Raw genomic sequence first — 115,343 nt, 5'->3', positions numbered from 1 at the left:
TCCCGAAAGTAAGGTGCAATAAATGGACAACAAACTTAAAATCAGCTTTACCGTCATTACGGTCATCATCGGGTTTATGATTGCCATTCAGTTCCAGACTGTCAAGGAGCCAGTTGTCCGGGATACCAGAGATATCTGGGAATTGAGGGAAGCGCTTCTGAAAGAAAAGGAAGTCAACTCTAACCTTTTATCAGAAACGCGTTCTGTAGAAGCGAAGCTGGAACAATACAAGACCGAGCAGCAATCAAGCCCCGAGCAGGCATTAAAGCAAACGTTAGAGGAATTGAAGACTGAAATGGGGCTCACAGAAAAAACGGGTCCGGGTCTTATCCTCACGATCGAGCCATCAATGGAGGAAATCCTCCTGGGTGAAAAAGTTCAGAACGTCTCGCCGGAACTTTTGGAGAGGCTTGTAAATGAACTGAATCAATATGATGCAGTCGATATCGCGATTGACGGGCATCGACTGATCAATACCTCAGTTATCCGGGATATTAATGGAGAAACGAAGGTGGACGGTAATTCAATAAAAAGAATACCGTTTGAAGTGAGAGTGTTGACCAAGGATGTAAAGGCAGCCCAGGACCTGTATAACCGCATGCAGGTTTCAAGATCTGTTGAAGACTTTTTTATCGATAACCTCCGGGTCAGTATTTCCAAGCCTTTAGAAAAGCTCACAGTTCCAGAATATAAAGATACGATCCGGATCCGTTTTATGGAACCGGTTAAGGAAAGAGGAGGGAACGAATAATATGTGGCTTCCCGTTCTAGGGTTGCTAGTAGGGGTCGTCCTCGGGCTCCTGACAGATATTAGAATTCCAGAAGAGTATTCAAATTATCTATCGATTGCGGTTCTCGCCGCATTGGATACATTATTTGGCGGTATTCGTGCCCACCTCCAAAATATTTATGATGACAAGGTCTTTGTTTCTGGATTCTTTTTCAATATTTTACTAGCAGCAAGTTTAGCTTTTCTGGGCGTACATCTTGGTGTAGACTTATATTTGGCGGCTGTTTTTGCTTTTGGGGTAAGATTATTCCAAAACATAGCAGTGATTAGAAGAATAATGATTAGCAATTGGTCAAATAATCAAGAAAAAAGAGAAAAAAATTAGAATTTTAAAAGGGAATCGTTTTTGTTACGACGAATATCATATTAAGATATACTTAGAATAATGTTTTTCTAGGATTGTTGTTCCAAATAAACATTCTTTAAGGAGGTGCCATAGAGTGAACAGCAATGAAATTTACGTTAGCCTAGACATCGGTACATCCACAGTGAAAGTAATCATTGGTGAAATGACAAATGATTCCTTAAACATAATCGGTGTAGGAAATGTGAACTCAGAAGGAATCAGAAAAGGTTCCATCGTAGATATAGACGAAACTGTTCATACAATCAAGAAGGCAGTTGAACAAGCTGAGAGGATGGTCGGTTTATCTATAAGCCAGGTCATCGTAGGTATAACAGGAAACCATGTGTCACTTCAATCCTGTCATGGTGTGGTGGCAGTGTCGAGTGACAACAGGGAGATCGGCGATGAAGACGTTCTAAGAGTAATGGATGCAGCGCAGGTTGTATCGATTCCTCCAGAAAGGGAAATCATCAATGTAATCCCAAGACAGTTCATCGTTGATGGATTGGATGAGATTACAGATCCCCGGGGTATGATCGGTGTTCGACTTGAAATGGAAGGCACCATTATTACGGGATCTAAGACGATTTTACATAATACTCTCCGTTGTGTAGAAAAAGCCGGCCTTGAAATTGTCGACATCGTCCTTCAGCCCCTGGCCGCAGGTACGGTTGCTTTATCAAAGGATGAAAAGAACCTTGGAGCTGCCTTGATCGACATAGGTGGCGGTTCTACGACGATAGCCGTTTTCGAACAGGGACACCTGAAGGCAACAACCGTGCTACCCGTAGGAGGGGAGCATATCACGAAAGATCTGTCGATTGGACTACGGACATCAACGGATGATGCAGAGAAAATCAAAACAAAATATGGACATGCATTTTATGACCATGCGTCAGAAGATGAAGTGTTCAGCGTGCCAATTATTGGCAGTGATCAACATCAGCAATTTAATCAATTAGAAATTTCTGATATCATAGAAGCAAGGCTTGAAGAGATCCTGGACCTCATCAGCCACGAGCTGAAACGATTAGGAATCAGGGACCTGCCAGGTGGATATGTTCTAACTGGTGGTGTAGCAAATCTTCCAGGTGTGTTAGAATTAGCACAAATCGTTTTCCAAAATCGTGTACGTGTGGCGATTCCTGATTATATTGGTGTACGGGAACCCCAGTATACGACAGCAGTTGGATTGATTAAATACGCTCAAAAGAATGCTAGATTGCAAGGAAGATCTGTAAGCGCGGAACCAGTGGCTGTAGAGGCTGCTGAGAAGCGTCAATCAAAACCTGTGAATAAAAAGCCTAAGCCTGCAAAGGTAAAAGAAGAAGAACATGAAGATGAAAAGGCCATGTCAAAAGTGAAAAAGTTCTTTGGATACTTCTTTGAATAAATAAAGGAATCCATAGATTCGACGAGTTAGGAGGATTTGTCATGTTGGAGTTTGATACAAATTTAGATTCATTAGCAACAATAAAAGTTATTGGTGTCGGTGGCGGAGGAAACAACGCCGTAAACCGCATGATCGAGCACGGCGTACAAGGTGTTGAATTTATCGCTGTAAACACAGATGCACAGGCTTTGAATCTATCAAAAGCTGAAATAAAGATGCAAATCGGTGGCAAATTAACCAGGGGATTAGGAGCAGGCGCAAATCCTGAAGTAGGTAAAAAAGCTGCTGAAGAGAGTAAAGAGCAGATTGAAGAGGCACTTAGAGGAGCGGATATGGTCTTTGTCACTGCCGGAATGGGTGGGGGAACCGGTACTGGTGCAGCTCCGGTTATTGCCCAAATTGCCCGCGAAATCGGCGCATTGACTGTCGGTGTCGTGACAAGACCGTTTACATTTGAAGGCAGAAAGCGTTCAAATCAGGCAAGCGGTGGAATCGCAGCAATGAAAGAAGGCGTGGACACGCTTATTGTCATACCAAACGATCGCCTTCTGGAAATCGTAGATAAGAGTACTCCGATGCTTGAAGCTTTCCGTGAAGCTGATAATGTTCTCCGTCAAGGTGTACAAGGTATCTCGGATCTTATCGCTACACCTGGTCTGATCAACCTGGACTTTGCAGATGTTAAGACGATCATGTCTAACAAAGGTTCAGCCCTGATGGGTATCGGTGCAGCATCCGGGGAGAATCGTGCAACTGAAGCGGCGAAAAAGGCAGTTTCAAGTCCTCTGCTTGAGACATCCATCGATGGGGCGCAAGGCGTCCTGATGAACATCACTGGTGGGACTTCATTAAGCCTTTACGAAGTTCAGGAAGCTGCTGATATCGTAGCTTCTGCATCGGATCAAGAGGTCAATATGATCTTTGGTTCAGTCATCAACGAAGATTTAAAAGATGATATCATTGTTACCGTCATTGCAACCGGGTTCAATGAAGAGGTCATTCAACCTCCTAAACAAACCCGACCGACTTTCGGTGGAATGAAACCAAATCAAAGTGCTAACCCAAGCCAACCGGTGAAACGTGAACAGCCTAAACGTGAAGAGCAGCCTCAACAGCAAGAGCCTGTGAGAACCTCCTCGAATCAAGGCGCTGAGGAAACATTGGACATTCCAACCTTCCTTCGCAATAGAAACCGTCGTCGTTAATATTGAATAAAAATAAGAATCCCCCAAGGCTTCATGCCTTGGGGGATTCTTATTTTTATTCGATTTTCTTTTCCCAGCACTAAAAAATGCATTCCGAAAAAACTATATTTTAGTGGTATTTATGCATACATATTTAATGACATTTTTCGTTCATATCTCCGAAAACTTTTCCATGGGAGCATACAAAAAATGACAACCTTTAAAAAGGATGTACGATATACTTCTGATAAGTCATTCCGGTCTTTAACAGAATCGAATTGTGAGATGTTAAAAGGAGGGTAGAGATTGACTTTATACTTGGATGTTATTTGGTTGTTGAATCTGTTAGTAGACTTTTTCTTATTATGGTTAACAGGAATCATCTTAAAGAGACAATACGCCCTCTGGAGAATAGGTATCGGAAGTCTGATAGGCTCTGTCATTATTCTCCTCGCCTTTTCACCAATTGCTCACTTTGCAGGAAACCCCTTAGTCAAGTTATTATTCTCCGTCGTCATGGTGTATTCAGCTTTTGGCTATAGAAGATTGCGCTATTATATATCAAATCTTCTTATGTTTTATTTCGTCACCTTTTTTACGGGTGGAATATTAATTGGGACTCATTATTTTATCAGCTTCGATCCAAGCAGGGAATCATCCATGCTGCTTGCAAGCATACGCGGATTTGGTGACCCGATAAGCTGGGTGTTTGTGATGCTCGCCCTGCCCCTTGCCTGGTATTTTTCTAAGGGGAGGGTGGATAGTATCGAACATGTGAAGCTCCAATATGATCAGCTCCTGAAAGTCAGGATCCAGATTGACGATTTCCATTGTACGGTAAGCGGTCTTGTGGACAGTGGGAATCAACTTCAGGATCCCATATCAAAAAACCCCGTCATGATTCTATCCATTGCTGGAATCGAGGGTGAGATTCCGGATGAGATGAAGGCACTTTGTCATGATGTTGATGAAATTTTTTCAGGTGAGAGACAGATCGATACCCGCTGGTCTGACAGGATGCGTATCGTCCCGGCACAATCGGTAGGAAGAAGCAGTCAGCTTCTCGCAGCGATAAAGCCAGATTCATTGGTACTCAGTGATCATGAAGCGGAATGGACCATACCAAATGGCTTAGTCGCCTTTAGAGAAGAACCCTTATCGGCGGATGGGAATTTCGGGGCGATCATCCATCCGAAAATGGCTTCAAGAAAACCTGTGCTTAACGTTTCGTAAATCAATTATTACTACTATACTCACAATTCAAAGAAATAGAAGGGGGAGCAACAATGAAAAAATTCAAATTCAAATTTTTATATTATTGGTACAAACTGTTAATCAAGCTTGGCCTGAAGACAGATGAAATTTACTACATAGGTGGTAGTGAAGCCCTCCCTCCACCGTTGACAAAAGAAGAGGAAGAAGTCCTCCTCAATAAATTGCCTAAAGGTGACAAGGCAGCACGATCCTTATTGATAGAACGTAATTTAAGACTGGTTGTATATATAGCGCGGAAGTTTGAAAACACAGGCATCAATATAGAAGATCTGATCAGTATCGGCACCATCGGCCTTATTAAAGCAGTCAACACCTTCAATCCAGAGAAAAAAATCAAGTTGGCGACCTATGCGTCAAGGTGTATAGAGAATGAAATTCTTATGTATTTAAGAAGGAATAACAAAATACGTTCAGAAGTCTCATTTGACGAACCCCTTAATATCGATTGGGATGGTAATGAATTGCTGTTATCAGATGTCCTTGGGACGGATGAAGATATCATTACAAAAGACCTAGAAGCAACAGTGGATAAAAAATTACTCTTTAATGCCTTGCATCAGCTTTCAGAACGTGAGAAACAAATTATGGAGCTTCGCTTCGGTTTGATGGGGGAGGAGGAAAAAACCCAGAAAGACGTAGCCGATATGCTTGGGATTTCCCAGTCTTATATTTCCCGATTGGAAAAAAGGATTATTAAGCGATTGAAGAAGGAATTTAATAAAATGGTTTGACATGTAAAGCTGACTTTTTCAATTGAAAAGGTCAGCTTTTTAATGTGGCCAAGAATGAAAAAATTTTTAGCCTATTTTAATCAGTTATCGTAAGGGATTCGGAACGTACCCGCCACTGCTTGTCACAATGAAATGCATATTTTTCCTCTTCAAGGAAATACTGAATTTTGTACAGCAGCTCCTACAAGGAGGGGAAAGAATGACACGTAATAAAGTCGAGATTTGTGGTGTGGATACGTCCAAATTGCCAGTGCTCAAAAATGATGAAATGAGAATTTTATTCAAGGAAATGCAAGCAGGTGATATCTCCGCTAGAGAAAAGCTGGTCAACGGAAATTTGCGCCTCGTCTTAAGTGTAATTCAACGCTTTAATAACCGTGGTGAGTATGTTGATGATTTATTTCAAGTAGGGTGTATCGGATTAATGAAATCCATCGATAATTTTGACTTGGGTCAAAACGTTCGATTCTCTACATACGCGGTTCCGATGATCATTGGGGAAATCCGTCGCTATTTGAGGGACAATAACCCAATAAGGGTATCCCGTTCACTCCGGGATATTGCGTACAAAGCTCTGCAAGTAAGGGAGAAATTAATGGGGGAGACATCCAAGGAGCCGACGGCAGAAGAAATTGCCAAAGTTCTTGATGTATCTCACGAAGAAATCGTATTCGCACTGGATGCCATACAAGACCCCGTTTCGCTTTTTGAACCCATCTATAATGATGGAGGAGATCCGATATTCGTTATGGATCAACTGAGCGACGAAAAGAATCGCGATTTCCACTGGATTGAAGAAATTGCCCTTCAAGAAGGAATGAGACGATTAAATGATCGTGAGAAACTCATTATAAGCAAACGCTTCTTTCAAGGAAAAACCCAAATGGAAGTCGCAGACGAAATCGGCATCTCCCAAGCCCAAGTATCAAGACTGGAAAAAGCAGCAATCAAACAAATGAACAAAAATATTCAGTGAAACGAAAAGCGGAAGGGCTTTGCCCAGAGGCGACAAGCATAAGACGAACCATCCGGAAAGGCGCACTTTGCCTTTTTGGATGGTTTGACTTATGACCTCGAGCCTCTAAGCCCTGGAGCTGGACATCGAAAAGGATAGAAAAAAGGCAGATTTCCCTCGGGAAGGTCTGCCTTTTTTCTATGCTGCATACAATGATAATATCCACTTTTAAAAGGTAAAGAGTATGCCTGTATGCATTTAAAATGATGAACCGATCAGAATTCAACATGAAAAGAGGGTGAAGAATTTGGTGCGTATATCAGAATTCCAGGTGAAGGATGTTGTCAGTATTTCAGATGGGCGGAAACTGGGGAATATCGGTGATATTGAGATCAACCTGGATACCGGAAGAATCGAGGCAATCGTGATCGGGAGCGGAGGGAAGATATTAGGTTTTTTTGGCAAGGAAGAAGATATCGTGATCCCATGGAGCAGTATCGTAAAGATAGGGGAAGACGTGATTTTGGTAAGATATAAAGACAACCATTACATTCAAGGACAGCTTCAGGAACCGAAACAATCCCCCGACACATGACGAATCTTAACCTACTATGGTACACTAAATAAAAAACGAGGGAGATTCACTGTGTCTAAAGAGCCTTTTATAACAGAGACAAATTCAAATTACTCCATTGGAACATGGACGAAGGAAAACCCGGAACTGGTCGCAGGCATCACCACAAATCGTGGAGGAATAAGTGAAGGACCTTTTCATTCATTCAATATGGGCCTTCATGTGGGAGACAAGGAATCATCAGTCATTCATAACCGCAAACTTCTGGCATCCGGTCTCGATATGCCTCTTGATAGCTTTGTGGCTGCTGAACAGACACATGGAAAGAATATCTCTTATGTGGACTTTGAAGACAGAGGAAAAGGTGCAGAGAACTATCATAACAGCATTAAAGATACCGACGGATTCTTGACAGGGGAAAGAAACCTTCTGTTAACGATGTGTTATGCAGATTGTGTCCCCCTTTATTTCCTGGACAGGGCGACTGGCACAATCGGGCTGGCACATGCCGGATGGAAGGGGACGGTCCTTGAAATAGGACCGAAAATGGTCGGTGCGTTTATCGGGCGAGGCTCCTCCATATCTTCTTTAGAAGTGGTGATCGGACCTTCCATATGTAAAGATTGCTATATTGTGGATGATTATGTGATTGATAAAGTGAAAAAAACACTAGAAGATGAAAACGACTTACCCTATAATTTAAAGGAAGAGGGACAGTACAACCTTGATCTGAAGAAGTTAAATCACCAGCTCTTGGTTCAGTCCGGATTACACTCTGATCAAATTCATACTTCCAGTTTTTGTTCGTCCTGTCACGATGAATTTTTCTCTTATAGAAGAGATGGAGGAGAAACGGGAAGGATAATGAGTTATATTGGCTGGAAGGAGAAATAAGATGAAGGTATCTGAAAATATTCAACACATCAATGAAAACATCCAACATGCCTGTGAACGCAGTGGAAGAAGGGCAGAAGACGTAAATGTTGTCGCGGTCACAAAATACGTTTCAATCGACCGCGCCGAAGAGGCAGTTGAAGCAGGACTTCTCCACTTAGGGGAAAACCGGGATGAAGGCCTGATCTCTAAGTGGGATGTTTTAGGGGACAAGGCCCGGTGGCATTTCATCGGTTCCCTGCAATCAAGGAAGGTCAAAAACATCATTGATAAAGTATCATACATACACTCTCTGGATCGTCTGTCATTAGCGAAAGAAATTCATAAAAGAGCGGATAAGCCTGTGTCTTGTTTCGTTCAAGTGAATGTTTCTGGAGAAGAATCCAAACATGGTATTTCTCCAGATGATGTGAAAGAATTTGTCGGCAGTTTAAAAGACTTATCCAATATTAAAGTCGTAGGATTGATGACGATGGCTCCCCATACGGATGATGAATCTTTCTTAAGATCGTGTTTCAGGCAGCTGAAATCCCTTCAGGAAGAAATCCGTTCACTTAATCTTCCATATGCCCCATGTTCGGAGTTATCCATGGGCATGAGCAACGATTATGTGATTGCAATTGAAGAGGGTGCCACATTTATTCGTATTGGAACTGCATTAGTTGGAAATGACTGAGAGGGGATGAATACAAATGGGTATTAAGTCAAAGTTTAAAACGTTCTTTTTGCTGGACGAAGATGAATACGAATATGAAGAAGAAAAGTATGAAGAAGAATACGAGGAGAAAAAGCCCATGAAGTCGCAGCTGTCTAATTCAAAACAAAATGTTGTTAGCCTTCAGAGTGTCCAGAAATCTTCTAAGATGATTCTTGTAGAACCAAGGGTATATGCAGAGGCCCAGGAAATAGCAGACCATCTAAAGAATCGACGCTCTGTACTGGTCAATCTTCAGAGGATACAGCATGACCAGGCGAAGCGAATTGTCGACTTTCTCAGCGGGACGGTGTATGCAATCGGTGGCGACATTCAACGTGTAGGCGATAATATTTTTCTATGCACACCTGACAATGTTGAAGTGAGCGGAAATATTTCTGAGTTCTTAAAAGAGGAAGATTTATCAGACTCGAGGTGGTAATGTAAATTATGGTAATGCTTTATGAAATTTTGTCTAAACTAATCCAAATATATTCCTGGGCGTTAATCATTTATATATTAATGTCCTGGTTCCCGAATGCCAGAGAGACGTCGATCGGACAGTTCCTTGCAAGGATATGCGAACCGTATTTAGAACCATTCAGACGTTTTGTACCATCGATCGGTATGATTGATATTTCGCCGATTGTGGCATTCATTGTGCTGAATCTGGCGCAATCCGGTTTGTACCAATTATTTAGATGGCTTATTTAATCAGGACTATGATAAGGATAGAGGCCTATAAAGGACTGAAACAGGTCAAACAGTTTCGGTCCTTTTATTTTGGGTAAAACACAGAGGGGGGGTGAAAGTATGTCTTCGATCTATCAACATTTCAGGCCGGATGAAAAGGATTTTGTAGATGCGGTACTTGAGTGGAAGCAGACAGTGGAAGATCAATATACGGCGAAACGTACGGACTTTTTGGACCCGAGACAGCAGCACATTGTCGAGTCTATCATTGGTCATAACGATGAAATCATCCTATCATTTTATCCTGAAAACTCGGAACGCAAACGAGCATTATTGTATCCCCTTTATTTTCAGCCAGCGGAAGAAGATTTTGGAATAAGGTTATTTGAAATACAGTACGCTTCGAAGTTTGTTACAATAGAACATAGACAGGTATTAGGGACCTTGATGTCACTTGGGTTAAAAAGGGATAAGTTCGGGGATATCCTGACCGGAGAGGATACGATTCAGCTGATGCTCGCTGATGAAATATCGGATTATGTCCTTATGGAACTGACCCAAATTGGGAAAGCCAAGATTTCTTTAAACCCCATTCCGCTGGAAGAACGCATGGAAAGCCAGGAAGAATGGCAGGAGAAAACGACTACCGTCAGTTCACTGAGGGTGGACGTCGTACTTGCAGCCATCTATAATGATTCCCGCCAAAAGGCTCAAGCCTTGATCAAAAGCGGGCATGTCAAAGTCAATTGGAAAGCAGTTGAAAATCCCTCTTTTGAAGTCGAAGCCTCTGATGTTCTATCCGCCAGAGGATATGGAAGAAGTAAGTTATTGAGCATTGAAGGAAGAACAAAACGGGATAAATGGCGAATCTCTGTGGGGATTCTGAAATAATTTAAGAAAAATAAAGGAATTCTCCCACATACTGTCGAAATTTTAGTTATAATAAATATGTAATTCACCAAGTACTGGAGGTGGCTCCCATGCCTTTAACGCCATTAGACATACATAATAAAGAATTTAGTCGTGGCTTTCGCGGTTATGATGAGGATGAGGTTAACGAATTTTTAGATCAGATTATCAAGGATTATGAGATTCTGATTCGTGAGAAGAAGGAAACGGAAGAACGTTTAAACTCATTGAATGAACGTTTAGGTCATTTTACAAGCATCGAGGAAACGTTAAACAAGTCAATCGTCATTGCTCAAGAAGCAGGGGAAGAAGTCAAGCGGAATGCAATGAAAGAATCAAAGCTGATCATTAAGGAAGCAGAGAAGAATGCCGATCGCATCGTTAATGAATCACTTTCTAAAGCCCGAAAGATTGCCATTGAAATAGAAGAACTCAAGAAGCAGTCAAAGGTTTTCCGTACTCGTTTCAAAATGTTGATCGAAGCGCAGCTTGATCTTCTTGATACAAATGACTGGGATCAGTTAATGGAATTCGATTTGGATGCAACGGATTTAAAAACTTTAAAAGAAGAAGAGACATTGTCTTGACGAAAAGAGCAATATTTTCATATAATTGAACAACAATCTTAATTGTATTAATAAGCAAAGACAGGGACAGTACGTTCTTATAATGAATCCTTTCTAGCGAGTCGGGGACGGTGTGAGCCCGACAAGGAAAGAAGCACGGAAGATCACCCTCGAGCCCTGCTCATGAAATTTCTCTTAAAAGAGTAATGAGTGGCGATTTATTCACGTTACGAATCAACAAGTGAAGACCCTTTTCGGTCTTTATGAGGGTGGTACCGCGGGAAAAGCTTTCTCGTCCCTATTCAGGGATGAGAAAGCTTTTTTTATTTCTTCACAAAGGAAAGTTCACCCTGCCTGATTAAGAAATGAAGGATATAGAAATGATGGCAATTAAGAGAAACGATAAGGAGGATGATTTCATGGAATATAAAGATACATTATTGATGCCGAAAACGGAATTCCCGATGAGGGGGAACTTACCGAAGCGTGAACCGGATACACAGAAAAAATGGGAAGAGATGGACATCTATCAAAAGGTACAGGAAAGAACGAGTGATCGTCCTTTATTCATCCTTCACGATGGACCTCCATATGCCAATGGGAATATTCATATGGGTCACGCATTGAACAAGATCCTGAAAGACTTTATCGTACGCTATAAATCCATGAGCGGTTTTCATGCCCCATATGTTCCAGGTTGGGACACTCACGGTTTGCCTATTGAGCAGGCATTAACGAATAAAGGCGTGAAGCGTAAAGAAATGACGATCGCCGAATTCCGTAAATTATGTGAAGAATATGCTTATGAGCAAGTGGATAATCAACGTAAGCAATTTAAGCAATTAGGTGTCCGGGGTGATTGGGAAAACCCGTATATCACATTAAAACCTGAGTATGAAGCACAGCAAATCAAAGTGTTCGGTGATATGGCGAAAAAGGGTTATATCTACAAAGGGAAAAAGCCGGTCTATTGGTCACCATCAAGTGAATCAGCCCTTGCAGAAGCAGAAATCGAGTATCAGGATAAGCGTTCCCCATCCATTTATGTAGGTTTTGCCGTTACAGAAGGCAAGGGTGTCCTTGAAGAAGGAACCCAACTCGTGATCTGGACGACGACACCGTGGACGATCCCTGCGAACCTTGGGATTGCCGTACATGCAGACTTGAATTATGTCGTTGTAAATGTGAAGGAAAACAGCTATGTCGTTGCCGAAGATTTGCTTGAAGATGTAGCAGAGAATCTTGAATGGGAAAACCATTCTGTAGTTAAAAAGATCAAGGGGGAAGAGCTCGAACATATCGTGGCAAAACATCCACTGTACGATCGTGACTCCCTTGTAGTCCTTGGTGAGCATGTGACGACTGATTCAGGTACCGGCTGTGTTCATACAGCTCCAGGGCACGGGGAGGATGACTTCCTTGTAGGGAAGAAATACGGATTGGATGTTTTATGTCCGGTCGACGATAAAGGGGTTATGACTTCAGAAGCTCCGGGGTTTGAAGGTTTATTCTATGATAAGGCAAATAAACCAATCACAGAAAAGCTGCAGGAAGCTGGGGCATTACTGAAATTAAACTTCATCACTCACTCTTACCCACATGACTGGCGCACGAAAAAACCGGTTATTTATAGAGCGACGGCACAATGGTTTGCATCCATCGATAAATTCCGCAAAGAATTACTCCAAGCGGTAAATGAAACAAAATGGATTCCCGCATGGGGTGAAACACGCCTATACAATATGGTCAGAGACCGCGGAGACTGGTGTATTTCCCGTCAACGTGCATGGGGAGTGCCCATCCCGGTATTCTATGCTGAAAATGGTCAGGAGATCATTACAGATGAAACGATCGATCATGTGTCTAAGCTTTTCCGTGACCATGGATCAAATATTTGGTTTGAAAAAGAAGCAAAAGACCTTTTACCTGAAGGGTTTACTCACGAAGGTAGTCCGAATGGGAATTTCACGAAAGAACAGGACATCATGGACGTTTGGTTCGATTCAGGATCTTCCCATCAGGCTGTTCTTGAGGAAAGAGATGACTTGCAGCGCCCTGCAGATCTTTATTTGGAAGGATCCGACCAATATCGCGGTTGGTTCAACTCTTCATTGACAACAGGCGTAGCCGTTACTGGTAAAGCTCCATACAAAGGTGTGTTAAGTCACGGATTCGCTCTTGATGGTGATGGAAGAAAGATGAGTAAATCATTAGGGAATGTCGTTGTTCCAGAAAAGGTAATGAAACAGCTTGGAGCCGATATCCTTCGTCTTTGGGTAGCGTCTGTTGATTATCAGGCAGATGTTCGAGTATCTGATCCGATCTTGAAGCAGGTGGCTGAAGTCTACAGGAAGATTCGTAATACCTATCGTTTCTTGTTGGGGAACCTTTCTGACTTTGACCCTGAAACAGATGCGGTATCCTTTGATGGATTAAGAGAAGTGGATCAATTTATGCTTGTGAAGCTGAATGATCTTGTGAAGAATGTGAAAAATTCATACGATAAATATGAATTCGCAAGCATTTATCACGCAGTCAATAACTTCTGTACCTTGGATTTAAGTTCATTCTACCTCGATTTTGCAAAGGATGTTCTTTATATCGAGTCAGAAAATCACTATGAGCGCAGAGCGATTCAGACCGTATTGTATGAAAGCCTCGTGGCTCTTACAAAACTGATGTCCCCGATTCTTTCTCATACCGCAGATGAGGTTTGGGCATATATCCCGGGTGCAGAGGGCGAAAGTGTCCAGCTGACAGATATGCCTGAAGTACAACAATTCGCAAATGCTGATCAGTTGAAGAAAAAATGGAATACATTCTTAGAATTAAGAGATGATGTTTTAAAAGCCCTTGAGGAAGCACGTAATCAGAAGGTGATCGGTAAGTCATTGACGGCTAAAGTGACCCTATACGTAAATGATGAAACGAAAGCCTTACTCGATTCCATCAAAGAGGACTTAAAACAACTGTTCATTGTCTCTGCATTTGAAATCGGCGGAGCGGTGAACGAGGCTCCGAAGCATGCGTTAAGCCTTGGGGAAAACAACATCGTCGTTGAAAAAGCTGAAGGTGAAACATGTGACCGCTGTTGGGTCGTAACAACAACAGTAGGAGAGGATAAAGATCATCCAACACTTTGCACACGCTGTGCATCCGTTGTGAAAGAAAGCTATTCTCATCTGGCATAGTGGAAACATTAAGGGGTGACCTGTCATTTGGCAGGTCCCTTTTTTTTGTCTTTATACTATGGCCTTTCAAATTCCATAATTGCTATATCTTGCAACACAATATTCAGGGTCAATTCCCCCATACTATAAATGGAGGGATCAAGATGACATATGACCGATACACATCCATTGTAGAAGAGCTTAAACAATCCTTGAAAGAGCTTGAAGCAAGTCAATCTCAACACCCTTTAATACAACGTTATATAGACGAAGAAATCACCGAGGTGAAACAGGCACTGAGTCGTGTCCGTGATAATCAATACGGATATTGTGAATTGAGCGGGCAGGAAATCCCTTTTGATTACATGTTGATGAACCCAACCTGTACGACGATCGAAGATGCATTCGAATGGAGACGGTTTGGAAAGATCTCATCCTATTCGTAGGTTTCTCACGCGTTTCCCTCGTTCTTCCCGAGTTTAAGTGTCTTTATTTCCCCTTTTGTGCTAAAATGCAAAGGTAATCATTTAAAGATGTTCGGAGGTTGCCTTTGTGTATTATTATTTAGTGGCTTTGGTTGTAATTGGACTGGATCAATTAACGAAATGGTTGGTTGTAAGAAGAATGACCGAGGGAGAAAGCATTTCGATCATAGATAATGTCTTTTATCTTACTTCTCATCGGAATCAAGGTGCAGCATGGGGAATACTCCAAGGACAAATGTGGTTTTTTTACATTATTACATTAGTAGTGATTGTAGGTATCGTGTATTATATGCAAGTCCATGCAAAAGGGCATTCATTGTTTAGTCTGAGCCTTGCTTTCATGCTAGGCGGTGCAATTGGAAACTTTCTTGACCGTGTCTTTAGAAAAGAAGTGGTCGATTTCTTAAATACATACATCTTTTCCTATGACTTCCCGATTTTTAATATTGCCGATGCAGCATTAACCATCGGAGTAGCACTATTACTGATTTATATGTATTTAGACGAACGAAAAGCAAAGAAGGAGAACAAAAATGGAAGTAATTCAGCACAACATACTTGAGGAAAACCAGGGAGAACGAATCGATAAGGTCGTAAGTCAGTTGAATAAGGATTGGTCCCGTTCCCAGGTTCAACAATGGATTAAAGATGGTCATATTAAAGTAAATGAAGAAGCGGTCAAACCTAACTTTAAGTGTCCGTTACATGCAGTCATCACAGTATCGATCCCGGAACCGGAAGAATTGGATGTAGAGCCGGAAGATCTTAATCTTCATATTGCCTATGAAGACGGAGATGTTATCGTCGTCAATAAGCCGAAAGGGATGGTCGTCCACCCGGCACCGGGTCATTATTCAGGAACAATGGTGAACGGATTGATGCATCACTGTAAGGACCTATCTGGCATCAATGGCGTTTTGAGACCAGGGATTGTCCACCGAATAGATAAGGATACATCGGGATTACTGATGGTAGCGAAAAATGATATGGCACACGAGCATTTGGTGAATCAGCTTGTTGCAAAATCCGTAACAAGAAAATATACAGCCATCGTACATGGCCTCATCCCCCACGAATACGGTACGATCGATGCGCCGATCGGGAGGGATCCTAAAGACCGTCAAAGTATGGCAGTCGTGGATAATGGCAAACAAGCGGTCACCCATTTCAAAGTATTGGACCGATATAAAGATTTCACACTCGTTGAATGTGAATTAGAGACAGGGAGAACCCATCAGATCCGTGTGCATATGAAATACATCGGCTTCCCGCTGGCGGGGGATCCAAAATATGGCCCGCGAAAGACGTTGAGCATTGAAGGACAGGCCCTTCATGCCGGAGTGCTTGGTTTCGTTCATCCAAGAACGGAAGAATATATGGAGTTTCTTGCGGAGTTACCCGAAGAATTCTCTAAATTGATTAAGCATCTTGAAAATAACCGTTGACAAATTTCGACCTGGGCTTTATGCTTGTATTAATTGAATAAGTAACCTTTAATACGGTCCCGTGAGGCTGAGAAGGAGCAGTGTACGACCAAAATTCTTTGGCGTGCAATCAGATCATAACGATAAGTGTGCCCTCTCATCTCTACGGTGAGAGGGATTTTTTATTTAAATAATAAGAACGAGGTGGCGAATATGACAAAGAAAGCAACGGTACTGGATCAACCCGCCATTCGAAGGGCGCTCACTCGGATAGCCCATGAAATCATCGAACGAAATAAAGGAATTGAAGATTGCGTCCTTGTCGGCATCAAAACAAGGGGCATTTATATCGCCAATCGATTAGCCGAGCGGATCCATGCGATTGAAGGAGAAGAAATTCCGGTCGGAGAAATAGACATCACTCTTTACCGTGATGATTTAACAACGAAAACAGCCGATCACGAACCAGAAGTGAAGGGTTCTGACCTTCCAGTTGATATTACAAACAAGAAAGTCATTTTGGTGGATGATGTCTTATTCACCGGAAGAACGGTCCGGGCAGGACTCGATGCCTTAATGGATCTCGGCAGACCAAGTCAGATTCAACTGGCTGTACTGGTCGACCGTGGACATAGGGAATTACCGATAAGGGCAGATTTCGTCGGGAAGAATATTCCGACATCAAGCTCAGAAAAGATCATGGTCGCATTATCAGAGGTCGATCAAGAAGACATCGTTGCCATACACGAAAAAGAATAACGGAAGTCCTTTTAATAGCGGTCCAGAGAGGCTGACAAAGGATGGGAATGAAGGTGAAATCAGGCCTTCTTATACCCTCTTTGTGCCCTCTTTAGGACAAAGAGGGTTTTTTAATGGGTAAAAATGGGTATTAGAGGAGGAAACAAACATGAATCAAAATCAACAAGTCGTGTTAGACGTAGAAGAAGTACCTAATATAGGAAAATGGATTACACTTAGCATACAACATCTATTCGCCATGTTCGGAGCCACGGTCCTGGTTCCGTTCCTGGTTGGATTAAGCCCGGGGGTTGCTTTGATTTCAAGCGGACTCGGAACACTTGCCTATCTTCTGATCACGAAGGGGAGGATCCCTGCTTACCTGGGGTCGTCATTCGCTTTCATCGCTCCGATACTGGCTGCCAAGAGCCTGGGAGGGCCGGAGGCTGCCATGATGGGAAGCTTCCTTGCAGGGATAGTATACGGAATCGTCGCACTGCTCATATCAAAGCTTGGATTGAAATGGCTTGTCAGGATCCTTCCTCCGGTTGTGGTAGGACCGGTCATCATGGTGATTGGATTGGGTCTTGCCGGAACGGCCGTCAATATGGCCATGTATGAAAATCCTGGAGCAGAACAATTGGTTTACAGTAACACGCACTTCATGGTGGCACTTGCCACATTGGGAATCACGGTCATCTGTTCGATTTACTTCAAAGGATTTCTTGGGATGGTCCCGATCCTTGCTGGTATCATCGGAGGATATGTCATCGCGGTTTTCGCAGGGCTGGTGGATTTTCAGCAGGTAATCGATGCTCCCTTCTTCCAAATGCCGGACTTCTTTGTCCCGTTTCTCGATTACACGCCGAGCTTCTCTTGGGAAATCGTATCCATCATGGTCCCGGTTGCACTGGTGACCCTGGCAGAACATACTGGGGACCAGATGGTATTAAGTAAAGTCGTAGGACGAAATTTCATTGAAAAACCGGGTCTTCACCGCTCCATCCTTGGGGACGGGGTAGCGACTGTGATCGCCTCCTTCCTGGGCGGACCGCCAAATACAACCTATGGCGAAAACATCGGAGTGCTTGCCATTACACGGGTGTTCAGCGTCTTTGTCATCGGCGGGGCTGCAGTACTTGCCATCATGTTCGGATTTGTAGGCAAGATAACGGCCTTGATCGGCTCGATCCCATCAGCGGTCATGGGTGGGGTATCCATCCTGCTTTTCGGAATCATCGCATCCAGTGGACTCCGTATGTTGATCGATAACAAAGTGGATTTAGGAAATAAGCGTAATTTAGTCATCTCGAGTGTCATCCTCGTAATCGGGGTCGGAGGGGCATTCGTCAAGATCAACGAGCAGGTCTCTCTATCTGGAATGGCCCTTGCGGCGATCGTTGGGGTGTTCCTGAACCTTGTCCTGCCGGGCAGGGAGGAAAGTGAAGGAGAGAACAATTTATTCGAGGAAGAAAACACTAAGCATGATGTTGCATAAATAGAAACACCTTTTAATATGGTCCAGAGAGTCTAAGAAGGGTGAATTTGAACAAGACATGCGGGATTTTACCGCACTGTCACTGTTGGTATGTTCAAAAACACCCTGTCGGGAAGATGACAGGGTGTTTTTTTTGGAAGAGAAGAGAGGAAAGGGTTGTCTCATGATGAAGAACTTGTTGACGATGAATGACTTATCAAAGGAAGAGATCATTCAAATACTGGAACAGGCGGAACGTTTTCAAAAGGGTGAAACCTGGGAGTGCGGGAAGAAGAAATACGCTGCCAATCTTTTCTTCGAAGCAAGTACACGTACAAAATGCAGCTTTGAAATGGCAGAAAGGAAACTTGGTCTTGAAGTCATCCCCTTCGAAGCCCGAACATCAAGCATCCAAAAAGGTGAAAGCCTCTATGACACGGTGAAAACATTAGAGAGCATAGGAGTCGATACGGTCGTCATCCGTCATTCCCTTGAACGCTACTTTGACCAACTGTCCTCTCTTAACATAAGTGTGATCAATGGTGGGGATGGGTGTGGAAATCATCCCACTCAATGTCTGTTAGATCTGTTGACCATCCATCAGGAGTTTGGCCGATTCGAGGGAATCAAGGTATCCATCATCGGGGATATCGCCCACAGCAGGGTTGCCAGGTCCAATGCGGAAGCCTTGACGAAACTTGGTGCAGAAGTCTATTTCTCAGGTCCAAAGGAATGGTTCCCATCATCAGACCAAAAGCACTATTTACCAGTAGATGAAAGTATAACCGATGCGGATGTCATCATGCTTCTACGTATCCAGCATGAACGTCACGTGAGTACATCGACCTTGACGAAAGAGGAATACCATGAACGCTTCGGACTGACGATATCAAGGAAAGAGAGGATGAAGCCATCCAGTATCATCCTCCATCCCGCACCTGTCAATCGAGGGGTGGAAATAGCCGACTCGTTGGTTGAATGTAAGCAATCAAGAATCTTTAATCAGATGGAAAATGGAGTATACGTGAGAATGGCCGTTTTAAAAAGAGCACTCGAAATCAACTGACCAGGGGGAATTTGAAATGAATTGGTTAATCCGTAATGCACGAATTGTAACAAAGAATGGTGAACTTGAGACGGTGGATGTAAAGGTGGAAGAAAAGAAAATCATCGAGATCGGTTCAGAGCTGAAAGGGAAAGATCACGAGGAATTTCAAGCAGAAGGGTTAGTGATTTCACCAGGCTTTGTCGATCTCCATGTCCATCTAAGGGAACCGGGCGGAGAATATAAGGAAACCATCGAAACGGGAACGAAATCAGCAGCAAAAGGCGGTTTCACCACCATCGCGGCAATGCCCAATACTAGACCTGTGCCTGACTCAGTAGAAAATCTACAGTCCCTTAATCAGAAAATTTCTGACACAGCAGGTGTTCGCGTGTTACCGTATGCTGCCATCACGGAAAGGCAAATCGGGAATAAGCTTAATGACTTACCATCATTAAAAGAAAACGGGGCATTTGCATTCACAGACGATGGGGTAGGGGTACAATCAGCGGATATGATGTATCAAGCCATGAAGATGGCAGCCGGGATCAATGCCTCCATTGTCGCCCATTGTGAAGAGAATACCTTGATTTATGGAGGAGCGGTTCATGATGGGACATTCTCCAAAGAGCATAATCTGCCAGGCATTCCTTCCATCTGTGAAGCAGTACATATATCCAGGGATGTGCTTCTGGCTGAAGCAGCGGGAGTCCATTACCACGTCTGCCATATATCGACAAAAGAATCTGTCAGGGTGGTCAGGGATGCGAAGAAAGCCGGTATCAACGTGACGGCTGAAGTGACACCCCATCATCTTCTGCTCAGCGAAGACGATATCCCAGGGCTTGATCCCAACTTCAAAATGAATCCGCCTCTTAGGAGTAAAGAGGATCGACAGGCTCTTATAGAGGGGCTCTTGGACGGAACGATTGATTTCATCGCCACCGACCATGCCCCGCATACAGAAGCCGAAAAGTCGGAAGGGATGCAGCTCGCTCCGTTCGGAATCGTCGGGTTGGAGACGGCATTTCCGCTGCTCTATACAAACTTTGTGGAAAAAGGGATCTTTACACTGAAACAGCTTATTGACTGGATGACCATCAAACCAAGTTCAGCATTCAATCTTCCGTTTGGACTACTTGAAGTAGGAGGAGAAGCAGACTTTACGCTCATCGATTTGCAAGAACAAAAAGAAATCGACCCGGCTGGATTTGTATCCAAAGGGAAGAACACACCATTTAAAGGATGGGAATGCAAAGGATGGCCGAAAGCAACTTTTTATCAGGGATCTCTTGTATGGAATGAAGGAGGAAACGAACAATGAAAAGACAACTCATTTTAGACGATGGAACGGTTTTCGTGGGAGAAGGATTCGGAGCGAATGAAGAAACGATCGGTGAAGTGGTATTCAATACAAGCATGACTGGCTACCAGGAAATACTTTCAGATCCATCCTACTGTGGCCAGCTTGTCACCATGACGTATCCCCTTGTAGGGAACTACGGCATCAACCGGGATGACTTTGAGTCGATCACCCCGGCCATCAAAGCGTTCATTGTGAGAGAAGTGGCGGACTTCCCTTCTAACTGGAGAAATGAATCAACATTGGATGAATTATTAAAAATAAAAGGAATTCCTGGGATTTCAGGTATCGATACCAGAAAGTTAACCAGAATCATCAGGAAGCATGGAGCCATGAAAGGCATCATTTGTGCAGCTGAAATAGATTCAGGGGCAATGCTTGATAAGCTTCATGGTACAGATCTGCGAACAGATCAAGTCAAGCAGGTATCCACGAAGACGGCCTACGCAAGCCCTGGAAGAGGGTATCGTGTGGTGCTGATGGATTTTGGGATGAAGCACGGGATTCTAAGGGAATTAAACAAGCGTGATTGTGACGTGATCGTCGTTCCTTATAATACTTCTGCTGAAGAAATCAGACGCATGCAGCCTGACGGGATCATGTTATCGAATGGACCGGGGGATCCGAAAGATGTACCGGAAGCAATTGAAACGATCAAGGAACTGCTTGGTGAAATTCCACTCTTCGGTATCTGCCTAGGGCATCAATTATTTGCCCTTGCGTGTGGAGGGGACTCTTTCAAAATGAAATTTGGCCATCGTGGCGGCAACCATCCGGTCAAAGATTTAAAATCTGGAAAGGTCGCACTGACTTCACAGAACCATGGCTATGCAGTGGATGAAAAGTCTTTAGCCGGATCAAGACTACAAGTCACCCATTTAGCTATAAATGATGGAACAGTAGAAGGATTGAAACATTTGGACTTTCCTGCCTTTACGGTTCAGTATCATCCTGAAGCTTCTCCGGGACCAGAGGATTCAAACTACTTATTCGATGATTTCTTACAACTGATGAAAGAAGAGAAAAGAAAGGAGCTTCAACATGCCTAAACGTACAGACATTAAAAGCATCTTGGTTATCGGAAGCGGACCTATCATCATTGGACAGGCGGCGGAATTCGACTACGCCGGCACACAGGCCTGCATCGCATTGAAAGAGGAAGGGTACAGGGTCATCCTCGTAAATTCAAATCCTGCCACGATTATGACAGACGCCGAAATGGCAGATAAAGTGTATATCGAACCATTGACCCTGGAATTTGTCAGCAGGATCATCCGTAAAGAACGTCCTGATGCACTCCTTCCTACATTGGGAGGCCAGACGGGATTGAACATGGCTGTTGAACTTGCACAGTCGGGAGTCTTGGAAGAGTGCGGAGTGGAAATCCTCGGGACGAAGCTTTCCGCCATCGAGAAAGCGGAAGACCGTGATTTGTTCAGGAACTTGATGAATGAAATGGGAGAACCGGTTCCGGACAGTGAAATCATACATTCTCTGGATGAAGCCTATCAATTTGTAAATGAAATCGGATATCCGGTCATTGTCCGTCCAGCCTACACATTAGGTGGTACCGGAGGGGGCATCTGTCACAACAAAGACGAACTGGTCGAGATTGTAAGCTCAGGACTGAAATACAGCCCGGTAACACAATGCCTTCTGGAAAAAAGTATTGCAGGTTTCAAAGAGATAGAATATGAGGTTATGCGGGACGCAGCCGATAATGCCATCGTCGTGTGTAATATGGAGAACATAGATCCAGTGGGAATCCACACGGGAGACTCCATCGTGGTGGCACCAAGTCAAACATTAAGTGACCGGGAATATCAAATGCTCCGGAATACAAGTTTGAATATCATCCGGGAGTTGGGAATCGAGGGAGGATGTAACGTTCAGCTGGCACTCGATCCAGACAGCTTCCAATATTACATCATTGAAGTAAATCCCAGGGTGAGCCGTTCATCTGCCCTGGCATCCAAGGCGACAGGCTACCCGATTGCAAAGCTTGCAGCGAAGATCGCCGTCGGTCTGACATTGGATGAAATGATGAATCCTGTTACGGGTAAAACGTATGCATCATTCGAACCAGCACTGGATTATGTTGTGACAAAGATCCCAAGATGGCCGTTTGATAAATTCGAAGCTGCCAAACGGAACCTCGGTACCCAAATGAAAGCAACCGGAGAAGTGATGGCTATCGGACGGACCTTCGAAGAATCACTACTGAAAGCCATCCGCTCCCTTGAAAGCAATACGTATCACATGGAATTGAGTGACGCGGGTACATTTACTGACGAGTGGATCGAAAAGAGGATCAGGAAAGCAGGGGATGAACGCCTCTTCTATATCGGCGAAGCGCTGAGAAGGGGAGTGACGATCGAGACCATTCATGAATGGAGCAAGATTGACATCTTCTTCTTATATAAAATGAATAGAATCATAAAGTTTGAAAAAGAATTAGCAATGACCCCTTTTAACTTTGAGCTTGCACAAAACGCGAAGCGCATGGGCTTCTCAGACATCACCATGGCAAGGTTATGGGACAGCACGGAAGCAGAAGTTTATACCTGGAGAAAAGAAAATGACCTTATTCCAGTATATAAAATGGTAGATACCTGTGCAGCAGAGTTTGAATCGGAAACTCCCTACTTCTACGGAACATATGAAGATGAGAATGAATCAAGGGTCACAGAACGTGAGAGTGTCATCGTCCTCGGTTCGGGACCGATCAGGATTGGACAGGGAGTGGAGTTTGATTATGCGACCGTTCACTCTGTGTGGGCCATTAAGGAAGCGGGTTATGAAGCCATCATCGTAAATAACAATCCGGAAACGGTCTCCACCGACTTCAGTATTTCGGATAAATTATACTTCGAGCCACTGACGGTAGAAGATGTGATGCATATCATCGATCTTGAAAAGCCAAAGGGAGTCGTCGTTCAATTCGGGGGTCAAACGGCCATAAATCTGGCAGATGAGCTGGTAAGAAGAGGCGTGACGATTCTGGGTACTTCACTTGAAGATCTCGATCGTGCAGAAAACCGCGATAAATTCGAACATACTCTGAACCAACTCGGCATTCCCCAACCGGAAGGGAAAACAGCGGTTTCGGTGGAAGGGGCGCTTGAAATAGCAAAAAGCATCGGCTACCCGGTTCTGGTAAGACCTTCGTATGTCCTCGGAGGAAGGGCCATGGAGATTGTTTACAGGGAAGAAGAGCTCCTTCAATACATGAAAAATGCTGTAAAGGTCAATCCTCAGCATCCGGTTTTAATCGACCGTTATCTGATCGGCAAGGAAATCGAGGTGGATGCCATCTCAGACGGAACTGACGTGGTCATACCGGGAATCATGGAGCATATCGAGCGTGCGGGAGTTCATTCCGGGGATTCCATCGCGGTGTATCCTCCGCAGCAGCTTACGAAGGAGCAGAAACAAACCATAATCGATTATACGACGAGACTCGCAAAAGGATTGAACATTATCGGATTACTGAACATCCAGTATGTCATCTCAAAAGGCGAAGTCTTCGTCCTGGAAGTGAACCCTCGTTCCAGCCGGACAGTGCCATTCATCAGTAAAATCACAAATGTACCAATGGCCAATATTGCAACCAAGTCCATCCTCGGTATATCCCTGAAAGATCAAGGGTATGAATCAGGACTGATTCCTGAAAAAGAAGGTGTGTACGTCAAAGTTCCAGTCTTCTCCTTTGCCAAACTTAGACGGGTTGATATCACATTGGGACCTGAAATGAAATCTACAGGGGAAGTAATGGGGAAAGATCAGACCTTGGAAAAGGCACTTTACAAGGGGATGGTCGCTGCAGGAATGCAAATGAAGGAATATGGCTCCGTGCTCATGACCGTGGCAGATAAAGACAAGGATGAAGCAGTAGTCCTGGCACAACGCTTTATCGATATCGGCTATCAAATCCTCGCAACGAAGGGTACGGCAGAGCATTTGGCAAAAGCAGGTATCACTGTTCGTGAAGTGGACAAAATCGGATCCAGCGGCCCTACATTATTGGATATCATCCAAAGTGGTGAGACACAGCTAGTCATCAATACACTGACAAAAGGAAAGCAGCCTGCCCGTGATGGATTCAGAATTCGAAGAGAATCGGTCGAAAACGGCATTCCCTGTCTCACGTCACTTGACACTGCAGAAGCCATCCTTAGAGTGATTGAATCCATGACTTTCTCAGCTGAGGCACTTGACTCAATCCCGAAAGTGAAAGAGGCGGTTTATCAATGATCGTTAACGAAAAGATGGCTGTGCATTCTCATGAACGGATAGCTGAAAACATTTTTGAACTCGTTCTTGAAGGAAAACTGGTGGATGAAATAAAGGCCCCGGGTCAGTTCGTTCATGTGAAAGTAGGGACGGGAATCGACCCTTTGCTCAGAAGACCGATTTCCATCGCCTCCCACGACCCTGAACATCATACTATGACCCTGATCTACCGGGCTGAAGGAAAGGGGACGGTACTCCTTTCCCATGTGGATAGTAGTGAAAGAGTCGACGTATTGGGACCTTTAGGTAATGGTTTCTCCGTGGAAGGAGAAAGTAAGACCGCACTGTTAGTAGGTGGAGGAATTGGCGTTCCTCCCCTCTACGGTCTTTCCAGGAAGCTTGTGAAAAGCGGTTGGGAAGTGAAGCACATTCTCGGCTTTCAAAATGAAGCTGTCAGCTTTTATGAACATAAGTTCAGGGAGCTCGGGCTCACATATGTTGCCACTGTCGACGGCTCCCTTGGAAGTGAAGGATTTGTAACCGATGTTATCTCTCAAGAAAATCCTGACTTCGATGTGTTTTACTCCTGTGGCCCGACACCCATGCTGAAAGCTCTGGAAACTCAATTGGAGGGCAGAAGCGGGTTCATCTCATTGGAGGAGAGGATGGGTTGCGGAATAGGGGCTTGTTTCGCGTGCGTTTGTCATAAACAGGATGATCCGGAAGGGTCGAGCTACGTAAAGGTTTGCAGTGACGGACCGGTATTTCCAGTAGGGGCGGTGCTTTTATGAAATCATTACAAATCGATTTGCCGGGATTGTCTTTAAAGAACCCGGTCATGCCGGCATCCGGCTGCTTTGGCTTCGGTCGCGAATATAGCCAGTTCTATGATTTAAACGAGCTTGGGGCGATCATGATCAAAGCGACGACTGAAGAGGCCCGCTTTGGAAATCCGACTCCAAGGGTTGCTGAAACAAACGGGGGTATGCTGAACGCAATCGGGTTGCAAAATCCCGGACTCACCGGTGTGATGGAGAACGAACTTCCATGGCTTTCACAATTTGATGTACCGATCATTGCGAACGTGGCCGGTTCACAAGTGGAAGATTATGTGGAAGTGGCAAGAGTCATCTCTTCTGCTAAGAACGTATCCGCACTCGAACTCAATATCTCATGTCCAAATGTAAAAACGGGAGGAATCGCTTTTGGGACCATCCCTGAAGTGGCTAAGGAATTAACTGAGAAGGTTAAACAAGTCTCACAGGTTCCACTGTATGTGAAATTATCACCGAACGTCTCCAATATCGTCGACATGGCCAAGGCTGTTGAAGCGGGAGGGGCAGACGGACTGACAATGATCAATACACTTCTCGGGATGAGATTGGATATGAAGACGGGTATGCCGGTACTTGCGAACAAGACAGGGGGATTATCCGGTCCGGCCATCAAACCGGTTGCCATCCGGATGATTTATGAAGTGAGTCAACAGGTGGATCTGCCGATTATCGGGATGGGTGGAATACAATCAGCTGAAGATGTGATTGAATACTTCTATGCCGGAGCCAGTGCCATCGCAGTCGGGACAGCGAATTTCGTTGATCCATTTGTATGTCAACGAATCATACAGGAGTTACCGCCTCTACTTGAGGAGCTCGGAGTCGAGCATATATCTCAATTAACCGGAAGGAGCTGGGGAAAGCATGAATCGAGCACCGTTCATAGCACTTGATTTCCCGACATGGGAGATCACATCAACCTTCCTGGATCAATTTTCAGAAAGTCTGAACGTGAAAGTCGGTATGGAGTTGTACCTTCAAAATGGCCCGGAAATCATTGAGAAGATATTAAATAAACATCATCGGATTTTCCTGGACTTGAAACTTCATGATATCCCTAATACCGTGTACGGAGCCATGAAAGGACTTGCTGGATTCGACCTGGAGCTGATCAACGTCCATGCTGCGGGTGGCAGCAAGATGATGGAAAAGGCGCTGGAGGGTCTATATGCGGGAACTCCTGCCAATCATAAACGGCCAAATTTGATCGCCGTCACACAGCTGACCTCGACAACGGAAGATCAGATGCGAAAAGAACAGCTTATCCCTACTACCATTAATGAGTCTGTCCTGCATTATGCCACTCTTGCGAAGCATGCCGGACTTGATGGAGTGGTATGCTCTCCCCACGAAGCCCGTCTGATAAAAGAACATTGCGGGAATGATTTTTTACGGGTCACTCCCGGGATCAGGTTAGCAGAAGATCATTTAGCAGATCAAAAAAGAGTCACTACACCACAAATGGCAAAAGAAATGGGTTCTTCCTACATAGTCGTCGGAAGAAGTATTACAGGTGCTGTGAATCCGGTCCTTGCATATGAACGGATCGTACATGAATGGGAGGGCAAAGAATGAAACATGAAATTGCAAAAAAATTACTGGACATAGAAGCCGTATTTTTAAACCCGACGGATCCATTTACCTGGTCATCCGGAATAAAGTCACCGATTTATTGTGATAATCGACTGACTCTATCGTATCCTTCAGTTCGGAACAGCATCTCTACAGGACTGTCAGAGTTGATTCAAAAGCACTTTCCGGAAGCGGAAGTCATCGCAGGAACAGCAACGGCGGGAATTCCGCACGCCGCCTGGGTGAGTGAGAAATTAGATCTTCCCATGTGTTATGTCAGGTCAAAGCCTAAAGCCCATGGAAAAGGAAAGCAGATTGAAGGGATTGCGGCATCAGGACAAAAGGTTGTCGTCGTCGAAGATCTTATCTCCACGGGAGGCAGCTGCATAACAGCAGTTGAAGCCTTAAGAGAAGCGGGATGTGACGTTTTAGGGGTGGTCGCGATCTTCACATATGAATTGGATAAAGGAAAAAAGAAGCTTGAAGAACAAAACATTACATCGTATGCCCTATCCGATTATTCAAGCTTACTTGAGGTAGCGGTCCAAAATGAGATCATCCGGGAAGGTGAGTTGGAACAATTAAAGCTTTGGAGACAAGACCCTGAGTCATGGGGGATGTAAGTGGGAAAGCAACTCGGTTTTTGAGTTGCTTTTTGTCATTGTTCAAAATAAAACACTTCCATCCAGTTAACTCTTTACTGAATGAAAGTGCATCTTGACCTATATCAATCTTTTAACGAACGGACCAAATCCAGATCCGGTGTCACGTAAACGGTTTGCTGTCCTTCATAAATGACAAATCCGGGTTTGGCACCTTTAGGTTTCTTAACCTGTTTGACTTCGGTGAAATCAACGGGCACCGAGCTTGATTCACGGGCCTTACTGAAGTAGGCGGCTATATTGGCAGCTTCCTTGATCGTCTCATCGGAAGGATTATGACTCTTGATGACAACGTGAGAACCGGGAATATCCTTCGTATGAAGCCAGATCTCGTCTCTTCCTGCGACACGGTTGGTCAAGTAGTCGTTTTGTTTATTGTTTTTACCGACCAGGATTTGTGTCCCGTCAGTTGATGTGTAGTGTTCAAGTATGGGCTTCGTATTGGCCTTTTTCTTTTTTGTCTGCTTCCGGACCCTAAGGTAACCTTCTTCTTCAAGTTCCTCCCTGATTTCCTCCACATCTTTCGTCGAAGCAGATTCTAATTGCTGCAGCAATTGTTCGAGATACACAATCTCTTCCTGAGCTTTTTCTATTTGTTCATGGACGATCTTGATTGCATTCTTCGCTTTTTGATAACGTGAAAAATAATTCTGAGCGTTATCGGAAGGCGACTTTTGAGGGTTTAATGGGATTGTTATACTTTCCCCGTTTTCGTCATAATAATTGACTACGCTGACTTCCGTCATGCCCCGCTCTACGGCATATAGATTCGAAGTAAGGAGTTCACCGAGCAGTTGATAGCGGTCAGCCTGTTGTGCATCCTCAAGCGTCTGTTCAAGTTTTGTGATTTTGTTGACATTTTTATCCCTTTCATTTCGAATGAAACGCTCCAGGTCATTTCCTTGTTGCTTGACGCGATCACGTGCCGCCTTCTGGTAAAAGAACCGGTCAAGCAGTTCACTTAAGGAAGGGAATGTTTGTTTTTCACCCTGAAGATGCTTAAGGTCCATCAAGTAGAACGTTTCCTTCCCTGCTGTGATCAGGGTCGGCGTTATGTCATAGTTTTTTGCATGAGCAATCAAAGATACGAATGACTCTGCAATGGCTTCCCCGCTGCCGATCCCGGCACGGTGTACGACTTCCTTCGCGTAAAGCGGTGAGATACCGGCGAATGATTGGACGATCTGTTTATCAAGCTTACCTGAATTGAAATCAAGGGCACGTAAAACATCTACAGTACCTGCTTCAAGTGGATCTGTTTTATCCTGTTGAGGAGGCAGCACGTAGGCATGGCCAGGTAATACTGTACGATGCGTATTCATGCTTGGTGAAATATGCTTTATGCTGTCAAGGATCATATTTCGTTCTTTATCGATCAGAATGATATTGCTGTGCCGGCCCATTATTTCTATGATCAGTTGTTTATACGAAATATCCCCGATTTCGTTTCTGCCTTTCACTTCGAATACAATCATCCGATCCAGTTCGATCTGTTTGATCCCTTCGATGATCGACCCTTCAAGATGTTTTCGCAGCAACATACAAAACATCGGGGGAACCGATGGATTGTCATAATTCTCAGCGGTTAATTGAACACGTGAGTAACTTGGGTGAGCGGACAAGAGCACTTTATGGTTCTTTCCATTTGCCCGGATGACCATGATGATTTCATTTTTATAAGGTTGATGTATTTTGTTAATGCGTCCGTGTAATAGGTTTTCATTCAATTCTTTCGTCATGTTTCTAGTGAATAATCCATCAAATGACATATATAACATCCTCTGCTTCATGCGATTTCAGTATAGTTTGATTCTATCCGACTATGCGTATCAAATGTAACCGATTTTATCCCCCTGAAAGGGAAAATGCAAAACATACTTAAATCATATCATTTTTTAGGACGAGTCTGAATAAGAATGCTATGAGAAGGACAACTTTTCGTATCGTAGGAGGAGAGTGACATGGTTGCATGAAATTTCATGAGATGAGACAAGAGGACATAGAGCAGTCATTAAATACCAATTATCAAGAAGGGCTTTCAACAGAAGAGGTAGCAATCAGACGGAAACAATTTGGGTACAATCAATTAGAAGAAGCTGAGAAGCAGTCAGCTTTATTATTGTTTTTTAGTCAGTTCAAGGACTTTATGGTTCTCGTGTTATTGGCAGCCACGCTCATTTCAGGTTTACTTGGTGAATACATCGATGCCATCGCCATTATTGCCATTGTGTTCATTAACGGCTTTTTAGGTTTTTTCCAGGAGCGGAAAGCGGAGAGGTCGCTTCAGGCTTTAAAGGAGCTTTCTGCACCCCAGGTTTCGGTTTTAAGGGACGGCAAGTGGGTGAAGATCGTTTCCAAGGATGTCATCATTGGAGATGTCATCCGGTTTGCAAGCGGGGACCGGATCGGAGCGGACGTACGGCTCATTGAAGCGAATAATCTTGAAATAGAGGAATCCGCCCTGACCGGGGAGTCTTTACCCGTCACTAAATCCACAAACCCTGTAAATGGAGAAAATATGAGTCTCGGAGACTTGGAAAACATGGCATTCATGGGGACGATGGTCACGAGGGGAAATGGAATTGGTGTTGTGACATCGATTGGTATGAAAACGGCAATGGGGCAAATTGCCGATATGATCCAAAACGCAGAAACCATAACGACCCCTCTTCAAAGAAGACTGGAAGAGTTAGGGAAGATCCTCATTACGGTTGCTCTTGTGCTGACGGGATTGGTGGTAGGAATCGGCGTGATCCAGGGCCATGATATGTATACTATGTTCTTAGCCGGGGTTTCACTGGCCGTAGCAGCCATACCTGAAGGGTTACCTGCCATTGTAACGGTTGCCCTTTCCCTTGGTGTTCAAAGGATGATCAAGAAGAAAGCCATCGTCCGAAAGCTGCCCGCTGTGGAAACATTGGGCTGTGCATCAGTGATTTGTTCTGATAAAACCGGAACCTTGACCCAGAACAAGATGACGGTCACACATCTGTGGAGTGGTGGAAGGACGTGGACCGTCACTGGCACCGGCTATGAACCGGATGGACAATTTTATACCGGGGAAAAAAGGGTGACGCCTCACAGTGAGAATGCTCTGCAGCAACTGTTGACTTTCGGGATGCTCTGCAATCATGCAGAACTTGTAACCCGTGAAAAAACTTTTATCGTCGATGGAGATCCCACTGAAGGGGCTCTTCTTGTAGCAGGTTTAAAGGCCGGGCTTTCCAGGGAATCATTGCAGAAGAAATTCACGATTGTCAAAGAGTTTCCTTTTGATTCCACAAGGAAGATGATGAGTATCATCGTGGTCGACCAGAATGGGAAGCACTTTTCCGTGACGAAAGGTGCTCCTGACGTATTGGTCGGGAAAAGCGAATCGATACTGTGGGAGGGAAGACTTCAACCAAAATCACATGAAATCACCGAAAAAGTAGAAGGTGCCATCAGTGAGATGTCATCAAACGCTTTACGAAACATTGCGATTGCGTATAAACCGATCAAGGATCGGGCTGTCGAAACGCTGGTGGAACAAGACGTGGAAGAAGGGGTGACCTTCATCGGTTTACAAGGGATGATCGATCCCCCGAGACCCGAGGTTAAGCAGGCCGTGAAAGAGTGTCGTGCGGCGGGGATCAAGACGGTCATGATCACCGGGGACCATGTTCTGACGGCGAAAGCCATTGCCAAGCAGCTGGGCATCTTGAAAAATAAGGACCGCGTCATCGAAGGAAAAGAATTAAACCTGATGGAAGTGCATGAACTGGAAGAAATAGTGGATGAAGTATCGGTGTTTGCACGGGTTTCACCCGAGCATAAGCTGAAAATCGTCAAAGCCCTGCAAAACAGGGGACATGTCGTGGCGATGACAGGGGATGGGGTCAACGATGCCCCTGCCATAAAATCCTCGGATATTGGAGTCGCCATGGGCATTACTGGCACTGACGTATCCAAGGAATCTTCCTCGTTAGTCCTGTTGGATGATAACTTCGCTACAATTAAGTCAGCCATTCAGGAAGGGAGGAACATCTATGAAAATATCCGCAAGTTCATTCGATATCTGTTAGCTTCGAACGTCGGTGAAATTCTCGTCATGTTATTTGCCATGATTCTTGCCCTACCGCTTCCATTGGTACCGATTCAGATCCTATGGGTGAACCTGGTGACTGATGGTCTCCCTGCCATGGCACTTGGTCTTGATAAGCCGGAAGATGATGTCATGAGAAGGAAACCGAGACATCCAAAGGAAGGTGTATTTGCAAGGGGGCTCGGGTGGAAAGTCGTCTCCAGGGGATTCTTGATCGGCGGGGCGACGCTCCTTGCGTTCATGCTGTCGTATAAGACTCATCCGGATCACCTTGCGTATGCCCAAACCGTCGCCTTCGCTACTCTGGTCATGGCTCAGCTGATCCATGTGTTCGACTGCCGAAGTGAAGTATCGGTGTTTTCAAGGAATCCGTTCGGGAACATGTATCTCGTTTTTGCCGTATTATCTTCACTCATATTGATGCTCCTGGTCATCTATGTCCCTTCCCTGCAACCGATCTTCCATACAGTACCGATCGTATTTAAGGATTGGCTCTTGATCATTGGTTTAAGCTCCGTTCCAACCTTTTTACTGGCAGGGTCATTTTTTGCAAGAAAAAAACAGTGAAATGTGGTATAATCCAAAAGGTAATAGAGAAAATCCTCTATTACCTTTTTTATATAAAAGGATATGTTGTTCATAAGTGAATGCTTCCCTTCACAATATATCAGCACGAGATGAAAGTGAAATCGGTTCTCTTACATACGAATACCGTCAAAGGATTGGATGTGATCGTAATGGTTGTCAGTATGACAGGCTTTGGAAGAAGCAAATCAGACTCTGAACAACATACTGTAACGGTTGAAATGAAATCCGTGAATCACAGATTCAGTGAATGTTACATAAGAATGCCGCGACAATTAATGAAGCTAGAGGATAAAATCAAGAAACAGGTATCCCAAATTGTTAAAAGAGGGAAAGTTGATATTTTCATTACCATCACAGGGGACGGCCTTGTGCATAAAAATCTTCATATTGACTGGAAGCTCATTCAAGATTATTATCAGTTAGTAAATAAAGTGAAAGAAACCTTTTCTTTGAAAGATGAAGTGCAATTATCCCATCTCTTGAACAGAGAAGAATTCATCATGATTGAAGAAATGGAAGAAGAAAATGAAGAGCTTGAGAATCTGATATTAAAAGCTGTGGATGAAGCAGCGCTGGACCTAAGAAAGATGCGGGAGAAAGAAGGGGAACTTCTCAAGAAAGATTTTCTCATTCATCTTAATCAGTTTGAAAAGAATATCATTGAACTGTCCAGTCATTCTCCGGAAGTGGTCAATCAATATAGAGAACGATTAAGAAAAAGGATTGCCGAATACAACGAAACATCTTTCGATGAAAGCCGTTTGCTTACGGAAGTGGCCATCTTTGCCGATAAGTCTGACATAACGGAAGAATTGACAAGACTTAAAAGTCATATTCAGTACTTTCACTCCACATTAATCGATTGTGGTCCTGTAGGCAGGAAACTGGATTTCATGATCCAGGAAATGAACAGGGAAGTGAATACGATTGGTTCGAAAGCAAATGATTCCCTCATAGCAACCATTGTTGTGGAACTGAAATCAACACTTGAGAAGCTGAGGGAACAAGTGCAAAATGTAGAATAAGAAGTTTAGTTTCCTATTATTCAGGCGAAACTAAACTATTGATTAGGAGGAGCGTTATGTCGATCAAGCTCATCAATATAGGATTTGGAAATATCGTTTCAGCCAACCGGATCATTTCAATCGTAAGTCCGGAATCAGCCCCGATCAAACGCTTGATACAAGATGCAAGAGACAGGGGAACACTCGTTGATGCTACATACGGAAGAAGAACAAGAGCGGTCATCATTACGGATAGCGATCACGTTATTCTTTCAGCTGTTCAACCCGAAACCGTTGCTCATCGTTTGACAGATAAAGAGGATTTAGTAGAAGAAGGGCAGGGTAAATAAATGAAAGAAAAAGGATTGCTGATCGTTCTTTCCGGACCATCAGGTGTAGGGAAAGGAACAGTTCGTAAAGCGATTTTTTCCCAGGAAGATACAAGATTTGAATATTCCATCTCCATGACTACACGGAAACCCCGTGAAGGAGAAGTGGATGGTGTAGACTATTTCTTTAAATCAAGAGAGGATTTCGAAGTGTTGATCGAACAGGGGAAACTGTTGGAGTATGCAGAGTTTGTAGGTAACTATTATGGAACCCCAGTAGATTATGTCAGGGAAACCCTGGATGCAGGAAGAGATGTCTTTCTTGAAATCGAAGTACAAGGTGCACAACAGGTCAGAGATAAATTTCCCGAAGGTTTATTTATTTTTCTGGCACCCCCCAGTCTTTCTGAACTTCAGAACCGCCTCGTTACAAGAGGCACTGAGACAGACGATTTGATCAGGGGCAGAATGAATACCGCGAGAAAAGAAATCGAAATGATGAATTTATACGATTATATTGTTGAAAATGATCAGATTGAACATGCGGTAGATAAGATTAAATCCATCGTTCAGGCAGAACATTGCAAACGGGAACGAGTGCAACAACGATACTTAAATATGCTGGAGGCTGAATAAATGTTAAACCCATCCATTGATTCATTAATGAAGAAGATTGATTCTAAATATTCGTTAGTCAGTATCGCGGCTAAGCGCGCAAGAAACCTGCAAGACACGGGGGATTACCGTCTGAACCGATATGATTCTCATAAATTCGTAGGTAAGGCCCTTGAAGAAATTCATGCCGGTCAATTATCTATGAAAGAAAGAGATGCCAAAGCAGTTTATTCTGATGAATAAACTGATGGATCTTATTGAATAACTCCAGGGGTTGACTCGGAAGATTTCATCATCTTTCGGGACAACCCTATTTTCTTTTTCTATCAATATCCTTCATAATATAAGAAGGATAAAGAGTAATGGGGGAAAGTAGAATGATGCAGGGGAAAAGAATACTATTATGTGTATCTGGTGGAATAGCTGTATATAAAGCGGCAGCCTTGACAAGCAAATTGGTTCAAGGCGGTGCTGAAGTGAAGGTGATCATGACGGAGTCGGCAATGAAATTTGTGGCTCCGCTTACGTTTCAGGCATTATCCCGTCAAGATGTGTATTGGGACACCTTTGATGAAAAAGATTCATCAAAAATTGCTCATATCGACTTGGCGGATTGGGCTGACCTCGTACTGGTCGCACCTGCAACGGCAAACATGATCGGGAAGCTTGCAAACGGGATTGCAGATGACATGATTTCAACGACGATTCTTGCAACGACGGCACAAGTATGGATCGCCCCGGCCATGAATGTACATATGTATGATCATCCAGCGGTAAAACGCAATATCGAAACCCTCTTTGGGTTTGGTTATCAATTTGTCGAACCAAGCGAAGGGTATTTAGCTTGTGGGTATATCGGTAAAGGAAGATTGGAAGAACCAGAGAAAGTAGTGGAGCTTGTGGATCGTTTTTTCCGGGAGCGTGACAGTGAAAGGAATCTGCTTGAAGGGAAAAAAGTAGTGATCACAGCTGGTCCGACGAGGGAGATGGTGGACCCTGTGCGTTTCTTCTCCAATCGTTCAACCGGGAAGATGGGGTATGCCCTTGCGGAAGCGGCCGTTTCCCTTGGAGCGGAAGTAGTATTGATCTCCGGACCTTCCGGATTACCGACTCCAGCGGGTGTTGAATTTGTCTCCGTGACGACTGCTGAAGAAATGTATCATAGGGTGCATGAAGTATTTCCATCTGCAGATATCGTCGTTAAGAGTGCGGCCGTTGCCGATTACCGCCCTAAAGAAATATTTGAAGATAAGTTAAAGAAAAAAGATGGAAATCTAGTAATTGAACTTGAGCGTACAAAGGATATATTAATGAGCATTGGTGAAAGGAAGACACACCAATACCTCATCGGATTTGCTGCCGAGACGACGAACGTCGAAGAGTACGCTAAAGCGAAGCTTGTAAAAAAGCGGGCAGATATGATCGTCGCAAATAATGTGAAAGAAACGGGATCCGGGTTTGGGACAGATACAAACAAAGTATCGATTGTCACGAGTGGAGGAGACACTCGCGAGCTGCCTTTATTATCAAAGGTAGAAGTAGCCAAAGAAATCTATAAAGAAGCCATCCGGCACATGAAGAAGGGTTCATCACATGAACGTAGCTAGCGTCATTGTCGACGTTCCTGCCATGCAGACAGATCGAACGTATGATTACAGTATCCCGGATGAATGGAAGGGCAGCATCGTTCCCGGTATGCGGGTCGTGGTGCCTTTTGGTCCGAGGAAAATCCAAGGCTTTGTCATTGAATTAAAGGAAAAAGGGGAAGTCTCGAAACTTAAATCGATTGTCGAGCCCATGGATCTCGTTCCTGTCCTGAACAAAGAATTACTCGCACTGGGCAACTGGTTGACTGAGAAAACCCTCTGCTTTAAAATCTCAGCCTTCCAAGCGATGCTTCCCGCAGCCATGAAAGCGAAGTATGAAAAATTCTTACGACTTGAAGAAGACAGGAATCCGGGTGAACTTCATCTCTCCCTCCAGCGTTTTTTTCAGAACGGAAGAGAAGTCTCCTGGAAAGCAATCGAAGAAAGCGGAATGCTCCCTCTCGTACATAAAGAGGTAAAGAAAGGCTCTGTTGAAGTCATTTACAGGGTGAAAGCCAAAGGAAATAAGAAAACCGTACGAAAGCTTTATCTGAACATACCAGTCGATCAAGTGGATGAAGTGAAAGATGGTTTGCCGCCCCAGGCCAGTAAGCAAAAACAAATCATCGAATATATGATGGATGCTGCTCCTGGTGGTGATGGGATACTCGCATCCACCTTGACGGAAGTGATGGCCACGACTTCAAGTACCGTTAAGTCACTGGTCCAAAAAGGGATCCTTGTTGAGAAAAACGTGGAAATGTACCGCGATCCTTTTGAAAATAGGACATTTGAGAAAACATTCCCCCTTTCATTGACTTCCCAGCAGGATCAGGCGATTGGTCCCATTTTGAGCACCATTGATCAAGAGAAGCATCACACATTCCTTCTTTACGGTGTAACGGGCAGCGGGAAAACAGAGATTTATCTACAGTCCATCCAACGGGTACTCGAAGAGGGGAAAGAGGCGATTGTGCTTGTTCCGGAGATTTCCCTTACCCCTCAGATGGTACATCGCTTTAAGGGAAGGTTTGGTGACGATGTCGCCGTCCTTCACAGCGGATTATCAGTCGGGGAAAAATATGATGAATGGAGAAAGATCCAACGCAAGGAAGTGAAAGTGGTGGTCGGAGCCCGATCTGCCGTTTTTGCCCCTTTTGAAAATATCGGGATCATCATTATCGATGAAGAGCATGAAACCAGTTACAAGCAAGAGGAAAATCCTCGTTACCACGCACGGGACGTTGCGATCTATCGAGGGGAATTCCATCAATGCCCGGTGATCTTAGGCAGTGCGACCCCTTCCCTTGAATCCTTCGCCCGGGCTTCAAAAGGTGTTTACGGACTATTGACGCTTGATAAGCGGATGAATGACGGTCCGCTTCCATCCGTCGATATCGTGGATATGAGAGAGGAACTCAGGAAGGGAAACCGGTCCATGTTTTCAACGAACCTGTTCGAAAAGCTTCAAGACAGGCTTGAAAAGGGAGAGCAAACTGTCCTTTTTCTTAATCGCAGGGGCCACTCATCCTTCATTATGTGCAGAGATTGCGGCTTTGTCCTGCAATGTCCCAATTGTGACATCTCCTTGACCTATCATAGATTTTCTAACGGGATGAAATGCCATTATTGCGGTTATGAAGAAGGAGTTCCTTCCACTTGTCCTGAATGCACGAGTGAGCATATCCGGTATTTTGGAACCGGTACACAGAAAGTCGAGGAGGAATTGACGAAGCTCCTCCCGGATGCAAGGATCATTCGTATGGATGTCGATACCACATCCCGGAAAGGCTCACATGAAAAACTGTTAACGGCTTTCGGGGAAGGCAGGGCAGATATCCTCCTTGGTACGCAAATGATCGCAAAGGGTCTGGACTTTCCGAATATCACCCTGGTCGGCGTCCTCAGCGCCGATACGATGCTCCATCTGCCGGATTTCAGGGCAGCAGAGAAGACGTTCCAATTATTGACTCAAGTAAGTGGAAGGGCTGGCAGGCACACACTGCCCGGGGAAGTAGTCATACAAACGTACACACCGGAGCACTATTCGATCGAATTAGCATCCAATCATGATTATAATCGGTTCTACCAGCAGGAAATGATGATGAGGAAAATGGGTTCCTATCCACCTTTTTACTACATCACACTGATCACATTAAGTCATGAAGATCTAATGAAGGTTGTTGATATTTCAGAGAAAATGACGGCTTTCGTCCGTTCAAAGCTATCCGATACCACAATCATCCTTGGGCCGGTTGCATCGCCCATTCCCAGGATCAAGAATAGATATCGCTATCAATGTTTGATAAAATACAAGCGTGAACCAAATCTTGGCAGCACGTTAAAAACAGTACTGGATCAATTTCAGCAGCAATATGCATCACAAGGGTTAACCATCTCCATTGATGTGAACCCTTATATGATGATGTAACACTATTCATATAGAAAAATGGAGGACAGTTATGGCAATACTTCCAATCGTCATGCATCCGGATGCCATTCTCGAAAAAGAATGCGAGAAGGTAACGGATTTTGATAAAAAGTTAAAGAAATTACTCGCAAATATGTATGATACCATGATCGAAGCGGACGGAGTCGGGCTTGCAGCCCCTCAAGTCGGCATCGACCTTCAGGTAGCGATCGTCGACATCGGCGATGACTCAGGAACGATCGAACTGATCAACCCGGAAATCATCGAGTCAGAAGGGTCTCAAACAGACCTGGAAGGATGCCTGAGCTTCCCGGGTCTATACGGGGAAGTGACACGTCCATATTCGATCAGGGTCCGTACACAAGACCGTAAAGGAAGAATGGTTGAATTTCAAGCCCAGGATTTTCTGGCCAGGGCCATCCAGCATGAAATCGATCACCTGCACGGCATTTTATTTACAACAAAAGTGGAAAAATATATCACAGAAGAAGAATTAGAAGGGTATGAAGCTTAATGACGAAAGTGATTTTCATGGGAACACCTGATTTCTCGGTTCCTGTTCTCGAATCTCTGATAGATGAAAAATATGATGTGATCGCGGTGGTGACACAACCGGACCGCCCTGTCGGAAGAAAAAGGATCCTCACGCCACCACCTGTCAAAGTGGCCGCTGAAAAGCACGGCATCCCGGTCTACCAGCCGGAAAAGATAAAGAATGAAGAAGAATTAAACCCAGTGCTTGAGTTAAAACCGGATCTTATCGTGACGGCCGCTTTCGGACAGATTCTCCCGAACGCTTTGCTTGAGGCACCTAAATACGGATGCATCAATGTTCATGCTTCCCTGCTTCCGGAACTTCGAGGGGGCGCTCCAATCCATTACTCCATTCTTCAGGGAAAAGAGAAAACGGGCATCACCATTATGTATATGGTGGAAAAGCTGGATGCGGGTGACATCATCAGCCAAGTGGAAGTGGAGATCGATGAGCGTGATCATGTGGGTACGCTTCACGACAAACTGAGCGCTGCCGGTGCCACATTACTGATCGACACCATCCCTCCATTACTTGCAGGGGAAATCTCCCCTGTTAAACAGGATGATTCAGAAGCGACCTTTGCACGCAATATCAAGCGTGAACAAGAGAAGATAGACTGGACGAAAGACGGGGAAGAAATCTACAACCATATCAGGGGACTGCATCCGTGGCCGGTTGCGTATACCACATTAGACGGCTCTGTCATGAAAGTATGGTGGGGAGAGAAAGTAAGCGTGCCCCCGTCATCACCCGGAAAAATCATTGGGATTGAAGAGGATGGTTTCGTTGTTGCGACCGGGAATTCAACGGGGATCAAAATCACCGATTTACAACCTTCCGGCAAGAAAAGGATGAGTGCAAAGGACTACCTTCGCGGAGCCGGCACACATTTAAAAGCAGGCATGATGTTAGGAGAAGAAAATGAGTAAACGAACTAAAACCGTACGGGAAGCAGCACTCGATGTCATCGAGGCAGTGGAAAAAAATCAATCATACAGCAATTTACTGCTTCATTCCGTGATTGAAAAAAATGAACTGCCGAGTAAGGATATCGGTTTATTGACGGAATTGACATATGGGACCATTCAACGAAAAATGACGCTGGATTTCTATCTGGCCCCTTTCATTAAAGGGAAGCTGGACGATTGGGTTCGTCAATTGTTACGATTATCCCTTTATCAGTTAGTCTACTTGGACCGGATACCGGATCGGGCCGTATTCTATGAAGCGGTAGAAATCGCCAAAAAAAGGGGACATAAAGGAATTTCAGGATTGGTCAATGGGGTATTGCGATCTGTACAGAGAAAAGGCCTGTCGTCTCTTGATTCCATCAAGGATCCGGTGGAAAGGGTCGCCATCGAAACGAGTCATCCATACTGGCTTGTAAAGAGATGGTCAGAACAATTTGGTTTAGAGAAGACGAAAGACATGTGCGAAACCAACTTGATGGCTCCAAATCAAACCGCCCGAGTGAATACAACCAGGATCAGCCGTGAAGAGCTTATGCAAATGTTAGGGGAAAGCGGAAATGAAGTGAAAGAAAGTCCGATCGTACCGGAAGCGGTCCAATCGCTACGGGGGAACCTTGCGAAAACAGATGCATATCAAAAGGGGTTATGTACGATACAGGATGAAAGCTCCATGCTTGTTTCTTATGCTTTAAAGCTGGAAAAAGGGATGAAAGTGCTGGATGCGTGTGCAGCACCTGGAGGGAAAACGACGCATATCGCCGAGAAACTCTCAGGGACCGGCGAAGTCCATGCATTGGATCTTCATAAGCATAAAGTCAAATTAATCGACGAAAATGCTGCCCGACTCGGTCTTTCCAACGTACACACCGAGGCCCTTGACAGCAGGAATGCAGGAGGGAAATTTGAAAAGGGAAGTTTCGATCGGATATTGGTCGATGCACCATGCTCGGGTTTAGGCGTACTCAGAAGAAAACCGGATATTAAATATGCGAAAAAAGAAAGTGATCTTTTATCCCTTCAAAAAATCCAGCTCGATATCCTCTCAGCCGTTGCACCATTGCTGAAAAAAGATGGATTATTGGTATATAGCACATGTACGGTGGATCGTAATGAAAACGAAGGAACCGTTTCGGCATTTCTGAGTGATCACCCTGAGTTTGAGTTTCATGCACTCGACAACCTTCCGGAAGCGGTGAGACCTTTCATTGACGGAAACCAAATGCAAATTTTCCCGCAGGATTTCGGAGGCGACGGCTTTTATATTTCGTGCTTTCTCAAAAAGGATTGAGTCGGGTATTCATCAAATGTTGAAAGTAAAGCAGGAAAATCCGCTGTAAAAGTCGTAAAAGTACAACAGACCTTTTAGTATGTGCAGAAGGAACTACTTGAAATAGGTGCAGAAGAAGAGAAGAGGTGACCTAAGTGAAGACGGTTTATTTTACGGACAAAGGGAAAGTGCGGCAGCTGAATGAAGATAGTGCCGGTGTATTCGTGAATCAGCATGGAGATCATTTAGCTGTTGTAGCAGATGGGATGGGCGGCCACAGAGCGGGGGACGTTGCCAGTGAGCTTACCATTTCCATCTTAAAGGACTTATGGGAGAAAACCGAGAAATTTCACACCGCTGATGAAGCAGAAAATTGGTTAAAATCAACTATTAACGAAGTAAACAAAGAAGTATATACTTATTCTCAATCCAATTCCGAATGCGAAGGGATGGGTACGACCCTCGTCGGAGCCATTTGTACTTCTTTGTTCGCAACGATTGTCAATATCGGTGACAGCAGAGGATATATCCTGAATGAAAACGGATTTCATCAACTGACCGAAGATCATACGCTTGTGAATGAATTGGTCAGGAGTGGTGAAATTTCAAAGGAAGATGCAGAGCATCATCCGAGAAAAAATGTAATCTTAAGAGCGATCGGTACGGAAGCTTCGATTACAATGGATATTAAAACGATCATGTTCGAAGAGGAAGATGTCATTCTTCTATGTTCTGATGGTCTTTCGAATAAAGTCTCTGAAAAAGAAATGAAAGAGGTATTGGCCCAGGACCACTCCCTGGAAGATAAAGGGGAGTCTCTCGTTCATTTAGCCAATGAATATGGCGGTGAAGATAATATAACCGTAGTAATTGTCGAGTTTGCCGCTGAAACGGAAAGCGGGTGATAACATGATGGAAGGTAAGCGCATCAGTGGGCGTTACAGAATTATTAAACTCATTGGCGGAGGGGGAATGGCAAACGTCTATTTAGCTCACGATGTGATTCTAGATCGTGAAGTGGCCATTAAGATGCTCAGGATCGACTTTGCCAATGAAGAGGAATTCATTAAGCGATTCCAACGGGAAGCCCAATCTGCTACTAGTCTTGCCCACCCTAATATTGTGAGCATTTATGATGTAGGGGAAGAGGATGACCTCTATTATATCGTCATGGAATATGTTCATGGCATGACGCTAAAGCAATACATACAGCAATACTCGCCTGTCAATGTCGACAAGGCGATCGATATCATGAAGCAACTGACAATCGCCATGTCTCATGCTCATCAGAATCATATCGTCCACCGGGACATCAAGCCTCATAATATCCTTCTTGATGAAGAAGGAAATGTGAAGATAACCGATTTCGGGATTGCAATGGCCCTTAGTGCCACGTCGATCACACAGACCAACTCGGTTCTCGGATCGGTACACTACCTTTCTCCTGAGCAGGCGAGAGGCGGGATGGCCACAAAGAAATCGGACATCTATTCCCTCGGGATCGTCATGTTCGAATTGTTGACGGGCAGATTACCTTTCTCCGGAGAGTCGGCTGTCTCGATTGCTTTAAAGCATTTACAGTCGGAAACACCTTCCTTAAAGAGGTGGAACCCGGACATTCCACAAAGTGTGGAAAATATCGTATTAAAGGCAACGGCGAAGGATCCTTTCAGACGCTACGAGAGCCTTGAAGAAATGGATGAAGACTTGTCAACAGCCCTTGATCCTGATCGCATGAATGAACCTAAATTCGCCGTTCCTCTGGATGATGAAGCGACAAAAGCAATTCCTGTCATCACGGATCAAAAGGCGTACTCGAATTTAGACGATACGATCGTCCATCACCAGACAGACGACGTGCAAACCAAGCCTTCCCCACCAGTGAAAGAGGGGAAGAAGGGTAAAAAAGGGAAAAAAAATAAAACAAATGCCCAAAAGGGAAAAAGTAAGAAGAAGTGGCCGATGGTGATCATTGGTTTATTCTTTTTATTGATTCTGTTGGGAATCGCTGCTGTCACGATGGTGCCAGGTTTACTGGGACCGAAAGAGATAGAAGTACCGAACGTGGCTGAAATGGATCAAACCGAAGCGATTTCGACGATCATATCGGCTGGGTTTGTGGTCGGTGAAACCAAGAAAGTATCCGATGAAGATATTCCTGAAGGATATGTGATCAAGACCAATCCGAAAGCAGGCCGAATGGCGGATGAAGGATCGGCTGTCGATATCTATGTCAGTACAGGTAAAGAAAAAGTGGAAGTCGGAGACTATGTCAACAAGGACTTTGAAGAAGTGTCTGCTGATTTGGAAGAAAAGGGATTCACGGTAGAGAAAGAAGAAGAGTTTAATGAGGACGAGGCACAGGGAACGATCACGGATCAGGATCCATCTCCAGGGGAAGAAGTCGTGGCTGAGGAGACGACGATAACTTTTACGGTCAGTAAGGGCCGAGAATCCTTTGATTTGGACAGCTTGGTAGGGTTCGATCAAACTGCACTCGATAAATATGAAGCATCAAAAGGGATAAATATTATTGTGCAAAGTGAAGAATTCTCATCAGAAGTGGAAGATGGTAAGGTAATTTCCCATAAACCGGTAGGAAGTACTCCTATCACAAAAGGGGATACGGTTTATGTGATTATGTCTAAGGGCCCTGAACCGCCGAAGGAAGTACCGACCAAGGAGGTTACCGAAGACGTAACCATCCCTTATAAGGGACAAGGAGGAAAGCCTCAATCTGTGGAAATATTCATTGACGATAAGGACAGTGATCTTGACGACAGTGATCCTGACCAAGTTCAAGGCATTTATGAGGATACGACCATTACGATGACCTTCACTTTAGAAGAAGGAACCAAAGGGGAATATCTTATTTTAGTCGACGGTGAAGAGTATAAAAAAGGTACTGTCGAGTAACCTAAAGTAGAATAATATTCACGTGCCAAGGGGCTGTACCCGGGTTTTTAAAGAACCTACGGGACAGTCCTCTTATTTTCATTTATAATGGTAATGATACATAATGAAGATAATGAATTTATTTAGATAAACGTTTTGAATAGGAGGTTTCGAATGCCTGAAGGAAAAATCGTAAAAGCATTGAGTGGATTTTACTATGTGCTCTCAGAAGGCAGTGTGACGCAATGCAGGGGCAGGGGCAATTTCCGAAAAAATAAAATTACGCCCCTTGTTGGTGATTATGTCGAATTTCAAGCAGAGAACAAAACGGATGGGTACATTCTGAAGGTACTAGAGCGGAAGAATGAATTGGTACGCCCGCCCATCGCAAACGTCGATCAGGCGATTCTGGTCTTCTCAGCCAGTGAACCGGATTTCAGTCCAGCGCTTCTGGATCGTTTTCTTGTGTTGGTGGAGAGCAAGGAAATTGAACCGCTTATCTGCGTGACGAAGATGGACCTCCTTTCCCCGGACCAGGCAAACAAGATCGAACAATATGTGTCCGATTACCGCTCATTTGGGTATGAAGTGCTGATGACTTCTTCTAAAACCGAGCATGGGCTGGAGGAACTGACACCTTACTTAAAAGATAAAATTTCCGTTTTTGCCGGGCAGTCGGGAGTAGGGAAATCTTCCTTGCTAAATGCCCTGAATCCCGAACTGGAACTGAAGACGGCCATGATTTCTTCCCACTTGGGCCGGGGGAAACATACGACCCGCCATGTGGAACTCATCGATATAAAGGATGGGCTGGTCGCAGATACACCAGGATTCAGTTCATTGGAGTTTTCAGAGCTTGAGATAGAAGAACTGCCGCGATGTTTCCCGGAAATGGTCGAGGTAGCCGAAGAGTGTAAATTCAGGGGCTGTCTTCATATCAATGAACCGAAATGTGCCGTTAAATCCGCAGTTGAAGCGGGTAGGATCCCTGATTACCGCTACGACCACTATTTGACTTTCCATAAAGAAATAAAAGAAAGAAAGCCGAGGTACTAAATATGAAAATCGCACCATCCATTCTTTCTGCCAATTTTGCAGAGCTGGGCAATGAAATCAAAGATGTTGAAAAAGGGGGAGCGGACTATATCCATGTAGACGTCATGGATGGTCACTTCGTACCGAATATTACGCTCGGGCCAATGATCGTCCAAGCGATCCGTCCACTAACAACGCTGCCTTTGGACGTACATCTCATGATTGAAAATCCAAGTCAATACATCGAAGCTTTTGCTGACGCGGGAGCGGACTATATTACCGTACATGTAGAAGCGGATCCCCATTTGCATAGAACGATCCAAATGATCAAAAGCAAAGGAGTCAAAGCGGGTGTCGTCCTGAATCCCGGTACTCCTGCAGACTGGATCAGACCTGTTTTGCAGGATGTTGACATGGTCCTCTTGATGACTGTGAACCCGGGCTTCGGCGGGCAGTCATTCATCCCGTCAGTCGTACCGAAAATCAAGCAGATCCGTGAATGGGCAAATGAAGTCAATCCTTCACTCGAAATCGAAGTGGATGGCGGCATCAACCCTGAAACGGCTGCAGTATGTGCTGAAGCGGGTGCAGATGTATTTGTAGCTGGATCTGCCATCTATAATAAGAGTGACCGAGGGGCAGCAATTGAAGAATTGAAGAAATCTCTCGTATAAGAGACGAAGGCTGATCCTTAAGGGTCAGCCTATTTTTATAACATGGGAGTGGAATATATGGAAATCAACATCGTTGCCGGCGGACCGGATCGATACATACCGGAATTAAACAAATATTGCAGTGATGAAGTCAAATGGGTTGGCGTAGATCGCGGTGTTTATACATTATTGGAACAAAAGATCGAACCCTATATTGCATTTGGGGATTTTGATTCAGTGAACGCCGCAGAGTGGGAACTGATTCAGGAAAAAGTCCGGGAAGTCAATCGCTATCAGCCTGAAAAGGACGAGACGGACCTGGAGCTTGCCTTGAACTGGGCGATCGATCAAAATCCGGATAAAATTTCCATCTTCGGTGCCACCGGGGGACGGCTTGATCACTTCATGGGTAACCTGCAGTTATTAATGACTCCGAAACTTTTAGAAGCCGAAATAAAGGTGGAACTGATCGACGTTCAAAATCGATTATCCCTTGCTGAACCCGGGGAGCATAATGTTGAAAAAAGCCCTGAACTACAGTATATTTCCTTTGTTCCCGTCACCGAAAATGTCGAAGGGATCACCCTCACCGGCTTTAAATATCCATTAAAAAATCGGAATATTTCAAGAGGATCCACACTATGTATTAGTAATGAACTTATACAATCATCTGGTACTTTTTCCTTTTCAAATGGCATATTAATGGTGATAAGAAGCAGTGATTAAAGCTTCAAGTGACCAGGCAGAAAAGAAGACGTACTTAACTGAAACTGCTTGAATAAACTAAACTGTTGTCAAGCGAAACATTACGTTCTTTAGATTGTGGGGAGGGACTTTAAATGCGCTTTTATACAATTAAATTACCAAAATTCTTGGGTGGACTTGTGAGGGCGATGTTAGGAACGTTTAAAAAAGAATAAATGATTTGGTGGGGATGGCGTTGGTGCCATCTTCTTTTTTTTGCGGTTGATCTAGAGATGAAAAAGGGGCTATTGGCTTTTTTTGAGCCGGGCAAAAATAAGCGGAGATTTTCCGGTTACTTTCAGAATGAAACTTATTTTAGGGTTAATAAGGGGAGGTATTCCGCTTAGGTAAGAAAAATCACCCATATATTTGTTTTTTGAAGATAATAGGCGGAATTTTTCCTTCTATTTATGCAGTTTTAAACAGTAATTTCGAATTAAGCGGAATTTTCCCGTCTATTTATCAGCTCTGTGCTTAATGTGATCTTTCAACCGAGAAGTACACGTCCTTTTGAAGGGCGAGTCGCTTCGCTTTTCGGTGATGTCCAGCTCCGGCGGCTAGGCCCTCGAGGTCATAAATCAAGAACGCCAAAAAGGCAAAAAGCGCCTTTCCGGCGTTCTCGCCTTATGCTTGTCGGGCCTACCCCAGCCGCCTCCGCTTTTCTGGGTGTAAAGTATTTTTTCTTGAAAGGTTTTAATTGTAGTATTGCATTATAGAAAGTTGTGTGATAAATTATTAAAGTATCTTTATGATAATAAGCGAAATGTGAAACTGAAATTAACTTCAGCTTCTTGTTAGTGAGGAGGGAATATATTATGGCAAAACAATGCGTAGTAACAGGCCGTAAAGCCAGCTCAGGTAACGCTCGCTCTCACGCAATGAATGCGAACAAGCGTACTTGGGGTGCAAACCTGCAAAAAGTTCGAATTCTTGTGGACGGTAAGCCTAAGAAAGTATGGGTTTCTGCAAGAGCGTTGAAATCTGGTAAAGTAGAACGCGTATAATACTTAAAATGGGAAGGCGCCTAATGCAGGCGTCTTTTTTCATTAGCAACTATTACCATGGACAGATTCACTTACATAAGCCAATGATTAATCTTTGAATAATAAGGAAAAAATAGAGGGGAAACCCAACAAATGACGCTTGTGATAATAGTTTAGCTTTCAAAAACAGTATACTTATAGTAAAATGTTTTTAGCCAAGCATGTAATTAAAGGGGGAAAACATTCCATGTCCATCGAATTAAAAACGCAGTACGGACAAATTGATATTACGAATGATGTCATTGCAATGATTGCTGGAGGTGCAGCGGTGGATTGCTACGGAATTGTTGGAATGGCTTCAAAGAACCAAATTAAAGACGGTTTCACAGATATCTTACGTAAAGAAAACTTCACTCGCGGAGTGATTGTTCGTCAAGATGAAGAGGAAGTACATATTGATATGTATATTATTGTGAGTTATGGTACGAAAATTTCTGAGATTGCCCATAATGTACAATCCAAGGTTAAATATACTCTTGATAAGACCGTCGGCTTGGCGGTAGATTCAGTAAATATTTTTGTGCAGGGGGTTCGTGTGACGAACCCGTAGTGAGGAGGAAGATTCGTGTCGATTACATCTTTGGAAGGAAAACGTTTTGCCCAAATGGTGATACAAGGTGCCACTCAATTATCTGCCAACGCGCAGCTGGTTGACGCGCTGAACGTTTTTCCTGTTCCTGATGGTGATACTGGAACAAATATGAATTTATCAATGACTTCCGGTGCTAAGGAAGTTCAAAACCATATTCAAGATCATATTGGAAATGTGGCTACTGCCCTTTCAAAAGGGTTATTGATGGGAGCAAGAGGTAACTCAGGTGTTATCTTATCCCAATTGTTCAGAGGCTTTGGTAAAGCGATTGAAGGGAAAGAATCCTTATCCAGTGCAGAGTTTGCCAATGCACTTCAAACAGGGGTGGAAACGGCTTATAAAGCGGTTATGAAACCTGTGGAAGGAACGATTCTAACAGTTGCGAAAGACGCTGCGAGAAAAGGTGTTTCTGTAGCCGAGACTGAAAGTGATTTCGTGAAGCTTATGCAGGCAATTGTCGACGAGGCGCAGGCTTCATTGAATCGTACACCTGATTTACTTCCTGTATTGAAGGAAGTGGGAGTAGTCGATAGTGGAGGTCAAGGACTCCTATGCGTTTATGAAGGGTTCCTTGCCGAGCTTAAAGGAGAAAAGGTTTCGAATCAGGCGTCACTGCCATCCATGAATGATCTTGTAAGTGCAGAGCATCATAAGACGGCACAGGATTTCATGAGTACAGAGGATATTGAATTTGGATATTGTACAGAATTCATGGTCCGATTTGAAAATGACAAGCAATCGTTTGTAGAAGAAGACTTTCGTCAGGATTTAAGCAAGTTCGGTGATTCCCTGCTTGTCATCAGTGACGACGAGTTAGCCAAAGTACATATCCACTCGGAACAGCCGGGGGATGTATTGACGTACGGACATCAATACGGAAGTCTCATCAATATCAAAATTGAAAACATGAGACAGCAGCACAGCAGTATTGTAGGAGTATCCAAGCCTGCTGTAGCGGAAACTCCGGCCAAGGAAGTCGACTTTGCCATTGTGACTGTATCAATGGGTGAAGGGATTGCCGAATTATTTAAGAGCATCGGCGCAACTTCTGTGATCGAAGGCGGTCAAACGATGAATCCAAGTACGGAGGATATCGTGAAAGCTGTAGAAGAAGTGAAGGCGAAGAAAGTCATCATCATGCCGAATAACAAGAATATCATCATGGCTGCCGAACAAGCGGCTGAAGTTCTTGAAATGGAAGTGGCTGTTGTCCCTACGAAGACCGTGCCGCAGGGAATGGCTGCACTACTTGCCTTTAATCCATCGGCTTCTGTTGAAGACAATAAACAGTTAATGACCGAGGCTTCAAAACAGGTGAAAACGGGTCAAGTCACGTTTGCTGTGAGAGATACGTCCATCGATGGTGTATCGATTTCAAAAGATGACTTTATGGGAATAGAAGAAGGCAAGATTGTCATCTCGGATTCTGATCGTCAAAAGTCTGCTCAAAGCCTGTTGGATACAATGCTGGATGCTGACTCGGAGATCTTAACCATTCTATTCGGTGAAGATGTCAGCGAAGAGGATGTTGAGTCACTCAGAGAGTATGTAGAACAGCACTATGAAGATGTCGAAGTGGAAGTTCATAATGGTAAACAACCACTTTACTCCTATATATTCTCAGTTGAATAAGGATTAAAGGAAGGGGACAGCTCTAAATGGAGTTTGTCCCCTTCAATTATGTTAGAATGGTAATATAAATAGGATGTTAAGCAAGGGGGAAAAGTCGTGAAATACAAAAGTGTATTTGATATTATCGGTCCTGTGATGATCGGTCCTTCAAGTTCTCATACAGCAGGTGCTGCAAGAATAGGAAGATTAGCAAGAAACCTGTTTCGAAGGGAACCAAAATGGGCGAAGATATCCTTTTATGGATCGTTTGCAAAAACCTACAAGGGTCATGGAACAGACGTAGCCATAGTCGGCGGTATCCTTGATTATGATACATATGATGAACGAATTATCGAATCGATCAATGTAGCTAAGGAAAAAGGGATAAAGATTAAATTTCAAGAAGAAGATGCCATTACGGATCATCCGAATACAGCGCGGATCCACATGGGAGATGATCAAGGTGAAATCGAACTTGTCGGTATTTCCATCGGTGGAGGGAAAGTTGAAATCATTGAACTTAATGGCTTTGAACTTAAACTCTCAGGCCATCATCCGGCGATACTTGTAGTTCATGATGACCGATTCGGAGCGATTGCTTCTGTCTCGAATGTCATTGCTAAGCATCAACTGAACATCGGGCATATGGATGTGTCCCGGAAAGAAAAAGGACAAATGGCATTGATGACCATAGAGGTCGATCAACCGATAGACGAAGCGGTCATCAATGAATTGACATCACTGCCGAACATTACACAAGTAACACGGATTTCTGATTAATCAATTACAATAATGATAGCGTTTACAAAAGGTGAGGAGGTTATTTACATGTTTCGAAATGTAGCAGAATTGGTTGAACTTGCTGAAAGTCAGAACAAGAAAATATCTGATATTATGATCGAACAGGAAATTGAGTTTACGGGTAAAACATTTGAACAGGTTTATAGTCAGATGGAAAAGAACCTGGAAGTGATGGAGCAGGCGGTAGCCCGCGGCCTTGAAGGTGTCAAATCCCATTCAGGGTTGACAGGCGGCGATGCCGTATTATTACAGAAATACATTGATTCAGGTCGTTCCCTTTGTGGGGACACGATTCTGGATGCAGTCAGTAAAGCCGTTGCAACGAACGAAGTGAATGCAGCGATGGGAACGATTTGCGCCACTCCTACTGCAGGCTCTGCAGGAGTCGTTCCTGGAACACTTTTTGCCGTGAAGAATAAGTTGAATCCCACAAAAGATGAAATGATCCGCTTTTTATTTGCATCCGGTGCCTTTGGTTTCGTTGTGGCGAATAATGCTTCCATCTCAGGTGCAGCTGGAGGCTGCCAGGCAGAGGTAGGATCCGCGAGTGGGATGGCGGCAGCTGCCATCATTGAAATGGCAGGGGGGACCCCTGGTCAATCAGCGGAAGCCATGGCAATTACGTTGAAGAACATGTTAGGTCTTGTGTGTGATCCTGTTGCAGGACTGGTGGAAGTACCCTGTGTGAAACGGAATGCCATGGGTGCTGCCAATGCCATGGTTGCAGCGGATATGGCACTTGCAGGTATAACGAGCCGTATCCCATGTGATGAAGTGATCGATGCCATGTACAAAATCGGTCAAACCATGCCGGTAGCTCTTCGTGAAACGGCTCAAGGGGGACTGGCGGCTACGCCGACAGGCAGAGAGCTTGAAGCGAAAATCTTTGGGGTTTCCCTGAATAAACGTGAAGACTCGTAATGAAGGACTGACAATCCAGAACATTAAGGGGATTGGTGAAGAAACAGCTATACAGCTGAATGCAATGGGGATTTATTCCGTTCTGGATCTGTTAGAATATCTGCCTTACCGCTATGAGGATTATCGACTTAGGGACCTGGAAGAAGTTGCCCATGATGAACGCGTCACGGTTGAGGGGAAAGTTCATTCGGAACCCGCACTGATGTTTTATGGGAGAAAGAAATCCCGCTTGACCCTGCGGATTCTTGTTGGGAGGAATCTGGTTCAGGCGGTGTTTTTTAATCAGCCTTACTTGAAAAAGAAGATCAATCTTCATGACACTGTGACGGTGACTGGAAAATGGGATAAAAACAGGCAAATCATTACGGTCCAGTATTTTCAATCGGGTCCTCACGATAAACAGGGGGATTTTGAACCTGTATATTCCTTGAAAGGCTCGGTGAAAAACAATACACTCAGGAAATTCATCAAGAAGGCTTTCAAAGATTATAGTCATCTGATCCATGAGAATCTCCCGGTCCATTTAATGGAAAAGTATAAGCTTTCAAGCCGGAAAGATGCCCTGTATCATCTTCACTTTCCTGATTCCACCGAAGATATGAAACAGGCAAGAAGGCGGTTTGTTTATGAAGAATTCCTGTTGTTTCAGTTGAAGATGCAGGCCTTGAGAAAGTTCGAAAGGGAACATTCAAACGGCATGCCTCAACATTATGATTTGGAAAAAGTCAAATCGTTCATTGATTCTTTGCCATTTCCACTGACCGATGCGCAAAAACGTGTGGTGAATGAAATTTCAGCAGATATGAAATCTCCTTATCGGATGAATCGTCTTCTCCAGGGGGATGTGGGATCCGGTAAGACCGTTGTTTCCGCCATTGCTTTGTATTCAAGTGTAACAGCAGGTTATCAGGGAGCATTAATGGTCCCGACAGAAATACTGGCGGAACAGCATGCAAATTCCCTTAGCGAAATGCTGGGGTCTATGGGACTGTCCGTTGCCCTTCTAACCAGCTCTGTAAAAGGAAAGAAGCGCCGTCTTTTACTTGATAAACTAAAAGAGGGTGAGATCGATATTCTCATTGGCACCCATGCCCTCATACAGGATGAAGTCGAATTCAAGCATCTTGGCCTAGTGGTCACAGATGAACAGCACAGGTTTGGTGTCAACCAAAGAAGGGTACTCAGGGAAAAAGGGGAAAGTCCTGATGTATTATTCATGACAGCGACCCCGATTCCGAGAACACTTGCCATCACCGTATTTGGTGAAATGGATGTGAGTATCATCGATCAAATGCCTGCCGGAAGGAAGTCGATTGAAACCTATTGGGCGAAAGCGGACATGCTGTCCAGGGTCCTTTCATTTATGGATAAGGAGTTGGACCAGGGTCGCCAGGCTTATGTGATTTGTCCTTTGATTGAGGAGTCGGACAAACTGGATGTGCAAAATGCCATCGATGTCTATAATCAATTGGTCCATTATTTTGAAGGACGTTACAAGGTCGGTCTGATGCACGGGAGACTTCATCCCGAAGATAAGGATGAAGTGATGAGGGAATTCAGTGCGAACAACCTTCAAGTGCTTGTTTCCACCACGGTGGTTGAGGTTGGTGTGAATGTGCCCAATGCTACCTTCATGCTCATCTATGATGCGGAACGATTCGGGTTGAGTCAGCTTCATCAACTGAGAGGAAGGGTAGGGCGTGGTGAACATCAATCGTATTGTATCCTCCTTGCCGAACCGAAGACCGAAGTCGGGAAAGAGCGCATGAAAATCATGACAGAAACAAATGATGGATTTGTCCTTAGTGAAAAAGATCTTGAACTGAGGGGTCCTGGTGACTTCTTCGGCAGAAAGCAGAGCGGGCTCCCGGAGTTTAAGGTGGCAGACATGGTGCATGACTACCGTGCCCTGGAAGTGGCAAGGGACGATGCTCAAGCGTTGATCAGTTCGGCTCAATTCTGGAGTGATCCAGAGTTTGAACCGCTCAGGGAGTATTTATCCGGATCGGGAATATTAGAGGGCGAAAAGCTCGACTAGAAAGGCAGATTGTGAGATTATTTCTTGCAATCTGCTTTTTTAGATTATATACTACTATTAGTACCTAGTACTAATACTGGACGGTGTTAAAATTGAGACTTTCGAAAAAAGAAAGACAGGGAAACCTTACTGACACAATCAAAGTGAATCCTTTTATAACAGATGAAGAATTGGCTGAACGGTTTCGGGTAAGCGTCCAGACAATCCGGTTGGACCGGATGGAATTGTCCATCCCAGAGCTTCGTGAACGCATCAAATACGTTGCGGAGAAATCGTTTGAAGACGAAGTGAAATCGTTGCCTATTGAAGAGATTATTGGAGAAATTATTGATATAGAGCTGGATCAAAGTGCGATATCCATTTTTGATGTGAAACGGGAGCATGTCTTTATAAGAAATGGGATTGCGAGAGGACACCACTTGTTCGCCCAGGCGAATTCCCTTGCAGTGGCTGTCATAAATGACGACTTGGCGTTAACTGCGAAGTCAAACATCCGTTTTACCCGACCCGTAAAGGAAGGGGAACGGGTGGTCGCGAAAGCGAAAGTGATACATATGAAAGATCAAAAAGACCGAACAACGGTAGAAGTTCAAAGTTTAGTCGGTGGTGAGCTCGTTTTTACCGGTGAATTTGAAATGTATCGCTCTAAAAAATCTGTAAAGGATGAAGAGTAGATGAGATTAGCCGTTGATGCAATGGGCGGAGATCACGCCCCGAAAGAAATCGTTCTTGGAGTGAAGCGGGCGTTACGTGAATTCAATGATATTGAAGTGCTTCTATACGGGGATGAAAAGCAGATCAAACAGTATATCACCCCGGAAGATCGCCTGACGATCGTTCACACTGATGAAGTGATTGAAGGTACGGATGAGCCTGTCAGAGCGGTGAAGCGAAAGAAGAATGCTTCGATGGTGCTCATGGCCCAGGCAGTGAAAAATGGGGAAGCTGATGCCTGTATTTCAGCTGGGAATACGGGTGCCTTGATGACGGCAGGCTTGTTCATTGTGGGGAGAATTGACGGGATTGAGCGGCCTGCGTTGGCACCGACCCTTCCGACACTTGATGGGAAAGGGTTCCTTATGCTTGACCTTGGGGCGAATGTGGATGCGAAACCTGAGCATCTGGCACAATACGCAGTGATGGGAAGCATTTATTCCGAGAAAGTGAGAGGAATCAATAATCCGCGCGTGGGCTTATTGAACATTGGTACAGAAGATAAAAAGGGGAATGAATTAACAAAGAAAACATTCCAATTATTGAAGGAACTGCCTATCAATTTTGTGGGGAATGTAGAGTCCAGAGACTTATTGGATGGACCGGCCGATGTTGTCGTAACGGACGGTTTTACCGGGAATATGGTACTGAAGACGATAGAAGGGACGGCTCTGTCCGTCTTCTCCATGTTGAAAAAAACATTCACGGCCTCAACGAAAAATAAGCTTGCAGCAGGACTGGTGAAGAATGACCTGAAACAATTAAAGAATATGCTCGATTATACAGAGTACGGCGGAGCCGGCCTGTTCGGTCTGAAGGCACCGGTCATCAAAGCTCATGGTTCTTCTAATGAAGTAGCTCTTTATAATGCCATGAGACAAGCAAGGGAGATGGTGAAGCACGACGTTTCCAACACAATAAAAGATGCTATTAAGGGGAGTGAGGATTAAAATGAGTAAAATCGCGTTTATCTTTCCTGGACAAGGTTCCCAAACGGTGGGAATGGGGAAAGAATTAGCCGGGCAATACCCTGATGTGCAATCATATTTTAATAAAGCAGATGACCGATTGAATACAAAGCTTTCAACGATCATATTTGAAGGTCCCCAGGAAGAGCTTACCCAGACAACGAACGCTCAGCCTGCCCTCCTGACGACGAGCGTGGCCATTCTGGAACGCTTGAAATCCGAGGGAATTACGGCAGATTATACGGCAGGTCACAGCTTAGGGGAATACTCTGCCCTTGTGGCTGCAGGTGCCATCGGATTTGAAGATGCTGTGTATACCGTTCGTAAAAGAGGGGAATTCATGGAAGAAGCAGTACCAAGCGGAGAAGGAACGATGGCCGCCGTCCTTGGATTGGGCAGAGAACCATTGAAAGAAGTGACGGACCTTGTGACGGATGAGGGCAATCCAGTTGGACTGGCGAACTTGAATTGTCCCGGTCAGATTGTCATTTCAGGTACGGTGCGCGGAGTGGAACTGGCTTCAGAGAAAGCGAAGGAAGCCGGAGCGAAACGGGTCATCCCACTTCAGGTAAGTGGTCCTTTCCATTCCCAATTGATGAAACCGGCTGCAGAACAGTTCGTTTCAATCTTGGATTCGATCACGATCAAAGACGCAGGAGTACCCGTCATTGCGAATGTGACGGCAGAGCCTGTAACAGGACATGAAGAGATCAAGCGATTATTAATTGAACAATTGTACTCTCCTGTAAAATGGGAAGATACTGTCGAGAAGCTTCTTGAATTAGGTGTGGATACATTCATCGAAGTGGGACCAGGTAAAGTCCTTTCAGGATTAGTGAAAAAAGTGAACAGACGTGTGAAGACTTATGCTGTTCAAGATGAAGCGTCCTTACAACAAACCATTCAAGCACTGAAGGAGGAAGCTTAAATGAATTTAGAAGGTAAAGTGGCACTGGTGACAGGAGCATCCCGTGGAATCGGACGGGAGATCGCTCTTGAACTTGCACGTGAAGGTTGTAATGTCGCCGTGAATTTTGCGGGCAGTGAACAGAAAGCAAACGAAGTCGTGGATGAAATCAAGAGTTTGGGCAGAGAAGCAATAGCCGTACAATGTAATGTATCCGATGCTGATGCGGTTCAGGCTATGGTGAAGGAAACGATTACTGAATTTGGTTCCATCGATATCCTTGTGAACAATGCCGGCATCACCAAGGATAATCTGTTGATGAGAATGAAAGAAACAGAATGGGATGATGTCATCAACATCAACCTTAAAGGTGTATTCCTGTGTACGAAGGCCGTTACACGTCAAATGATGAAACAACGAAGCGGGCGGATCATCAATATTTCTTCCATTGTTGGAGTGAGCGGGAACCCTGGACAAGCGAACTATGTAGCAGCCAAATCAGGTGTAATCGGGTTGACGAAAACGACTGCGAGAGAGCTTGCCCCCCGTGGAATCACCGTGAATGCCATTGCCCCTGGCTTCATTTCGACGGATATGACCGAAAAGCTTCCGGAAGATGTACGGAATGAGATGTTAAAGCAAATCCCGTTAAGCCGTTTTGGCGCTCCCGGGGATATTGCAAAAGTAGTGACATTTGTGGCATCCGACTCCGCATCGTATATGACTGGTCAAACTCTCCATATTGATGGTGGAATGGTCATGTAATGGGTAGAAATGAAATTATTTATGCATGTTTTCATGTATACTCTTTTCATTAGAGGTGGAAATGCTCTATAATACTTGAGGGGAGGTGACAAAAATGGCAGAAGTATTAGATCGTGTAACAAAAATTATCGTTGATCGTCTAGGTGTAGATGAATCTCAAGTAACTCTTGAAGCTTCTTTCAAAGAAGATCTAGGAGCTGACTCCCTTGATGTAGTTGAGCTGGTTATGGAACTTGAAGATGAATTTGACATGGAAATTTCTGACGATGATGCTGAAAAAATCGGCACAGTAGGTGATGCTGTGAACTACATACAAGCAAAGGCTTAATCGTTAGATTGAATAGAAAGATGGGCGTTCCATCTTATATTCTAACCATTTGAAACTTGGTAGGGGTCTGACCCCTACCAAGTTTATTTGTGTTCTAACTTCATTGTTCAAGAAATTTTTGCGTAAATGATTTTTTTAGAATAAACTTGATTAGTATACATTGAGAACATATTAGCAAGGTGGAGTGCCTGATGCGGAAGCAAAACAGAAGTAATGGATTATCGAAACATAAAAATGATTTGAAATTCAAGACATTTCAAAATCAAATGGGAATTCAATTTAAAGATGAAAAACTCCTTAAACAAGCTTTTACTCATTCATCTTATGTGAATGAGCATCGTCGAAAACCATATGAAGATAACGAACGCTTAGAATTTCTCGGGGACGCCGTTCTGGAATTAACGGTATCTCAATTTCTTTTCAAGAAATACCCTATGATGAGTGAAGGGGAACTTACCAAGTTAAGGGCTGCCATCGTATGCGAACCCTCCCTGGTGAAGTTTTCGATTGAATTGAATTTCGGTGAACTCATCCTGTTGGGTAAGGGTGAAGAAATGACGGGGGGGCGTGAGAGACCGGCTTTACTCGCCGATGTCTTTGAAGCGTTTATCGGGGCGGTCTACCTGGATCAAGGATTAGAAACAGTCATCTCCATCCTTGAAAAAGTGGTCTACCCCAAAATTAATGTCGGTGCTTTTTCTCATGTGATGGATTATAAGAGTCAGTTACAAGAGCTGGTTCAAAGGGGCAGTGCTGGAATGATCGAATATAGCATCTTAGAAGAAAGCGGCCCTGCCCACAATCGTCAGTTTATTTCAAGAGTGAGTTTAAATGATGAAGAATTGGGCGTTGGAAATGGCCGGTCAAAAAAAGAGGCTGAACAAAAAGCCGCACAGAAAGCTCTGGAAAAGTTAAAACAAAAGCTGGACGCGAAATAGGGGGAAAGAAGATGTTCCTCAAACAACTAGAAGTAATGGGGTTTAAATCTTTTGCAGAAAGAATATCCGTGGAGTTTGTTCCGGGTGTCACGGCTGTCGTGGGACCGAACGGCAGCGGGAAAAGCAATATTATAGACGCAATCAGGTGGGTGCTTGGTGAACAATCGGCAAAAAGCCTGCGCGGGTCGAAAATGGAAGACGTCATTTTTGCCGGAAGTGATTCAAGGAAAGCTCTCAATATAGCGGAAGTGACCCTTGTTTTAGATAACGAAGACGGAGCACTACCCATCGATTATAGTGAGGTCAGTGTCACAAGAAGAGTCTACCGTTCGGGAGATAGTGAATATTTACTGAATAAACAGCCATGCAGGTTAAAGGATATCATCGAACTGTTCATGGATTCAGGGTTAGGAAAAGAAGCTTTCTCGATTATCAGTCAGGGAAAAGTGGAAGAAATCCTGAACAGTAAGCCGGAAGAAAGAAGAACCATCTTCGAAGAGGCTGCCGGGGTGTTGAAGTATAAATCACGGAAGAAAAAAGCTGAAAATAAGTTATTTGAAACACAAGAAAATCTTAATCGTGTGAATGACATCCTTCATGAATTGGAAGGACAGGTGGAACCCCTGAAGCTTCAGGCTTCAATGGCCCGTGATTATCTTGAGAAGAAAGAGGAGCTTGAGAAGTTCGAAGTCGCCTTGACTGTCTATGATATAGAAGATTTACATAAGCAGTGGGAAAAGCTGAGTGGAGAATTTGAACAGCATGGACAAGAAGAATTGGTCCTTTCTTCCCGCATTCAGAAGAAAGAAGCCGTCCTGACACAAACCCGGGATAAAATAGCGGCTCTCGATGAGTCGATTTCAAGCCTGCAGGAAGTGCTCCTTTCCACAAGTGAAGAATTAGAGAAACTTGAGGGTAGAAAGCAAGTACTGGTAGAGCGGAAGAAAAATTCGTCCACCAATGCTTCAAGAGGATCGATTCTGAGGTGTCCGGGTTAAAAGAACTCCTTGTCACGAAACAGAATCAATTCAAGCACTATAACGAAAATATTGAAGATGTGATTGAATCATTTAAAAGTGATTACATTGAAAAGCTCAATCAACAGGCTTCTGCAAAAAATGAAATTCAGTATCTCAAACAGCAGCTGGAGCAGCAATCCAGTCGCAGCGGTCGATTAGAAGCGGAAAATGAAAAATACGTCTCTCAACGTGAAGAATTACATTTGCGTCACAAGGAACGATCGAAAGAACTTCAGATGCAAAGAGAACAGATCGATGAGCATATCTTCTTGTATCGCGAAGAACAAAAAAAGCTTGAATCCGTGAAAGACAAATATGAAAAGCAGGAAAAAACACTTTATCAGGCATTTCAATTCCTGCAACAAGCGAAGTCCAGGAAAGAAATGCTCGAAGAAATGGAAGAAGACTATTCAGGTTTCTTCCAGGGGGTAAAAGAAGTCCTGAAAGAGCGTTCGGGTCAATTAACCGGCATTCAAGGGGCGGTGGCGGAGCTTATTACGGTTCCTAAATCATATGAAACGGCTATGGAGACGGCTCTGGCTGCATCGATGCAGCATATTGTTGTCGATACAGAAGAAGACGGGCGTAAAGCCATTGCTTTCTTGAAGAAGAATCAATATGGCCGTGCCACCTTCTTGCCGATGAACGTAATCAAAGGGAAATCGATACCCGAAAGCCAAAAGAATATGCTGAAAGGGCATCCATCCTTTGTAGGTGTGGGAGCTGATCTGTTACATTTTGATGAGCGCTATCAAATGGTGATGTCAAGCCTTGTGGGAAATGTCATCATCACAACGGACCTAAAGGGTGCGAACGAAATTGCAAAGCTTGTTCAATATCGTTACCGACTCGTTACGCTGGATGGGGACGTTGTCAATCCAGGGGGATCTATGTCCGGGGGTACTGTGAAACAGAAGAAAAATTCCCTTCTTTCAAGAAAAGGGGAACTGGAAGAGATGAAAGAAAAGCTTTCCAGTATGGAAACTCAGACAGAACAGCTTCAAGCCCAAGTAAAAGCACTTAAAGAAGAAAGTGGTTTTCGTGAGAAGAAACTGGAAGAAATGAGAGTGAAGGGGGAGAGCTTGCGTTTCAAGGAACAGGAACTTCTCTCCCAACTTCGTGAAATTGAACTTTCCCAGCAAAATCTGGATGAAAGGCTGTCCTTGTATGACCTGGAGAAAAAAGATTATACGTCAATTAAAGAAAATCATGATTCCAGAACAAAAGAATTGGAAGCTTCACTCAAGGAGATAGGGGAAGAGGTTGCACAGCTTGATCAAAAGATTAATGAGCTGACTCTTCAGAAAAATAGTGAACGAACGTCCAAGGACGCTTTATTGAATGAAATCAGTGATATTAAAGCGAATCTCGCTGCGCGGAATGAGCAGCTCGTAAACAGCCGACAGCAACTGAATCGGGTGCAGGATACGATGGCTGAGACGAACAGGCGAAAGATAAGTCTTCAGGATGACCTGGAATGGTTGCGGACAGAAATGAAGGATAACTTCTCAGGTGAAGAGCAGCTTGGAATAAAAGCAGAAGAGTGTGCCGTGCAAAAGGAAGAAACGTCCAAGTTGATTGCTGTTCGCCGGGACGAGCGCTCCAACCTTCAACATTCTGTCGATGATGAGGAGATGGAGTTAAAAGAATTGAAGCGTCTGCATAAAGGATTGGTCGGTGCCCTGCGGGATGAAGAAGTAAAAATCAATCGTCTTGATGTAGAACTCGAGAACCGTCTTGATCATTTAAGGGATGAATATATGCTTTCGTTTGAAGCGGCAAAGCAGGACTACCCCCTTTCAATTGACGTGGAAGAGGCAAGAAAAAAAGTGAAACTTGTGAAATTAGCACTGGAAGAGCTCGGGACCGTCAATCTGGGTGCGATTGATGAATATGAACGGGTGAAGGAAAGATACGAATTTTTAGTTGATCAGAAGAATGATCTGACGGAAGCGAAGGACACTCTGTACCTGGTCATTAATGAAATGGACACCGAAATGATCAAACGTTTCGATCAAACCTTCACGAGCATACAAGAGGAGTTTGAAGGTGTATTCAAAGCCTTGTTTGGAGGCGGTCGGGCAGAGTTGAAGCTGACCGATCCGTCTGATCTTCTTCACACCGGTGTGGATATAGTAGCCCAGCCGCCCGGGAAGAAGCTTCAGAACCTGGGGCTTATGTCAGGTGGGGAACGTGCTTTGACGGCCATTGCCCTGCTGTTTTCGATTCTAAAAGTACGCCCTGTCCCATTCTGCATACTCGATGAAGTGGAGGCGGCCCTGGACGAAGCGAATGTGCAGAGATTCAGTCAATATTTAAAGAAATTCAGTGATGAGACACAATTCATTGTCATCACACATCGTAAAGGTACCATGGAAGAAGCCCATGTACTGTATGGGGTAACGATGCAGGAATCCGGAGTGTCTAAACTGGTATCAGTCAGACTTCAGGAAACAAAGGAACTACTTGAAACTTAAATAAGGGTGTGGGAACGTGAGTTTTTTTAAGAAGCTTAAAGACAAATTTACAGAGTCCAGTGATAATGTCACAGAGAAATTTAAAGATGGCTTAAGTAAAACAAGGAATAACTTCACGTCAAAGGTGAATGACCTGGTGGCCAGATACCGCAAAGTCGATGAAGAATTCTTTGAAGAGCTGGAAGAAATCCTGATCGGGGCGGATGTTGGCTTTGATACCGTCATGGAGCTCATTGATGAACTTAAACTTGAAGTGAAACGAAGAAATATTCAAGATACGGTAGATGTCCAATCCGTCATTTCAGAGAAGCTTGTTGAAATCTACCAGGGTGATCGCGATGAGGATAGCAGCCTGAATATTCAAGACGACCAACTGACGGTTTTATTATTTGTCGGTGTGAATGGGGTAGGGAAGACGACGACCATCGGAAAAATGGCTCATATGTTCAAGGAACAGGGCAAAAATGTTGTTCTTGCAGCAGGGGACACCTTCCGCGCAGGAGCCATTGAACAGCTTGAAGTATGGGGTGAACGAGTAGGGGTACCGGTCATTAAGCAGGCGGCGGGAAGTGATCCTGCGGCTGTGATGTTTGATGCCGTCCAATCTGCCAAAGCGAAAAAGGCGGACATACTCATCTGTGATACGGCAGGAAGATTGCAAAACAAAGTGAATCTGATGAAAGAGCTTGAAAAGGTGAAACGGGTGATTGAAAGAGAGATTCCAGGAGCCCCTCACGAAGTACTGCTCGTTCTTGACGCAACCACTGGGCAAAATGCCATGGTACAGGCAAAAACCTTTAAAGAAGCAACAAACGTCTCAGGTATCGTCCTGACGAAGCTTGATGGAACTGCTAAAGGAGGGATCGTACTGGCGATCCGGAACGAGCTCGAGATCCCTGTTAAATATGTGGGTCTGGGAGAAAAAATGGATGACCTTCAACCGTTCGATGCTGAAAAGTATGTATATGGGTTGTTCTCAACCCTCGTTGATGAAGAAGAATAAATCATGATCCATAGGGCAGCCTGCTTAAGAGACTTTGAGATATTATCTTGCAGGCTGCTCTGTTTTTCTCTATGAAAAATCCGTAAGTATCCTTGACAATCGCCCGTAAACACTGTATTCTTCATATGTAAAGGTTTTTCACTTAACAAGGAGGGATATCCGTGCTGGAGAAAACGACCAGAATGAATTATCTCTACGATTTTTATCAATCTTTGTTAACTCCTAAACAAAGAAGCTATATGTCCCTCTATTATCTGGATGATTTCTCCTTAGGTGAAATCGCTGAGGAATATAATGTTAGCCGGCAAGCAGTGTACGACAACATTAAGCGGACAGAGGCCATGATCGAGGAGTACGAAGAAAAGCTTTTATTATTTAAAAAATTTCAAGAACGCAACGAGATTCTTGACCAACTCAGAGAAAAAATAGAAGAGCCATCAATCGATTCTTCTCATTGTTTAAAACTCATTGATGATCTTGAAATATTGGATTAGGAGGCGGCATGAATGGCATTTGAAGGATTAGCCGACCGACTGCAAGGTACAATACAAAAAATCCGCGGAAAAGGAAAGATCTCAGAAGCGGATGTTAAAGAAATGATGCGTGAAGTTCGTCTTGCTCTTTTAGAAGCAGACGTTAATTTTAAAGTGGTGAAGCAATTCGTCAAGAAAGTAAGTGAGCGGGCTGTCGGACAAGAAGTCATGAAGAGCCTTACACCGGGTCAACAGGTCATTAAAGTTGTTCAGGAAGAGCTTACAAACTTGATGGGTGGCGAACAAAGTCAGATTGCCGTCGCTAAACGTCCACCGACTGTCATTATGATGGTTGGTTTACAAGGTGCAGGTAAAACGACGACCACTGGTAAGCTTGCGAACCTGCTTCGAAAGAAACATAACCGCAAACCGCTGTTGGTGGCTGCTGATATTTACCGTCCCGCTGCCATCAAACAATTGGAAACCATCGGGAAGCAATTAAGCCTTCCTGTGTTTTCACTCGGGGATCAGGTAAGCCCGGTTGAGATTGCGAAAAATGCCATAGAAAAGGCTAAAGAAGAACATCACGATTATGTTCTGATTGATACGGCAGGTCGACTTCACATTGATGAAAACCTGATGGGAGAGCTGAAAGAAATCAAAGAACTCTCCAATCCGGACGAGATTTTCCTCGTGGTGGATGCCATGACTGGTCAAGATGCAGTAAATGTCGCTCAAAGCTTCAATGATGCTCTTGGCATATCGGGTGTCGTCCTGACAAAACTCGATGGTGATACCCGGGGTGGTGCAGCGTTATCCATCCGTTCCGTCACTGAAAAGCCTATTAAATTTGTCGGTATGGGTGAGAAGATGGATGCCTTGGAAGCCTTCCATCCTGAGCGTATGGCATCACGGATTCTCGGTATGGGAGATGTTTTATCCCTCATTGAAAAGGCTCAGGCGGGCGTTGATGAAGAGAAGGCCAAAGAACTGGAACAAAAAATGCGCACAATGTCTTTCACATTTGATGATTTCCTTGATCAACTAGGTCAAGTGAGGCAGATGGGGCCACTGGACGAACTTCTTAAAATGATGCCTGGAGCAAACAAGATGAAGGGTCTGGATAAGATTCAAGTCGATGACAAACAGATCAGTCATGTTGAGGCTATCATCCAATCCATGACCGGTGATGAAAAAACCCATCCTGAAACAATCAATGCTTCCCGTCGAAAACGGATTGCAAAAGGGAGCGGGACATCCATTCAAGAGGTGAACCGTCTACTGAAACAATTCGAGGACATGAAGAAAATGATGAAACAGATGAGCGGGATGCAAGGAAAAGGTAAGAAAAAAGGGATGAAATTCCCATTTATGTAAGCAATTCGTTCGATTTTTTACAAGAAAAATTGAACTGTTAAGAAAAAACACTTTACAAACAAAATACACATTTGATATTATACTAACTTGTGTGAAACTATTCGGAGGTGCTTTAATTATGGCAGTAAAAATCAGATTAAAACGTATGGGAGCAAAAAAATCTCCTTTCTATCGTATCGTAGTTGCAGATTCTCGTTCACCACGTGATGGACGTCAAATCGAAACAGTTGGAACTTACAACCCGGTTGCTAAACCAGCTGAAGTGAAAATCGATGAAGAGTTAGCTCTTAAATGGTTATCAAATGGTGCTAAGCCATCTGACACAGTTCGTAACCTATTCTCAAACCAAGGCATTATGGAAAAATTCCACAATGCTAAAAACGGCAAGTAATCGATTAGATCGATGAAAGATCTTATTCTAACGATTGTGAAACCCCTGGTTGACCATCCGGACTCTGTCCGCGTCGACTTGGATGAAGGAACGAACGGTTTAACCTATAAGTTATCCGTTCATCCCGAGGATATGGGTAAGGTCATTGGGAAACAGGGGCGAGTAGCTAAATCGATTCGAACTGTGGTATACGCTGCAGCAGGATCTTCACAACAGAAGAAAATCTTTTTAGAGATAGTGGAGTAAGAAAGCTTACTTAAGCTCATTACAACAAGCTCTAAGAATCAGGGGACTGACCCACAAAGGTTACTACTTAGCCTTAAGACGTCAGTCCCCTTTTTCATAGGGTTGATGGACATACAATGGTATACTAGCGTCAGATGGGTTCTAAGCCCGCATAATAGCCGTTTCTCCCCTAAGAACACCCTATGGTCATGACTTCAGTGAGGGGTGAATAGAAGGAGGAGGAAAGCCGTTGAACGTGATACATACGATAACAATCAAGCAAGTCCTCACAGAAAAGAGTAAAGCCCAGTTAATGAAACGCTATGAAAATCAAACGTTTCAATTGAAAAAAGAAAGTGATCAGCTTCAGTTCGAAATGAAAAAAATCGAACGTGGCAAGAAATATCCGACTCATAAATTAAATCAGCATTTTGAAAGAGAATTGAATGAAAGGGCAGAAAAAATCAAGCTGTTGGAATTTCAAATGGAACAGCTCAATATCCTCCCGATTGGCAGTGAGCTGAAGGAAAAGGAAGTCCAGGGTATGATGGACATTCAAGTTGGTGACAATTGGGAGGAAGAAACCCTTTCAAAGACGATTGTAATAGAAGACGGTATAGTGAAAGAAATACGTTAATGCAAGAGGTGAATGCGATGGAAAAGTGGTTTAATGTAGGAAAGATTGTCAACACTCATGGAGTTAAGGGGGAAGTGAAGGTCGTATCGACGACAGATTTCCCCGAAGAACGTTATCAGAAAGGGAACACTCTCTATTTGTTCCGGAATGGCCAAGAACCCCTCGGTCTCGTGATCACATCTCACAGAAATCATAAAAATTTTGATTTGCTTACGTTTGAAGGATATGGAAATATCAATGAGGTGGAGAAGTTTAAAGAAGGTATCCTGAAGGTCCAGGAAGACCAGCTGCAGGAACTGGACGAAGGGGAATACTATCTTCATGAAATCGTCGGCTGCAAGGTAGTGACGACCGCAGGGGAAGAGCTGGGAGCCGTCAAAGAGATTTTAAGCCCGGGGGCGAACGATGTATGGGTAGTGAAGGGTGAGCGTGGGAAAGAGTACCTCATCCCATACATAGAGGATATCGTGAAAACTGTCGATATTGAAGGGCAGCTTATTACCATCGAGCCGATGGAAGGGCTCTTATCATGATGAGAATTGATGTCCTTTCTTTATTCCCTGGTATGTTCGAAGGGATCTTCGGTGATTCCATCTTGAAAAAGGCCAATGAGAAAAGGGCCGTTGCGTATAATGTGATTAACTTTCGTGAGTACGCCGATAACAAACATAATCAGGTAGATGATTACCCTTACGGCGGGGGGGCCGGAATGGTTTTGAAGCCTCAGCCTATATTTGATGCAGTCGATGCCTTGAGAAAAGAGGAAGAATCTACGCCGCGGGTCATCCTTATGTGCCCACAGGGAGAACGATATACTCAGAAAAAGGCTGAAGAGCTTTCGAAAGAAGATCACCTCGTGTTTATTTGCGGTCATTATGAAGGCTATGATGAACGAATCAGAGAGCACGTGGTAACCGACGAAATCTCCATTGGTGACTATGTGTTGACCGGTGGTGAACTCGGGGCGATGGTGGTCATCGATAGTGTTGTCCGCCTGCTTCCCGGGGTGCTGGGGAATGAGGATTCCCCCATACTTGATTCGTTCTCTTCAGGTCTCTTAGAACATCCGCATTACACCCGTCCTGCGGATTTCAGAGGGATGAAGGTGCCCGGAGAGTTGATTTCAGGAAATCATCGTCTGATTGATGAATGGAGAGAGAAAGAGAGTCTGAGAAGGACCTATGAGAGAAGACCGGATCTATTAGAGAGTTATCCACTCACAGATCGACAAAAAGCGTGGATAGAAGAATGGAGAAACTCTAAATAGGCTATTGCATCCTGCATGCCTGTATGATATTATATTCTTTGTGGTTTCAAGGAGTTAGCTCCTGAAGTCATGGATCCCGATGTTCCGCTGCAATCAATCGCTTTTGTAAGAGCATCTGTTGGAAGGAGTTGAAAAAGATGCACAAATTAATCGAAGATATTACGAAAGAACAGCTTCGCTCTGATCTACCATCTTTCCGTCCTGGTGATACAGTACGTGTACACGTTAACATCGTTGAGGGTACTCGTGAACGTATTCAGGTTTACGAAGGAGTAGTAATCAAACGCCGCGGTGGCGGTATCAGCGAAACATTTACTGTTCGTAAAATTTCTTACGGTGTAGGTGTTGAGCGTACTTTCCCAGTACACACACCTAAAATCGCTAAATTAGAAGTTATTCGTCGCGGTAAAGTCCGTCGTGCGAAACTTTATTACCTGCGTAATCTACGTGGTAAAGCGGCTCGTATTAAAGAAATTCGATAAGAACGTAAGAAAAGGAGCTTGGAGACAAGCTCCTTTTCCTTTTTCTAAAACCTTTCGTTTAAGGGAGTAGAAGCGGGTATCGACTATTTTCGGGAAACCACCAATTTTTAATGAGAATTAGAAGAATTTCTAGTAGAATAGATAAAGATAGAAAAAGTCATGGGTGGTGGAGATGTGGTTAAAGAAAAAAACGAGTGGTGGGAATGGATGAAGGCCCTGTTAATTGCAGTCGGGTTAGCAGCTATTATCAGATTCTTTTTATTTGCCCCCATCGTAGTTGACGGATTATCAATGATGCCTACTTTACATAATGGTGACCGAATGATTGTAAGTAAACTGGGAGAGCCTGAGCGGTTCGATATCGTCGTTTTCCATGCTCCCGAGCAAAAGGATTATATCAAACGGGTCATCGGCCTGCCGGGGGATAAGGTAGAGTATAAAAATGATACATTATATATAAATGGAAAAGCCTATACTGAACCATATCTCATGGAATACAAAGATCAATTGAACGGCGGTGTCTTGACCGAAGATTTTTCATTAAAGGATATAACCGGTGAAGAAACAGTACCGGATGGAGAGATTTTCGTTATGGGGGATAACCGTCGATTCAGTAAAGACAGCCGTCATATCGGGACGGTCTCGACCGATGAAGTAATCGGGGACACGAAAGTGATCTATTGGCCTGTTAAAGATTTCGGTTTAGTGAAATAATAGAAAAAAGTGTTTGGAGGTGGTCATATGACGATACAATGGTTTCCGGGGCATATGGCTAAAGCTCGTAGACAAGTTACTGAGAAATTAAAACTTGTAGACATAGTGATTGAATTAGTAGATGCAAGAATCCCGTTATCATCCAGAAATCCGATGATTGAGGAGATCATCGGTCAAAAGCCACGGCTCGTTTTATTAAATAAAGCAGACATGGCAGACACAAACAGAACCAATCAGTGGATCGCCTACTTCAAAGAGCAGGGAATTACGGCCCTTGCGGTAAATGCACAGGCCGGCAAAGGTCTTCAAGTCATCGTGCAGGCCGCTAAGGAAATCCTGAAAGATAAATTCGACCGGATGAAGTCGAGGGGAATGAGACCCCGGGCCATCAGGGCGATGATTGTAGGGATTCCAAACGTAGGTAAATCCACCCTGATCAACAGGCTGGCGAAGAAGAATATCGCCAAAACAGGAAATACACCTGGTGTGACGAAGGCCCAGCAATGGATCAAAGTCGGAAAAGAGCTTGAGTTACTCGATACCCCCGGCATTTTATGGCCGAAGTTCGAAGATCCCAAGGTAGGTTATAAACTGGCATTAACGGGAGCAATCAAGGATACCATCCTGAATTTGCAGGATATTGCCGTTTATGGTCTGCGTTTTCTTGCAGAGCATTATCCAGAGCGATTAGAAGAGCGTTACGGCCTCGAAGGGATATCCGAAGAGGTAGTGGATAGCTTTGATGTAATCGGGGCTAGAAGAGGCTGTCTGATGGCGGGTGGAGAGGTCAATTATGATAAGACATCTGAAATTATCGTGAGGGATATACGGAACGTTCAGTTAGGACCTATGACATTTGATTTTATTGGTGAAGCTGAAAAAGATAGCGAATAACGGCAGAGGCTGTATTAAGGGAATGAATCTCTTTGACACAGCCTCTTTATTTTTGTGCGGGATATCCGATATATACGAGGAGGAACTGACGTGACGAAAGTACATAGAACGATCAGTGAGATTAAACAATTGATCGGGACACTGACAGAGTCTGATCCGATTTTGGAAGAATTGAAACAGGATGAGAGAAAAGGCGTTCAGAAACTTCTGCTTCAGCTTGAAAGGGACCGAAAGAAGCAGGCTGAGGAGAAAAAGGAGTTTCAAAACCTCACCAGATATGAGCAGGAGCTGCGTCTTCAAGGATTTACCCGTATTGCCGGGATAGACGAGGTGGGAAGAGGGCCACTTGCCGGACCGGTCGTAACGGCAGCCGTCATCCTTCCCCATGACTTCTATTTAGCAGGATTGAATGACAGCAAGAAACTTTCAGAAGGAAAAAGAGAAGAATATTATGAATATATCCAAAATCATGCGATTTCAATTGGAATTGGAATGGTCCACGCGGAAGAGATCGATTCCATCAATATTTATCAAGCGACGAAAAAAGCGATGAATGACGCAATTATCCATCTGCCTGTGCAGCCGGATTACTTATTGATCGATGCAATGAAACTTCAATCCCCATATCCGAGTCAGTCAATCATCAAAGGAGATTCGAAAAGCATATCCATTGCTGCAGCTTCTATTATCGCAAAGGTTACAAGAGACAGGATGATGAAGGAATACGCTGAAAAATATCCCGGCTATGCTTTCGAGAAAAATGCAGGATATGGAACAAAAGACCACTTAAATGGACTTGAGCAATTAGGAGTAACCCCTCTTCACCGGAAAAGCTTCGCACCGGTAAAAGAGCTTCTGCATACAAATGGATAAGCATTTTCAGCATAAATTGTAGGATGAATAACATAGGAGGGGGAGAGAGATGACCCACATTCACGGTACTGCAAGGAATCAGGCACTGTCCACTCAGGGCGGACAACCATTTTCGGTCCAGGGTGGAAAGGTTATCTATATAAAGGTACATAAGTTGTTGGGTGATGATCTGGCAGAAGTATCTGCAAACGGTCAACGGTTCTTGGCAAAGCTCGAAACTCCTTTGAATGCAGGAGAGCGTCAATGGGTGGAAGTGAAGCAGACAAAGACAGGATTGAGCCTCCGGTTGATCCCGTCTCTCCAAGAAGATGGTGAGAGTATGGCTTCTAAGCTCTTACATCATCTCTCCATTTCGACCGATGATAAAGAAATGACTAATTTGGTTACGGACCTTGTGAAGAATAAGGTACCCATTCATAAAGACATGCTGGAGTTTGCAGGGAAGCATGTTACAGGGAAAGATGCAGCTGTTAAATTAAAGATCATCATGGAAATGGCCAGAAGGAACATGCCATTTACAGACAGGATATTCCTTTCGATGAAAGCCGGAGAAAAAGGTGATTTCATTTCCATGCTGGATACTCTTTCTTTGAAGTTAAATGAAATGGGAGAAGTAAGCACGCTCCAATTGATCCGAAAACTGCAGGAACCCTTAAGGAGGAATATATCTGAAAATCTTGTCATCAAAGCCTTGACGGGTTTAGCGGATTCTTCCCAAACCTATGCAAACCGTTTGGGGCATTTTGATGTATTAAAGTCCCTTGGATTCATTTCGAACGAGACGGTAATGCATCAATGGAAGGAAGGATTAGCGGGTATGATCCTGGAAAGGGTGACTTCAGATCGGGAGGGGAAGGTTCTAACTATGGCAGCGACTGAAGGGATTAGAAGCGGTCAGAACCCGGTTTCAAGTGCGAATGAATCCGGTCAAGAATCGACTAAGTCAACTTTCTCCCTTATCAATAAATGGATGGACACCCTATCCGGCACAGGGACCCACCTGCAGGGAAGGGAAGAAGAAACACCAGAAGCAGCGGCAAAACAGCTGGTCGGATTAGCGGGGAAGGAAAAGCTTGTGGAAATGAACTTTACCAGGCTTGAACAGATGTGGGGGAAAGGTGTTCCTGCATCGAATCAGGAGAAAATCTTTCAAATGCTTCACCACCAAACGGTATTGGACCTGACGGAACAACTCAAGGGAGATGAATTGGCCAAAGTATTAAAAAGGGTGATCGGTGACTTTGGAATCACCTATGAAGCTCACCTCCACAAAGGATATGAGACCCAAGGCCAGACATTGAAGGAGCATCTTATCGGATTAAGCCAGCATCACCCGGCATCCGATATTCGCCAATTAGCCGATGACATTGTTCTGAAAATGAACCATCAAGTTCTTCACTCTCAGGATCCATCCCCTCTCCTTACAATCGTTCAACAGTTTCCAATGTATCTGTTTGGACGAAATACGGATATCACCATACAATGGACAGGAAAAGAGAAAGAAAAGGGAGTTATAGATGGTGACTATTGCCGAGTATTATTTTATTTGAACATGAAGGAATTGGATGAGACGTTGATCGATATGCAGGTTCAACACCGTGTCATTTCCCTGACCATTTGGAATGACCATCCGGCAGTAGAAGCTTTGTCCCAACCGCTTATTCCTGATCTGAAAAAAGGACTCGAGAACTTGGACTATCAGTTATCCGCCGTAAAGGTGAAGAAACCCGATAAACACGAAAACCTTTCAGAAAAGTTCTTAGGGGACGTGTCCAATCGAACATTTTCCGGAGTTGATGTAAAAATATGAAAAGCCGGTACGAGAGGAAAGAAGCGATTGCTCTAGGTTATAATCAGCAAGAAGCATCAGCGCCAAAAGTGGTGGCAAAAGGAAAAGGGATGATCGCTGAAAACATCCTGTCAAAAGCGATGGAGCATGGAGTGCCTGTTCAAGAGGATAAGAGCCTGTTATCCCTGCTCGGCAACCTGGATATCGGTGAATCCATCCCGGAGGAATTATACGGGGCCGTAGCAGAAGTATTTGCTTTTATCTACCGTTTGGACAAGGACATATCCAGGAAAGAATAAACAAATGGAACTCACGCTGAAGATGAAGAAAGCTAGATTGGTTAGGTAAAATATATTTTTTGAGTATAATAATTTACATGCGTTTCTCCCAGTTAAATTGGCGTGATATGTATAAATTCTATCTAAATATGTTCAGAATTTTTAAATTAATATAATATTTTTAGCATAATGGTAGACATATATACTGTCATTTTATACAATGAAAGCGCAGTCTATTTTTTGAAGAGTTTGATAGGAGGATGGAAAATGAATATCCATGAATATCAAGGTAAAGAAATCCTCAGAAATTACGGGGTATCCGTACCAAATGGTAAAGTGGCTTTTACAGCTGAAGAGGCAGTAGAAGCGGCGAAGACGTTAGATTCTAGCGTATATGTTGTAAAGGCGCAAATCCACGCAGGTGGACGGGGCAAGGCAGGCGGAGTCAAAATTGCCAAGAGCCTTGACGAAGTGCGTACATATGCAGAGGAATTAATCGGAAAAACTTTAGTTACTCACCAAACGGGTCCTGAAGGTAAGGAAGTAAAGCGCTTACTTATCGAAGAAGGCTGTGATATCAAGAAAGAGTATTATGTAGGTCTTGTACTCGACCGTGCAACTTCCCAAGTTGTCCTGATGGCATCTGAAGAAGGCGGAACGGAAATCGAAGAAGTAGCAGAACAAACACCTGAAAAAATCTTTAAAGAGTATATCGATCCAGTTGTGGGATTAACAGGTTTCCAGGCGAGACGTATTGCATTCAATATCAATATCCCTCAAAAGCTTGTCGGGAAAGCAGCTAAGTTCATGATGGGTCTTTACAATGTGTACATCCAAAAGGATGCGTCAATTGTTGAAATCAACCCGTTAGTGGTGACTGGTGATGGGGACGTCATGGCACTTGATGCGAAGTTCAACTTCGATTCAAATGCATTATACCGTCAGAAGGATGTCATCGAATTACGCGATCTTGAAGAAGAGGATGCGAAAGAAATCGAAGCTTCAAAATATGACCTGAGCTATATTTCCCTTGATGGGAATATCGGCTGTATGGTAAATGGCGCTGGTCTTGCCATGGCCACGATGGATATCGTGAAGCATTACGGCGGAGATCCCGCTAACTTCCTTGATGTTGGGGGCGGTGCCACAGCTGAAAAGGTAACAGAAGCATTCAAAATCATCCTTTCTGATGAAAACGTCAAAGGTATTTTCGTGAATATCTTCGGTGGAATCATGAAATGTGATGTCATCGCAACGGGTGTTGTAGAAGCAGCTAAGCAAATCGGTCTTCAAGTACCTCTTGTCGTACGTCTTGAAGGTACGAATGTAGACTTAGGTAAAGAAATCCTGAATCAATCAGGCTTGAATATCATTGCAGCTGAATCCATGGCAGACGGCGCACAAAAAATCGTTGAGCAAGTAGGCTGAGAAAGGCGGGGGACTAATGAGCGTATTTATTAATAAAGATACCAAGGTTGTTGTACAAGGAATTACAGGATCAACAGCTCTTTTCCATACGAAGCAAATGCTTGAATACGGTACACAGATCGTGGCGGGTGTTACACCTGGAAAAGGCGGAACAGAGGTTGAAGGCGTACCAGTTTTCAATACTGTGGAAGAAGCAAAGAAAGCAACTGGCGTAAATGCATCAGTCATTTATGTTCCTGCTCCATTTGCAGCAGATGCAATCATGGAAGCGGTCGATGCCGAGCTTGATCTGGCCATTTGTATCACAGAGCATATCCCTGTATTGGATATGGTGAAGGTTAAGCGTTACATGGAAGGCAAGAAAACACGCCTTGTCGGACCGAACTGTCCTGGAGTCATCACTCCTGACGAATGTAAGATTGGGATCATGCCTGGTTACATCCATACAAAAGGTCATGTTGGGGTTGTTTCCCGTTCCGGTACATTGACGTATGAAGCCGTACATCAACTTTCACAAGCTGGAATCGGACAGTCGACGGCAGTCGGTATCGGAGGAGACCCTGTAAACGGTACAGATTTCATCGACGTACTGAAAGCATTCAACGAAGATGAAGATACGTATGCTGTGATCATGATCGGTGAAATCGGTGGTACTGCAGAAGAAGAGGCCGCTGAGTGGATCAAGGCAAATATGACGAAGCCTGTAGTGGGCTTCATCGGTGGACGTACAGCACCTCCAGGGAAACGTATGGGCCATGCCGGTGCGATTATTTCAGGTGGTAAAGGGACGGCAGATGAGAAAATCCGCGTTATGAACGAGTGTGGGATTCAAGTTGCGCCAACTCCTTCAGATATGGGTGAAACATTGATCAAGGTGCTTAAAGAAGAGGGACTCCTCGATAAATGTAAAACACATTAATCTTGTATTGAGACTGACGGCTTGGCTGTCAGTCTCAATTTTATCTATTTTAACTTGATCGTTAGGAGGCATTTAATGAAAGGAAATCGTAACCTTGTCTTTCACATTCATCACTGCCGGGGAATTGGTTTGAAAGGAATAAAACGATTGTTTGAAACGTATCGGGATCTTCACTCTGTCCTTGAACTTCCTATATCAAAGCTCCAACAGATAACCCGTTCCACTTCTACGAATATAGAAACCTTCTATAAAGACCTCCATTCCTTTTCTTCAAAACGCTATATGCAGCTCTATGCCGAGAACAACATAGAGTGGATCACCCTTTTTGATGATGATTATCCCCTCTTGTTGAAAAATGTATATGATCCCCCATTTCTCCTCTTTTTAAAAGGGGACAAAAAACTGCTCCAAGCCTCTCCAAAATTAGCTGTGATAGGTTCAAGAGATGCCACCTCATACACAGAGAAAGTTCTTCACACGATGATTCCAGAGCTGGTCAAACATGAAATCGTGATCGTAAGTGGACTCGCAAAAGGGGCAGATACGATCGCACATAAAGAAGCGATAAGATCTGGAGGCAAAACGATAGGTGTGCTGGGGGGAGGATTCCAGCATATTTATCCTAAACAAAATGTCGATTTGGCCAACCATATGATGGCTCACCATCTTCTCCTTTCGGAATATCCCCCTTATATCAAGCCGGAAAAATGGCATTTTCCATTTAGAAATCGAATCATCAGCGGTATCAGTGATGCGGTACTTGTCACCGAAGCCAGAAAAAAGAGCGGTACATTTATCACGGCTGATTATGCATTGAACGAAGGGAGAGAAGTCCTTTGCTTGCCAGGGTCCATACACGATCCGTTGGCAGAAGGAACAAACTCCCTTATACAAGAAGGAGCCAAAATGGTCCTGACAATAGAAGACATATTTTCAGAGCTCAAGGTATAAACTTCAAAAATATGATGTAAAATCTATTAATAAAGGGATTTTGTGAACATAAAACGGTGAATATCAAATGTATTTCATACAAAATGGTTGCATTTATGGTGAAACTGTTATACATTTTGCAACAGGTATCAAAAACTGTATATATGAGAAATAAATAGATAAGAGCAGTACTTCTCTACACTGAAAAGATTCTTACACCTATGTGAATGTAAGTGTAAACGTTTCCGTTTGTGCTTGTTAAAAAAACATTCCAAGGTGCTATAAAACAGTGATTATTTTCCTCTTTAAGGAGGCTTATTGGATGGCAGATTATTTAGTAATAGTGGAATCGCCGGCTAAGGCGAAAACGATTGAACGTTATTTAGGAAAAAAATATAAGGTCAGGGCATCGATGGGCCACGTCAGGGACTTGCCAAAAAGTCAGATGGGCGTGGATGTCGAGAATGAATTCGAACCAAAGTATATCACTATACGTGGCAAAGGCCCTGTATTAAAAGAATTAAAAACCGCTGCGAAAAAAGTGAAAAGAATCTTTCTTGCAGCCGACCCCGACAGAGAAGGGGAAGCGATCGCGTGGCACTTGGCACATAGCCTCGATATGGACACCACTTCGGAATGTCGGGTCGTATTCAACGAAATCACAAAGGATGCGATCAAAGAATCATTCAAACATCCCCGTGCAATCAATATGGACCTGGTTGATGCTCAGCAGGCACGAAGAATTTTAGACAGGTTAGTTGGATACAACATCAGCCCATTATTATGGAAAAAAGTGAAAAAGGGACTAAGTGCAGGACGGGTCCAATCCGTTGCAGTCCGGCTGATCATTGACAGGGAAAATGAAATCAAAGCCTTCACTCCTGAAGAGTATTGGTCCATTGAAGCAGAATTCACCAAAGGCAATGATACATTCCAGGCATCTTTTTATGGTATTGACGGTAAAAAGGTGGAATTGAAGACGGAAGAAGAAGTGAAAGAGGTTCTTGGTAAGGTAAAAGGGAAGTCTTTCGAAGTGAATAAAGTCACTAAGAAGGAAAGAAAGAGAAATCCCGCACCTCCGTTTACCACTTCATCCCTTCAACAGGAAGCAGCCCGTAAATTAAACTTCCGGGCAAAGAAGACGATGATGCTTGCACAGCAATTATACGAAGGAATCGAAATGGGAAAACAAGGAACCGTCGGATTTATCACATACATGAGAACGGACTCCACCCGGATTTCTGAAGTAGCTCAAAAAGAAGCCAATGAATACATCGTGAGTAAATATGGTCAGGATTTTATCAAGCAATCTGAGCGTAAAGAGAAAAAACAACAAAAAGCCCAGGATGCCCATGAAGCTGTTCGGCCGACCAGTACCTTAAGGGATCCGTCTTCGGTTAAACAGTTCCTTTCAAGAGACCAATATCGCCTTTATAAATTGATCTGGGAACGTTTCGTAGCAAGTGAGATGGCGCCTGCGATCATGGACACGATGAGCGTGGATCTTGTAAACGGCTCCGTCATGTTTAGAGCTTCTGGTTCAAAAGTTAAATTCCCCGGCTTCATGAAGGTATATGTTGAGGGGTTGGATGATCAGAAAGAAGAAAAAGACAATTTCCTTCCTGCATTGGAAGAAAAAGATAAAGTGAAAAGTGAAAACATTGACCCGAATCAGCATTTCACCCAGCCGCCGCCAAGATATACCGAGGCAAGACTCGTGAAAACACTGGAAGAACTCGGTATCGGGAGACCGTCCACCTATGCTCCGACCCTTGATACGATTCAAAGGAGAGGTTACGTTACTCTGGATAACAAGCGATTTATCCCGACGGAGCTTGGAGAAATCGTGTTAGAGTTAGTGAGAGAATTCTTCCCGGATATCATCGATGTCGAGTTCACAGCGAACATGGAGCGGAGCCTGGATGACATCGAGGATGGAAATGTGAAGTGGGAAAGAATCATTGACCGCTTTTATCAAGATTTTGAAAAACATCTCGAAAAAGCGGAAAATGAAATGGAGAAAATTGAAATCCGGGATGAACCTGCCGGTGAAGACTGTGAAGAATGCGGTCACGCAATGGTATTCAAGATGGGACGATACGGTAAGTTCATGGCCTGCAGCAACTTCCCGGATTGTCGTAATACCAAGCCGATCGTGAAAGAGATCGGTGTGAAATGCCCTAAATGTGAAAAAGGGAATATCATTGAGCGTAAAAGCAAGAAGAAGCGTATTTTCTACGGATGTGACCAGTACCCTGAGTGTGATTTCTTATCATGGGATAAACCGATTGAACGGAAATGTCCGAAATGTTCTGAGTTGCTCGTGGAGAAGAAGCTTAAAAAGGGTAATCAAATCCAATGTACGAACTGTGATTATAAAGAAGAACCTCAGAAATAGTAGGGGGATGAGAGTGCCGGTCCCCTGTTACCGCTATTATGATGTATTGTCTGGGACTACTCTTTAAAGCCCTTAACAACCGATCATTATGCATAATGGCAATAAAAAACGATTGATTGTTGAACAATGAACGAATACAATGGAACGAGGGACTGTCCCAACAGGTGATTTCTCTATTACCTAGTGGGTCAGCCCTTTTGTATTTTCTCATAATCTTTGTAACATACGATACATATTTTCAATATACAATTATCTTTCTTATCATTGTCCCTTGGTGTACAATGCAAATTGGATAAAGCGTTCGGAATGTAGGAGGTTTAAAGACAGATGTCAGTAAACGTTATTGGAGCAGGGCTAGCAGGAAGTGAAGCGGCTTGGCAGATTGCCAAAAGGGGAATAAAGGTAAACCTTTTTGAAATGAGACCCATCATTAAAACCCCTGCCCACCATACAGATAAATTTGCAGAGCTGGTGTGCAGTAATTCACTTAGAGCGAATACACTTACGAATGCAGTCGGAGTATTAAAAGAAGAAATGAGACGTTTGGATTCAGTCATCATGTCAGCGGCGGATGCCTGCTCTGTGCCTGCTGGAGGCGCTCTCGCAGTCGATCGCCACGAATTTGCAGCACTTGTCACAGATAAAGTGAAAAACCACCCGAATGTTACCGTCTTTAATGAAGAAGTAACGGATTTACCGGAGGGGATCACCATTGTTGCTACCGGGCCCCTGACGAGTGAAGGTCTTTCGAAGCAAATTAAACGGCTGACAGGGGAAGAGCACTTATACTTCTATGACGCGGCTGCCCCGATCATAGAAAAGGATTCCATCGATATGGACAAAGTATATTTAAAGTCCCGATATGACAAAGGGGAAGCGGCATACTTAAATTGCCCGATGACCGAGAGTGAGTTCAATCGATTCTATGAAGCCCTTATTTCCGCGGAGACGGTTCCGTTGAAAGAATTTGAGAAAGAAGTTTTCTTTGAAGGATGCATGCCAATTGAGGTGATGGCGTCACGAGGGAAGAAGACGATGTTATTCGGCCCCCTTAAGCCAGTCGGACTTGAAGACCCTAAAACAGGTAAACGTCCTTATGCCGTAGTCCAGTTAAGGCAGGATGATGCCGCGGGGACCCTTTATAATATTGTCGGATTCCAAACCCATTTAAAGTGGGGGCCGCAGAAAGAGGTTCTTCAATTGATCCCTGGACTCCAGAATGCCGATATTGTCCGGTACGGTGTCATGCACAGGAATACCTTCATCAACTCACCTAATGTCCTGAAAGATACGTATCAATTAAAGGATCATGAAAACCTGTTTTTTGCGGGTCAAATGACAGGTGTGGAAGGATATGTGGAATCTGCTGCAAGCGGATTGATTGCAGGAATCAATGCAGCCAGACTTGCAGTAGAAGAAGAGCCGGTTGTGTTTCCATATGAGACGGCCATGGGAAGTATGGCAAGATATATCACCACAGCGAATAAACATAACTTTCAGCCGATGAATGCCAATTTCGGTCTTTTCCCGGAATTACCCAAAAAGGTAAAAGGGAAGAAAGAACGCAATGAGGAACATGCAAGCCGGGCCTTGGAAACAATTCAGAACTTTGTGAAAAAAGTGTAAAATTCATTGCAAGGACCCCCCGGTTGTGTTACTATTTAGTAGCCCTTGTGAGGTGTTAAACATGAATAAGCAATTAGATGAACAATTACATTCCTTTACTGAATATTTACAAATAGAAAAACATTATTCTGTTCATACATTTGAACAATATCGTCATGATATTGAAGAGTTTTACGTATTTATGAAAGAACAAGGTTTACGTTCATTAAAAGATGTGGAGTATTCTGATGCAAGACTCTTTTTAACTAAGCTGCATGATCAAGGTTTAAAGAGGTCTTCCGTCTCAAGGAAGGTTTCGAGCATAAGAAGCTTTTACCGTTACTTAAATCGAGAAAAACAACTGCTCGATAACCCCTTTTCGTTTGTTAATCTTCCGAAAAAAGAACAGCGATTGCCTGCCTTTTTTTATGAGGAGGAAATACAGGCTCTGCTGGATGCTTGTGATGGGGACACCCCTTTGGAAATTCGTAACCTGGCCATATTCGAACTTCTATATGCGACGGGAATCCGTGTAAGTGAGTGTACGAATATCAAGTTGGGTGACGTGGACCTTGGGATGTCTACTCTACTGGTAAAAGGAAAAGGGAAAAAAGAGAGGTATGTCCCGTTTGGAAGCTTTGCACATGATGCCTTAGAACAATACATATTACATTCACGGCCGAAGCTTGCGAAGGATGCGTCCCATACTCAATTGCTGGTCAACCATCGTGGTGGAGCATTGACCCAAAGAGGCATTCGTCTCATTTTAAATAAAATTATCGAGAAAGCATCTTTGACTGGGAAGATACATCCCCATATGCTGCGTCACACGTTTGCAACTCATTTGTTGAATAATGGCGCCGATTTAAGGACGGTTCAGGAACTTCTTGGACACGCACAGCTTTCATCGACCCAGCTGTATACCCATGTATCCAAAGATCAGTTACGAAAAACGTATTTAGCACATCACCCACGTGCTTAGAAGAGTTGGAGGTTTAGGAAATGGAACAATTCCACGCAACCACTATATTTGCCGTACAGCATAATGGCAAGTGTGCGATGTCCGGTGACGGGCAGGTAACATTCGGTAATTCAGTAGTCATGAAGCATACGGCAAAAAAAGTACGAAAACTTTTTAATGGAAAAGTATTGGCCGGATTCGCGGGATCTGTTGCTGATGCGTTTACGTTGTCTGAAATGTTTGAAGGGAAGCTTCAGGAGTTTAACGGAAATCTTCCAAGAGCAGCAGTCGAGCTCGCGAAACAATGGAGGAGCGATAAAGTCCTTAGAAAGCTTGAAGCGATGTTGATTGTCATGGATGAAAGCCACCTTCTGTTAATTTCAGGTACAGGTGAAGTGATTGAACCGGATGATGGGATCCTGGCCATAGGTTCAGGTGGGAATTACGCGTTATCTGCCGGGAGGGCATTGAAGCAGTATGCCGGAGACCACTTGACTGCTAAGGAAATTGCTCGTTCTTCCCTTCAAATCGCTGCCGATATATGTGTATATACGAATAACCAAATTATCGTTGAAGAGCTTTAAACCAGGAAGTACAGATAAGAATTGATATTCTCTCACACTATAGGAAAGTAAGGAGTGTGCCATTTGATGAAGAGTACTGATCACTTAACCCCGAGGCAGATTGTTGAACGATTGGATCAATATATTGTAGGCCAGAAGGATGCCAAGAGAGCGGTTGCCGTAGCGCTGAGAAATCGTTATAGACGTAGCCTTCTGTCCGATGTATTGAAAGATGAAGTGATTCCAAAGAATATCCTGATGATGGGTCCCACCGGTGTCGGTAAAACGGAAATAGCCAGAAGGATCGCAAAATTGGTCCGTGCTCCTTTTGTGAAAGTGGAGGCTACCAAGTTTACGGAAGTGGGTTACGTTGGACGTGATGTTGAATCGATGGTCAGAGATCTGGTTGAGACATCCGTACGCCTGGTGAAAGAGGAGAAAATGGTCGGCGTCCGGGAAAGAGCAGCTGAAAATGCAAGTCGCCGCCTGGTAGAGCTTGTGGTGCCGTCCAAAAAGAAATCCTCTTCTTATAAAAACCCATTTGAAATGATCTTCGGTGGCAACGGGGCACAAGGTACATCTGAAGAAGAGGAAGAAAAGCAGGAAGAGATTTCACTCCAGGAGCAAAGAAGAAGAGTGGAAAAAAGACTTGAAAATGGTGAATTGGAAGAGGAATTCATCACGATTGAAGTCGAGGAGCAGCAAGCATCCATGTTTGATATGCTTCAAGGTTCAGGAATGGAACAAATGGGGATGAATATGCAGGATGCCCTAAGTAATTTCATGCCGAAGAAAAAGAAAAAGCGTAAATTGAAGGTGAAGGAAGCAAGAGTGGTGCTGACCAATGAGGAAGCTCAAAAGCTGATTGACATGGATGAAGTAACCCAGGAGGCAATCATCCGTGCAGAGCAATCCGGGATCATCTTCATTGATGAAATCGATAAAATTGCAAGCAAAAGTTCAGGCCAGTCTTCTGCTGATGTATCCAGGGAAGGCGTTCAACGGGACATCCTTCCTGTGGTAGAAGGATCGACCATTGTTACGAAATATGGTTCAGTGAAGACGGATCATGTCCTATTCATAGCAGCGGGTGCCTTCCACATGAGTAAACCTTCGGATCTTATCCCTGAATTGCAGGGCCGTTTCCCAATCAGGGTAGAACTTCAGAAGTTGTCTACAGACGACTTCGTGCGGATCCTGGTTGAACCGGATAATGCCATCATTAAACAATATATCGCTTTAATGGAAACAGAAGGTATACAAATTGAATTTTCTGACGATGCTATTCGTAGACTCGCTGAAATCGCTTATGATGTAAATCAAAACACCGATAATATCGGGGCCAGAAGACTTCATACGATCATGGAAAAACTACTTGAAGACCTATCCTTTGAAGCGCCAGATATCACCCTGGATACGGTAAAGATCACACCGCAATATGTGGACGATAAACTTGGCGCCATTTCAAAAGATAAAGATCTGAGTCAGTTCATCCTTTAAGTTTTCGCTTATCCTTTATAGGGTATAGGTAGATGGATTAAGGATCATATAAAATTAAATAATAGATACACTTTAGTTGTAGTAGGAGGAAACGTAATGAATTTATTAGGTAAAACAAGAACAATCAATGCCATGCTGCAAAAAGCAGCTGGGAAACCGGTGAACTTCAAAGAAATGTCAGAAACGTTAAGTCAGGTGATTGAGGCGAATGTGTTTGTGGTCAGCCGTCGTGGGAAACTTCTTGGCTATGCCATCAATCAACAAATCGAAAATGAGCGGATGAAGCAAATGCTTGCTGACCGTCAATTCCCTGAGGAATATACTCAAAATTTATTCAATGTACAAGAAACGTCTCCCAACCTTGATGTGAATAGCGAATATACCGCTTTCCCTGTTGAAAATAGAGAGTTCTTCAAAAATGGTTTAACGACCATCGTCCCTATCATCGGTGGAGGGGAAAGATTAGGAACATTGATCCTTGCAAGACTTGAAGCAAGCTTTGAAGATGATGATCTGATTCTTGCTGAATATGGTGCAACGGTAGTAGGGATGGAGATCCTTCGTGAAAAAGCAGAAGAAATCGAAGTCGAAGCGAGAAGCAAGGCTGTCGTACAGATGGCAATCAGCTCCCTTTCATACAGTGAGTTAGAAGCCATTGAACACATCTTTGAAGAGCTAAATGGAAATGAAGGACTTCTGGTTGCTTCTAAGATTGCCGATAGAGTCGGCATTACGCGTTCAGTTATCGTCAACGCCCTTCGTAAACTTGAAAGTGCAGGCGTGATTGAATCCCGTTCTCTAGGAATGAAAGGTACTTATATCAAAGTATTAAACAATAAATTCTTGGTTGAATTAGATAAACTGCGCTCAAACTAATATAAGAAAAGCTGTTTCCCCAAGTGGGAAACAGCTTTTTTTGTTTTATATTGAAATCAATAAGCGTAAAATGCGATAGCTTCCTCAACTTATATGAGTTGATTGTAGTGAAATGTCAGACTGTTTAGGGAAAATAAGTCGAATGGACTATCGGCAATTGTTCTTTTCGTATTGTCATCTAGTATGTTGATAGTACAATAAAGTTACAACAATGTTACGACCAAATTCGACATCCTTCCGAGTGGAGTGATAAATATAGTGGTAAAAGGATTCACCTGATCTTAGGTGAAGTTTTCTTATGTATATCTCGCAATTGAAAGGTCAATTGCGGATATGTATGGTACCCTGCTTCTTACTGTTCCATCTCCTTGTAATATTGATGTAACAAAACGAGAAAAAAACCACTTTTATTTGTAAAAATATCCATGGAAATATAAGGTTTAAAAGTGGATTAAAAGTCACGAATTCGATGAATATCGCCATCTTTCTTTAAAATTTACGGAATATTCATAGACACTATTCACGCTAAACATTACAATAAATACTGTTGTATGATAAATATGTCAAAAATAGTTGAAACATGTCAAAAAACGGATAGAGGTGCCTGAAGTGAAACTTTTTTCCAATACCTTCTCAACACTTGAAAACGGGCTGAACTATGCCTCGTTAAATCAGAAAGTCATTTCTCAAAATATTGCGAATGTCGATACACCGAATTATAAAGCGAAAAAAGTAGAGTTTAAGTCGATATTAGATCAGTCCACTCAACAACTGGAAGCGAAAAGAACGAATCAACGTCATTTTACCTTTCAATCAGACAGTCAACACCCTGCTGTAAAGACGAAAACCTCTTTTCAGTACAATCATAATGGAAATGGTGTGGATCTGGATCAGGAAATGTCGGAGATGGCAACCAATCAAATTTATTTTAATGCCCTGTCAGACCGTATCAATGGAAAGTTTAACAGTCTGCAATCTGTTATAAGGGGTGGCAAGTAAGTATGGGATTATTTACAGGTATGAATACAACGGCTTCTGCATTAACGGCCCAGCGATTGAGGATGGACGTCATTTCGTCCAATATGGCCAATGTGGATACAACGAGAGGCAAAGTGGTGAATGGTGAGTGGCAGCCCTATCAGCGCAAGTCCGTCGTGATGGCTCCAAAGGAAGATCAGTTTTCTTCTTTTTTAAATCAGGCGATGAACACAAGAGACAACCACTCAATTGGCACTGGAGTGAAAGTTTCACGGATTGAAGAAGACGATGAAACACCATTTAAAATGGTTTATGACCCTGAGCATCCCGATGCAAATGAAGATGGGTATGTACGCCTGCCGAATGTCGATCCCCTGAGGGAAATGGTTGACCTCATTTCAGCTACACGGTCTTATGAAGCAAATGTGACAGTATTTAATGCAAATAAAGCAATGTTAATGAAGTCATTAGAAATTGGTAAATAAAGAAAGGTTGTAGTTCTATGGCCATACACAATATTAGTTCGGTAAGTCCGTCTGTTATAAGTCCGTCATTTATAAAAAAAAATAGTTCTCCTTCAGAAGCAACGGAAAACTTCAGTCAATTACTTAAAAATTCCATCGATGAAGTCAATAAGATGCAAGTTCAGTCCGATCAATTAACGGAAAAACTTGTGCGTGGTGAGAACGTTGATCTCCATCAAGTGATGATCGCTTCACAAAAGGCGAGCATTACCCTGCAAACGACAATGGAAGTCCGTAACAAAGTAGTGGAAGCTTATCAAGAGATAATGAGAATGCCAATGTAGTAGGCTCATGCAGTCGAGTACCGGAGGATTGTAATGAATGAATCGTTTAAGAAATATACAGAACAAATAAAGTCTTATTGGACAAGTAGAACAAAAAAACAAAAAATAAGTATGGGAATCATCTTTCTGATTGCCGTCATCCTGATCAGTGCAGTAAGTTATTTTTCTACGCGAACGACTCTCGAACCCTTATATAGTAATTTGTCACCTTCTGAAACGGGTACCATCAAAGAAAATCTGGATGGCAGAGGAATCCCTTCAGAAATTACCGATAGTGGATCTACAATCATGGTCCCTAAAGAACAGGTGGATACACTGAAAGTTGAACTTGCTGCAGAGGGGATTCCTAACTCTGGGAGTATCGACTATTCTTTCTTCAGTCAAAATGCGGGATTCGGTATGACCGATAATGAGTTCAATGTCATGAAACTGGACGCCATGCAAACGGAATTAGCCAATTTGATGAAAGGAATAGACGGCATCCAGGATGCAAAGGTCATGATCAACCTTCCTGAGAAGCAGATTTTCATAAAAGATGATGTGCAGAATGCATCCGCTTCCATAGTCTTGGATACGAAGCCGGGTTTCACTTTTGATCAAAAGCAAATCAAATCCCTTTATCATCTTGTTTCGAAGAGCGTTCCAGATCTTCCTACTGAGAATATCGCCATTATGAATCAATATTTTGAGTATTTTGATTTAGAATCTCAAAATAATTCCATGGGAAGCGGAAATTTTGCCCAGCAAATGAATGTAAAGAAAGAAGTCGAGCGTGATATTCAGCGTCAGGTTCAAAACATGCTCGGTACACTGATCGGCTTTAACAAGGTAGTGGTTTCCGTGACAACTGATATTGACTTTACCCAGGAAAACCGTGAAGAAACCCTTGTGACCCCTGTCGATGAAGAAAATATGGAAGGGATCGCAGTCAGTGCTCAGCGGATTACCGAAACGTTCTCGGGTGAAGGTGCTGCTCCAGGGGGGACTCCAGGGGCCGGGGATGCCAACGAGCCGACAAACAGTGGTGCTACATACGGCTCAAGTTCAGAATCGAATGGTGATTATGAACGCATGGAAGAAACAATCAATAATGAAGTCAATCGAATCAAAAAAGAGATTGTAGAAAGTCCATACAAGATTAGAGACCTGGGGATACAGGTCATGGTGGAACCGCCTGATCCGAAAAAGGAAACGTCATTACCACAGGACAGGGTCGATGATATACGTCAAGTATTATCCACGATCGTACGGACGTCCATTGATAAAGGAGCGAACCCTGAACTCACAGATGACGCGATTGCAGAAAAGGTCGTCGTCTCGGTACAGCCATTCAATGGGAAAGTGGACGTTCCATCTGAAGAGAAGCCAGCTCTGCCTTGGTGGACATATGTTGTGGGAGGCATACTCCTTGTAGTGATTCTTCTTTTAGTATTTTTCTTATTACGTTCAAGAAAGAAAGAATCGATTGAAGAAATGGAATATGAAGAAACAAGAGAACAGGTCCAGATCCCGGATATTGAACCTAAAGAAGAGACAGAAGGTTCGATTCGCCGCAAGCAGCTGGAAAAAATGGCTAAAGAAAAACCGGAAGAATTTGCGAAATTGTTACGCACCTGGTTAGCAGAGGATTAGGAGGAATGAACATGGTTAGAAGAGAGAAAGGTTTAACAGGTAAACAAAAGGCAGCTATCCTCCTGATCTCTCTTGGTCCTGATGTATCAGCATCCGTATACAAGCATTTGTCGGAAGAAGATATCGAGAAATTAACATTGGAGATTTCCGGAGTGAAGAAGGTAGAGACGGAAGCCAAGGAAGACATTTTAGAGGAATTTCATCAAATCGCCATCGCACAGGATTATATCTCACAAGGTGGTATTGGCTATGCGAAGACTGTCTTGGAGAAGGCGCTTGGATCTGAGCAGGCTTTAGCAATCATTAATCGCCTAACCTCTTCCTTACAAGTCAAACCCTTTGACTTTGCAAGAAGGGCGGATGCAGCTCAAATTCTGAACTTCATCCAGAATGAGCATCCACAAACGATTGCATTGATTCTGTCTTATCTTGATCCTCAACAAGCAGGTCAGATACTTTCAGAGCTTCCACAGGAAGTCCAGGCAGATATTGCGAGAAGGATTGCCGTGATGGATGGTACCTCTCCTGAAGTGATCAGTGAAGTGGAAGCGATCCTTGAAAGGAAGCTTTCAGCGACCGTTACTCAGGATTATACACAAACCGGCGGGGTGGAAGCGGTAGTGGAAGTGTTGAACGGGGTGGATCGTTCAACAGAGAAAACCATCCTTGATGCCTTGGAGATTCAAGATCCGGAATTAGCCGAAGAAATCAAAAAGAGAATGTTTGTATTCGAAGATATTGTTACACTCGATGGCCGCTCTATCCAGCGTGTGATCAGGGACTGCGATAATGAAGATCTGCTTCTCTCACTTAAAGTATCGAGTGATGAAGTGAAAGAAGTAGTATTCAGGAATATGTCGAACCGGATGGTCGAGACCCTTAAAGAAGAAATGGAATTCATGGGGCCAGTCCGATTGCGGGATGTTGAAGAAGCACAGTCACGCATTGTAGCAGTCATAAGAAGATTAGAGGATTCAGGTGAAATCATCATTGCCCGTGGTGGAGGAGACGATATTATTGTCTAGGATCATAAAGTCTACCGTAGCTCAATCTATTGAAGACCACCGGAAAGTCATATCTCTTAAAAGAGTGAAGCCCCTGGAAGACGTTTCCCCAGAGGAAAATAGGTTAATAGGGAATGCATCGGTTCGAAGGGATGAAATCATAGAGCAAGCGACCATTGAAGCAGAACGAATCATCCGGGAAGCAAAAGAGGAGAATCGTCGAGAAGAAGAACGGTTGTTACTTGATAAAGAAAGATGGATAACAGAACGGGAACAGCTTATGCAAGAGGCTTATAATGCCGGATTCCAGCAAGGAGAGGAAGAAGGCAGAAATAAAGGCTACCAGGAATATGAGAACAAGCTGCGGGAAGCAAACGAAATAACAGAAAACAACAGGGAACAGTATGAAGGGTACATACAAAGGGCAGAGAAAGTCATTATCAATCTTGGGATAGCATGCGCCGGGAAAATCATGAATCAAAAATTGGAAGAAGAACCGAATCTATTCCTTTCCATCGTGGAACGGGGGCTAAAGGAAGTGAGGGATTTGCCTCACATCCAAATACATGTGCATCCTTCCAGACATAAGCTGCTTGCTGAAAACAAGTCTGAACTGGAAGTCATGTTCCCCACCAATATTCAATGTTTCATCTATGCCAACGATGACCTTCTCCCTGAGGAATGCTATATTGAAACGAATCAAGGACGGGTGATTGTCAGTGTGGATTCTCAATTAAAAGAATTAAAGCTGAAGCTTCACCATCTTCTAGAAGGTGATGGGGAATGAAAGCAGCAGATCTTATCTCTCAGATTCCTCAAATCCCAACATTCAAAAAGTTCGGCAAAGTGAAACGGGTAGTCGGATTGATGATCGAGTCTCAAGGTCCTGAAAGTTCTGTAGGTGAAGTGTGTCATATCCATATTCTCTCTCGTGGCAAACAAAAAGTGATACAAGCAGAGGTAGTCGGGTTTAATGATGATTTGGTGATCCTCATGCCATATACCAACATGCAGGATATCTCACCAGGCAGTTTAGTGGAAGCAACGGCAAAACCATTAGAAATCAAAATCGGACCATCGTTAATAGGAAAGGTGATCGATTCTCTCGGTCATCCACTTGATGGAAGCCAATTACCGTCAGGGTTAAGCACTGCCTATACAGAACAGGAACCACCCAATCCATTATCAAGACCTCCCATTGATGAAAAAATGGAAGTTGGCGTAAAAGCCATCGACAGCATGCTCACCGTCGGTAAAGGGCAAAGGGTAGGAATCTTTGCCGGAAGTGGAGTGGGGAAAAGCACATTACTTGGAATGATCGCCAGAAATACGAAAGCTGATTTGAATGTCATCGCATTGGTAGGGGAACGCGGCCGGGAAGTAAGAGAATTCATTGAAAGAGATTTAGGTGAAGAAGGATTGCAGAGAACGATTGTAGTGGCTGCCACTTCCGACCAGCCTGCACTCATGAGAATTAAAGGCGCCTTTACGGCGACAGCGATTGCGGAATACTTCCGTGATAAAGGCATGAACGTCATGCTGATGATGGATTCTGCCACCCGGGTAGCCATGGCACAGAGGGAAATCGGATTGGCGGTCGGGGAGCCGCCTACAACGAAAGGCTATACTCCTTCCGTATTTGCAATTTTACCGAAGCTACTAGAGAGAACAGGAACAAACCTCCATGGAAGCATTACGGCGTTTTATACCGTTTTAGTAGATGGTGATGACTTGAATGAGCCTATTTCAGACACAGTGAGGGGGATACTCGACGGTCATATCGTACTCGACCGTCAGATTTCGAATCGCGGCCAATATCCCGCCATTAATATTCTGAAGAGTGTCAGCCGGTTAATGAATCACCTCGCTTCTAAAGAGCATTTACAAGCTGCCACTAGAATAAGAGAGTTATTGAGCACCTATATGAACTCAGAAGATTTGATTCAAATAGGAGCATACAAAAAAGGAACTTCCCGTGAAGTGGATGAAGCCATCAACTATTATCCGGGAATCATTTCCTTCCTGAAGCAGGGTGTATACGAACAGATTTCTCTACCCTCGAGTGTTGATGAGCTTATAAAGCTATCTGAAAAAGGTGGATGATCCGAATGAATTATCAGTATAAATTCCAACGAATCTTGACATTGAAAGAAAAGGAAAAAGATGAAGTCCAGGAGATGTACCGGGGTTCCATTGAAAAGTTTGAAACCGTTGCGGGTAAGCTATATGAATTTTTGAAAAAGAAAGAAACCCTGGAGCTCCATCAGGTGGATAAATTACAGGGGGGCTTATCTGTACAGGATATCCGTCATCATCAACAGTTCATCACCAATCTTGAAAAGACCATCTCTTATTATCAGGATCTGGTAATCCAAGCGAGGAATCGGATGAATTGGTATGAAGAAAAACTGGTGGATATGAATGTGGAAGTGAAAAAATACGAAAAGATGAAAGAAAAAGATTTAGAGCGGTTTCTTCAAGACATCCAATCGATGGAAAACAAGCAATTAGACGAAGTGTCGGTTGTTCAATATTTGAAACGGGGAGTTAGGTGATTTCATGGCAAAGGTAGTCGAAGAGGAAAGCAAAGATTCACACAACCGCTTCCAAAGATTCATTTTCATCATTGTCATTCCTCTCTTGTTTGCCATCACCTTCGCTTTGGTCATCATGACGTTTGCAGGTATCAATGTATTTGAAAAAGCACAGTCATTAGGCTCGGAAATTCCATTTATAGCAAAGGTCATCCCTACAGATGATGGAGAGGACAGGAAACAATTACAAGAGAGAATGATATCATTAAACGCTTCGATGGAAGATCAAGAAGCAAAAATAACTCAGCTTCAAAGTGAAATAGATAAAAAAGACAGTGACAATGAGCAGCTTCAGGCAACCATCCAGCAACAGAAGGAAGAAATGAATGAACTGCGACAGATCGGTGAAGACAACAAACGGGCGTTTAAGGAGGTAGTCAATACCTTTGAAGCGATGTCTGCAAAAAGCGCCGCTCCGGTTCTGATGAAAATGGAAGATGAAGAGGCGATGAAGATTCTTTCAAACATTAAACCAGATACGCTGGCAGACATTTTAGAAAAGATGCCTCCGGAGGATGCTGCAAGATACACTAGTCTTCTATCAGCAGATGAATGATCAGTTTTGTGTCTTTAAAGGAGGTGAATGAATGGAAATCGGAATCGCTGCACAAAGGGTAAACCCTGCATCACCTGTGTATAAGGAAGGAAATCTTTCAAAAAAAGAAGTTGGCTTTTCACAACATCTTCTCGGGTTTGTCGCCAACCAAAGCAGTGAATTGAAAGAAGTTAAGGCAGAAGATACATTGTCTTTTCTCGTGAATCTGGAAGCTATTCTTGCAACCGGTAAGCTGGAGGATCTCGGCCTCACACAAGAGCAGGTGGATCAACTATCGAAAGTGAAAGAAGTTGATGTTAACCAGATTGCAAATATTTTGGGTGTAAGTACTGAAGGAATCACAACACTATTTTCTGAATTGAAGTCTGTCATGTTGGGAACGGGGTCACCTGTCGATTCGGATCAGGTTGAAGATGTTTATGAAGATCTGCTTGGCACACTTCAATTATTGCAGACCGCCCTTTCACACGTTATCAAGGGAGCAAAGTCAACTGTGGAAAATTCTTTGAAAGAATTAAATAGCCAGGGTGAAATTGAAGTCGTCGTCAAATTGGCGAAAGTAATGGAGCTTTTTACACGTAACCGTGATATGCATGTCACTGATGCGTCTAAAGCAGTAGAGCTTAAAGATGCGATGAAGAATATTCAATCCGGGATAGAGGGTCCCTTGACGAAACTTGCACAAACGTCAGGTGACTGGTCAAGAATTCTCAGAGAAGCCTATACTCGCCGTGTACCTGAAGAAACGATTGAAAGGAATCCTGATATGAATGGTTCAGCGAACGATAAGAAAGGCATTCAGCAGTTTCAAGGAACCAATCTTCACTTTGTTCTGCCGAAGGCTGAAACCTTTGCAATGAATCTATCATCATCTGACCGCTCACTTCAATACGAGCAATTTGTTAAAGAATTTCAGAACATCCTTGGTAAATCGAATATGCTGTCCCAACCAAATATGAGTAAGCTGTTGATTAAACTGTATCCTGAACAATTGGGTTCTTTAAGAATTGAATTACTGCAGCAAAATGGTGTCATGACAGCGAAGATCCTTGCTTCTACCACAAGTGCTAAAGAAATGCTGGATTCACAGATTCATGGATTGAAACAGGCTTTCAGTGCCCAGAATCTGAATGTTGAGAAGATCCAAATCTCCCAGGCATTCACGGATACTGAGCACCAGTATAAAGGACATTCCGAGCAGCAGTCCAATCAGCACAAACAGCAACAATCCGATCAAGGAGAATTGAAACATGAAGAGGAGATACAATCGTTTAAAGATTATCTCGTAAATACTGAAATATAGGTGATGACATGACGAAAATAGATCCCAGTTTACTATATTCCACCGTTCAGGCAAAACAACGTGAAGCAGGCGGGGATATTTTAGGGAAAGATGATTTCCTTAAAATCCTGATGACCCAATTGCAAAATCAAGACCCGATGAATCCCATGCAGGACAAGGATTTCATCGCACAAATGGCGACATTTTCTTCCCTGGAGCAAATGACCAATCTTACCCAGACGATGGAGAAATTCGTGGATAACCAAAGTCAGACCCAATTGATTTCTTATAATCAATTTGTGGGAAAAGAAGTGACCTGGCATAAGGTTATTGAATCTGAATCAGATGAAGCACCTGAAATTAAAGAAGGACAAGGACTCGTTAAGGGTGTCCGTTTTAAAGGGGACTCTGTTGAATTCATCATGGAAGATGGAACGATCTTGACCCCGGGGAATATTTCACAAGTGAATACTTCAGGAAGTGGGGATTCATCTCTCGTAAGCGCATCTTTGTTAATAGGCAAGAAGGTGACATGGAGTGGAGAGGAAGGAGAACTGAGCGGAGTGGTTCAATCTGTTTCGAAGAAGGATTCCCAAATATGGGTTCACACTGAATCAGGTGAAAAAATCTCCAGTAATGCATTGTTTAAAATTGAATCTTAGGGAGTGGTTTTATGGAAAAAACGTTCTTTCACCGCTCACCGCAACCTATCACGCCTAATTATCATAGTAAAGCAGTTAATCGATCTACCCGGCCTTCGACATCATTTGCAACTCAATTGGATAAAGCAATTCAAGATGTCCCTCCAATGCAAATCAGTAAACATGCAAAAGTAAGGATGGAACAAAGAGGAATCTCGATCCCTTCTGAAACGTGGGAAAAGATAGGGGAGAAAGTGAAAGAAGCGAAGAATAAGGGTGTACAGGACTCACTGGTAATACTGAAAGATGCCGCATTGATTGTAAGTGCAAAGAACCAGACGGTGATCACTGCACTCGACCGTGAAGAGGCAAATTCTCAAATATTCACCAACATTAATGGAACCATATTAATCGATTCATAGGCTGGACCTGAAAAAGGAAGCCTTTATGCTGTGGAATGACTGAAACAGCACATACGAAAGGGGAAAATATTCATGCTACGTTCAATGTATTCAGGTATAAGTGGAATGAAAAACTTTCAGACCAAATTAGATGTTATAGGAAATAATATTGCCAATGTCAATACGTACGGATATAAAAAAGGCCGGGTTGTATTTAAAGACATGATAAATCAAAATATCTCAGGAGCAAGTGCTGCTGGTGATACAAGGGGAGGAGTTAACCCTAGACAAGTTGGATTGGGCTCCCAACTATCTACAATCGACACCATTCATACAACCGGAAGTTTACAGTCAACTGGTAGAGTACTGGATTTAGCGGTTTCTGGCTCTGGATTCTTTCAAGCAACTGATAAAGCAGGCACGGAAACCTTCTATACCAGGGCTGGGAATTTTTATATGGATAATAATGGGGATTTAGTTACGGGTGATGGACTTTATCTGGAACCTAAAATCAATATTCCTACTGATGCTAAAAGTATGAGCATTGGGCAAGATGGTACGGTTAATTACATTGATAAAGACGGCGAGCTTAAAGAGGCCGGTCAATTGACATTAGCCAAGTTCCCAAATGACGGCGGTCTAGAAAAAGTTGGGGGTAATTACTTTAGAGAAACAACAAATTCCGGGACTCCAACTATTGATGATCCAGGCAGTACAGGTATTGGCACAATAGAATCAGGGTTCTTGGAAATGTCCAATGTCGACCTTTCAGAGGAGTTTACAGAAATGATTGTAGCTCAGCGTGGATTCCAGGCAAATACACGGATCATCACAACGTCAGATGAAATCCTGCAAGAACTTGTAAACTTAAAACGTTAATTTCTTGAAAGGGAGGAAGGTAGTGGCTGAATAGATCAGCCACTACCAACAAATGAATGATTACATTGACCAGACTGAATGGTAAATCGTTTACGTTGAATGCCCTATACATAGAAACAGTCGAAGCATTTCCCGATACTACCATTCTATTAACAAATGGTAGACGGTATGTTGTCAAAGAATCAGTGGATGAGGTCAATTCCCTCTCGCTTACCTTTTTTCAAAAAGTGAATCTGCTTCATTTGCCCCAGGAGGGAGGTAGTACAAATTGAAGAGTAAAACGATGACCATCATGATGATTTCATTGGCGACCATTACCCTCGTAGGTGTAATTTCACTGGTGGTATTGCTGAAGTTTTCCGGGAATGAAGAAGCAAAAGATCCCTCCATCGAAGAAGTGATTGAAAACTCGGTGGACATACCGGAAATGACCACGAATTTAATGAGCAACGACTTTATTCGTATCTCATTTAAAATTCAAACGGATAGTAAGAAGGCAAAGAAAGAATTAGCGAAAAGGGATTTTCAAGTGAATAATATCATCATAGAAGAGCTTTCAGAATTGAAAGCAGAAGAACTGCAAGGAAAAAAAGGGAAAGAATTGGTCGAGACAAAGGTTAAAGACAAAGTGAACTCCCTTATGCAGGAAGGCGCGGTAGAAAAAGTTTATATCACCTCTATGATGATTCAATAAATAAGCCTGGAAGGTTTGGAGGTGAAGGGATGGCTAGTGAAATATTGTCTCAAAGTGAAATTGATGCTCTGTTATCAGCCCTCAATACCGGGGAGATGAGTGCGGATGATTTCAAGAAAGAAGAAGAAGAGAAGAAAGTCAAAGTATATGATTTTAAGAGAGCCCTGCGTTTTTCAAAAGACCAGATCAGAAGCTTAACGAGGATACATGAGAATTTCGCAAGGATTTTAACGACCTATTTCTCTGCCCAATTAAGGACTTACGTTCAAATTAATGTGGCTTCTGCCGATCAGATTCCTTATGAGGAATTTATTCGCTCGGTCCCGAAAATGACGATTTTGAATGTATATGAACTGCCGCCACTGGATGGAAGGATCCTTATGGAAATCAACCCGAATATCGCTTATTCAATGATGGACCGGGTCATGGGCGGCAGAGGAATCAGTGTCAATAAAGTGGAGAGTCTGACGGAAATTGAAACGAGAATCATGAGTCAACTATTTGAAAAGGCGTTTGAAAATCTCAGGGAAGCATGGAGCACAGTGGTGGACGTTGATCCAGTATTTGCTGAATTTGAAGTGAATCCACAGTTTCTGCAAATGGTCTCTCCCAATGAAACCGTAGTGGTCATTTCCTTGAATACAACGATTGGTGAGACCAGTGGAATGATCAATATTTGCATTCCTCACGTTGTATTGGAACCGATCCTTCCGAAACTATCCGGCAGTTATTGGATGGAATCCAAGCGGAAAGAAAGCAACCCTGAAGAAACCGCTCAGCTGGAAAGAAGAATCAAGAGGGCACAAGTGCCGGTCGTGGCGGAACTGGGACAATCGGATATCACCATCGAGGAATTCCTTATGCTTTCGATTGGTGATGTCATTGAAATGAATACCCGAATCGATGATCCTTTAACTATTAAAATAGGTGAGATTCCTAAATTTACTGCACAGCCTGGTAAATCAAATAAAAAAATGGCAGTGCAAATTTTAGATTCTTTGAAGGGGGGAGACGACGAAGATGAGTGATGATATGTTATCGCAAGATGAAATAGATGCGTTACTTCGTGGTTCGGCGGAGCCTGAAGAAGAAATTGCGGCCCGCAAAGAGATTAAGATGAGCGATTACATCAGCTCCATAGAAGAAGATGCTTTGGGTGAAATCGGGAACATTTCGTTTGGAAGTTCAGCAACAGCCCTTTCCACTTTATTGAATCAAAAGGTGGAAATCACGACTCCTAAAGTAACCATCATCAATAAGAACTATTTAGAAGAGGAATTCCCTCATCCCTATGTAGCCATTCAGGTTCAATATACCGAAGGGTTCTCCGGGGTGAATTTGCTCGTGATCAAACAATCAGATGCGTCCATCATCGCCGACTTGATGCTTGGCGGCGATGGAAGAAATCCATCCGGGGATCTCGGCGAAATTCAGCTCAGTGCTGTACAGGAGGCCATGAATCAGATGATGGGTTCAGCTGCTACATCGATGTCGACTGTATTCAGTAAGAAGGTGGATATTTCACCTCCATCCATTGATCTCATGTACATTCCACAAGGCGAAGGGGAAGAAAACATACCAGAACAAGACCTGCTTGTGAAAGTATCGTTTTCGTTAAAAATAGGAGATCTGATTGATTCTAATATCATGCAGCTCCTGCCTCTATCCTTTGCCAGGAGTTTAGTGGATGAATTAATGAATGGTGGAGCCACAAAGGAAGTCGCGGCAACGTCCGCGCCGAGTATGGAGGCACCGAAAGCCGATCCTGAACCGGCATATAGCGGTAACGTGGAAAGTACGAACACGTCTCACCAGTCCAACCCTCAGCATCTTGGGGGACAAAGCGGACATTCTGAGCCCGTACATGTACAACCGGCAACATTCAGTAGCTTCGAGCCTGCTGCACTGGGACAACAGGAAAGTAAAAATTTAAATATGCTTTTGGATATTCCACTTCAAGTGACGGTGGAGCTCGGAAGAACAAATCGATCAGTAAGGGACATCCTCGAATTATCGTCTGGTTCGATCATTGAACTCGATAAGTTAGCGGGAGAGCCGGTCGATATCCTTGTGAACAGCCAGTTGATGGCCAAAGGGGAAGTTGTTGTCATCGATGAGAACTTCGGTGTCAGAATCACAGACATTGTAAGTCAGAGTGATCGAATTAAAAAACTAAAATAATGATAGATTTATATTTGAAATGATGGAGGATGAGGGTAATGGCGAATAAGATTCTAATTGTAGATGATGCAGCCTTTATGAGAATGATGATTAAAGATATTTTAACGAAAAATGGCTTTGATGTGGTAGGGGAAGCAGCGGATGGAAGTCAGGCTGTGGATAAATACAAGGAGTTAAAACCCGATCTTGTGACGATGGATATTACCATGCCTGAAAAAGATGGTATCGCTGCCTTAAAGGAGATCAAGTCAATTGATGCCGGTGCGAAAATCATTATGTGTTCGGCCATGGGCCAACAAGCTATGGTCATCGATGCGATTCAAGCTGGTGCGAAGGACTTTATCGTAAAGCCGTTCCAGGCCGATCGTGTAATCGAAGCGATCCAGAAAGCGTTAAGCTAACAGTTAATAAGAAGGTGCATGTATTGAAAAAGTTTCAAATTCTATTTGCAATATTGCTTGTCGTCTTCACGGCAGCTGTCGGGGATATTACAGCATTTGCTGAAGTGAATAATGTGAAAGACTGCATAGAGCATCCAGATACATGCGAGGGGCAGCAAACGGATGGAGTGGAAGGTTCTGAATCAGGACTAGCCACTTCCGTTACGTTTGTAGATTACCTTAAGATGATCGTTGCCCTTATCTTTGTAGTGGCACTTATATATTTTTTATTAAAGTTCATTAATCAAAAAGGAAGATCGTTTCAACAAACCAAATTAATCAATCATTTAGGCGGGACCCCACTTGGGGGGAACCGTTCAGTACAGATAGTAAAGGTAGGCAAGCAGGTTCTGGTCTTGGGTGTGGGTGAAGATATTCAGCTTTTGAAAGAGGTAAGGGATGAAAAAGAAAAAGAAGAGATTCTTTCCTATTATGAGGAATCCCAATATCCCGATGCTAAATCTGCCGTTTCAAACTTGATGAACAGAGTCAAGGGGTCTTCGCCGAATAAAACGGACAGTTCATTTCAAGCACAGTTAAAATTACAACTTGAGGAAATGAACAAGGGAAGAAAAAAGATGCTCAGGGAGTTAAAGAATAAGGGGAAACAGTCAGATGAATGAATTCATGGAGTTTTTCAATAGTAGCTCAGCAGATGATGTATCCACAAGTGTAAAGCTGCTGTTACTATTTACCGTCCTATCACTTGCACCCAGTATTCTGATATTAATGACATCCTTTACCCGGATCATGATCGTCCTGTCCTTCGTCCGTACGTCCCTTGCCACTCAGCAAATGCCACCGAATCAGGTACTGATCGGACTTTCCTTATTTCTTACTTTCTTTATTATGGCTCCTACTTTCCAAGAGGTGAATGATGAAGCATTGACACCTCTTTTTAACGAAGAGATCAATCTGGAAGAAGCATACACGAAGGCTTCGATTCCTTTTAAGGAATTTATGAGTAAGCAGACGAGACAAAAGGATTTGGAATTATTTCTGGAATATTCAGGGGCTGAACGTCCCGAATCAGTGAAAGATATTCCTCTCACTTCCTTAGTGCCGGCATTCGCATTGAGTGAAATCAAGACGGCTTTTCAGATAGGATTTATGATTTTCATACCATTTTTGGTCATCGATATGGTCGTTGCAAGTGTCTTGATGTCGATGGGTATGATGATGCTTCCGCCTGTCATGATTTCATTGCCGTTCAAAATTTTACTATTTGTTTTAGTGGATGGCTGGTATTTAGTAATAAAATCTCTTTTACAAAGCTTTTAAGTAGGTGGGTTACAATGAATGCTGAATCCGTAATTGCCATAGCAGAGAGGGGTATCTACGTTACTCTCGTCGTATCAGGTCCATTACTGCTACTGGCCCTGGTTGTCGGGTTGATTGTCAGTATCTTTCAAGCGACAACCCAAATTCAAGAACAGACACTTGCCTTCATTCCGAAAATCGTTGCCGTGCTGATCGGCATCGTTTTCTTCGGGCCTTGGATGTTAACGAAGCTTGTGACGTATACTTCGCAGATTTTTTCAGATTTAACAAGGTTCGTAGGGTAGTAGAATGGAAGAGCTCGTACCTATACTATCGGTATATCTACTCGTTTTTGTGAGGGTTTCGGCATTTTTTGTCACAATGCCGCTGTTTTCATATCGAAATATACCTGCACAGCATCGAATCGCCTTTTCAGTGGTACTATCATGGGTCATGTACTATACGATCGACTCAAAGGCATTTGAAATCAACGGCCAATACTTTCTTTTGATCATGAAAGAAGCCATGATCGGTCTTTTGATCGGTTTTGTTGCTTACATGATTGTAACGGCTATTCAAATAGCTGGGGGCTTCATTGATTTTCAAATGGGATTTGCCATTGCGAACGTGATCGATCCTCAAACCGGAGCCCAAAGTCCTTTGACGGGACAATATTTATATACATTCGCCCTTTTGTTATTGCTCGCCCTTAATGGTCATCATTTACTGCTCGATGGGATTTTTTACAGTTATCAATTGATTCCGATCGATTCTCCTTGGATTCCGTTTGGAAATGAGAACTTAATCGAGTATGTCATTACATCCTTTAATTCCATGTTCATCATCGCTTTTCAGATGTCCATTCCCGTCGTTGCGACTCTTTTCCTTGTCGATGTGGCATTAGGCATCGTAGCGAGGACCGTACCCCAGTTAAATATATTTGTTGTTGGGTTTCCCATAAAAATCGGGGTAGCCTTCATCGTATTATTTATAGTCATGGGGGTCACATTTACGGTCATGCAGAAATTGTTTGAAATGATGTTTGTGACCATGAGGGATTTAATGAAAATTATTGGAGGCACATAAATTGCAGTGGCTATCATTAGACCTACAGTATTTCAGTGGGGAAAAGACAGAGAAAGCAACTCCCAAAAAAAGGGATGACGCGAGAAAAAAAGGTCAAACAGCGAAAAGTCAGGATGTCAATACGGCCATCATCCTTCTAGCGGTCTTTTTATTTCTGACCTTCAGTGCTTCCTATATAGGGGACATCGTATTTGATTTGTTTCATCAAACGTTTCAGGAATACATGCTCATGGACCTTACGGAAAATACCGTTCAAGTCATCACCATGGACCTGATGAAAGAGATTGCCCTGCTGCTTGGCCCTATCATGCTAGTCGCCCTCGTTGCCGGCTTAATCTCCAATTATATACAAGTGGGTGTCATGTTCACAACAGAGCCTATACAGCCTAAATTGGAGAAGATCGACCCCATCAAAGGATTTAAGCGGATATTCTCCCTTCGTGCCATTGTCGAATTATTAAAATCGATCCTGAAAATTTCATTTGTAGGGTCCATTACGTTTGTCATTCTATGGATGAATATCGACCGGGTGTTGAGTCTGTCCTTTAAATCGGTGGGAGTCTCACTGACGACCATGGCAAGCCTGACAATCCAAATGGGGATTGCAGCATCGCTTGCGTTATTATTCTTATCTCTTTTTGATTATCTTTATCAGAAATACGATTTTGAGAAGAACATAAGGATGTCAAAACAGGACCTGAAAGACGAACATAAAAACGTTGAAGGTGACCCCCTCATCAAATCCAAAATTAAGCAAAGACAGCGGGAGATGGCCATGCGGCGAATGATGCAGGAAGTTCCCGAGGCAGATGTAGTGATCACCAATCCCACTCACTTTGCCATTGCCCTTAAATATGATGAGGATAAAATGGATGCCCCGTATGTCGTGGCAAAGGGTGTTGATTACCTGGCACAGAAAATAAAATACATCGCTAGTGAAAATGACGTCGTAATGGTAGAGAACCGGCCGCTTGCCCGTTCGCTTTACGACTCGGCAGAAATCGGCGATAGCGTACCTGAAGAGTTTTTCAAGGCAGTAGCAGAAATTTTGGCTTATGTTTACCGAATCAAAAACCAGATGTAAGCAGTTAGGAGAGAAACAATGTCAGCAAGAGATTTATCTGTTTTAGCAAGTGTCATACTAATCGTTGCCATGCTTATTATTCCATTCCCATCCTGGTTATTGAGTTTATTGATCATCATGAATATTTCACTTGCATTACTTGTCCTCCTAATCTCCATGAATATGAATGAACCGTTACAGTTTTCTATATTTCCTTCCCTATTATTATTATTGACGCTTTTCAGATTGGGTCTAAATGTTTCCACAACGAGATCGATCCTTAGTAAGGGTGAAGCGGGGGACGTTGTGGAAACCTTTGGAACATTCGTTGTAGGTGGGAATATCCTTGTTGGACTTGTTGTATTCATCATATTGATCGTCATACAATTCATTGTCATTACGAAAGGTTCTGAACGTGTATCAGAGGTTGCAGCACGTTTTACACTCGATGCCATGCCCGGGAAACAAATGAGTATCGATGCTGATTTAAATGCCGGGATGATCTCTGAACACGATGCAAGAAACCGGCGTGAAAAAGTAGGAAGAGAAGCGGATTTCTATGGGGCCATGGACGGAGCATCTAAATTTGTAAAGGGTGATGCCATCGCAGGGATCGTCATCGTCTTGATCAACCTGATATTCGGGATCATCATCGGAATGACCCAACAAGGGCTTCCTATCGCAGAGGCAGCAACCCGTTACTCACTTCTGACAGTCGGCGACGGAATCGTCAGTCAAATCCCGGCTCTATTAATATCCACAGCAACAGGTATCGTCGTGACCAGGGCTGCATCTGAAGGGAACCTGGGGCAGGATATCATGAATCAGCTCCTGGCTTATCCTGTCATGCTCTATGTATCCGGGTTCACCATTTTCATGCTCGGCGTAGCAACGCCAATCAACGATATATTGACGATACCGGTAGCAGCCCTACTCGGGATCGGTGGTTATATGTTGTCAAGGTCGCCTAAAGAAAGTGAAACAGACATGATGGAATTGGAGGAAGAGGTGGAGCAGGACGAAATGAAGAGTCCTGAAAGCGTCGTAAACCTCCTTAATGTCGATCCGATTGAATTTGAATTCGGATACGGATTGATTCCACTTGCAGATACAAACCAGGGGGGAGATCTTCTTGACAGGATCGTGATGATCAGACGTCAATTGGCCATTGAGCTTGGCCTCGTCATCCCTGTTGTGAGGATCCGGGATAATATTCAGCTTCAGCCGAACGAATACCGGTTGAAAATCAAAGGAAATGAAATGGCTCGGGGGGAACTCCTCTTAGATCACTATCTGGCGATGAGTCCGGGAGTGGAAGATGACTCCATTGAAGGGATCGATACGATCGAGCCGTCTTTCGGCCTTCCGGCTAAATGGATATCTGAAGATATGAAAGAGCAGGCTGAAATATTTGGATACACAGTAGTAGATCCTCCATCAGTGGTGTCAACTCACATCACGGAGATGATTAAGAATAATGCACACGAACTTCTGGGAAGACAGGAAACGAAGCAGCTCATTGATCATCTGCAGGAATCTTATCCGATCCTTGTTGAGGAAGTGACCCCGAATCCATTGTCTGTAGGAGAAGTGCAAAAGGTACTTTCCAAGCTATTGAAAGAAAATGTTTCCATCCGGAATTTACCGATCATCTTTGAAACACTTGCCGATTACGGGAAGATGAGTTCCGATACAGATCTGTTAGCAGAGTATGTAAGACAGTCACTAGCAAGGCAAATTACGAATCAATATGTGCAAGGGGACGCTTCATTAAAGGTGGTCACCATGAGCGGCAAGGTGGAGAAAATGATTGCCGATGCGATTCAGCAAACGGAGCATGGCAACTATTTATCCATGGATCCCAATGACTCGCAGGGCATTCTGGAAGCTGTCGCCTCTCAAGTGGAACAGCTTTCCCTTATGGAGGAATCACCCGTCATTCTTTGTTCTCCTGCTGTGAGAATGTATGTAAGACAATTAACGGAAAGATATTTTCCTCAGGTGCCTATCATTTCGTATAACGAATTAGAGGCAAATGTAGAAGTACAAAGTTTAGGGGTGGTGAATGTAGGATGAAAGTAAAGAAGTACACAGCTCCATCCATGAATGAAGCAATGAAGAAGGTAAGGGCTGAACTGGGTGATGATGCAGTCATACTAAATTCCAAAGTCTCATACACAGGTGGCTTTATCGGATTGTTCAAGAAAAAAGTGATTCAGGTAATCGCGGCCATTGATCCGGAGGTCGAAAATGAAAAACTGGAAATCAGCCGGGTGAAAACGAAGCGAGCTTCAACATCGGTCATTCAACCAGCCTTGGAAAAAGAACAGAAGACTGAGCATGATTCCAATCGATTGGTAGAAGTAGAATTAAAGGAATTAAAGCAGATGATTTCTTCCATGAAATCCAGGGATCATTTTGAAAAATTCAGTGATGATGTAAAGGAAGTTCTGCTTCACCTTAAGAAACAGGACGTTAGTGACTCCACGCTGTTTCAATTGGGCGATGCGATGGAAGAGAAAATCACAAGTGAATCGGTTCAAGCCGTCAATAAGGATGAATGGGCTCATAAAGAAGTGAAACGTTTTTTTCATCTATATTTAAAAGAAATCACCTTTGGTGGAATAAGTTATAGCCGAAAATATATCAATGTCATTGGTCCTACGGGTGTCGGTAAAACGACGACCCTAGCCAAAATGGCCGCTGAAGCTGTGATAGAGAAACGCATGAAAATAGCCTTTATCACGACTGACACATATCGGATCGCAGCGATTGAACAATTGAAAACCTATGCAGGCCTCCTGAATGTCCCTGTTGAAGTGGTGTATAAAATGGAGGACTTTAAAAAAGCAATCGAGAAGTTCGTGGACTACGATCATGTATTCATTGATACAGCTGGCCGTAATTTCAGGGAAAGAAAATATGTAGAGGATTTGCAAAAGATCATCGATTTCGATCAACATATGGAAACCTATCTGGTTCTATCATTGACAAGTAAAGAGCGGGACATGAGGGAAATCATTTCTCAATTTTCTTCTATCGATATTGATCGTTTTATCTTTACTAAATCAGACGAGACATCAAGTTACGGTTCCATGATCAATATGATATCAGAAGCGAAGATCGGTGCTGCCTACGTAACGAATGGTCAGGATGTCCCTGAGGATATTACCGAGGTGGAAGAGGATGAAATCGTAAGTATGCTCATGAAAGGATTCAGCTATGAAAGATCAAGCATATAATCTGAGGAGGAAAATGCTCCTGTCCGATTCTGAACCTGCTAAAACGATTGCAATCGTAAGTGGAAAGGGAGGGGTCGGTAAATCGAATATATCTACTAACCTCTCCATCCTGCTTGGTAAAGAGAATAAGAAGGTTCTATTATTCGATATGGATATAGGGATGGGGAACATTCATATTTTACTTGGAAGTCATCATTCCTACTCCATCATGGATTATATTGAGGAAAAAGAACTAGATATCGACACCATTATATGTGAAAATATTCATGGCATCTCATACATAAGTGGGGGTAATGGCCTAAAGGATATTGTGGAGTGGAAAGATAAGCAAATGGAACGCTTTTTCGAAGTAATGGAATACGCCATCCATAAGTATGATTATATTCTATTCGATATGGGGGCAGGTGCTACGAAGGAAACACTTGAATTTCTCCTCGCCATCGATGAAATCATTGTTGTCACCACTCCTGAACCCACATCCATTACCGACGCCTATTCTATGATGAAATATATCTACCTGAGGGATGGGGAAAAACCTTTCTATCTCTTATGTAATCGGGCGGAATTCAAGAATGAAGGACTTCAGACCATTACTAGATTACAAGAAACAGTGAGGAAGTTCCTTCACAAGGAAATCGTATCACTGGGGGTACTTCCAGAAGATTCAGCTGTCAGGAAGGCCGTCATTCATCAAACACCGATCGTTGTAGGTTATCCTGCATCAGCCATGACGCTGAGCCTGCATACGATGGTTCATCGCCTGACAGGTACGAAGGAGTCCAGGGGTCGTAAAGGGACAGGGTTTGTTAGGACATTTCGAAAATTATTTTTTGGGAGGTAAAAGCCCTGAATGAAACAGGTTCTAGTTGTAGATGATTCAGCATTTATGAGAAAACTTATCAGTGAATTTTTAACGAGCACCAAACAGCTAGAAGTGATAGGGATTGCAAGGAATGGTGAAGACGCGATTGCCAAGATTAAACGGCTTCGACCCGATGTCGTAACCCTTGATGTAGAAATGCCGAAAATGAATGGGATAGAGGCGTTAAAGAGGATTATGGCGGAGTGCCCTGTCCCAGTCGTCATGCTTTCTTCAACGACAATAGAAGGGGCGGAGGAGACGGTTAAAGCCATGGAGCTTGGAGCAGTTGATTTCGTTGCGAAACCATCGGGGACCATTTCTTTGGATCTTCATAAGATTCAAGATGAAATGGTGGAAAAAGTAGTGGCTGCAAGCAATGTGAATGTGAGTAAAATAACCAGGACGTTTCAGAGGAAAACAGCAAATGCCCCAGAAATCGGCTCACTAGAAATGAAAGAACCATTGCCGATGGAACCTACATGGGGCGTGAAATCCCCTAAAGTGATACTGATAGGAACATCGACGGGTGGTCCCCGAGCCTTACAAAACGTATTAACAGGGTTACCCTGTCAGCTGGATGCGCCAATCGTTATCGTTCAGCATATGCCGCCTGGATTTACAAGATCACTCGCCAACCGGTTGGATGGTCAAGCCTCCATAAATGTGAAGGAAGCCGAACACGGTGAAATTCTCACAAAAGGAACGGCCTACATTGCCCCGGGTGGTGTACATACAAAGGTGGTAGAAACTGGCGGGCAATTAACGATTCAACTTTCGAAAGAGGAACCGAGAAATGGTCATAGACCTTCGGTTGACATATTGTTTGAGTCGGCTAGCCTGCTTCGACACTATGCCAAAATTGCTGTGGTTTTGACCGGGATGGGTGCTGATGGTTCACAAGGACTGATCAAGCTTAAAGAGCAAGGCGAAGTAAAAGCTATCGCAGAATCAAGAGAGACTTGTATTGTGTTCGGGATGCCAAAATCGGCTATCGCTACACAGTTAGTGGACAGGGTGGAACAAATCGGGGATATTCCTCGATCAATTATGACGTACATGGTGTAGAGAGGTGTGGAGCACATGGAGCTGAGTCAATACTTAGAAGTATTTATAGAAGAAAGTAAAGAAAATCTGCAAACCTGCAATGAGCAATTGCTTGAATTGGAGAAAAATCCGGAAGATCTCACGATTGTCAATGAAATCTTTCGATCTGCTCATACCCTTAAAGGGATGTCTGCCACGATGGGATATGAGGATTTAGCAAATCTTACCCATAAAATGGAAAACGTTCTTGATGCAATCCGGAATGAAAAAATAAAAGTATCACCTGAAATATTGGATGTTGTGTTTAAATCCGTCGATGATCTTGAAGCCATGGTGTTCTCCATTGCCGATGGAGGAGATGGAAAGCGGGATGTCACTGAAGTCGTAGCGATGCTTGAGGCCATAGAAAAAGGGGAAAGTCTACATACAGCACTTGTTGACAGTGAGGTCGCTGCAACTGCGGAAACGACTGAAAAGCAGACATTATCCATGCAATATGAAGCCTTTGAGCAAACGGTTATACAACAATCCCATGAACAAGGATTCCGTTGCTTTGAAATTTCCGTTTCACTCAGGGAGGATTGCCTGCTTAAAGCTGCCAGGGTGTATATGGTCTTTGAAGTGCTGGGGAAATTAGGTGAAGTCATTAAATCCCTTCCGACAGTAGATCAGCTTGAGGAGGAGCAATTCGACCATTCCTTCGTTATTGCCGTTGTGTCTAAAGAAGAGGCCGTTCATATAGAGAGTGCCGTACGTAAAGTTTCTGAAGTGGACGAAGTCTCTGTTGTGGAACTCACGAGCATGCATCTACAGAACCAGAATCAAGCAGAGGTTGCCAATATTGCAAAGCCCCAGAAAGAAGTGGAAGTAAAAGAACAGGAGACTTCTAAACCCGCCGGAAACGTGACGAAGCATTCGAATCCTTCCAATAAAACGATTCGAGTCAACATAGAACGACTGGATGTCCTTATGAACCTTTTTGAGGAGCTAGTCATTGATAGAGGAAGATTAGAACAAATTTCCAAGGATTTAAATAATCCTGAGTTAAATGAAACAGTGGAAAGAATGACAAGAATATCAGGGGATTTGCAAAATATCATCCTCAATATGCGTATGGTTCCTGTTGAAACCGTATTTAATCGCTTTCCACGAATGGTCAGACAGCTTGCACGGGATTTGAATAAAAAAATCGAATTAGAAATCATCGGTGCAGAAACGGAACTTGATCGAACGGTGATAGATGAAATAGGTGATCCTCTTGTTCATTTAATACGGAACGCGTTGGATCATGGGATTGAAATGCCGGAACTCCGGTTGGAAAATGGGAAGCCGGAACAGGGAACCGTCAAGCTGAAAGCATATCATAGTGGAAATCATGTCTTTATCGAACTTGAAGACGATGGAGCAGGCATCAACAAAGCGAGGGTCCTCGAGAAAGCGATTCAGAAAGGAATCGTCACAGATGAAGCCGCTCATACATTAACCGACCGTCAAATCTACGAACTGATACTTGCTTCAGGATTCTCGACAGCCGAACAAATTTCGGATATCTCCGGTAGAGGGGTCGGACTGGATGTAGTAAAAGCGACGATTGAGTCTCTTGGTGGTTCCATTACGATTGATTCCACGGAAGGGCAGGGGTCATTGTTTTCTATCCAATTACCACTCACCTTATCGATAATTTCGGTCATGCTCGTAGAAATACAAGAAGAAAAGTATGCCATACCTCTTTCTTCCATTATTGAAACGGCAATTGTGAAAAAGGAAGAAATCATGAAAGCTCATAATCAGAGAGTGATTGATTTCAGAGGGAAAGTTGTGCCATTGTTGTTCCTCGAGGATGTATTTGAAGTACCGAAACATTCCAAGGAGGAAGAATTGTATTCTGTTGTCATTGTACGAAAAGGCGAAAAAATGGCCGGGTTAGTCGTCGATTCCTTTATTGGTCAGCAGGAAGTTGTATTGAAATCCTTAGGGAATTATTTAAACGATGTATTTGCGATCTCTGGTGCGACCATTTTAGGAGATGGGCAAGTAGCGCTGATTGTTGATTGCAATGCGTTAATAAAATAGGAGGTAAAGGTAATGAGTGAAATTATAGATGCAGTGGAAGATCTAAAGCTTATCGTATTTCAATTGGTGGATAAGGAATACGCCATTCCAGTGCACCAGGTACGATCCATCGAGAAGCTCGAACATATTACAAGAGTTCCGAGAACCGCCTCCTATGTAAAAGGTGTGATCAACTTGCGCGGTGTTGTGACACCGATCATCGACTTGAGGAGCAGATTCGATTTACCGGTTTCAGAGCCGACTGACAGTACACGTGTGATCATTGCAGGATTAGAGGACAAAGAAGTAGGTCTGATTGTGGATGCTGCCAATGATGTTTTGGATGTTTCCAGAGAATCGATTGAACCATCCCCGGAAGTTGTGGGAGTCGTAGAAGCTGAGTACATCGGTGGAGTCGTAAAGCAAGACAAACGTCTTCTGATTGTTCTCCATTTAGATAAAATACTTCAATCCATCTAAGGGGAGAGAGTCGTTTGGGCTATGAAAAAAAGATAACATCGATGCATTTAGATATATTGAAAGAAATCGGTAATATAGGGGCGGGGCATGCTGCGACTGCCCTTTCTACCCTGCTTGATAAAAAGATTGATATGAAAGTACCGAGCGTTCAAGTCGTTTCATTTGATGAAATGATGGAAATGGCAGGAGGGCCTGACAATGTGGTCGTAAGCGTATTCTTACGGATTGAAGGGGAGGCACCGGGGAGCATGTTCTTCCTATTGCCGCTTGAACAGGCGTCCATGTATATCCGAAGCATGATCCAGGATCGCTCCTTCTCGTTCAATGATCCCCCGTATTCAGAACTGGGGCTATCTGCCATGCAGGAATTGGGGAATATTCTTTCGGGTTCGTATTTATCTTCCCTGTCTGACTTTACAAATCTTAAGCTTCTCCCATCCGTTCCTGCTTTATCCGTTGATATGGCAGGTGCGATCATTGGTTGTGGATTACTGGAAATATCACAGGTGAGCGATTATGCAATCGTCATAGACACTGCACTGAAGGAAGAGGAAGTGGAGGAGTCGGAAAGCGTGAAGGGTCACTTCTTCCTCCTGCCGGATCCCGAATCCTTCGAAATTATTTTTCAATCATTGGGTGTAAGCCTATGATGGGTACCAGCACCGTTGTAAAGGTCGGAATTGCGGATATGAATATTGTCGAGGGCGAAGGCTCGATCCGCACCTCGGGCCTTGGTTCGTGCGTCGGGGTCGTTATATATGATGAGCTTCTCAAATTGGCCGGAATGGTTCATGTGATGCTCCCTCACTCCTCGAACGGAAATGAAGCAAAACCGAATCCAGCCAAATACGCCGACACAGGAATCGAAGAACTCATAGGTCAACTAAGAAACCGGGGGGCAAGCATGAAAAGACTTCGGTGCAAGATGGCCGGCGGTGCCCAAATGTTTCAGTTCCAATCGAAGAGTGACGTCATGAGGATCGGCCCAAGAAACGCAGAAGCTGTAAAAGTTGCCCTTTCGAAGCATGGCGTGCCGGTGGTTTCTGAGGATTTAGGGGGTAACAAAGGAAGAACGATCGAATTCTTCACATCCACCGGGGTTCTTCAGGTACGTACGGTAAATGAAGGTACCAAGGAATTGTGAAGTCATTCATTCTCTTTAAGTAAAATCAATCACTACGCATTTCTATGAAGGAATTAGACAGCAAGGAGGATTCTTATGTCTCAACAATTCACTCGAACAGATGAACAACAATATTGGGAGAAATGGATTAACAGTCGTGATACAGAAGCCGGAGATATGTTAGTGAAAAAGTATATGCCACTTGTGTCGTATCATGTGCAGCGAATTTCCGTTGGCCTGCCAAGGAACGTCTCGAGAGAAGATATTAAGAGTCTTGGTTTGATGGGGTTATTGGATGCACTTCAGAAGTTTGATCCCACAAGAGATTTGAAGTTTGATACATATGCGTCGTTCCGGGTCAGGGGGGCCATCCTTGACGGGCTGAGAAAAGAAGACTGGCTTCCCCGGTCTACAAGGGACCGGGCAAAGAAGATCGAGGCCAGGACTGTGGAACTTGAACAAACGCTTTTGCGCCACGTTACTGCAGAGGAAGTAGCTGCTTCATTGGAGATGACGCCTGAGGAAGTATACCAGACCACAAATGAGCATTTCTTTGCCAATGTCCTTTCCATGGATGAGCAATTGACTGATGACGATCACGAATCTCAAAACTATTCCATTAAAGATCATAAAACGATTTCACCTGAAGACGAAGTATTAAAGGGTGAAAAACTGAATGAATTAGAGAAAACGATCTTGACCCTTTCAGAGAAAGAGCAGCTTGTGTTAAGTTTATTCTATAAGGAAGAACTGACGCTGACAGAAATCGGGGAAGTCATGAGCTTGTCTACATCCAGGATTTCACAGATACATTCAAAATCCATTTTCAAATTACGAAATCTACTGAGCTCATAAATGCTGTAAAAAATGTGGGGGAAAATAACCCAAAAACAATACACACTGATGGACTGTCCCTGCAATATGCGCGTTCGGGAACAGTCCTTTTACTTGGCAGGAAAATCAGTAGTAAAATCAGTAGTAAAATCAAACAAAATAGGGTGATGACATGTTTACATTTCTACTTTTTATATCTTTTCTTCTAAATATCGTTTCCCTGCTTTCGATCGTCATTTTATACTCCAGGCAAAACCGTTTTGTAAACATGGAAAAAGAGCAAAAGAAGATTATTGTTGAAATGGAAGATATCATTTCAGCTTATCTGATTGAAATGAAAGAAGAAAATGATGAATTCATGCGGAATTTCAGTACACAAGTCCGTAACGACAAAGAAACCGTCCTTCACAGCGAAGAAAATGAACAAGAAGATCTCGTGCCTTCTGAAAAGGTCACAAAATGGACGGGTACCGGGTATAAGCGCGCTTCACAAGCTTATAAGCAGATGAAAGACCATGGAAAGGATCCCGATGAACAATCCCAAGAATCCGAACAAGACCCATTCATTAAACAAGTATTGACTTTAAGGGAAAAAGGGATGTCGATTGAAGAAATCGCTGAATCTCTTGGGAAAGGCCAAACAGAAATCGAGCTCCTCCTGAAATTTCGTCAAATTATATAGGAAGTCCTTGCTTGGCAGGGATAGGTATGCTATAGTATTCATGGTGTGATTACACACGTTTCCCGAGTGGGGTAGATGGTGCTATTCTATATAATAGTTTCTACTTTCCAGATGACGGAAACGGAGGAGAAAAACAAAACCATTTAGGAGGAAACACACATGTCAGTAATTTCTATGAAACAATTGCTTGAAGCTGGTGTACATTTCGGACACCAAACTCGCCGTTGGAACCCAAAAATGAAGAGATACATCTTCACTGAGCGTAACGGCATCTACATCATCGACCTTCAAAAAACAGTTAAAAAGGTTGAAGAAGCTTATAACTTCGTGAAAGAACTAGCTGGTAACGGCGGTAAAGTTCTTTTTGTAGGAACAAAGAAACAAGCACAGGAGTCTGTTAAAGAAGAAGCAGAACGTGCAGGTATGTACTACATCAACCAACGTTGGTTAGGTGGAACACTTACAAACTTCGAAACAATCCAAAAGCGTATTACACGCCTTAAAAACATCGAAAAGATGGAAGAAGACGGTACGTTTGAAGTACTTCCGAAGAAAGAAGTTGTACAACTTAAAAAAGAACATGAGCGCTTAGTTAAATTCTTAGGCGGAATCAAAGATATGAACACGCTACCTGATGCATTATTCATCATCGACCCTCGTAAAGAGCGTATCGCAGTAGCAGAAGCTCGTAAACTTCATATCCCTATCGTGGGTATCGTTGATACAAACTGTGATCCGGATGAAATCGATGTTGTCATTCCTGCGAATGATGATGCGATCCGCGCGGTCAAGCTTCTAACAGGTAAAATGGCGGATGCTATTTTAGAAGCTAAGCAAGGTGAAGAAGCAGCTGTAGCAGCTGAGTAATCAACGAAAGGTGATAAGAGGGCTTACCCTTATCACCTTTTTTTAAAGAATATTCACATCTACTGCACTCAATTAGAGTGTTGTACATTTATGACTCATACCAATAGGTCCCTGATGTCTACATAGTCAAACTAAGGAGGAAACCCACTATGGCAATTACTGCACAAATGGTTAAAGAACTTCGTGAGAAAACTGGCGCTGGAATGATGGATTGTAAAAAAGCGTTAACAGAAACTGGCGGAGACATGGACAAAGCAATTGACTTCCTACGTGAAAAAGGAATCGCGAAAGCAGCTAAAAAAGCGGACCGTATCGCGGCTGAAGGAACTACTTACATTGCAAGCGAAGGAAACACTGCAATCATTCTTGAAGTGAACGCAGAAACAGATTTCGTTGCGAAAAACGAAAACTTCCAAAACCTTGTTAAAGAACTATCTGATCATCTTCTTGCTAACAAGCCGGCATCTGTTGAAGAAGCTCTTGAGCAAAAAATGACAAATGGTTCAACTGTAAATGAATTCATCAACGCTGCAATCGCAAAAATCGGGGAGAAAATCACTCTTCGCCGTTTTGAAATCCGTACGAAAGATGATAACGCTGCGTTCGGTGAATACCTGCATATGGGTGGCCGCATTGCTGTTCTTACAGTAGTGGAAGGTACAACTGACGCAAGTGTAGCGAAAGATGTTGCCATGCATGCTGCAGCATTGAATCCTAAGTATGTTTCCCGTGATCAGGTTTCTGCTGAAGAAGTAGAACGTGAGCGTGAAGTACTTAAACAACAAGCACTGAACGAAGGAAAGCCTGAAAACATCGTTGAAAAAATGGTGGAAGGCCGCCTTGGTAAGTACTTTGAGGATATCTGCATCCTGGATCAAACATTCGTTAAGAATCCAGACCAGAAAGTTCGTCAATACCTTGAAGCAAACAAAGCTACTTTAACTGATTTCACTCGTTACGAAGTAGGAGAAGGTCTTGAGAAGCGTCAAGAAAACTTCGCTGAAGAAGTAATGAATCAAGTTAACAAATAAGATCAGCTAAAGTTGAACATTATTTAGTAGGGAACACCTAGTGTGTTCCCTATTTTTCAAGAAAAATTCTATTTTATGGAGGTTCCCATGAGCGTTCCAAAATACAAACGTGTCGTTCTTAAACTTAGTGGAGAAGCATTAGCCGGTGATGATGGCTTCGGAATTAATCCTTCTGTCATTAAAAATGTAGCAGAAGAAGTAAAAGAAATTGCTGAACTTGATGTAGAAGTAGCAGTTGTCGTTGGCGGAGGAAATATCTGGCGTGGTAAAATAGGTAGTGAAATGGGAATGGATCGTGCATCTGCAGATTATATGGGGATGCTTGCGACCGTCATGAACTCTTTGGCTCTTCAAGACAGTCTTGAACAGCAAGGCATCGAAACAAGGGTTCAAACATCCATTGATATGCGCCAAGTGGCAGAGCCATATATTAGACGCAGAGCCATCCGTCATTTAGAGAAGAAACGGGTTGTAATCTTTGCGGCAGGTACAGGTAATCCATACTTCTCAACGGATACTACAGCTGCGCTCCGAGCGGCGGAAATCGAAGCAGAAGTGATTCTTATGGCTAAGAACAACGTAGATGGAGTATACTCAGCAGATCCTAAGAAGGACGAAACCGCTGTTAAATATGAAGAACTATCTTATTTAGATGTTCTGAAGGAAGGCTTGGCCGTAATGGATTCAACAGCGTCTTCTCTATGTATGGACAATGATATTCCGCTTATTGTATTCTCAATTATGGAGAATGGAAATATCAAGAGAGCCATCACTGGTGAAAATATTGGTACAATCGTAAGGGGGAAATCATAATGCCAAACACGATCATAACAAATGCAAAAGAAAGAATGACAAAGGCCATTCAAACATTTTCACGTGAGTTAGCAAGCATCCGTGCAGGAAGAGCAAATGCTTCCCTGCTTGATAAGATCTCGGTCGATTACTATGGTGCACCGACACCGGTCAATCAATTAGCCGGAATCTCTATTCCTGAAGCCCGTATGCTAGTCATACAGCCTTATGACAAATCAGCTTTAGGTGACATTGAGAAGGCAATCATGAAGTCGGATCTCGGCATTACACCTACAAGTGATGGAAACATCATCCGTATCGTCGTTCCTGCTTTAACGGAAGAGCGACGCAAGGAACTTGTGAAGCTTGTGAAAAAAGAAGCGGAAGATGCAAAGGTCGCCATCCGTAATATTCGCCGTGATGCTAACGATGAATTGAAGAAAAAAGAAAAGAACGGTGACATCACTGAAGATGATCTTCATGGTTACTCTGATGATGTTCAAAAAGCGACAGATGAAAGTATCGTCAAAATTGATAACATCGCAAAAGATAAAGAACAAGAGATGCTGGAAGTGTAATCTTTCATAAACGAATCATTAGGGGCTGTCCTGTAAGTGAACTCATATTCCTTATGGGCCGGTCCCTTTTTTAGAGCAGAGCCAAAAATAATCGACATAGCTTTCCTTTTCTCTGGGTTGAGCGTTTTGTTACGGTCGTGATTGGGCGGACGATCCTGACAAAACGTTCTACTATTTTTATGAACATACATAATCTATTTTCTTAAAGATATCTTCCTTGTTTTTTGATATGATAGTAAAGGTAAATATTTTTTGGATTGTTGGTGGAGGATTTTTATGCTAAACAAGCTTAAACAATGGAAACGACAGCAAACTTCCGAGGAAGTGGATGATCGATTTCAGGAATTATTAAAACACCCGATTCCGGGTCATATAGCGATCATTATGGATGGTAATGGACGATGGGCCAAAAAAAGGGCGTTGCCAAGGGTGGCAGGACACCATGAAGGCATGAAGTGTGTCCGCAAGATTACCAAATTGGCAAATGAACTGGGACTCGAAGCTTTAACCTTATATGCTTTTTCTACAGAGAATTGGAAACGCCCTAAAATGGAAGTCGAGTTCCTTATGAAATTGCCAGAGGAATTTCTTGGGACGTTTCTTCCCGAATTAGTTGAAGAAAATGTGCAAGTGAAGATGATGGGCTCTCCGGATGCCCTGCCTGTCCACACGAGGACAGCCGTTAAAAAGGCCATGGAAGCAACAAAGCACAATGACGGGCTAATCCTGAACTTTGCTTTGAACTATGGCAGCCGGTCAGAAATCATCGATTCTATGAAGCATGTCTTAAAAGATGTCCAGAATGG

The 115,343-nt window shown here is 43.4% G+C and carries 118 protein-coding genes, 1 pseudogene and 1 other annotated feature (1 of these 120 only partly in view); of the genes and pseudogenes, 118 read left to right on the top strand and 1 reads right to left on the bottom strand.

Going from position 1 to position 115,343, the window contains the following annotated elements; translation table 11 throughout:
• Window positions 1-22 precede the first annotated feature (22 nt).
• The 28 genes from AM506_RS00840 to pyrE all read left to right on the top strand — a co-directional run bounded on the left by AM506_RS00840 (window position 23) and on the right by pyrE (window position 27,970).
• Complete coding sequence (locus tag AM506_RS00840; RefSeq protein ID WP_060669872.1) at window positions 23-751, top strand: DUF881 domain-containing protein; 729 nt, start codon at window positions 23-25, stop codon at window positions 749-751.
• A gap of 1 nt (window position 752) precedes the next feature.
• A complete protein-coding gene (locus tag AM506_RS00835) occupies window positions 753-1,115 on the top strand; it encodes a small basic family protein (RefSeq protein ID WP_034755840.1) in 363 nt (120 codons plus the stop codon).
• Window positions 1,116-1,230: 115 nt separating this feature from the next.
• Window positions 1,231-2,529 (top strand): cell division protein FtsA, encoded by a 1,299-nt coding sequence (gene ftsA, locus AM506_RS00830; protein ID WP_060669871.1) that lies wholly within the window; start codon window positions 1,231-1,233, stop codon window positions 2,527-2,529.
• A gap of 41 nt (window positions 2,530-2,570) precedes the next feature.
• Entirely contained in the window at window positions 2,571-3,734 is a 1,164-nt protein-coding gene (gene ftsZ / locus AM506_RS00825; protein WP_060669869.1) for a cell division protein FtsZ, read from the top strand.
• A 285-nt stretch (window positions 3,735-4,019) separates the two neighbouring features.
• The gene (gene spoIIGA, locus AM506_RS00820; protein ID WP_060669867.1) at window positions 4,020-4,946 is read left to right on the top strand and encodes a sigma-E processing peptidase SpoIIGA; all 927 of its coding nucleotides are present in this window, start codon (window positions 4,020-4,022) and stop codon (window positions 4,944-4,946) included.
• A gap of 53 nt (window positions 4,947-4,999) precedes the next feature.
• Window positions 5,000-5,719: an RNA polymerase sporulation sigma factor SigE gene (gene sigE, locus AM506_RS00815; protein ID WP_060669865.1), complete on the top strand. Its 720-nt coding sequence runs from the start codon at window positions 5,000-5,002 to the stop codon at window positions 5,717-5,719.
• 199 nt (window positions 5,720-5,918) lie between these two features.
• A complete protein-coding gene (gene sigG, locus AM506_RS00810; protein ID WP_060669863.1) occupies window positions 5,919-6,695 on the top strand; it encodes an RNA polymerase sporulation sigma factor SigG in 777 nt (258 codons plus the stop codon).
• Between the two features lie 286 nt (window positions 6,696-6,981).
• A complete protein-coding gene (locus AM506_RS00805) occupies window positions 6,982-7,269 on the top strand; it encodes a YlmC/YmxH family sporulation protein (protein WP_060669862.1) in 288 nt (95 codons plus the stop codon).
• A 51-nt stretch (window positions 7,270-7,320) separates the two neighbouring features.
• Window positions 7,321-8,142 (top strand): peptidoglycan editing factor PgeF, encoded by an 822-nt coding sequence (gene pgeF, locus AM506_RS00800; protein WP_082386187.1) that lies wholly within the window; start codon window positions 7,321-7,323, stop codon window positions 8,140-8,142.
• A gap of 1 nt (window position 8,143) precedes the next feature.
• Complete coding sequence (locus AM506_RS00795) at window positions 8,144-8,818, top strand: YggS family pyridoxal phosphate-dependent enzyme (protein ID WP_060669859.1); 675 nt, start codon at window positions 8,144-8,146, stop codon at window positions 8,816-8,818.
• A 16-nt stretch (window positions 8,819-8,834) separates the two neighbouring features.
• Window positions 8,835-9,278 carry a cell division protein SepF gene (locus AM506_RS00790; RefSeq protein ID WP_060669857.1) on the top strand — a complete coding sequence of 148 codons (444 nt, stop codon included), beginning with the start codon at window positions 8,835-8,837 and terminating at the stop codon, window positions 9,276-9,278.
• Between the two features lie 8 nt (window positions 9,279-9,286).
• Complete coding sequence (locus AM506_RS00785; RefSeq protein ID WP_060669855.1) at window positions 9,287-9,550, top strand: YggT family protein; 264 nt, start codon at window positions 9,287-9,289, stop codon at window positions 9,548-9,550.
• Window positions 9,551-9,649: 99 nt separating this feature from the next.
• Window positions 9,650-10,420: an RNA-binding protein gene (locus tag AM506_RS00780; RefSeq protein WP_060669853.1), complete on the top strand. Its 771-nt coding sequence runs from the start codon at window positions 9,650-9,652 to the stop codon at window positions 10,418-10,420.
• 89 nt (window positions 10,421-10,509) lie between these two features.
• Window positions 10,510-11,025, top strand: coding sequence for a DivIVA domain-containing protein (locus AM506_RS00775; RefSeq protein WP_034755815.1), 516 nt, complete (start codon window positions 10,510-10,512; stop codon window positions 11,023-11,025).
• Window positions 11,026-11,073: 48 nt separating this feature from the next.
• Window positions 11,074-11,307, top strand: a binding site (T-box leader).
• A gap of 116 nt (window positions 11,308-11,423) precedes the next feature.
• Window positions 11,424-14,195 (top strand): isoleucine--tRNA ligase, encoded by a 2,772-nt coding sequence (gene ileS, locus AM506_RS00770; protein WP_060669851.1) that lies wholly within the window; start codon window positions 11,424-11,426, stop codon window positions 14,193-14,195.
• A 143-nt stretch (window positions 14,196-14,338) separates the two neighbouring features.
• Entirely contained in the window at window positions 14,339-14,620 is a 282-nt protein-coding gene (locus tag AM506_RS00765; protein ID WP_060669849.1) for a hypothetical protein, read from the top strand.
• Window positions 14,621-14,726: 106 nt separating this feature from the next.
• A complete protein-coding gene (lspA, locus tag AM506_RS00760) occupies window positions 14,727-15,221 on the top strand; it encodes a signal peptidase II (protein WP_060669847.1) in 495 nt (164 codons plus the stop codon).
• Window positions 15,193-16,104: an RluA family pseudouridine synthase gene (locus tag AM506_RS00755; protein WP_060669845.1), complete on the top strand. Its 912-nt coding sequence runs from the start codon at window positions 15,193-15,195 to the stop codon at window positions 16,102-16,104. The genes lspA and AM506_RS00755 overlap by 29 nt, the downstream gene beginning before the upstream one ends.
• A gap of 192 nt (window positions 16,105-16,296) precedes the next feature.
• Window positions 16,297-16,842 carry a bifunctional pyr operon transcriptional regulator/uracil phosphoribosyltransferase PyrR gene (gene pyrR, locus AM506_RS00750; RefSeq protein ID WP_060669842.1) on the top strand — a complete coding sequence of 182 codons (546 nt, stop codon included), beginning with the start codon at window positions 16,297-16,299 and terminating at the stop codon, window positions 16,840-16,842.
• 148 nt (window positions 16,843-16,990) lie between these two features.
• Window positions 16,991-18,319, top strand: a complete 1,329-nt coding sequence (locus AM506_RS00745) for a solute carrier family 23 protein (RefSeq protein WP_060669840.1) — start codon at window positions 16,991-16,993, stop codon at window positions 18,317-18,319.
• Between the two features lie 166 nt (window positions 18,320-18,485).
• The gene (locus AM506_RS00740) at window positions 18,486-19,364 is read left to right on the top strand and encodes an aspartate carbamoyltransferase catalytic subunit (protein ID WP_060670666.1); all 879 of its coding nucleotides are present in this window, start codon (window positions 18,486-18,488) and stop codon (window positions 19,362-19,364) included.
• Window positions 19,365-19,380: 16 nt separating this feature from the next.
• Window positions 19,381-20,667 carry a dihydroorotase gene (locus AM506_RS00735; protein WP_060669838.1) on the top strand — a complete coding sequence of 429 codons (1,287 nt, stop codon included), beginning with the start codon at window positions 19,381-19,383 and terminating at the stop codon, window positions 20,665-20,667.
• On the top strand, window positions 20,664-21,755 hold the full coding sequence (locus AM506_RS00730; RefSeq protein ID WP_152968506.1) for a carbamoyl phosphate synthase small subunit: 1,092 nt from the start codon (window positions 20,664-20,666) through the stop codon (window positions 21,753-21,755). The genes AM506_RS00735 and AM506_RS00730 overlap by 4 nt, the downstream gene beginning before the upstream one ends.
• Entirely contained in the window at window positions 21,748-24,960 is a 3,213-nt protein-coding gene (carB, locus tag AM506_RS00725) for a carbamoyl-phosphate synthase large subunit (RefSeq protein ID WP_060669836.1), read from the top strand. Before AM506_RS00730 ends, carB begins: the two co-directional genes overlap by 8 nt.
• A complete protein-coding gene (locus AM506_RS00720; protein WP_060669833.1) occupies window positions 24,957-25,730 on the top strand; it encodes a dihydroorotate dehydrogenase electron transfer subunit in 774 nt (257 codons plus the stop codon). The genes carB and AM506_RS00720 overlap by 4 nt, the downstream gene beginning before the upstream one ends.
• On the top strand, window positions 25,727-26,668 hold the full coding sequence (locus AM506_RS00715; protein WP_060669832.1) for a dihydroorotate dehydrogenase: 942 nt from the start codon (window positions 25,727-25,729) through the stop codon (window positions 26,666-26,668). Before AM506_RS00720 ends, AM506_RS00715 begins: the two co-directional genes overlap by 4 nt.
• Window positions 26,640-27,350, top strand: a complete 711-nt coding sequence (gene pyrF / locus AM506_RS00710) for an orotidine-5'-phosphate decarboxylase (RefSeq protein WP_060669830.1) — start codon at window positions 26,640-26,642, stop codon at window positions 27,348-27,350. Before AM506_RS00715 ends, pyrF begins: the two co-directional genes overlap by 29 nt.
• The gene (pyrE, locus tag AM506_RS00705; protein ID WP_060669828.1) at window positions 27,347-27,970 is read left to right on the top strand and encodes an orotate phosphoribosyltransferase; all 624 of its coding nucleotides are present in this window, start codon (window positions 27,347-27,349) and stop codon (window positions 27,968-27,970) included. The genes pyrF and pyrE overlap by 4 nt, the downstream gene beginning before the upstream one ends.
• Window positions 27,971-28,074: 104 nt before the next feature.
• Here pyrE and AM506_RS00700 read toward each other — a convergent pair whose 3' ends face one another.
• The gene (locus tag AM506_RS00700) at window positions 28,075-29,778 is read right to left on the bottom strand and encodes an Rqc2 family fibronectin-binding protein (protein WP_060669826.1); all 1,704 of its coding nucleotides are present in this window, start codon (window positions 29,776-29,778) and stop codon (window positions 28,075-28,077) included.
• 200 nt (window positions 29,779-29,978) lie between these two features.
• On the opposite strand from AM506_RS00700, the gene AM506_RS00695 reads away from it, so the two are divergent.
• The 90 genes and pseudogenes from AM506_RS00695 to AM506_RS00255 form a co-directional block, all read left to right on the top strand.
• Window positions 29,979-32,660: a cation-translocating P-type ATPase gene (locus AM506_RS00695; protein ID WP_060669824.1), complete on the top strand. Its 2,682-nt coding sequence runs from the start codon at window positions 29,979-29,981 to the stop codon at window positions 32,658-32,660.
• A gap of 170 nt (window positions 32,661-32,830) precedes the next feature.
• Entirely contained in the window at window positions 32,831-33,706 is an 876-nt protein-coding gene (locus AM506_RS00690; RefSeq protein ID WP_060670665.1) for a YicC/YloC family endoribonuclease, read from the top strand.
• 56 nt (window positions 33,707-33,762) lie between these two features.
• Window positions 33,763-34,035 (top strand): extracellular matrix/biofilm regulator RemA, encoded by a 273-nt coding sequence (remA, locus tag AM506_RS00685; protein WP_034755776.1) that lies wholly within the window; start codon window positions 33,763-33,765, stop codon window positions 34,033-34,035.
• A complete protein-coding gene (gmk, locus tag AM506_RS00680) occupies window positions 34,036-34,650 on the top strand; it encodes a guanylate kinase (RefSeq protein ID WP_034755774.1) in 615 nt (204 codons plus the stop codon).
• Window positions 34,651-34,872, top strand: coding sequence for a DNA-directed RNA polymerase subunit omega (gene rpoZ / locus AM506_RS00675; RefSeq protein WP_034755771.1), 222 nt, complete (start codon window positions 34,651-34,653; stop codon window positions 34,870-34,872).
• Window positions 34,873-35,006: 134 nt separating this feature from the next.
• Window positions 35,007-36,236, top strand: coding sequence for a bifunctional phosphopantothenoylcysteine decarboxylase/phosphopantothenate--cysteine ligase CoaBC (gene coaBC / locus AM506_RS00670; protein ID WP_060669822.1), 1,230 nt, complete (start codon window positions 35,007-35,009; stop codon window positions 36,234-36,236).
• Window positions 36,223-38,646, top strand: a complete 2,424-nt coding sequence (gene priA, locus AM506_RS00665; protein WP_060669820.1) for a primosomal protein N' — start codon at window positions 36,223-36,225, stop codon at window positions 38,644-38,646. Before coaBC ends, priA begins: the two co-directional genes overlap by 14 nt.
• 31 nt (window positions 38,647-38,677) lie before the next feature.
• On the top strand, window positions 38,678-39,160 hold the full coding sequence (gene def, locus AM506_RS00660; protein ID WP_060669818.1) for a peptide deformylase: 483 nt from the start codon (window positions 38,678-38,680) through the stop codon (window positions 39,158-39,160).
• Window positions 39,160-40,110, top strand: coding sequence for a methionyl-tRNA formyltransferase (fmt, locus tag AM506_RS00655; RefSeq protein ID WP_060669816.1), 951 nt, complete (start codon window positions 39,160-39,162; stop codon window positions 40,108-40,110). The genes def and fmt overlap by 1 nt, the downstream gene beginning before the upstream one ends.
• The gene (rsmB, locus tag AM506_RS00650) at window positions 40,103-41,440 is read left to right on the top strand and encodes a 16S rRNA (cytosine(967)-C(5))-methyltransferase RsmB (RefSeq protein WP_060669814.1); all 1,338 of its coding nucleotides are present in this window, start codon (window positions 40,103-40,105) and stop codon (window positions 41,438-41,440) included. Before fmt ends, rsmB begins: the two co-directional genes overlap by 8 nt.
• 134 nt (window positions 41,441-41,574) lie before the next feature.
• Entirely contained in the window at window positions 41,575-42,324 is a 750-nt protein-coding gene (locus AM506_RS00645; RefSeq protein ID WP_060669812.1) for a Stp1/IreP family PP2C-type Ser/Thr phosphatase, read from the top strand.
• A 4-nt stretch (window positions 42,325-42,328) separates the two neighbouring features.
• Window positions 42,329-44,335 (top strand): Stk1 family PASTA domain-containing Ser/Thr kinase, encoded by a 2,007-nt coding sequence (pknB, locus tag AM506_RS00640; protein ID WP_060669810.1) that lies wholly within the window; start codon window positions 42,329-42,331, stop codon window positions 44,333-44,335.
• A 153-nt stretch (window positions 44,336-44,488) separates the two neighbouring features.
• Complete coding sequence (rsgA, locus tag AM506_RS00635; RefSeq protein WP_060669808.1) at window positions 44,489-45,370, top strand: ribosome small subunit-dependent GTPase A; 882 nt, start codon at window positions 44,489-44,491, stop codon at window positions 45,368-45,370.
• 2 nt (window positions 45,371-45,372) lie between these two features.
• Window positions 45,373-46,023 carry a ribulose-phosphate 3-epimerase gene (rpe, locus tag AM506_RS00630; RefSeq protein ID WP_060669806.1) on the top strand — a complete coding sequence of 217 codons (651 nt, stop codon included), beginning with the start codon at window positions 45,373-45,375 and terminating at the stop codon, window positions 46,021-46,023.
• 57 nt (window positions 46,024-46,080) lie between these two features.
• Window positions 46,081-46,728 carry a thiamine diphosphokinase gene (locus AM506_RS00625; RefSeq protein ID WP_060669804.1) on the top strand — a complete coding sequence of 216 codons (648 nt, stop codon included), beginning with the start codon at window positions 46,081-46,083 and terminating at the stop codon, window positions 46,726-46,728.
• 113 nt (window positions 46,729-46,841) lie between these two features.
• Complete coding sequence (spoVM, locus tag AM506_RS00620; protein ID WP_032088878.1) at window positions 46,842-46,922, top strand: stage V sporulation protein SpoVM; 81 nt, start codon at window positions 46,842-46,844, stop codon at window positions 46,920-46,922.
• A 639-nt stretch (window positions 46,923-47,561) separates the two neighbouring features.
• Window positions 47,562-47,750: a 50S ribosomal protein L28 gene (gene rpmB / locus AM506_RS00615; RefSeq protein WP_034755741.1), complete on the top strand. Its 189-nt coding sequence runs from the start codon at window positions 47,562-47,564 to the stop codon at window positions 47,748-47,750.
• Window positions 47,751-47,976: 226 nt separating this feature from the next.
• Window positions 47,977-48,339 (top strand): Asp23/Gls24 family envelope stress response protein, encoded by a 363-nt coding sequence (locus tag AM506_RS00610; RefSeq protein WP_034755738.1) that lies wholly within the window; start codon window positions 47,977-47,979, stop codon window positions 48,337-48,339.
• 15 nt (window positions 48,340-48,354) lie between these two features.
• Window positions 48,355-50,013, top strand: a complete 1,659-nt coding sequence (locus AM506_RS00605; protein WP_060669802.1) for a DAK2 domain-containing protein — start codon at window positions 48,355-48,357, stop codon at window positions 50,011-50,013.
• 96 nt (window positions 50,014-50,109) lie between these two features.
• The gene (gene sdaAB, locus AM506_RS00600; protein ID WP_060669800.1) at window positions 50,110-50,772 is read left to right on the top strand and encodes an L-serine ammonia-lyase, iron-sulfur-dependent subunit beta; all 663 of its coding nucleotides are present in this window, start codon (window positions 50,110-50,112) and stop codon (window positions 50,770-50,772) included.
• Window positions 50,773-50,820: 48 nt separating this feature from the next.
• A complete protein-coding gene (gene sdaAA, locus AM506_RS00595) occupies window positions 50,821-51,714 on the top strand; it encodes an L-serine ammonia-lyase, iron-sulfur-dependent, subunit alpha (RefSeq protein WP_060669798.1) in 894 nt (297 codons plus the stop codon).
• Complete coding sequence (gene recG, locus AM506_RS00590; RefSeq protein WP_060669796.1) at window positions 51,701-53,752, top strand: ATP-dependent DNA helicase RecG; 2,052 nt, start codon at window positions 51,701-51,703, stop codon at window positions 53,750-53,752. The genes sdaAA and recG overlap by 14 nt, the downstream gene beginning before the upstream one ends.
• Window positions 53,753-53,844: 92 nt before the next feature.
• Window positions 53,845-54,426: a transcription factor FapR gene (fapR, locus tag AM506_RS00585; protein WP_060669794.1), complete on the top strand. Its 582-nt coding sequence runs from the start codon at window positions 53,845-53,847 to the stop codon at window positions 54,424-54,426.
• Complete coding sequence (gene plsX, locus AM506_RS00580; RefSeq protein WP_060669792.1) at window positions 54,427-55,416, top strand: phosphate acyltransferase PlsX; 990 nt, start codon at window positions 54,427-54,429, stop codon at window positions 55,414-55,416.
• Window position 55,417: 1 nt separating this feature from the next.
• A complete protein-coding gene (gene fabD / locus AM506_RS00575; RefSeq protein WP_060669790.1) occupies window positions 55,418-56,362 on the top strand; it encodes an ACP S-malonyltransferase in 945 nt (314 codons plus the stop codon).
• Complete coding sequence (gene fabG, locus AM506_RS00570; protein ID WP_060669788.1) at window positions 56,363-57,106, top strand: 3-oxoacyl-[acyl-carrier-protein] reductase; 744 nt, start codon at window positions 56,363-56,365, stop codon at window positions 57,104-57,106. It begins immediately after the preceding gene.
• A gap of 94 nt (window positions 57,107-57,200) precedes the next feature.
• On the top strand, window positions 57,201-57,434 hold the full coding sequence (acpP, locus tag AM506_RS00565; protein WP_034755712.1) for an acyl carrier protein: 234 nt from the start codon (window positions 57,201-57,203) through the stop codon (window positions 57,432-57,434).
• 191 nt (window positions 57,435-57,625) lie between these two features.
• Window positions 57,626-58,372, top strand: coding sequence for a ribonuclease III (gene rnc, locus AM506_RS00560; RefSeq protein WP_060669786.1), 747 nt, complete (start codon window positions 57,626-57,628; stop codon window positions 58,370-58,372).
• Between the two features lie 11 nt (window positions 58,373-58,383).
• Window positions 58,384-61,868, top strand: a pseudogene (gene smc / locus AM506_RS00555) (chromosome segregation protein SMC).
• Window positions 61,869-61,884: 16 nt separating this feature from the next.
• On the top strand, window positions 61,885-62,871 hold the full coding sequence (gene ftsY / locus AM506_RS00550) for a signal recognition particle-docking protein FtsY (RefSeq protein WP_060669784.1): 987 nt from the start codon (window positions 61,885-61,887) through the stop codon (window positions 62,869-62,871).
• A gap of 161 nt (window positions 62,872-63,032) precedes the next feature.
• Window positions 63,033-63,365, top strand: a complete 333-nt coding sequence (locus tag AM506_RS00545) for a putative DNA-binding protein (protein WP_060669782.1) — start codon at window positions 63,033-63,035, stop codon at window positions 63,363-63,365.
• A gap of 12 nt (window positions 63,366-63,377) precedes the next feature.
• Window positions 63,378-64,721, top strand: a complete 1,344-nt coding sequence (gene ffh / locus AM506_RS00540) for a signal recognition particle protein (RefSeq protein WP_060669781.1) — start codon at window positions 63,378-63,380, stop codon at window positions 64,719-64,721.
• A 118-nt stretch (window positions 64,722-64,839) separates the two neighbouring features.
• Window positions 64,840-65,112 (top strand): 30S ribosomal protein S16, encoded by a 273-nt coding sequence (gene rpsP / locus AM506_RS00535; protein WP_060669779.1) that lies wholly within the window; start codon window positions 64,840-64,842, stop codon window positions 65,110-65,112.
• Between the two features lie 12 nt (window positions 65,113-65,124).
• Entirely contained in the window at window positions 65,125-65,358 is a 234-nt protein-coding gene (locus AM506_RS00530) for a KH domain-containing protein (RefSeq protein WP_034755686.1), read from the top strand.
• A 229-nt stretch (window positions 65,359-65,587) separates the two neighbouring features.
• A complete protein-coding gene (locus AM506_RS00525) occupies window positions 65,588-65,974 on the top strand; it encodes a YlqD family protein (protein WP_060669777.1) in 387 nt (128 codons plus the stop codon).
• Window positions 65,975-65,991: 17 nt separating this feature from the next.
• Window positions 65,992-66,507, top strand: a complete 516-nt coding sequence (gene rimM / locus AM506_RS00520; protein WP_060670663.1) for a ribosome maturation factor RimM — start codon at window positions 65,992-65,994, stop codon at window positions 66,505-66,507.
• Window positions 66,507-67,241 carry a tRNA (guanosine(37)-N1)-methyltransferase TrmD gene (trmD, locus tag AM506_RS00515; protein WP_200908402.1) on the top strand — a complete coding sequence of 245 codons (735 nt, stop codon included), beginning with the start codon at window positions 66,507-66,509 and terminating at the stop codon, window positions 67,239-67,241. The genes rimM and trmD overlap by 1 nt, the downstream gene beginning before the upstream one ends.
• A 137-nt stretch (window positions 67,242-67,378) precedes the next feature.
• Entirely contained in the window at window positions 67,379-67,723 is a 345-nt protein-coding gene (gene rplS / locus AM506_RS00510) for a 50S ribosomal protein L19 (protein ID WP_032088854.1), read from the top strand.
• Between the two features lie 174 nt (window positions 67,724-67,897).
• Window positions 67,898-68,437 carry a signal peptidase I gene (gene lepB, locus AM506_RS00505; protein WP_060669774.1) on the top strand — a complete coding sequence of 180 codons (540 nt, stop codon included), beginning with the start codon at window positions 67,898-67,900 and terminating at the stop codon, window positions 68,435-68,437.
• A 27-nt stretch (window positions 68,438-68,464) separates the two neighbouring features.
• Window positions 68,465-69,331 carry a ribosome biogenesis GTPase YlqF gene (gene ylqF, locus AM506_RS00500; protein WP_060669772.1) on the top strand — a complete coding sequence of 289 codons (867 nt, stop codon included), beginning with the start codon at window positions 68,465-68,467 and terminating at the stop codon, window positions 69,329-69,331.
• 90 nt (window positions 69,332-69,421) lie between these two features.
• Window positions 69,422-70,204 (top strand): ribonuclease HII, encoded by a 783-nt coding sequence (locus AM506_RS00495; protein WP_060669770.1) that lies wholly within the window; start codon window positions 69,422-69,424, stop codon window positions 70,202-70,204.
• Between the two features lie 49 nt (window positions 70,205-70,253).
• Entirely contained in the window at window positions 70,254-72,014 is a 1,761-nt protein-coding gene (locus AM506_RS00490) for a hypothetical protein (protein WP_060669768.1), read from the top strand.
• Window positions 72,011-72,292: an EscU/YscU/HrcU family type III secretion system export apparatus switch protein gene (locus AM506_RS00485; RefSeq protein WP_060669766.1), complete on the top strand. Its 282-nt coding sequence runs from the start codon at window positions 72,011-72,013 to the stop codon at window positions 72,290-72,292. The genes AM506_RS00490 and AM506_RS00485 overlap by 4 nt, the downstream gene beginning before the upstream one ends.
• A gap of 246 nt (window positions 72,293-72,538) precedes the next feature.
• Complete coding sequence (sucC, locus tag AM506_RS00480) at window positions 72,539-73,699, top strand: ADP-forming succinate--CoA ligase subunit beta (RefSeq protein ID WP_060669764.1); 1,161 nt, start codon at window positions 72,539-72,541, stop codon at window positions 73,697-73,699.
• A 16-nt stretch (window positions 73,700-73,715) separates the two neighbouring features.
• Window positions 73,716-74,618, top strand: a complete 903-nt coding sequence (sucD, locus tag AM506_RS00475) for a succinate--CoA ligase subunit alpha (protein ID WP_060669762.1) — start codon at window positions 73,716-73,718, stop codon at window positions 74,616-74,618.
• Window positions 74,619-74,693: 75 nt separating this feature from the next.
• A complete protein-coding gene (gene dprA / locus AM506_RS00470) occupies window positions 74,694-75,569 on the top strand; it encodes a DNA-processing protein DprA (protein WP_060669760.1) in 876 nt (291 codons plus the stop codon).
• Window positions 75,570-75,870: 301 nt separating this feature from the next.
• A complete protein-coding gene (gene topA / locus AM506_RS00465) occupies window positions 75,871-77,946 on the top strand; it encodes a type I DNA topoisomerase (RefSeq protein WP_060669757.1) in 2,076 nt (691 codons plus the stop codon).
• Window positions 77,947-78,273: 327 nt separating this feature from the next.
• Complete coding sequence (trmFO, locus tag AM506_RS00460) at window positions 78,274-79,572, top strand: FADH(2)-oxidizing methylenetetrahydrofolate--tRNA-(uracil(54)-C(5))-methyltransferase TrmFO (protein ID WP_060669755.1); 1,299 nt, start codon at window positions 78,274-78,276, stop codon at window positions 79,570-79,572.
• Between the two features lie 61 nt (window positions 79,573-79,633).
• Window positions 79,634-80,533 carry a tyrosine recombinase XerC gene (gene xerC, locus AM506_RS00455; protein ID WP_060669753.1) on the top strand — a complete coding sequence of 300 codons (900 nt, stop codon included), beginning with the start codon at window positions 79,634-79,636 and terminating at the stop codon, window positions 80,531-80,533.
• A gap of 20 nt (window positions 80,534-80,553) precedes the next feature.
• Window positions 80,554-81,096: an ATP-dependent protease subunit HslV gene (gene hslV, locus AM506_RS00450; RefSeq protein WP_060669750.1), complete on the top strand. Its 543-nt coding sequence runs from the start codon at window positions 80,554-80,556 to the stop codon at window positions 81,094-81,096.
• A gap of 66 nt (window positions 81,097-81,162) precedes the next feature.
• Window positions 81,163-82,575, top strand: a complete 1,413-nt coding sequence (gene hslU, locus AM506_RS00445; RefSeq protein WP_060669749.1) for an HslU--HslV peptidase ATPase subunit — start codon at window positions 81,163-81,165, stop codon at window positions 82,573-82,575.
• A 96-nt stretch (window positions 82,576-82,671) separates the two neighbouring features.
• Window positions 82,672-83,451: a GTP-sensing pleiotropic transcriptional regulator CodY gene (gene codY / locus AM506_RS00440; protein ID WP_060669747.1), complete on the top strand. Its 780-nt coding sequence runs from the start codon at window positions 82,672-82,674 to the stop codon at window positions 83,449-83,451.
• 609 nt (window positions 83,452-84,060) lie between these two features.
• Entirely contained in the window at window positions 84,061-84,450 is a 390-nt protein-coding gene (gene flgB / locus AM506_RS00435; RefSeq protein ID WP_060669745.1) for a flagellar basal body rod protein FlgB, read from the top strand.
• Between the two features lie 2 nt (window positions 84,451-84,452).
• Window positions 84,453-84,914, top strand: coding sequence for a flagellar basal body rod protein FlgC (gene flgC, locus AM506_RS00430; RefSeq protein ID WP_060669743.1), 462 nt, complete (start codon window positions 84,453-84,455; stop codon window positions 84,912-84,914).
• Between the two features lie 17 nt (window positions 84,915-84,931).
• Complete coding sequence (gene fliE, locus AM506_RS00425) at window positions 84,932-85,237, top strand: flagellar hook-basal body complex protein FliE (RefSeq protein ID WP_060669741.1); 306 nt, start codon at window positions 84,932-84,934, stop codon at window positions 85,235-85,237.
• Between the two features lie 33 nt (window positions 85,238-85,270).
• Window positions 85,271-86,869, top strand: coding sequence for a flagellar basal-body MS-ring/collar protein FliF (gene fliF / locus AM506_RS00420; RefSeq protein WP_060669739.1), 1,599 nt, complete (start codon window positions 85,271-85,273; stop codon window positions 86,867-86,869).
• Window positions 86,870-86,880: 11 nt separating this feature from the next.
• Entirely contained in the window at window positions 86,881-87,894 is a 1,014-nt protein-coding gene (gene fliG, locus AM506_RS00415) for a flagellar motor switch protein FliG (RefSeq protein ID WP_060669737.1), read from the top strand.
• Window positions 87,887-88,660 (top strand): flagellar assembly protein FliH, encoded by a 774-nt coding sequence (fliH, locus tag AM506_RS00410; protein ID WP_060669736.1) that lies wholly within the window; start codon window positions 87,887-87,889, stop codon window positions 88,658-88,660. Before fliG ends, fliH begins: the two co-directional genes overlap by 8 nt.
• Complete coding sequence (gene fliI / locus AM506_RS00405; protein ID WP_060669734.1) at window positions 88,657-89,976, top strand: flagellar protein export ATPase FliI; 1,320 nt, start codon at window positions 88,657-88,659, stop codon at window positions 89,974-89,976. Before fliH ends, fliI begins: the two co-directional genes overlap by 4 nt.
• A 5-nt stretch (window positions 89,977-89,981) precedes the next feature.
• The gene (gene fliJ, locus AM506_RS00400; RefSeq protein WP_060669732.1) at window positions 89,982-90,428 is read left to right on the top strand and encodes a flagellar export protein FliJ; all 447 of its coding nucleotides are present in this window, start codon (window positions 89,982-89,984) and stop codon (window positions 90,426-90,428) included.
• A gap of 4 nt (window positions 90,429-90,432) precedes the next feature.
• Complete coding sequence (locus AM506_RS00395) at window positions 90,433-91,023, top strand: MotE family protein (protein WP_060669731.1); 591 nt, start codon at window positions 90,433-90,435, stop codon at window positions 91,021-91,023.
• Between the two features lie 31 nt (window positions 91,024-91,054).
• Window positions 91,055-92,326, top strand: a complete 1,272-nt coding sequence (locus tag AM506_RS00390; protein ID WP_060669729.1) for a flagellar hook-length control protein FliK — start codon at window positions 91,055-91,057, stop codon at window positions 92,324-92,326.
• 8 nt (window positions 92,327-92,334) lie between these two features.
• Window positions 92,335-92,967: a flagellar hook assembly protein FlgD gene (gene flgD, locus AM506_RS00385; protein WP_060669727.1), complete on the top strand. Its 633-nt coding sequence runs from the start codon at window positions 92,335-92,337 to the stop codon at window positions 92,965-92,967.
• Between the two features lie 11 nt (window positions 92,968-92,978).
• On the top strand, window positions 92,979-93,368 hold the full coding sequence (locus AM506_RS00380; protein ID WP_060669725.1) for a TIGR02530 family flagellar biosynthesis protein: 390 nt from the start codon (window positions 92,979-92,981) through the stop codon (window positions 93,366-93,368).
• Between the two features lie 72 nt (window positions 93,369-93,440).
• Window positions 93,441-94,226 carry a flagellar basal body rod protein FlgG gene (flgG, locus tag AM506_RS00375; protein WP_060669723.1) on the top strand — a complete coding sequence of 262 codons (786 nt, stop codon included), beginning with the start codon at window positions 93,441-93,443 and terminating at the stop codon, window positions 94,224-94,226.
• A gap of 56 nt (window positions 94,227-94,282) precedes the next feature.
• Window positions 94,283-94,498: a flagellar FlbD family protein gene (locus AM506_RS21960; protein ID WP_082386185.1), complete on the top strand. Its 216-nt coding sequence runs from the start codon at window positions 94,283-94,285 to the stop codon at window positions 94,496-94,498.
• A gap of 11 nt (window positions 94,499-94,509) precedes the next feature.
• A complete protein-coding gene (fliL, locus tag AM506_RS00370) occupies window positions 94,510-94,920 on the top strand; it encodes a flagellar basal body-associated protein FliL (RefSeq protein ID WP_060670661.1) in 411 nt (136 codons plus the stop codon).
• A 29-nt stretch (window positions 94,921-94,949) separates the two neighbouring features.
• On the top strand, window positions 94,950-95,948 hold the full coding sequence (gene fliM / locus AM506_RS00365) for a flagellar motor switch protein FliM (RefSeq protein WP_060669721.1): 999 nt from the start codon (window positions 94,950-94,952) through the stop codon (window positions 95,946-95,948).
• The gene (fliY, locus tag AM506_RS00360) at window positions 95,941-97,101 is read left to right on the top strand and encodes a flagellar motor switch phosphatase FliY (RefSeq protein WP_060669719.1); all 1,161 of its coding nucleotides are present in this window, start codon (window positions 95,941-95,943) and stop codon (window positions 97,099-97,101) included. The genes fliM and fliY overlap by 8 nt, the downstream gene beginning before the upstream one ends.
• Before the next feature lie 38 nt (window positions 97,102-97,139).
• Window positions 97,140-97,502, top strand: a complete 363-nt coding sequence (locus AM506_RS00355) for a response regulator (RefSeq protein ID WP_060669717.1) — start codon at window positions 97,140-97,142, stop codon at window positions 97,500-97,502.
• 23 nt (window positions 97,503-97,525) lie between these two features.
• Window positions 97,526-98,164, top strand: coding sequence for a flagellar biosynthetic protein FliO (locus AM506_RS00350; protein WP_060669715.1), 639 nt, complete (start codon window positions 97,526-97,528; stop codon window positions 98,162-98,164).
• On the top strand, window positions 98,157-98,822 hold the full coding sequence (gene fliP, locus AM506_RS00345; RefSeq protein WP_060669713.1) for a flagellar type III secretion system pore protein FliP: 666 nt from the start codon (window positions 98,157-98,159) through the stop codon (window positions 98,820-98,822). Before AM506_RS00350 ends, fliP begins: the two co-directional genes overlap by 8 nt.
• 14 nt (window positions 98,823-98,836) lie before the next feature.
• Window positions 98,837-99,106: a flagellar biosynthesis protein FliQ gene (fliQ, locus tag AM506_RS00340; protein WP_034760208.1), complete on the top strand. Its 270-nt coding sequence runs from the start codon at window positions 98,837-98,839 to the stop codon at window positions 99,104-99,106.
• Window positions 99,107-99,110: 4 nt separating this feature from the next.
• The gene (gene fliR / locus AM506_RS00335; RefSeq protein ID WP_060669711.1) at window positions 99,111-99,887 is read left to right on the top strand and encodes a flagellar biosynthetic protein FliR; all 777 of its coding nucleotides are present in this window, start codon (window positions 99,111-99,113) and stop codon (window positions 99,885-99,887) included.
• A 1-nt stretch (window position 99,888) separates the two neighbouring features.
• The gene (gene flhB, locus AM506_RS00330) at window positions 99,889-100,971 is read left to right on the top strand and encodes a flagellar biosynthesis protein FlhB (RefSeq protein WP_060669709.1); all 1,083 of its coding nucleotides are present in this window, start codon (window positions 99,889-99,891) and stop codon (window positions 100,969-100,971) included.
• 18 nt (window positions 100,972-100,989) lie between these two features.
• Complete coding sequence (gene flhA, locus AM506_RS00325; protein ID WP_060669708.1) at window positions 100,990-103,026, top strand: flagellar biosynthesis protein FlhA; 2,037 nt, start codon at window positions 100,990-100,992, stop codon at window positions 103,024-103,026.
• On the top strand, window positions 103,023-104,192 hold the full coding sequence (gene flhF / locus AM506_RS00320) for a flagellar biosynthesis protein FlhF (protein ID WP_060669706.1): 1,170 nt from the start codon (window positions 103,023-103,025) through the stop codon (window positions 104,190-104,192). The genes flhA and flhF overlap by 4 nt, the downstream gene beginning before the upstream one ends.
• A complete protein-coding gene (locus tag AM506_RS00315; protein WP_060669704.1) occupies window positions 104,173-105,033 on the top strand; it encodes a MinD/ParA family protein in 861 nt (286 codons plus the stop codon). The genes flhF and AM506_RS00315 overlap by 20 nt, the downstream gene beginning before the upstream one ends.
• 9 nt (window positions 105,034-105,042) lie before the next feature.
• Window positions 105,043-106,119 (top strand): protein-glutamate methylesterase/protein-glutamine glutaminase, encoded by a 1,077-nt coding sequence (locus AM506_RS00310; RefSeq protein ID WP_060669702.1) that lies wholly within the window; start codon window positions 105,043-105,045, stop codon window positions 106,117-106,119.
• A gap of 15 nt (window positions 106,120-106,134) precedes the next feature.
• Window positions 106,135-108,171 (top strand): chemotaxis protein CheA, encoded by a 2,037-nt coding sequence (locus AM506_RS00305; protein WP_060669700.1) that lies wholly within the window; start codon window positions 106,135-106,137, stop codon window positions 108,169-108,171.
• A gap of 12 nt (window positions 108,172-108,183) precedes the next feature.
• Entirely contained in the window at window positions 108,184-108,630 is a 447-nt protein-coding gene (locus AM506_RS00300) for a chemotaxis protein CheW (RefSeq protein ID WP_060669697.1), read from the top strand.
• Between the two features lie 41 nt (window positions 108,631-108,671).
• Window positions 108,672-109,280 (top strand): chemotaxis protein CheC, encoded by a 609-nt coding sequence (locus AM506_RS00295; RefSeq protein WP_430342398.1) that lies wholly within the window; start codon window positions 108,672-108,674, stop codon window positions 109,278-109,280.
• On the top strand, window positions 109,277-109,774 hold the full coding sequence (locus AM506_RS00290; RefSeq protein ID WP_060669694.1) for a chemotaxis protein CheD: 498 nt from the start codon (window positions 109,277-109,279) through the stop codon (window positions 109,772-109,774). The genes AM506_RS00295 and AM506_RS00290 overlap by 4 nt, the downstream gene beginning before the upstream one ends.
• 75 nt (window positions 109,775-109,849) lie before the next feature.
• Complete coding sequence (locus AM506_RS00285) at window positions 109,850-110,608, top strand: FliA/WhiG family RNA polymerase sigma factor (protein ID WP_060669692.1); 759 nt, start codon at window positions 109,850-109,852, stop codon at window positions 110,606-110,608.
• Between the two features lie 151 nt (window positions 110,609-110,759).
• A complete protein-coding gene (locus AM506_RS00280) occupies window positions 110,760-111,269 on the top strand; it encodes a DUF6115 domain-containing protein (protein WP_060669690.1) in 510 nt (169 codons plus the stop codon).
• Window positions 111,270-111,428: 159 nt separating this feature from the next.
• Window positions 111,429-112,136 carry a 30S ribosomal protein S2 gene (gene rpsB / locus AM506_RS00275; RefSeq protein WP_034760179.1) on the top strand — a complete coding sequence of 236 codons (708 nt, stop codon included), beginning with the start codon at window positions 111,429-111,431 and terminating at the stop codon, window positions 112,134-112,136.
• A 149-nt stretch (window positions 112,137-112,285) separates the two neighbouring features.
• Window positions 112,286-113,167, top strand: coding sequence for a translation elongation factor Ts (gene tsf, locus AM506_RS00270; RefSeq protein WP_060669689.1), 882 nt, complete (start codon window positions 112,286-112,288; stop codon window positions 113,165-113,167).
• Between the two features lie 87 nt (window positions 113,168-113,254).
• Window positions 113,255-113,980: a UMP kinase gene (pyrH, locus tag AM506_RS00265; protein ID WP_060669687.1), complete on the top strand. Its 726-nt coding sequence runs from the start codon at window positions 113,255-113,257 to the stop codon at window positions 113,978-113,980.
• A complete protein-coding gene (gene frr, locus AM506_RS00260; RefSeq protein ID WP_060669685.1) occupies window positions 113,980-114,537 on the top strand; it encodes a ribosome recycling factor in 558 nt (185 codons plus the stop codon). Before pyrH ends, frr begins: the two co-directional genes overlap by 1 nt.
• Window positions 114,538-114,813: 276 nt before the next feature.
• Window positions 114,814-115,343 carry the 5' portion of an isoprenyl transferase gene (locus tag AM506_RS00255; RefSeq protein WP_060669684.1) on the top strand. The gene runs 262 nt beyond the window's last position, so the window shows 530 of its 792 coding nt (coding positions 1-530); the start codon lies at window positions 114,814-114,816; its stop codon lies off the right edge, out of view.

It is taken from the genome of Rossellomorea vietnamensis (assembly GCF_001305855.1).
Lineage (GTDB): Bacteria > Bacillota > Bacilli > Bacillales > Bacillaceae_B > Rossellomorea > Rossellomorea vietnamensis_A.
This window is presented reverse-complemented; position numbering and strand designations above follow the sequence as displayed.

Excerpts from the sequence above, each read along its gene's own strand:
- fmt (WP_060669816.1), top strand. The coding sequence starts at position 39,160 with ATGACGAAAGTGATTTTCATGGGAACACCTGATTTCTCGGTTCCTGTT.
- rimM (WP_060670663.1), top strand. The coding sequence starts at position 65,992 with ATGGAAAAGTGGTTTAATGTAGGAAAGATTGTCAACACTCATGGAGTT.
- AM506_RS00395 (WP_060669731.1), top strand. The coding sequence starts at position 90,433 with ATGGCAAAGGTAGTCGAAGAGGAAAGCAAAGATTCACACAACCGCTTC.
- AM506_RS00720 (WP_060669833.1), top strand. The coding sequence starts at position 24,957 with ATGATCGTTAACGAAAAGATGGCTGTGCATTCTCATGAACGGATAGCT.
- AM506_RS00795 (WP_060669859.1), top strand. The coding sequence starts at position 8,144 with ATGAAGGTATCTGAAAATATTCAACACATCAATGAAAACATCCAACAT.
- ileS (WP_060669851.1), top strand. The coding sequence starts at position 11,424 with ATGGAATATAAAGATACATTATTGATGCCGAAAACGGAATTCCCGATG.
- rpsP (WP_060669779.1), top strand. The coding sequence starts at position 64,840 with ATGGCAGTAAAAATCAGATTAAAACGTATGGGAGCAAAAAAATCTCCT.
- pknB (WP_060669810.1), top strand. The coding sequence starts at position 42,329 with ATGATGGAAGGTAAGCGCATCAGTGGGCGTTACAGAATTATTAAACTC.
- tsf (WP_060669689.1), top strand. The coding sequence starts at position 112,286 with ATGGCAATTACTGCACAAATGGTTAAAGAACTTCGTGAGAAAACTGGC.
- carB (WP_060669836.1), top strand. The coding sequence starts at position 21,748 with ATGCCTAAACGTACAGACATTAAAAGCATCTTGGTTATCGGAAGCGGA.
- AM506_RS00700 (WP_060669826.1), bottom strand. The coding sequence starts at position 29,778 with ATGTCATTTGATGGATTATTCACTAGAAACATGACGAAAGAATTGAAT.
- AM506_RS00285 (WP_060669692.1), top strand. The coding sequence starts at position 109,850 with ATGTCTCAACAATTCACTCGAACAGATGAACAACAATATTGGGAGAAA.
- AM506_RS00730 (WP_152968506.1), top strand. The coding sequence starts at position 20,664 with ATGAAAAGACAACTCATTTTAGACGATGGAACGGTTTTCGTGGGAGAA.
- AM506_RS00690 (WP_060670665.1), top strand. The coding sequence starts at position 32,831 with ATGGTTGTCAGTATGACAGGCTTTGGAAGAAGCAAATCAGACTCTGAA.
- AM506_RS00280 (WP_060669690.1), top strand. The coding sequence starts at position 110,760 with ATGTTTACATTTCTACTTTTTATATCTTTTCTTCTAAATATCGTTTCC.
- trmD (WP_200908402.1), top strand. The coding sequence starts at position 66,507 with ATGAGAATTGATGTCCTTTCTTTATTCCCTGGTATGTTCGAAGGGATC.
- AM506_RS00775 (WP_034755815.1), top strand. The coding sequence starts at position 10,510 with ATGCCTTTAACGCCATTAGACATACATAATAAAGAATTTAGTCGTGGC.
- AM506_RS00490 (WP_060669768.1), top strand. The coding sequence starts at position 70,254 with ATGACCCACATTCACGGTACTGCAAGGAATCAGGCACTGTCCACTCAG.
- def (WP_060669818.1), top strand. The coding sequence starts at position 38,678 with ATGGCAATACTTCCAATCGTCATGCATCCGGATGCCATTCTCGAAAAA.
- AM506_RS00485 (WP_060669766.1), top strand. The coding sequence starts at position 72,011 with ATGAAAAGCCGGTACGAGAGGAAAGAAGCGATTGCTCTAGGTTATAAT.
- xerC (WP_060669753.1), top strand. The coding sequence starts at position 79,634 with ATGAATAAGCAATTAGATGAACAATTACATTCCTTTACTGAATATTTA.
- fliL (WP_060670661.1), top strand. The coding sequence starts at position 94,510 with ATGACCATCATGATGATTTCATTGGCGACCATTACCCTCGTAGGTGTA.
- sdaAA (WP_060669798.1), top strand. The coding sequence starts at position 50,821 with ATGTTTCGAAATGTAGCAGAATTGGTTGAACTTGCTGAAAGTCAGAAC.
- rpmB (WP_034755741.1), top strand. The coding sequence starts at position 47,562 with ATGGCAAAACAATGCGTAGTAACAGGCCGTAAAGCCAGCTCAGGTAAC.
- AM506_RS00740 (WP_060670666.1), top strand. The coding sequence starts at position 18,486 with ATGAAGAACTTGTTGACGATGAATGACTTATCAAAGGAAGAGATCATT.
- rplS (WP_032088854.1), top strand. The coding sequence starts at position 67,379 with ATGCACAAATTAATCGAAGATATTACGAAAGAACAGCTTCGCTCTGAT.
- AM506_RS00835 (WP_034755840.1), top strand. The coding sequence starts at position 753 with ATGTGGCTTCCCGTTCTAGGGTTGCTAGTAGGGGTCGTCCTCGGGCTC.
- AM506_RS00785 (WP_060669855.1), top strand. The coding sequence starts at position 9,287 with ATGGTAATGCTTTATGAAATTTTGTCTAAACTAATCCAAATATATTCC.
- trmFO (WP_060669755.1), top strand. The coding sequence starts at position 78,274 with ATGTCAGTAAACGTTATTGGAGCAGGGCTAGCAGGAAGTGAAGCGGCT.
- AM506_RS00315 (WP_060669704.1), top strand. The coding sequence starts at position 104,173 with ATGAAAGATCAAGCATATAATCTGAGGAGGAAAATGCTCCTGTCCGAT.
- AM506_RS00780 (WP_060669853.1), top strand. The coding sequence starts at position 9,650 with ATGTCTTCGATCTATCAACATTTCAGGCCGGATGAAAAGGATTTTGTA.
- AM506_RS00530 (WP_034755686.1), top strand. The coding sequence starts at position 65,125 with ATGAAAGATCTTATTCTAACGATTGTGAAACCCCTGGTTGACCATCCG.
- fliQ (WP_034760208.1), top strand. The coding sequence starts at position 98,837 with ATGAATGCTGAATCCGTAATTGCCATAGCAGAGAGGGGTATCTACGTT.
- ffh (WP_060669781.1), top strand. The coding sequence starts at position 63,378 with ATGGCATTTGAAGGATTAGCCGACCGACTGCAAGGTACAATACAAAAA.
- AM506_RS00755 (WP_060669845.1), top strand. The coding sequence starts at position 15,193 with ATGGAAGTAATTCAGCACAACATACTTGAGGAAAACCAGGGAGAACGA.
- AM506_RS00300 (WP_060669697.1), top strand. The coding sequence starts at position 108,184 with ATGAGTGAAATTATAGATGCAGTGGAAGATCTAAAGCTTATCGTATTT.
- flhA (WP_060669708.1), top strand. The coding sequence starts at position 100,990 with ATGTCAGCAAGAGATTTATCTGTTTTAGCAAGTGTCATACTAATCGTT.
- fabD (WP_060669790.1), top strand. The coding sequence starts at position 55,418 with ATGAGTAAAATCGCGTTTATCTTTCCTGGACAAGGTTCCCAAACGGTG.
- sucD (WP_060669762.1), top strand. The coding sequence starts at position 73,716 with ATGAGCGTATTTATTAATAAAGATACCAAGGTTGTTGTACAAGGAATT.
- codY (WP_060669747.1), top strand. The coding sequence starts at position 82,672 with ATGAATTTATTAGGTAAAACAAGAACAATCAATGCCATGCTGCAAAAA.
- flgC (WP_060669743.1), top strand. The coding sequence starts at position 84,453 with ATGGGATTATTTACAGGTATGAATACAACGGCTTCTGCATTAACGGCC.
- coaBC (WP_060669822.1), top strand. The coding sequence starts at position 35,007 with ATGATGCAGGGGAAAAGAATACTATTATGTGTATCTGGTGGAATAGCT.
- sigG (WP_060669863.1), top strand. The coding sequence starts at position 5,919 with ATGACACGTAATAAAGTCGAGATTTGTGGTGTGGATACGTCCAAATTG.
- fliP (WP_060669713.1), top strand. The coding sequence starts at position 98,157 with ATGAATGAATTCATGGAGTTTTTCAATAGTAGCTCAGCAGATGATGTA.
- fliJ (WP_060669732.1), top strand. The coding sequence starts at position 89,982 with ATGAATTATCAGTATAAATTCCAACGAATCTTGACATTGAAAGAAAAG.
- spoVM (WP_032088878.1), top strand. The coding sequence starts at position 46,842 with ATGCGCTTTTATACAATTAAATTACCAAAATTCTTGGGTGGACTTGTG.
- hslV (WP_060669750.1), top strand. The coding sequence starts at position 80,554 with ATGGAACAATTCCACGCAACCACTATATTTGCCGTACAGCATAATGGC.
- AM506_RS00715 (WP_060669832.1), top strand. The coding sequence starts at position 25,727 with ATGAAATCATTACAAATCGATTTGCCGGGATTGTCTTTAAAGAACCCG.
- remA (WP_034755776.1), top strand. The coding sequence starts at position 33,763 with ATGTCGATCAAGCTCATCAATATAGGATTTGGAAATATCGTTTCAGCC.
- fliM (WP_060669721.1), top strand. The coding sequence starts at position 94,950 with ATGGCTAGTGAAATATTGTCTCAAAGTGAAATTGATGCTCTGTTATCA.
- rpe (WP_060669806.1), top strand. The coding sequence starts at position 45,373 with ATGAAAATCGCACCATCCATTCTTTCTGCCAATTTTGCAGAGCTGGGC.
- AM506_RS00745 (WP_060669840.1), top strand. The coding sequence starts at position 16,991 with ATGAATCAAAATCAACAAGTCGTGTTAGACGTAGAAGAAGTACCTAAT.
- fliI (WP_060669734.1), top strand. The coding sequence starts at position 88,657 with ATGAAAGCAGCAGATCTTATCTCTCAGATTCCTCAAATCCCAACATTC.
- pyrE (WP_060669828.1), top strand. The coding sequence starts at position 27,347 with ATGAAACATGAAATTGCAAAAAAATTACTGGACATAGAAGCCGTATTT.
- AM506_RS21960 (WP_082386185.1), top strand. The coding sequence starts at position 94,283 with ATGATTACATTGACCAGACTGAATGGTAAATCGTTTACGTTGAATGCC.
- AM506_RS00290 (WP_060669694.1), top strand. The coding sequence starts at position 109,277 with ATGATGGGTACCAGCACCGTTGTAAAGGTCGGAATTGCGGATATGAAT.
- fliY (WP_060669719.1), top strand. The coding sequence starts at position 95,941 with ATGAGTGATGATATGTTATCGCAAGATGAAATAGATGCGTTACTTCGT.
- frr (WP_060669685.1), top strand. The coding sequence starts at position 113,980 with ATGCCAAACACGATCATAACAAATGCAAAAGAAAGAATGACAAAGGCC.
- AM506_RS00610 (WP_034755738.1), top strand. The coding sequence starts at position 47,977 with ATGTCCATCGAATTAAAAACGCAGTACGGACAAATTGATATTACGAAT.
- ftsZ (WP_060669869.1), top strand. The coding sequence starts at position 2,571 with ATGTTGGAGTTTGATACAAATTTAGATTCATTAGCAACAATAAAAGTT.
- AM506_RS00790 (WP_060669857.1), top strand. The coding sequence starts at position 8,835 with ATGGGTATTAAGTCAAAGTTTAAAACGTTCTTTTTGCTGGACGAAGAT.
- fliF (WP_060669739.1), top strand. The coding sequence starts at position 85,271 with ATGAATGAATCGTTTAAGAAATATACAGAACAAATAAAGTCTTATTGG.
- rsmB (WP_060669814.1), top strand. The coding sequence starts at position 40,103 with ATGAGTAAACGAACTAAAACCGTACGGGAAGCAGCACTCGATGTCATC.
- topA (WP_060669757.1), top strand. The coding sequence starts at position 75,871 with ATGGCAGATTATTTAGTAATAGTGGAATCGCCGGCTAAGGCGAAAACG.
- AM506_RS00390 (WP_060669729.1), top strand. The coding sequence starts at position 91,055 with ATGGAAATCGGAATCGCTGCACAAAGGGTAAACCCTGCATCACCTGTG.
- AM506_RS00380 (WP_060669725.1), top strand. The coding sequence starts at position 92,979 with ATGGAAAAAACGTTCTTTCACCGCTCACCGCAACCTATCACGCCTAAT.
- sigE (WP_060669865.1), top strand. The coding sequence starts at position 5,000 with ATGAAAAAATTCAAATTCAAATTTTTATATTATTGGTACAAACTGTTA.
- AM506_RS00355 (WP_060669717.1), top strand. The coding sequence starts at position 97,140 with ATGGCGAATAAGATTCTAATTGTAGATGATGCAGCCTTTATGAGAATG.
- AM506_RS00310 (WP_060669702.1), top strand. The coding sequence starts at position 105,043 with ATGAAACAGGTTCTAGTTGTAGATGATTCAGCATTTATGAGAAAACTT.
- AM506_RS00305 (WP_060669700.1), top strand. The coding sequence starts at position 106,135 with ATGGAGCTGAGTCAATACTTAGAAGTATTTATAGAAGAAAGTAAAGAA.
- AM506_RS00765 (WP_060669849.1), top strand. The coding sequence starts at position 14,339 with ATGACATATGACCGATACACATCCATTGTAGAAGAGCTTAAACAATCC.
- AM506_RS00625 (WP_060669804.1), top strand. The coding sequence starts at position 46,081 with ATGGAAATCAACATCGTTGCCGGCGGACCGGATCGATACATACCGGAA.
- priA (WP_060669820.1), top strand. The coding sequence starts at position 36,223 with ATGAACGTAGCTAGCGTCATTGTCGACGTTCCTGCCATGCAGACAGAT.
- AM506_RS00695 (WP_060669824.1), top strand. The coding sequence starts at position 29,979 with ATGAAATTTCATGAGATGAGACAAGAGGACATAGAGCAGTCATTAAAT.
- pyrF (WP_060669830.1), top strand. The coding sequence starts at position 26,640 with ATGAATCGAGCACCGTTCATAGCACTTGATTTCCCGACATGGGAGATC.
- flhF (WP_060669706.1), top strand. The coding sequence starts at position 103,023 with ATGAAAGTAAAGAAGTACACAGCTCCATCCATGAATGAAGCAATGAAG.
- rnc (WP_060669786.1), top strand. The coding sequence starts at position 57,626 with ATGCGGAAGCAAAACAGAAGTAATGGATTATCGAAACATAAAAATGAT.
- fabG (WP_060669788.1), top strand. The coding sequence starts at position 56,363 with ATGAATTTAGAAGGTAAAGTGGCACTGGTGACAGGAGCATCCCGTGGA.
- pyrH (WP_060669687.1), top strand. The coding sequence starts at position 113,255 with ATGAGCGTTCCAAAATACAAACGTGTCGTTCTTAAACTTAGTGGAGAA.
- fliR (WP_060669711.1), top strand. The coding sequence starts at position 99,111 with ATGGAAGAGCTCGTACCTATACTATCGGTATATCTACTCGTTTTTGTG.
- gmk (WP_034755774.1), top strand. The coding sequence starts at position 34,036 with ATGAAAGAAAAAGGATTGCTGATCGTTCTTTCCGGACCATCAGGTGTA.
- rsgA (WP_060669808.1), top strand. The coding sequence starts at position 44,489 with ATGCCTGAAGGAAAAATCGTAAAAGCATTGAGTGGATTTTACTATGTG.
- acpP (WP_034755712.1), top strand. The coding sequence starts at position 57,201 with ATGGCAGAAGTATTAGATCGTGTAACAAAAATTATCGTTGATCGTCTA.
- AM506_RS00735 (WP_060669838.1), top strand. The coding sequence starts at position 19,381 with ATGAATTGGTTAATCCGTAATGCACGAATTGTAACAAAGAATGGTGAA.
- rpsB (WP_034760179.1), top strand. The coding sequence starts at position 111,429 with ATGTCAGTAATTTCTATGAAACAATTGCTTGAAGCTGGTGTACATTTC.
- fliG (WP_060669737.1), top strand. The coding sequence starts at position 86,881 with ATGGTTAGAAGAGAGAAAGGTTTAACAGGTAAACAAAAGGCAGCTATC.
- AM506_RS00295 (WP_430342398.1), top strand. The coding sequence starts at position 108,672 with ATGCATTTAGATATATTGAAAGAAATCGGTAATATAGGGGCGGGGCAT.
- dprA (WP_060669760.1), top strand. The coding sequence starts at position 74,694 with ATGAAAGGAAATCGTAACCTTGTCTTTCACATTCATCACTGCCGGGGA.
- fliE (WP_060669741.1), top strand. The coding sequence starts at position 84,932 with ATGGCCATACACAATATTAGTTCGGTAAGTCCGTCTGTTATAAGTCCG.
- flgD (WP_060669727.1), top strand. The coding sequence starts at position 92,335 with ATGACGAAAATAGATCCCAGTTTACTATATTCCACCGTTCAGGCAAAA.
- ylqF (WP_060669772.1), top strand. The coding sequence starts at position 68,465 with ATGACGATACAATGGTTTCCGGGGCATATGGCTAAAGCTCGTAGACAA.
- hslU (WP_060669749.1), top strand. The coding sequence starts at position 81,163 with ATGAAGAGTACTGATCACTTAACCCCGAGGCAGATTGTTGAACGATTG.
- flgG (WP_060669723.1), top strand. The coding sequence starts at position 93,441 with ATGCTACGTTCAATGTATTCAGGTATAAGTGGAATGAAAAACTTTCAG.
- rpoZ (WP_034755771.1), top strand. The coding sequence starts at position 34,651 with ATGTTAAACCCATCCATTGATTCATTAATGAAGAAGATTGATTCTAAA.
- plsX (WP_060669792.1), top strand. The coding sequence starts at position 54,427 with ATGAGATTAGCCGTTGATGCAATGGGCGGAGATCACGCCCCGAAAGAA.
- pyrR (WP_060669842.1), top strand. The coding sequence starts at position 16,297 with ATGACAAAGAAAGCAACGGTACTGGATCAACCCGCCATTCGAAGGGCG.
- sucC (WP_060669764.1), top strand. The coding sequence starts at position 72,539 with ATGAATATCCATGAATATCAAGGTAAAGAAATCCTCAGAAATTACGGG.
- AM506_RS00840 (WP_060669872.1), top strand. The coding sequence starts at position 23 with ATGGACAACAAACTTAAAATCAGCTTTACCGTCATTACGGTCATCATC.